This is a genomic window from Luteibacter sp. TLI7-4A (genome assembly GCF_056754745.1).
Genome location: NZ_JBPGWO010000001.1, coordinates 1,367,761 through 1,483,103, shown reverse-complemented (window position 1 = coordinate 1,483,103; position 115,343 = coordinate 1,367,761). Strand labels below are relative to the sequence as shown.

Below are 115,343 nucleotides of genomic sequence, written 5' to 3'. Positions count from 1 at the left end.
GTCCCTTGTGGGAGCCGACCTTGTCGGCGATGGGTGCTTGCCTCAACCTGGCCCGCTGCCGCGGGATCGCCGACAAGGTCGGCTCCCACCAGGGTCGGTACTCGACAAAAAAAGCCGGCCCTTGCGGACCGGCTTCTCACTGCACCAGCTGACTGGCGGCGCTTACTGCACGCGCGAGACGTTGCCCTGTTCGTCGACGACCACGATGTCGCCTTCGCGGATCGCCGAAGCGTCCTTGACCTGCACGTTGGTGTAGCCGCCGGTGCCCATCTTCAGGCGCAGGGTGTAGGTGTCGCTGCCGCCGCCCTTGCCGATCGCGTTGCCGGCGAAGCCGCCGCCCACCGCGCCGCCGACGGTGGCGAGGGTCTTGCCCTTGCCCTTGCCGACCTGGTTGCCGAGCACGCCGCCGGCGATGGCACCGATCACCGCGCCCGCGGTGCCGTGGTCGCGGCCGGCGGTGACGTTGTGTTCGATGCTCTGGACCACGCCGCACTGGTCGCAACGCACGTAGATGCCGTCGCTGCGCGTCAGCGTGGCGGCCGATACGGGGGCGACGACAGCGCTTGCGAGCAGGGCGGCCAGCGGGAGGCCGAGGACGGTCTTGATGTTCATGGAAGCTCCTTAGGGACGACCGATGGGAGGTGGCCGTCAGCGACACCAGTCTAAGCATGTCGACTGAACGGAGATCGAGCGCAATTCTCATTTCACGCGTCGCATGGATACTACGCCGATGAGTACCGCCATCGTCTGGTTTCGTCGTGACCTCCGCCTCTCGGACAATCCCGCGCTCACCGAGGCCGCGAGGAGGCACGGGCACGTCGTTGCCTTATACGTGCATGCCCCCGAGGAGGAGGGCGAATGGGCGCCGGGCGCGGCCAGCCGCTGGTGGCTGCATCATTCCCTGGAGGCGCTGGATGCATCGCTGGCGAGGCATGGGGGTCGGCTCGAGATCCTCGGTGGGAGCAGCATCGACGGGCTCCGTGCCGCCATCGAGGCCACCGGTGCCACCGCCGTCTACTTCAACCGCCTGTACGAACCAGAGGCTATCCGGCGCGACAAGGCTGTCAGGCATGCCCTGGAGGGCGATGGCATCGAGGTGAAGTCGTTCAACGCGGCGCTTTGGGTCGAGCCGTGGGATGTGGCGACGAAGCAAGGCGAACCGTATCGGGTGTTCACACCGTTCTGGCGGAACGTGCGCACGCGAATCGACGAGATCGAGGTCCTGCCGGAACCGCCCCTGGGAAATCTTCCCTTGGTGAAGCCGCCCTTGGAGAGGCCTCCCTTGGGGAAGTCACCCTTGGGGAAGTCATCCTTGGGGAGGCCCTTCCTGTGGGAGCCGCTTCAGCGGCGATGGGTGCTTGAGGGACCGTTGCCCGCTGCCGCGGGATCGCCGCTGAAGCGGCTCCCACAAGAGGGACGGTTCCCACAAGAGGGGTGGTTCCCACAGGCGGGGCGGCTCCCACACGGGCGACTCCTGCGGGACGGTCCGCTGGACGTGGCGGACCTGGGCCTGCTGCCGAAGCGCGACTGGGCGCGGGGGTTTGCGGGATGGACGCCGGGTGAAAAGGGGGCGCACGAGTTGCTCGCGCTTTTCGCCGACGACGCGGTCGGCCACTACGTCGAAGGCCGCGACCTTCCGGCACGCCATGGCACCTCGCGTTTGTCGCCGCACCTGCACTGGGGCGAGATCTCGCCGGCGCAGGTGGCCGCGGGGCTGCGTTCGCATGCGGCCGGGCAGCGGAAGGCCGTCGACATCGAGCCCTACCTGCGCCAGCTGGGTTGGCGCGAGTTCGCCCACCACCTGCTCTACCACTTTCCGAGGACGCCGAAGGAAAACTTCAATCCGACGTTCGACGCCTTCCACTGGGTGAAGCCCGACGCACGCGCGCTTCGCCGCTGGCAACAGGGACACACCGGCATTCCCATCGTCGACGCCGGCATGCGCGAACTCTGGGCGACAGGCTGGATGCACAACCGCGTGCGCATGCTCGTGGCGAGCCTGCTGACGAAGAACCTGCGCCAGCACTGGGTGCTCGGCGAGAAGTGGTTCTGGGACACGCTGGTCGACGCCGACCTCGCCAACAACGCCATGGGCTGGCAGTGGGTGGCCGGTAGCGGCGCGGATGCCGCGCCGTACTTCCGGATCTTCAATCCGGTGACCCAATCGGAGAAATTCGATCCGGAAGGTGCCTATATCCGCCGCTGGGTACCCGAGCTGGCAAAGGCACCCGGGCGGCTCGTCCACGCGCCATGGGAGGACGAGGCCTTCCTGGAAAGCTCCGGCTACCCACCGCCGATCGTCGACCTCAAGTCGTCGCGCGACAGCGCGCTCACGGCTTATCGGTCGATGTCCGGCGATCGCGCAGGAGCAGGGCCAGCACCGGTGGCGTGATCATGGCTGTCAACAGCGACATCGCCACGATCACCGCGTAGATCCGTTCGTCGAACACGCCAGCCGCAAGCCCCAGGCTGGCGATCACCACGCCGACCTCGCCGCGCGGAACCATGCCGAAGCCCACGATGGTCGCGCCGCGCTTGCCGAGCGTGATCGCGCCGAGGAAACCACCGGCGAGCTTCGAGACGATGGCGATGACGGTGACGACGGCGAGCATCCACAGCGCGCTGGCGCTGCCCAGCTCGGCGAGGTTCACCTTGGCGCCGGTGACGACGAAGAAGAACGGCGTGAGGAAGGCGAGCAGGGGGGCGGTCTGTTCCTCCAGCTGGTGGCGCTGGCTGGTCTCCGACGCGATCATGCCCGCCAGGAAGGCGCCGATGATGGCCGCGAGGTGGAACTTCATCGAGAGGAAGGCCAGGCCCAGGCACAGCGCGAGCACGATCGCCAGCGGCGACATCGGATTGCTGGGCTTGTCGAGCCAGCCCGAGCCACGACGCATCACGCGCGCGCCGCCCCAACCGATCACCGCGACGAAGCCGATCGCGCCGAGCAAGGTGCCGACCAGGCTGCCGACGTCGACGGCGCCACCGCCCTGAAGGGACGACACCACGCCGAGCAGGAGCATCGCGAGGATGTCGTCGATCACCGCCGCGCCGAGGATGATGCGTGCCTCCCGCCGTTGCAGCACGCCCAGTTCCTGCAACACCCGTGCGGTGATGCCGGCCGAGGTGGCGACGAAGGCGGCGGCGACGAACATGGAACGAATCCAGTCGAAACCGGAGCCGTGCGCCCATAGCGAGCCGAGGGCGAACGGGATGACCACCCCCAGCACGCCGACGAGGAAGGCGCTGGTGCCGACCTTCTTCAGGTCGTCGAGCCGGGTTTCCAGGCCCACCGAGAACAGCAGCAGGATGACGCCGATCTCGGCGAGCACATCCAGCGGCGTGCCGGTGGCGATATCGGGAAGGGTCACCCAGCCCAGCGCCGAGGGTCCCACGGCGCAGCCGGCGGCGATTTCGCCCACCACGGAGGGCAGGCGCAGGCGCTGCGCGATCTCGCCGCCAATCTGCGCGGCGACGAAGATGATGAACAGGGTCAGCAGGATGCCGGCGGAGTCATGCATGGGATCGGTCCAGATCGAAGCCGCGAAGGAAGGCGCGGTGTCCTTGAGGGTAACCTCTATGAAGTCGTTTCCGTAGCCTTCGCCGATCGCGTATCGCGCAATCGCCCGAATATCCAGCTCGCGGCCAGGGTGATCAGGCCGAGCACGATGACCGACCAGCGGAAGGCCCACACGTAGCCCTGGGCATTATGCGAGGCGAGGAAACCGCCCATCAGCAGCGATGCCAGGGCGATGCCGAAGCTCATCGACAGGTACTGCGCGGTCGAGGCCATCGACGAGGCCATGGAAGCGTATTTCACGTCGAGGTCGACGTAGGCCAGCGTGTTCATCGAGGTGTACTGCAGCGACATCACCGCGCCATACACGTAGACGAAGGCGACGATCACCCACGGTGGCGAGTCCGGCGTGAGCAGGGCGAAGGAACACAGCACCACCGATACGGCGATGGTGTTGCCCAGCAACAGCCGGCGGTACCCGAAATAGGTGAGCAGGCGATCGATGAAGGGCTTGACGCTGATCGAGCCGATCGCCTGCGGCACCATCATCAGGCCGGCGGCGAGCGGCGACCAGCCACAGCCGATCTGCAGGAACAGCACCAGCAACAGGTACATGCCCGACACGCCCAGGCGTGTGAACAGGTTGCCGGCCAGCGACACCCAGACACTGCGCACCTTCAGCAGCGAGAGGTCGCTCACGGGGAATTCGGTGCGTCGGCTGTGGCGCACGTAAAGCGAGGCCAGCGCCACGCCGCCCAGGGCGTAGCCCGCGACGGCCAGGCCGTGTCCGGTGTCCGCGCCATCGCCACCGAGCGTTTCAGCCGCCATCAGGCACAGTGCCGAGGCTCCGGCGAAGAGCAGGAAGCCCAGGGTGTCGAAACGGTGCGCGCGGTCGAGGCGGTAATCCGGCATTTCCCGGCGGTTGAGCAGCAGGCCGACGAGGCCCACGGGCACGTTGATGAGGAAGATCAGGCGCCAGTTGGTGAACTCTACCAGCGCGCCGCCCAGCAACGGGCCGAACACCGAGCCGAGCAGGCCGAAGGTGGCCACCGTGGTCATCGAACTGACGAACTCGCGGCGATCGATGCTGCGCACCAGCACGTAGCGGCCGACCGGCATCAGCGCGGCGCCGCCCAGGCCCTGGACGATCCGCGACGCCACCAGTTGCGGCAGGCTCTGCGCCACGCCACAGAGCAGCGAGCCGAGGGCGAAGACGAGGATCGCGCCGCCGAACACGCGGCGCGTGCCGAAGCGGTCGCACAACCAGGGGCTCATCGGGATGAAGATGGCCAGGGTCAGCACGTAGCTGGTCAGGGCCGTGCGCATGCTCAGTGGCGTCACCTCGAGCGCGCCCGCGATGGCGGGCACGGCCGTGTTGACGATCGTCGAATCCAACGCCTGCATGAAGAACGCCGCCGAAACGAGCCAGATCAGGCCGCGATAACGCGTCTTGCTGGACGGTTCAGCCGGGGCGAGTGCCGGGCGGTCGGTGGGTAGGGCGTGGACGTCGGTGGGTTCGGGGGCGGCGATGACGTCGTGGGGGGGCATGGCCGATCGATTATAGCCGATGGGAATCTTGCTTTTGCCGCCTCTTCGGCCGACAGTTCAGGGTCGCGTCGGTGACGCGCGCGCCATCACGGATCCTGCACATGCCACAAGCCACCGCCACCGCACCCGCCGAAGCCGCCGAGCGCGCACGGACATTGCGCCGTCTCATCGAGGACGCGAACTACCGCTATCACGTCCTGGACGATCCGGACATCGCGGATGCCGAATACGACCGGCTCATGCGCGAACTGGAAGCGCTTGAGGCGAACTACGCCGACCTCGCCAGCGACGATTCGCCCACGCGCCGGGTCGGTGCGCGCGCCAAGGGCGGCTTCGCCGAGGTGACCCACGCGGTGCCGATGCTCTCGCTCGGCAACGCGTTCGAGCAGGAAGGCGATACCGACCGCGAGAAGTACCGCGAGATAGCCGATTTCGAGCGGCGCATCGAGCATACCCTCGGCCGCAAGAACCCCGTGTTCTCCGTGGAACCGAAGCTGGACGGACTCGCGATCAGCCTGCGCTATGAAAACGGCGTCTTCGTGCAGGGTGCCACGCGCGGTGACGGCGCGGTGGGCGAGGACGTCACGGCCAACCTTCGCACCGTGAAAGCCATTCCGCTGCGCCTGCGTGGCGAAGGGTGGCCGCGCGTGCTGGAAGTGCGCGGTGAGGTCATCATGCCGCGCGCGGCCTTCGAAGCGTTCAACGAACGGGCCCGCGCCGAGGGGGAACGGCCACTGGCGAACCCGCGCAATGGCGCGGCGGGCTCGCTGCGCCAGCTCGATCCCGCCGTCACCGCGAAACGGCCGCTGGCCTTCTTCGCCTACGCGGTGGGCCGGGTCGAGGGCGGTGAATTGCCGGATACGCATTCAGCCACGCTGAAGAAGCTTCGCGAGTGGGGTTTTCCCGTGTCGCCGGAGGTCTCCACCGCGAAGGGGTTCGATGGCCTCATCGCCTACTTCCACAAGATCGGCGCCAAGCGCGACAGCCTGCCGTACGACATCGACGGCGTGGTCTACAAGCTGGACGACTACGAAGGCCAGCGCGAGATGGGCTTCGTTTCGCGAGCGCCGCGCTGGGCCATCGCGCACAAATACCCCGCGCAGGAGCAGATGACCACGGTGGAGGCGATCGAGATCCAGATCGGCCGCACCGGCGCCGCGACACCGGTGGCCCGGCTCACGCCGGTGCAGGTCGGCGGCGTCACCGTGACCAATGCCACGCTGCACAATGCCGACCAGGTCGCGCGGCTCGACGTGCGCATCGGCGACACCGTGATCGTGCGTCGCGCTGGCGATGTCATTCCCGAAGTGGCCCGCGTGGTGGAAGAGCGCCGCCCGGCGAAGACCGTGCCGTGGAAGATGCCGGAGACGTGCCCGGTCTGCGGTTCCGAATTGCTGCGCGAGGAAGGTGCCGCCGCCTATCGTTGTTCGGGCGGCCTCGTCTGCGCGGCGCAGCGGAAGGAGGCCCTGATCCACTTCGCGTCGCGCCGCGCCATGGATATCGACGGTCTCGGTGACCGCTTCGTCGATGCCCTGGTCGAGTTCGACATGGTGCACACTCCAGCCGATCTGTACGGACTCACCGTCGAGAGCTTCGTGCGGATGAAGACGCTCGCCGACGAACGCGACGGTTCCACGCCGGAGACCGTGAAGCAGGGCAAGGTCGCCACGAAATGGGCCGAGAACCTGGTCCAGGCCATCGAGGCCAGCAAACGGTCCACCCTGCCGCGTTTCCTGTTCGCCCTGGGCATCATGCACATCGGCGAAAGCACGGCCAAGACACTGGCCAACTGGCTGGGTTCGTTGGAACACGTCCGCCATACGCCCGCGCCGGTGTTGCGCGTGCTGCCCGATATCGGCGACGAGGTCGCGACCTCCATCGCGGCCTTCTTCGAGCAGGACGGTAACCAGAAGGTGGTGGACGCGTTGCTGGCGGCGGGCATCACCTTCACCGATGAAGGCGCGCCTTCGCCGAAACTTCGCGATCGCCTGGGACTGGACGTGCTCCTGGATGCCGCCAAGGTGCCGAAGCTCGGCCCCAAGAGTACGGCCCTTCTCGCGAAGCACTACGCCACCCTCGACGCGCTGGTGAAAGCCGGCGAACACCAGTGGATCGTCGCGGGCGTGCCGCAGGCCGCCGCCGCCAACCTTTCCGCGTGCCTCGCCGATGGTGACCGGCTGGCCGACTTGCGCCGCGCGGACGATGCCATGCGCCGGCTTGCCGAGGCGTTGCCGGCGAAGGCGGCATCCGCGCTTCCGCTCGAAGGCATGACCTACGTGATTACCGGGACGATGGAAACGCTCAAGCGCGACGACGCCACGGAACGCCTGGAATCGCTGGGTGCCAAGGTCGCCGGTTCGGTATCGAAGAAGACCACCGGCGTATTCGCCGGCGAGGCGGCGGGCTCCAAGCTCGATAAAGCGAACGAACTCGGCATACCCGTCTACACCGAGGCCGATCTCGTCGCCTTGTTGCAGGAGCACGGGGTGGCACCGTGAGCGACCTGAAGAACCTGCGCCTGCGTGCGGAAACGTATGCCCACATCCGCGCCTTCTTCGCGGCGCGCGGGGTGCTCGAGGTGGATACGCCGATCCTCTCGGCCGCGGGCAATACCGATCCGAACATCCAGAGCTTCCGCACGCGATTCAGCGGGCATGTCGACGCCGGTGCGCCCGAACGCTGGCTGCGCACGTCGCCGGAATTTCCGTTGAAGCGGCTGCTCGCCGCGGGCCTGGGTGACTGCTACGAACTCGGCCGGGTGTTCCGCGATGGCGAAGCCGGTGGCCGGCACAATCCCGAGTTCACCATGCTGGAGTGGTACCGCGTGGGCTGGGACGAGGCGAAGCTCGCTCGCGAGGTGATCGACCTGCTCGAGCGTGTACTGGTGCAGGCGGGCCGTACCTTCGACATCGTGGAAACGACGTATCGCAGCCTGTACCGCGATGCGCTCGGTATCGATCCACTCACGGACCCGCTGGAGCGCTTGCAGGCGCCCCTGGCCGGTTCCGGTATCGATCCGGAGGGACTGGAACGCGACGACTGGCTCGACCTGTTGATGACGCACAAGATCCAGCCGGCGTTCCCGCGCGACCGGATCACGGTCGTGTCCGACTATCCGGCCAGCCAGTGCGCGCTGGCGCGCATCCGCGAGGACGATCCGCCCGTGGCGAAGCGTTTCGAGGCGTACGTGGGACCGTACGAGGTGGCGAATGGCTACCACGAGCTCAACGATCCCGTGGAGCAACGCGCCCGCTTCGAGCGCGACAACGCGAAGCGGCGCGCGCGCGGGCTGGACGAGGTGCCGATCGACGAGAACCTGCTCGCGGTGCTGGGGCGCATGCCCGATTGCGCCGGCGTGGCGCTCGGTGTCGAGCGGCTGTTGATGGTGCTGGCGCGCACCGACGCGATCGCCGACGTGCTCGCGTTTCCTTTTTCCGAGGCGTGACCGCCATGCTCGAAGCGATTCACCACGTGGCGTTGATCTGTTCCGACTACGCGCGTTCGAAAACGTTTTACACCGAGGTGCTGGGGCTGAAGGTGGTCCACGAGGCGTATCGCGAAGCGCGCGACTCGTGGAAGCTGGACCTGGAGGTGAGCCCCGGCGTGCAGCTGGAGTTGTTTTCGTTCCCATCGCCGCCGAAACGGCCGTCGCGGCCGGAGGCGCAAGGGTTGCGCCATCTGGCGTTTTCAGTGAGCGACATCGATGCGGTGGTGGCGACGCTCGGTGAGCGCGGGGTGGTGTGCGAGCCGATTCGTGTTGATGAATACACGGGGCGGCGGTTTACGTTCTTTGCCGACCCGGACGATTTGCCGATCGAACTCTACGAGCGCTGAGGGGAACTGGCCCGCTGCCGCGGGATCGCCGCTGAAGCGGCTCCCACAAGAGCAACCGCTGCCGTGAGATCGCCGCTGAAGCGGCTCCCACAATGGCTTGCTGAGATAGTTCCTGTGACGCAAGAGCATCGCCGACAGGGTCGGCTCCCACCAAAGCGCGCTGAGGTTCCCACTGGACTAGCCGCAACCTGGTGGGAGCCGACCCTGTCGGCGATCCCGCGGCAGCGGGTGCTCTTTTGGGAGCCGCTTCAGCGGCGATGGTCGCGGCAGCGACCGCCAGCCCACCTCGGTCAAAACTCCAACTCCTGCGCCGCGCACAGATAATCCACCATCGGGGCCAGTCGCTTGAAGTGGTCCACCACGAAGGGCAGCAACTCCGGCGAGCACGCCATGGCCTCGTCGAAATCCCGCCCGGCGGCGAAGTTCTTCCGCTTCAGGTCGTCGATCAGCTCATGATTCGCGTCGAACCCACGGGGCGGCCGCGACAGGCTCTCGCCCCAGAACGAGAAGCGCTCCTGAAACGCCTTCCCGTGCGTGGCACGCTTCCAAGCCCCCGGATTATCGGCCAGGAATTCGCGCAGTTTCTTCAGCACCGGCGGCTCCGGGTGCCACATGCCGCCGCCGACGAAACATTCGCCGGGCTGGATGTGCAGGTAGAACCCCGGTGCCTGGATTTCGTGCCGGCGCTCGTGGAAGAACCGGGCGCCTTGCCAGCCCTTGTACGGCTGCTTGTCGTTGGCGAAGCGCGTATCCCGATGAAGCCGGTACAGCGAGCCACCCACCTTGCGCGGATCGGCCCGGAAGTGGGGGCTGATCTTGCCCAGCGGCACGGCGAGATCGCCGATCAGTTCGAGGAACGGCTCGCGCACGTGGCGCTCGTAGTCGTCCTTGTGATCCTGGAACCACTCGCGGTTGTTGTTGCGGACCAGCGACTTGAAGAAGCGGAAGGTGGCGGGCGTGAAATAGGTCTTTGGCATGGGGTCTTCAGCGAAGTTCCTGGCCCCACGCCTCCAGCTCGTCGAGCAGGGCGAGGGGTGCGCCGGGCAGGGCGCGCAGGGTGGCGAGTTCGGCGTTGTAATCGTCGAGGGTGAGGGTCGTGAGCGGGCCGTGGCGGGTGAGGCGGTCGGCGCGGAAGGCCTCCCAGCGCTCGTGTTCCTCGAGGCTGAGCGTCTCCGGCCAGTTGCGCGCACGATAGCGGAACAGCAGTTCCGGATAACGGGGGTCGCGAAAGTTGAAGCGATGCGTGCCCAGTTGCTCCGGTGGCGTGGCGCGCACCTCGGCCAGCAGGCGGCGGTCGGCGTCCGGCAGGAAGCCACCGTACAGCGCCAGCTCCGGATCTTCCGCTGGTGGCATCGTCGCCGCGTGTCCATAGACACGGCGCAGCTTCTCGGCGAGCCCGCTCGCATGGCGTAGCGCGCCCAGGTGACGTTCCACGGCGTCCATGTCGAGGCCGAGGCGCGCATGGTCGACGCCTTTGAGCACGGACAGGGGCGCCAGCGCCGGCGCATGGTTCGCACGGATGGTGCGCAGCGCGATCCGCTCCACGCCTTCCGGCAGGTCGGCGCGCGCGGTGAACACACGGTCGGCGATGTCGCTGTCGTCGAGCGCGAGCAGGTCGGAAGGATCAGCGGTGAGGTCGTAGACGATGATCTCGCCGGCGCGCGAGGGATGCGCCGCCAGCGGCGCGACCACGGTCAGGCACTGCCGGCTGGCGGGGTAGCGTGACGACACGTGCACGACGGGCGTCATCGCCGCCACGTCCAGCAGCTCGAAGACGCGCTGCTTGCGCCGCAGGGCGAAGTACCAATCCCACAACTTCGGCTGTTTCTGGCGGATGAGCCGGGCCAGGTCGATCAGCGCTTCGACGTCCGAGAGCGCGTCATGCGCGCGTGCCTGTTTCAGCCCGTTCGCCGTCGCGAGGTGTTCCAGCTTGAAACTCGGCATGCCGTCGTCGCGGGTAGGCCAGACGATGCCTTCCGGACGCAGTGCCTGGCACATGCGTACCAGGTCGATCAGGTCCCAGCGCGAGTTGCCGTTTTCCCACTCACGACCGTAGGGGTCGTAGAAGTTCCGATACAGCAGGTGGCGGGTGAACTCATCGTCGAACCGCAGCGAGTTGTAGCCGACCGTGCAGGTGCCGGGCAGGGCGAGTTGTTCGTGGATCGCCGCGGCGAACGTGGCTTCCTTCAGGCCTTCGCGTTCGGCCAGCTGGGGTGCGATGCCGGTGACGAGGCAGGCGGCCGGTTGCGGCGGCATGTCGCGTGGCGGCTTGCAGTAGATCATCACCGGCTCGCCGACCATCTCGAGGTTGGCGTCGGTGCGGATGCCGGCGAACTGGCTCGGACGGTCCCGCCGGGGATCGGTGCCGAAGGTTTCGTAGTCGTGCCAGAAGAAGGTCGGTTCTGCCATCCGGCGATGATCTCACGTTCCGGTGCTCCTGCAGGCCAGGGGTCTCGCGGGTTAGACTCCGCAGTACCCAAGGAGCGCCCATGACGCCAGCGAACGAAGACAACCTCATCTGGATCGACCTGGAAATGACCGGCCTGGATACGGATAACGATTCCATCCTGGAAATCGCCACCATCGTGACGGACAAGGATCTGAACGTGCTCGCCGAGGGACCGGTCTTCGCCATCTCGCATGCGGACGCCCGCCTGCAGCAGATGGACGCCTGGAATCGCAACCAGCACATGCGCTCCGGCCTGTGGGGACGCTCGGTGGAATCGGATACCTCGCCCGAGCAGGCCGAGGAAGCCACCATCGCCTTCCTGCGCCAGTGGGTTCCCGCCGGCAAGTCGCCGATGTGCGGCAACTCCATCTGCCAGGACCGGCGTTTCCTGCACCGCGAAATGCCGAAGCTGGAACGCTATTTCCACTATCGCAACCTCGACGTCTCCACCCTCAAGGAGCTGTCGCGGCGCTGGTCGCCGGAAATCCTCCGTGGTTTCGCCAAGGACTCGGCGCACACGGCGCTTTCCGATATCCGCGATTCCATCGACGAGCTGCGCTACTACCGCCACTTCATGGGCGCGCTCGGCGGCCAACAGCCGGGCTGACCCCATGAATACCGATCCCTTCGCCACGGTGCTCGATTGCAATGGCCGCGCACTGGTGCTCGACCGGCCGCGCGTGGTCGGCATCGTCAACGTCACTCCGGATTCGTTCTCGGACGGTGGCCGCCACGACACCCTCGAAGCCGCCTACGCGCATGCGATGAAGCTGGCGGAAGAGGGCGCGGACATGCTCGACATCGGCGGCGAGTCCACCCGCCCCGGTGCCGATGAGGTGTCGGTGGAGGAAGAAATCCGCCGCGTCGTGCCGTTGATCGAACGCCTCTCGGCAGGTACCACGCTGCCGCTGTCCATCGACACGTCCAAGCCCGAAGTGATGCGCGCCGCCGTGGGCGCGGGCGCGGGCATGATCAACGATGTCTACGCCCTCCGTCGCGAAGGCGCATTGGATACCGCCGCCGAACTGCGTGTGCCGGTCTGCCTCATGCACATGCAGGGCGAGCCGCGGACGATGCAGGACGCTCCGGACTACGACGACGTGGTGGGCGATGTCCATCGATTCCTGACCGACCGGCTGTTCTCCTGCGAACTGGCGGGCATCGAGCGGCGCAGGGTGCTGGTCGATCCGGGCTTCGGATTCGGCAAGAACCTCGAACACAACCTGGCCCTGTTGCGGGCGATGTCGCGCTTCGCCGAACTCGGCGCCGGCGCTTACGTCGGCGTCTCGCGCAAGGGCATGATCGGCGCCATGACCGGCCGGCAGGAACCGTCCGCCCGGGTGCACGGCTCGGTCGCCGCGGCGTTGATCGCCGTGCAGCGCGGCGCCGTCATGGTCCGCGTCCACGATGTGGCCCCGACGGTCGACGCCCTGGCCGTATGGGCCGCCGTCAAGGCCGGTGACACGGCGCCCCGCCACGACAAACCCTCGATGCCCCGCTGGCCCGACGACGACTGACCTTCCGGGGCTGGGCACCACGCCCCCCGGCGTTCCCGCACCCTGGTGGGAGCCGACCCTGTCGGCGATAGCCTCGACCCAGTAGGTCGCCGTGGCCGCGAAACCCCCGCGGGCACCGCGCCCGATGGGAGCCGACCTTGTCGGCGATAGCCCCACCACCTGGCTAGCCCTTCCGGAATATCCGGCACTTTCATCCCGCCGGAGTATCCTTTGCCGATCCTGCAAGGACGATAAGACCATGAGTGAACGCAAGTATTTCGGCACCGACGGCATCCGAGGCCATGTCGGTACCTATCCGATCAGTGCGGATTTCATCCTCCGCCTGGGCCGCGCCGCCGGTGCCGTGCTGGCGCGTCGCCGCGCCGCCGACCGTCGTGGCGCCACCGCCGGCCCTGACCGCCGTGACCACAGCCGCAAGGTCACCGTGGTGATCGGCAAGGACACCCGCGTGTCCGGCTACATGTTCGAATCGGCCTTGGAAGCCGGCCTGGTCGCCTCCGGCGCCGACGTTCGCCTGCTCGGCCCGATGCCGACGCCCGCCGTCGCCTTCCTCACCCGCTCGCTGCGGGCGGACGCGGGCATCGTCATCAGCGCCTCGCACAACCCGCACCAGGACAACGGCATCAAGTTCTTCTCCGGCCAGGGCGAAAAGCTCGACGACGAGCTGGAAGCCGAGATCGAGGCCGAGATCGAGGCCGATTTCGTCACCGTCGCCTCCGACGCGCTGGGCAAGGCCAGCCGTATCGACGACGCCGTGACCCGATACGCCGAGTTCTGCAAATCCACCGTCGCCGATGAATTCTCCCTCCGTGGCCTGAGCGTCGTGCTCGACTGCGCGCACGGCGCCACGTACCAGGTGGCGCCGAAGGTGTTCCGCGAACTGGGCGCCGAGGTCTCGACCATCGGTACCGAACCGGACGGCCTGAACATCAACCGCGGCGTGGGCTCCACCGACCCCGCCGCGCTCGCCGCGGCCGTGGTCGCGCGAGGTGCCGACCTCGGCATCGCCTTCGATGGCGACGGCGATCGCGTGCGCATCGTGGATGCCGACGGCACCGTCACCGATGGCGACGACATGCTCTACGTCATCGCCCGGCACTGGAAGCGTCGCGCCGCCTTGCCCGGCCCCGTGGTCGGCACCCTGATGAGCAACTACGGCCTGCAGCGCGCGCTCAAGGCCATGGACATTCCCTTCGTCCGCGCGAACGTCGGCGACCGCTACGTCCTGCAGCAGTTGAAGGAATATGGTGGCGTCCTCGGTGGCGAGACCTCCGGCCATGTGCTGTGCCTGGACCGCTTCACCACGGGCGACGGCATCGTCGCGGCGCTGGCCTTGCTCGAAGCACTGGCCGACGCGGGCGAGACCTTCGCCGAGGCCCGCGCGGGGCTGGTCAAGTTGCCGCAGACGATGGTCAACGTGAGGGTCGAGGGCGCCAAGGCGGCGCTCGGCACGCAAACGGTGAAGGAAGCGCTGGCCGAGGTGGAAGCGGCGCTGGAAGGCCGTGGCCGGGTGGTCCTGCGGGCTTCCGGCACGGAACCCCTCGTGCGAGTGACCATCGAGGCCGCCGATGCGGCCGAGGTGGAACGGCTGGCGGCCCAGCTGGCCGACGCCGTAAAATCGGCGGCCCAGGCCACGGCCTGATCCTCCGACCAGCGGACACAGCATGAAGAAGGTTCCCACCCTCGATATCCGTCGCTACGACACCGATCGCGAGGCCTTCGTGGCCGAGCTGGGCGCGGCGTATCGCGAATTCGGTTTCTGCTGCATCAGCGGACACGGCATCGCGAAAGAGGCCATCGACGGCGCGTACGACGCTTTCAAGCGCTTCTTCGCCTTGCCGGACGAGACCAAGCGCAAGTATCACATCCCCGGTGGCGGTGGCGCGCGTGGCTACACGCCGTTCAAGGTGGAAACCGCCAAGGACAGCAAGTTCGCGGATCTCAAGGAGTTCTGGCATATCGGCCGCGAGATCCCGCGCGATTCGAAATTCGCCGACGTGATGCCGCCCAACGTCTGGCCGGCCGAGGTGCCGGACTTCAAGGAGCACGGCTACGGGCTGTACGAAGCGCTGGACCAGCTCGGCGCCCGCGTGCTGCGCGCCCTGGCCCTGCACATCGAGCTGCCGGAGCGTTTCTTCGACGACAAGATCGACTCGGGCAACTCGATCCTGCGCCCGATCCATTACCCGCCGATCGAACAGGCCGACGTGCCGAACGTACGCGCCGGTGCGCACGAGGACATCAACTTCATCACGCTGCTGGTCGGTGCGAGCGCGGAAGGCCTGGAAGTGCTCACGCGTGAAGGCGACTGGCTGCCGATCACCACCGAGGGCGATGCCATCGTGGTCAACATCGGCGACATGCTCCAGCGCCTGACCAACCACGTGTACCCGTCCACGACCCACCGCGTGACCAATCCACCGAACGAGAACGCACGCAAGCCGCGGTATTCCGTACCGTTCTTCCTGCACCCGAACCCCGACGTGGTGCTCGACGTGCTGCCGTCCTGCGTCACGCCCGACAACCCGAAGCGCTACCCCGAGCCGATCACGGCGCATGAGTACCTTCAGGAACGTCTGCGCGAGATCAAGCTGATCTGATCGCGTCTTAGCGGGTTTTTCACCGGGAGGGAGAGAGCATCCATCCTCCCGGTTCCGTTTCCGGAGTCACCAGTGACACCCTCACGCCCGCCTTCGCGAGCCAAGCGCTCGTCGCCCCGAAAAAAATCCGCCGTCCGCTCGGCGGCCCAACGCACGCGACGCCAGCGCACCGTGCGCGCCCGTGGCCGCGCCTGACGGCACGAAAAGCCAAAGGTGTAGCCGGGAGCCAGCAGCCTTTGTAGGAGCCGCTTCAGCGGCGATCCCGCGGCAGCGGGCCAGACTGAGGCCAGCACCCATCGCCGGCAGAGCCGGCTCCCACACAGAGCCAGGCTCCGACAGCCTTTGTGCTTTGTGGCAGCCTTTGTGGGAGCCGCTTCAGCGGCGATCCCGCGGCAGCGGGCTAGCTTGCGACAAGCACTCATCGCCGGCAAAGCCTTCTCCCACACAAAGCCAGACTCCGACAGCCTTTGTGCTTTGCGGGAGCCTTTGTGGGAGCCGCTTCAGCGGCGATCCCGCGGCAGCGGGCCAGATTGAGGCAAGCACCCATCGCCGGCAAAGCCGGCTCCCACACAAAGCCAGACTCCGACAGCCTTTGTACTTTGCGGGAGCCTTTGTGGGAGCCGCTTCAGCGGCGATCCCGCGGCAGCGGGCCAGTTTGCGACAAGCACCCATCGCCGGCAGAGCCGGCTCCCACACAAAGCCAGGCTCCGACAGCCTTTGTGTTTTGTGGCAGCCTTTGTGGGAGCCGCTTCAGCGGCGATCCCGCGGCAGCGGGTCAGCCTGAGGCAAGCACCCATCGCCGACAGGGTCGGCTCCCACCGAAGGCGCGGTTCCCAGGGAACCAGCCCCTGCTGCCTCTCTAGCCCCTTGCTGTTTCTAAAGGGCTTTGGTCGCTCCGAGGGCCGATCAGGGTGTCACGAGGTCCGCCGCTTCCGCCTTTTCCCCGCGATGCAACCAGGGATGCGCGAACACGGCCGTCAGGATGACCGCCACGCCGGCATAGAACGTCCAGCCCAGCTCGCGCTGCTCGCCCAGCAACGGGATCGCCAGGACGATCGCATACACCGGCTCCAGGTTCGTCACCATCTGCGTCGCGAACGCCGAGATATGTCGTAGCGCGGCGAGCGCCAACGCGAAGGGCAGCAGCGTGCAGCCATAGGCGAGCACGAGCATCAGCGTGGCATCGTGCAGATCGGGAAGGACGAACGCGGGCGAGGCGAGGAAGGGGGCGAGCGCGGTGAGGAACAGGGTGCCGGTGCCGAGTTCGACGCAGGTCACGGTCAAGGCGTCGGCCTTTTCGACCAGGCGTTTGTTGAGCGCGCTGAAGAAGGCCACGAACAGTGCGGAGAGCACACCGATGGCGAGGCCCAGGCGCATGTCGCCAGGGAGTCCGCCCGCGACCAAGGCCACGCCCGGCACCACCGCCGCGCCGATCAACAATTCACGCGGATCGAAACGGCGTCCCGCGACCCACGGTTCGACGATCGCGAGGAAGATCGGGCACAACGCGATGCAGGTCGCCGCGACCGACGCGTTGGCGAGCTTGATGGCGCCGTAGAAGGTGAGCCAGTGCAGCGCCACGATGACACCGACACCGGCATAGGAAAACAGCAGGCGTCGGGGCATCGCGCGCAGTTCTCGCCAGACCCTGGGCACGCAGAGCAGGGTGCCCGACACCAGGAGCATGCGCCACCACACCAGTGGCAGCGCGGGCAGGGTGATCAGCTTGCCGAGGATGGCGGTAAAGCCCCAGAGCAGGACGCAGAAGTGGATCTGCAGGTGGGCTTTGCGAGAAGGAGACATCGGTAGAGCTTGCCCGAAGGCGGGGGTGTTTTACAGGAGCCGGTAAGGGCATTGCCGATGGGGGAGGAGCATCGCCGACAAGGTCGGCTCCCACCAGAGCGCAACCATCTTGGGTGGGAGCCGACCTTGTCGGCGATGGGTGCTTGCGGCGGCGATAGGTCAGCCGCGCGCCTTCCCCGCAGGCGTCGCCTTCCCGGCCGGCGGGGCCTTGGGTGGATTCTTGCGCAGGTCGTCCAGCAACGGCTTGCACTGCGTCGCGTCCGCCTTGCCGCTCTCCGGCACCACGAGGGCGGCCAGCGCCGCGACCGGGGCGGCGAACACCGCCAGCGCCACCGCGCCACCGCCGCGCAGGATCAACGGCCCGGCGTGCACGCCCGGCGCGGGGTCCTTGAACGTGCCATGCACGTACAAGGGCGAACGCAGCGAGAAGAGCCGGAAGCCCTTCGTATGCGGCACGATATCGAGGTTGAGCTTCTCTTCGCGGAAATCGATATCGCCGGTGACGTTGATCAGCGCCTTCTCGGTATCGAAGGCGAACAGCCGCGACTCCATCACGCCGTTGGTCGAGACCAGGTCGGCGGCCATGCAGTTGATCTTCACCACCTCGTCGCCGAACAGCTTGTTGACCGCGTAGCTGCCGACATTCAATCCCGCCAGTTCCAGCAGCGAACTGCTGATCGCGCCGTCGTTGATGAGCAGCTTCACCTCGCCGTTCGAACTGCCCAGCAAGGCGGCCGGCGAGTTGCCGGTGGCGGTGAGGGAGGCATCGCCGTTCATCTCGCCGAAGCTCGTCTGCATCGGCGCGAAGGTGGGGAAGAGTTCCTTCAGCTTGAGGTGGCGCGCGCCGAGGTTGAAGCCGCCCCTCATGGGTGTCTTCGAGCCGTCCAGGCGGATGTTGCTGCCCACGGTGCCACCGGCGACGCCGAACTTCAGCGGGTCGAGCACCAGCACGGAATCCTTCAGCACCAGGTGGGTCGAGAGGTTGTCGATCGGCAAACGCTCGCCGTGGACGATCTTCACGCCGGTGAACTGCACATCGGCGTCCATCGCGTTCCAGCGGTCGGTCTTGAACGGCTCCACGGGCAAGACTTTGTCGGCCGGCTGCTTCACCGCATCACCGCGTTGCGCCTTTTCCTCGTTCGAACCGCCGCCGATCAGGGGCGCCAGGTCGCTGAAGAGCAACTGGTTGGACTTCAGCTTGCCGGTGAGGCTCGGGCGCTGGCCGCCGGTATCGAAGACGAGGCTTCCGCCCAGGTCGCTGCCGCCGACGCGCCCGGTGAAGTTCTCGTACGTGTAGACGCTCGCGCCCTTCTTCAGGTTGGCCTTCAGGTGACCCTCGGTGGCGAACGGCGGCGTGTCCGGCAAGGTGATGCCGGTGAGGTCGTAGAGATGGGACATACTCGTGCCGGAGAACCATAGGCGCACGTCGAGCGCGCCCATGTTCAGCGGATCGGTGAGCGTGCCCACGAAGGCGATGCGCGTGTCGCCGAAGCGCGCGTCGGCCTGCACGGGGAAGGGCCGGTTGGCATCGCGCAGCGCCAGCACGCCGCCGGTGCGTGCCTTGGCCGCCACGGTCGACTTCTTGTACGTGCCCTTGGCGTCCCACGCGAAATAGTAGACCTGCTTCTTCTTCGTCTCGTCCTGGCGGTCCTTTTCGTCGGCGTCGCTCCTGGACATCGCCTTGGCGCTGGCTCCGGTGATCTTGTTGGCCTGCGCGCGCGAATCCTTCTCCTGCTGCGCCATGATCTCGTCGAACGGAATGCCCTTGCCGAGCGGCGTCACGTCGATGCCCATGACGATCTGGTTCATCGCATCGGAAAAGTCGATGTGGCCCTTGTCGAAGGCGATGGCATTGAGTTCGAGCTGCCATTCGGACGGACCGGTGCTTTCGGGAAGCTTGAAGGTCCAGGTGTTGTCGCCGTTCTTCACGCGTTCCAGGGCGACCTGCGGTTGGCCGAGGCGGATCTCCGGCACGACGATGCGATGGGCGAGGAGCGGGAAGGGAGAAAGGCGAAAGTCCAGCGTGGCCAGCGTGGCGAACTGCTTCGACTTCGCCCAGTCTGGATTGGCCACGGTGATGTCGCGCGCGGTGAAATGCGGCCAGGGAACGAGTCCCACGAGTCCGCCTTCGCCCGGCTCGCGCGACCAATGCGCGGACAGGTCGCCGTTGATCGCGAACGGGCGGCCGATCGCCTCGGAGACCTTCTCGTTGATCGTCGGCTTCAACCGGTTCCAGTCGAAGAAGGCGATGAACAGCACGATCGCCACGACGAGCAGGATCAGGATCCCGAGTACCCACGCCAGTATTTTCCTGCCTCGCCGCATCGTGCCGCCTCCGCTCCTGCAACGGGCCCAGAGTTAACCTGAAGCCCGCCAAGGTTATGTGTTCTTGGGAGGTGAAGATTAAGCGAGGTGGAGCTGGCGTGAGTACCTCGGTGCGATCAATCGGCCTGCCAGTAACCCGTGGCCTTGACCCATTCCTTGTCGATGCGCCGTTCCTCGACCAGCAGTGCGCGTAGCGCGCGGGCGCGTCTGGACTCCGTCGCCACCCACCAGAACGTGTCGCCCGCGGGGATCGGCAGCGCGGCCAGCGCCTCGTCTAGGCTGGGCGATTCGCCGGCGACGAACCAGCGGACATCGCGCTTCAACGCCTGTCGTTCCTCGTCCGAAACGATCTCGACGAGCACCGTCACCGGCGTGGTCCCGGGCATTTCCTCGAGCCAGCGGCCGATCGCGGGCAGGGCGGTGGCATCGCCGACGAGCACATAGTGATCGAAATCGTCCGGCACGAGCATCGAGCCGCGCGGACCGCCGATGCAGAGGCTGTCGCCGACCTTGACGTGTTCCGCCCAGGTGGACGCGGGGCCCTCGCCGTGCAGGACGAAGTCGATGTCGAGTTCGTTGCGCGCGGCGTCGTAGCGGCGCGGCGTGTAGTCGCGGGCGGGCGAGGGCTCGACGCCCTCGGGATAGACGGGGCCGTCGGGACCGAGCGTGGGCGGGTTGATCGAGCCGTCGGACACGGGGAAGAACAGCTTGACGTGGTCGTCGGGCGACGCGGAAACGAAGCCGTCCAGATCCGCGCCGGCGAGTGTCACGCGAACCATGTGCGGCGTGAGGCGCCGCACATGGTTCACTTCGAGCCGGCGCATCTTCAGCGCGTGGCGTACGCGCGTTATCGCATGGCGTTCGCTCATCCCTGGCGCTCCGCGACCGCCTTCGCGGTGGCTTCGATCAGCTTGGCGACACGCGCCATCTCGGCATCGTCCCAGGCCTTGTGATGGTTCATCAGCTGGTGCTTGAGCACATGCATGGCTTCGCGCACCGGATTGGGCACGGTCATCCGGCGCATGTGCCGCGACATCACCTGCAGGCGTTCGGTGAGGGCGTCCAGGCTGTCGCGGTTCTCGGCGAGGAAGGCACGGCCGGCATCGGTGATGGCATAGAGCTTCTTGCCGCCGGTCTCGGCCTCGACGCGGGCGTAGCCCAGTTCTTCGAGCATGGTAAGGGTCGGGTAGATGGCGCCTGGGCTGGGGCTGTACTGGCCTTCGAACATTTCCTCGATGGTGCGGATCAGTTCGTAGCCGTGGCGGGGCTGTTCCTCGATCAGGGCGAGCAGGAGCAGACGCAGGTCGCCGGTGCCGAACATGCGGCCCCCAAAGCGCCCGCCGCCGCGGCCGCCGCGCATGCCGTCGCGGTCGTCGAAACCGAAGGGGCCGCCGCCGAAACGGCCGCCGCCGCGGCCGATGGCGGCCATGTGCTCGTGGAAACGATGCCGGGCATGGTGGAAAAGGTGCATGGGTGTTCTCCGATATATCGTACGTAGTGGTCGTACGATATATCTTAAGAAACACTCTTGCAAGAGCGAATCGCCGACTTGTCGGCGATGCTCTTACCCGAAGGTGAAGGTGAACGCGTGGAAGTTCGCCTTCGGAATCCGAATCGTCAGCACGTGATCCTTGTAATCCTCCGCGCTGTACAAGGTGTACAGCTGCGACGCCTGGATCGTCACCGGCGCCTGCGGCTTGCCGTCGACCAGCACCTCCACCGTCACCGGATCGTTCGCGCTGGCCACCATGTGTACCTTCTTCGCCTTGAAATGCAGGCGGATCTCGCCGTTGGGCCCGACCAGGCTGGCGTTGTCGCGGCCGATCTCCCAGCGGCCCACCAGGGCGAACTGGTTGAGTTCCAGCCGCGACGGTGCCGTGAAGTCGCGCGTGCCCTTGTCCGAGCCTTCCGGGCTCGCGTTGTTCTTGCTGCGGTCGCTGCCGAAGTACATCTCCGGCGAGCCCAACTGGTTGAAATCCGGGGCGTCCTTGTCGCCGCCGGCGGCCTTCTCATCCGCGAGGCGGGGCAGGCCGAGCAAGGTGCGGATGGCGTTCTCCATCTCTAGGTAGTTGCCCTCGCCGAAGTGATGGGCGACGACGTTGCCGCGCTGGTCCACCAGGTATTCCGCCGGCCAGTACTGGTTGTCCCAGGCGTCCCAGGTTTCCAGGTCGTTGTCCTGGGCGACCGGATACCGGATGCCGTAGCGCTTGATGGCGTCTCGCACGTTGCCTTCCTGTTTCTCGAACGGGAACTCCGGCGAATGCACGCCGACCACCACCAGGCCCTTGTCTTTGTACTGGTCGTACCAGCGGGTGACGTGGGGCAGGGTGCGCAGGCAGTTGATGCAGGAATAGGCCCAGAAATCGATCAACACCACCTTGCCGCGAAGCTGGCGCATGGTGAGCGGTTTGGAGTTCTGCCAGGCGGCGATGCCGGCGAATTCGGGAGCGGTCTGGGCGGCCACCACGGGCCGCGCGATGCCGAGGGCGGTGGCGGCTAGGGCACAGGCGAAGAGGGCGATGCGGAACGGGTGGCGCATGGGAACTCCATGGTTCTCTGGGGTGCCTGGAACAGACCGGCCGTGGCCCCGGCACCTTACACCGGCCCGGTGCGCTAAAATCGCTCTTTTGCCAGCCTCGCGAGCCAGCCGCAGCGCCATGACCTCGATCAAGCAGGACGACCTCATCACCAGCGTCGCCGACGCCCTCCAGTACATCTCGTACTACCACCCGGTGGATTACATACGGAACCTCTCCGCCGCCTACGAGCGCGAAGAGTCCCCGGCGGCGAAGGACGCCATCGCGCAGATCCTGATCAACTCGCGCATGTGCGCCGAAGGGCACCGGCCGATCTGCCAGGACACCGGCATCGTCACCGTCTTCCTCAAGGTGGGCATGAACGTGCGCTGGGACGACGCCACCATGGGCGTCGAGGATATGGTCAACGAGGGCGTGCGCCGCGCCTACAACCATCCGGACAACAAGCTGCGCGCCTCGGTGCTGGCCGACCCGGCGGGCAAGCGGATGAACACGCGCGACAACACGCCGGCCGTGGTCAACGTCTCCATCGTCCCCGGCGACAAGGTGGACGTGATCGTCGCCGCGAAGGGTGGCGGGTCGGAAGCGAAATCCAAGTTCGCCATGCTCAATCCGTCCGATTCGATCGTCGACTGGGTGCTCAAGACCGTGCCGACGATGGGTGCCGGCTGGTGCCCGCCGGGCATGCTCGGCATCGGCATCGGCGGCACCGCCGAGAAGGCGATGCTGCTGGCGAAGGAAGCACTGATGGAGCCGATCGACATCGTCGACCTGATCGCTCGCGGGCCATCCAATCGCGCCGAGGAGTTGCGCCTGGAGCTGTACGAGAAGGTCAACGCGCTGGGCATCGGCGCGCAGGGCCTCGGTGGCCTGACCACCGTGCTCGACATCAAGGTGAAGGATTACCCGACCCACGCGGCGAACCTGCCGGTGGCGATGATTCCCAACTGCGCCGCCACGCGCCATGCGCACTTCGTGCTCGATGGCTCCGGCCCGGTCGCCCTCGATCCGCCGTCGCTGGAAGACTGGCCGAAGCTCACCTACGACGCCTCCAAGGGGCGCCGGGTGAACCTCGACACGATCACCCGCGAGGAAGTGCAGGGCTGGAAGCCGGGCGAGACGATCCTGCTCAACGGCAAGCTGCTGACGGGCCGCGATGCCGCGCACAAGCGCATGATCGACATGTTGAATCGCGGCGAGACGTTGCCGGTCGATTTCACCAACCGCTTCATCTACTACGTTGGCCCGGTCGATCCCGTGCGCGACGAAGTCGTCGGCCCCGCCGGCCCGACCACGGCCACGCGCATGGACAAGTTCACGCGGCAGATGCTGGAGTCCACCGGCCTGCTGGGCATGGTCGGCAAGTCCGAGCGCGGCCCGGCGGCGATCGAGGCGATCCGTGACAACAAGGCGGTGTACCTGATGGCCGTGGGCGGCTCGGCGTACCTCGTGTCGAAGGCGATCAAGGCGTCGCGCGTGCTGGCCTTCGAAGACCTGGGCATGGAGGCGATCTACGAATTCGAGGTAAAGGACATGCCGGTGACCGTGGCGGTCGACAGCGCCGGTACGTCGGTACATGAGACGGGGCCGAAGGAATGGCGGTCGAAGATCGGGAAGATTCCGGTGGTGGTTGTTTGATGGTGTTGGGTCGGGGCGGCGGGCCGCGCTTTGCGCGGATCGCCGCTTAAGCGGCTCCCACACATTGCGGCTCCCAAGCGCGGTTTGGTGGGAGCCGACCCTGTCGGCGATGGAGTGGGAAGCCGCTTAAGCGGCGATAGCTACGAAGCGAGGCGCCAGGTATGCCTCGCGATCTGCTCGTCCTCTTCCGTCGCCATCACGCGCACCTCGAACCCACCCATCCAGCGCAACCCCGCCACGATCGCCTCGCGCGTCACGCCGTCGTTCTCGCCGATCCCCCCGGTGAACACCAGCAGGTCGATGCCGCCTAGCGAAGCCGCCATCGCCGCGACATGCTTGCGTGCCACGTGCACGAAGACATCCTGTGCCAGCTTCGACGCCGCGTTGTCCATCGCATGCAGCTTGCGCATGTCGCTCGTGCCACCGGACAGTCCCTTCAGGCCGGACTCACGGTCGACGAGCCGCTCCAGCCGCTTCGCGTCGTAACCGCGCTCCCTCATGAGGTAGAGCAACACACCCGGGTCCAGGTCGCCGGGACGCGTGCCCATCACGATGCCTCCCGTCGGCGTCAGGCCCATCGTCGTATCCACCGACCTCCCTTCGCTCACGGCGCACAGGCTCGCGCCGTTCCCCAGGTGCGCGATGACGACACGCGGCGGAATCGCGCCGCCCAGCTGGCGCACGATCGACTCGTACGACAGGCCATGGAAGCCGTAGCGCTCGATACCGCCTTCGCGCAGGTCCGCCGGCAAGGGCAGGGCCTTCGCCACCGCCGGCATGGACGCGTGGAAGGCCGTGTCGAAACAGGCCACTTGCGGCGCATCCGGAAACGCGCGGGCAGCGCGCTTCACCATCTCCACGGCGGCGGGCACGTGCAGCGGCGCGAACGCCTTCGCTTCTTCCAGATGCGCCATCAACGCATCGTCGATCCGCGCGTGGTCGCGGATATTCGGGCCACCGTGGACGATGCGATGGCCCACCGCATCGGGCATCGGCAGGCCGCGCTGTTCCAAGGTGTCGAGGATCGCCGCCACGGGATCGGCATCGCCGCCCGGTGCGTCCGTCTGTTCGGCCAACAAGGCCTCGCAGGTCTCCCCGGACACACGGTACAACCCGTACTTCAGCGACGACGAGCCTGTATTGAGGGCCAGTACGTGGCCCACGCTGCTCATGCGGTTTCCTCGGCCTTCCATTGCCAATCGCGCACGTCGGGCAGGTCCTGGCCGTGCTCGCTGACGTAGAGCTTGTGCCGCTCGATGTCCGCCCAGTAGCGCTGCGTCGCCTTCTCGCGCTGATTTTCCAGGCGCGGAATGCGGTTGATCGCATCGAGGGCGAGCTGGAAGCGATCCATGTTGTTCAGCACCATCATGTCGAGCGCCGTGGTGGTCGTGCCTTCTTCCTTGTATCCACGTACGTGGATGTTGTCGTGGTTGTGCCGGCGATAGGTCAGCCGGTGCACGATGCCCGGGTAGCCGTGGAAGGCGAAGATCACCGGCTTGTCGCGCGTGAACAGGTCGTCGAACTGGTCGTCGTCCATGCCGTGCGGATGCTCGTCGGGGGTCTCCAGCGACATCAGGTCGACCACGTTGACCACGCGGATGCGAATGTCGGGCACGTATTCGCGGAGCAGCATCACCGCGGCCAGTACCTCCACCGTCGGCGCGTCGCCCGCGCAGGCCATCACCACATCGGGATCGTCGCCACCGCGGCCGGCCCATTCCCATATGCCGGCGCCGGCCGTGCAATGGCGTACCGCGCTCTCCATGTCCAGCCACTGCCAGTCGGGCTGCTTGCCCGCGATGATCACGTTGACGTAATGACGGCTGCGCAGGCAATGGTCGGTGACCGAGAGCAGGCAGTTGGCATCCGGCGGTAGATAGATCCGCACGATCTCGGACTTCTTGTTGGCGACATGGTCGATGAAGCCCGGGTCCTGGTGCGAGAAACCGTTGTGGTCCTGGTGCCACACATGCGAACTCAGCAGGTAGTTGAGCGAGGCGATCGGTGGCCGCCACGCCATCGTGCGGGTGACCTTCAACCACTTCGCATGCTGGTTGAACATCGAGTCGATGATGTGGATGAAGGCTTCGTAGCACGAGAAGAAGCCATGCCGTCCCGTCAGCAGGTAGCCCTCCAGCCAGCCCTGGCACTGGTGTTCGCTCAGTACCTCCATGACGCGGCCGGATGGCGAGAGATCTTCGTCGACCGCTTCGGTCTCGGCGAGCCACGTCTTGCCGCTGGCTTCGTAGACGGCCTCCAGGCGGTTCGACGCCGATTCGTCCGGGCCGAACAAACGGAACGTCTGCATGTTCTGGCGCATCACCTCGCGCAGGAACCGGCCGAGCACGCGCGTGGCTTCGGCTTTGTGGTCGCCGGGCGTCTTCACCTGTTCGGCGAACTCGCGGAAGTGCGGCATATGCAGCGGCTTGAGCAACAAGCCGCCGTTGGCATGCGGGTTCATGCCCATGCGGCGGCGGCCGGTCGGCGCCAGCGACGCGAACTCTTCGCGGAAACGCCCGCGCTCGTCGAACAATTCCTCGGGCCGGTAGCTCTTCATCCAGTCTTCCAGGATGCGGACGTGGTCTTCGGTTTCGAACTTGGAGATCGGCACCTGGTGCGAACGCCACGTGCCCTCCACCGGCTTGCCATCGACTTCCTTGGGCCCGGTCCAACCTTTCGGGCTGCGCAGCACGATCATCGGCCAGCGCGGACGCTTCGCCGTGTCCGCGCCGCCGGTGCGCGCCTCGTCCTGGATGCGACGGATCTCGTCGAGGCAACGATCCAGCGCGGTCGCGAAAGCCTGGTGCATGGGCTCGAACTCGTGCCCTTCGACGAAGTGCGGTTCGTACCCGTAGCCACGCATGAGGTCGCGCAATTCCTCGGGCTCGATGCGCGCCAGCACCGTCGGATTGGCGATCTTGAAACCGTTGAGGTGGAGGATGGGCAGCACGGCGCCGTCGCGTGCCGGGTTGAGGAACTTGTTGGAATGCCAGCTCGTGGCCAGGGCACCGGTTTCCGCTTCGCCGTCGCCGACGATGCACGCCACGACCAGGTCGGGGTTGTCGAAGGCCGCGCCGAACGCGTGCGAGAGCGAGTAGCCCAGCTCGCCGCCCTCGTGGATCGAACCGGGCGTTTCCGGCGCGACATGGCTGGGGATGCCGTAAGGCCAGGAGAACTGCCGGAACAGCTCGCGCATGCCCGCCGCGCTGCGGTCGATATGCGGATACACCTCGGTGTAGGAACCTTCGAGGTAGGTATGCGCGACGAGGCCAGGGCCGCCGTGGCCCGGGCCGATCACGTAGATCATGTCGAGGTCGCGCTCGACGATCGCGCGGTTCAGGTGGGTATAGATGAAGTTGAGGCCGGTGGTCGTGCCCCAGTGCCCGAGCAGGCGATGCTTGATGTGTTCCTTGCCCAGCGGTTTTTCCAGCAAGGGATTGTCGCGAAGGTAGATCTGTCCGACGGACAGGTAGTTGGCGGCACGCCAGTACGCGTGCATGCGGCGCAGAAGGTCGGGCGAGAGCGTCTCGGTCATGGGGGCTTCCAGGCGACGGGGTCTCCTGTCAGCTTAGAAGGGGAGAGATTGTTCCGGCGTGAAAGAATCGGGCGTCGCTTGTGGGATCCCGGACATGAAAGCGTCGAGCGCGGCTATGTCGTACGCGTTTTCCCAATGCTCCACGATGCGGCCTTCGCGGAATCGCCACAGGCCACAGAAGGGCATGGCGAACGCGCGGTTGTCGCGGTGGACAAGAATCTTCCCGAGGACGGCCCCGAAATAGTCGTTGGCGACAATGCGTTCCACGTGCATATCCAACGTATCGCCACTCTGGGCGCGCAGGGCACGCATTTTCTCGGTCACGGCCGCCTTGCCGCGGATCGGGGCAGGGCCGCTGCCGGTTTCGCGTTGAGCGGTATGCAGGACGATATCGTCATCCGCGTACCACTCGATGCGGCACAGGTCGGCATAGATCGCGGCAAGAGCGGCAGCATTGGGGTGTGGTGTGGACATCGACAGGTGCTTACGCTCTTGAAACCTGTGCATCGCGCACGGGGCGCCAACTGGGCAGGTCTGCGCGGTCGACCGCTTCGGCGATGGACCGTACCTCGGCCGGGTTGAGCCGGACACGCGAGGCGCCTGCGTTCTCCGTCAGATGTGGGACGGACGTGGTGCCGGGAATCAGCAGGATCGCCTCCGACCGGTGCAGCAACCATGCGAGCGCCAGTTGCGAGGGCGTGATCTTCCACTGCGCGGCGATCGCTGCCAACGCGCTGTCCGGGCCGACCAGGCCACCGTGGCCGAGCGGGAACCAGGGAATGAAGGCGATGTGATTTTCCGTGGCATATGTCAGCACATCGTCGTCGGCGCGGTCGGCAAGGTTGTAGAGGTTCTCGATCGCGACGATTCGCGCGGTCTCCTGCGCTTCCTTCAATTGAGCGATGCTCACGCCGGGCTGGTTCGACAGGCCGAGGTGGCGGATCTTTCCCTGTTTCTGCAGTCGGACCAGCTCACCGAGTGTGTCCGCGAGGGGTACCTTCGGGTCGATGCTGTGCAACTGGTAGAGCGCGATGCAGTCCACGCGCAGCCGGCGCAAGCTGAGTTCCACTTGCTGGCGCAGGTACCGGGGATCGCCCAGGGGCTCGATATAAGGCGCACCGGGCGCATCGTGGATCCAGTCGAGCTTGCCCGACCTCAACATGCCGCCCTTGGTGCAGATCACCAGGTCGTCGGGGTAGGGATGAAGCGCCTTGCGGATGATTTCCTCGTTGTCCCCAGGACCATAGGAGTCGGCCGTGTCGATGAAATTGATGCCGAGCTCGTGCACGGCATGACGCAGCACCTGGATGGCATTTCGCTTGTCGGGAGGTGGACCCCACATGCCGTATCCGGTGAGGTGCATCGCCCCGTAGCCGAGACGGTTGACCCATAGGTCGCCACCGAGGCGAAATCGGTCGGAGGTGTTCTGGTGCAGGGTCATGTGATGGCTTCCTTGCTCGTGGAAAAGGCGGGTTCCGGCGCCGTATGGGTTGGATGCCGGCTCCATGTGCCGATGGTGATCTCGGCTGTTATACCGGGGCCGAAGCCGGCGATGAGGCCGCGGGCACCGTGAAATGCGCCGCCTTCCTCGAAGAGCCGGCGTAATGCGTCAAGCACGACAGCCGATGCGATGTTGCCGTATTCGCTCAACGTGGCGCGGCTGTGGCGGAACATCGCCGGTGCCACGCCGAGATGATGCGAAAGATCGTCGAGGATCCGTGGTCCGCCGGCATGAATGATGTAGAAGTCCAGGGCGCTCGCGTCCCAGCCGAAATCGGCGGCGACCGAGCGCAGCTCTGGCGCAAGCTGCTCCATGGTTCCCGGCACGCGCCGGTCCAGCCGGAAGTGGAACCCCGTGGACTTGACCGCATACGAGATCCAGTCCTCCGTGTCGCGCACCAGGCGCGATCCGTTGCCGGACAGGCGGAAGCCCGCGGCGCGGTCGCCGCGCACCACCGCGGCGGCGACGGCGTCGCCGAACAAGCCATTGGAGAGCAGGTTGCCGACATCGAGGTCGGTGGGTTGGTAGCAGAGCGAGCAGAATTCGCAGGCGACGACAAGCACGTGCGAACCCCGGTGGGCCAGGCAGAAGTCGTGTGCGCGGTTGATGGCTGCGCCGCCAGCGGCACAACCCATCTGGGCGATCGGCAATTGCCGGGTGTCACTGCGAAAGCCGAGCTCATTGATCATCCATGGGATGAGCGATGGCATCGTGAAACCCGTGCACGACACGAACACGATGGCATCGATGCGATCCGGCCCCAGCCTCGCATGGGCCAGGGCGCGTTCGACGACATCGGGAATGCGCGCCTTGGCCTCGCGCACATAGATCGCATTGCGTGCCTCGAAACCGGGATGTCGGAGCGTCTGCTCGACCGGCTGCACGAGGTGGCGTTCCGCGACCTGGGTATTGCGGATCAGTCGCAGTACGAGGGGAAGTTGGCCGTGGCCCGCGTGAAGGCTACCAGCCAGGCGAAGCGTATCGTCCAGAGTGACGATGTGCTCGGGAACGGCGATCGCGGGACGACAAAGGGTCGGCATCGTCGTACTTCCTTGTATGGCGATTCCACTTCCATGTGGGAGACGCGGGCAAACGAGCGATCATTGTCCACGCCAGACATATACGCCGACGCCTGGCGACATGCAAAGCCGCTTATTCGGCCGAGCCCACCTCACGGGTGTTCTTTTCCAGCACTTTTATCGCGTCTTCCGGCGGCCGATGCGCATCGCGCGTGGCATGGGACGATTCATTCAGGCGCGCACGTTCAGCCAGTTCGCGCGACAGCGGTGGTTCAACGGGCGCGGTATCGACCGGCATCTTCGCGGTGGAGGCCGCGACGACGGGCGGTGCCGGAGGGGCAAGGGGCGGCGTCGCCATCGTGTTGTCGTCGGATGGCATGGGCACGATGCCTTCGTGGCGCGGCGTCATGGCGCGCCACACGAAGATGCCGATCAATAGCGCGATGCCGACGATGAGCAGGATCGGAAGCAAGCGGGAATGCGCGCCGTCGGAGCGTCGACGTTTCGCCGCGGCGCTGCGAGCGGCGACCGTGGGCAAGGCGATACCGGGCGCCGGGGCGTTCAGGTGACCGGGGAGTCTGAGCATGACGCGCAATACGTCGCCATCGACCAGTTGCAGGCGCGGCTGGCGTCGCGGCACCGCGCGCGCCTCGGCGCTGAAGCGTCCCCGCGTGACCAGCACGCAGCGCGTGGCCGCCTCGTTCAGCATGGTGCTGAGCAGCTCGTTCACTTCCGCCAGTTGCACTTCCTCGGCGTCCCAGTGCTTGCACTGCACGATCACCGTTTCGTTGCCGCGATGCAGGCGCAGGTCGAGGCTGCTACCCAGGTGCTTCAGGGACGTCGGCGGCGCGTGGTATTCCACCCGCCAGCCCTGGTCTCGGTAGTGCTCGGCGAGCAAGTGCTCGAAATCATGCCAACTGAGCCGTGCCAGTGCGTCCGTGCCGGCGGCTGCGGAGTGTCGCGCCGAAAACATCGTTCTTCGTGTCCCTGCCAAGGGCTGTAAAACGCGATGATACCCGGTCGCGATGGCGTTACGTGATCGAACTGCGACCCTCTTCACATTTGTGACGATTGTCCAATCCCGCCTCCGCGGTTACATTGAGAGGTTGTTTCGGGGGTTCTGGGGAATTGAAGGTGATCAAGAAGGTACTGGCCGCTGTCGCGGTCATGGTGCTGTCCGGTTGTGGCGGCAAGACGATGATCGAAAGCGATATGAACAGCGTGGTATCCGCAAGCCCGGGTTCGCCGTGGCTGACCGTCGACAATCGGGGCGACGCCGTCGTGACGGTGACGGGGCTGGACGCGTCCGCCAAGGTGCAGATTTCGCCGGATATCGCTTCGGTGGTGCAGGCACGGCTGCGTAGCGCGCTGCAACCGAAATACATCACCGACCTGATCATCAATTGCCGCGGGCTCGAAGCGACCACGGCCACGGTCGTGACGAAGGAGGGCGAAGCGCCGTTGGCGAACATGGAATTGGTGGTGAATTGCAGGATCGTGGCACGTGGCCCTGCTGTTTCGAAGGTGTACCGCATCCGTCAGTCGCTGCCGATCGATCCGGCCACGCCGCATCTCGATGTGCTGGTACCGAAGCTGCTCGACGGCGCTTCTGCTCAATTGGCGCAGCGGTTGTGGGCGGATGTGCCCGCGACGTCTGTCCGGCGCTGAGGCGACTGGCCCGGCGATTCGATTCGCCGGGCCAGGCAGGAAATCGGGGCGTTACCGGGAGATCGATAGCGAGGCGTTGCCACTGACGCTCGTGATGCCCGTTGGCGTCGCGCACTGGTTGCTGAGCGTGGCCGCGAGGTTGGCCAACGTGAATTGCGCCAATGCATCCTGGCCTTTGTAACGTCCGCTGACGATCTTACCGTCGGCGGAAACGATCATGTTCCCGTTGGATGGCGCGGCCTTGGCGACGAATACGAAGGTGCTGGTATTGGGCCAACGGTCGTCCGACCAAACGATGGTCCACGTCGTGGGTTCCGTCGAGAAGATGCCGTCGCAGGAAAACGCGGTCGAGAACGTCGCGTGGGACGTTGCGCTGGTGGTGACGTCGCTCGAGGGCACGCCTTGCCGTTGACAGGTCCAGGTGGTGTCCGCCGTTACGGTGTGGAGAGCGACCGAATTGGTCACGCCCGGTGACCATGTCGCATTGTGCATGCCCGCGATACAGGCGACGGATTCGTGATTGTCGTGCGCTTTCGATGGGGCAGACACGAAAAGGGCCATGCCGAACAGCACGGTGACAAGGACGAGGGTGAAACGGAATCCATAAACCGGACGGTTTGCGAGTGGCGTTGACATGGCTGTCCTCCTTGGACGATTGACGACGTTTCCCTGGATCAAACAGTCGATCTTTCACCCTGTTTCGGGGGCACCGGGTGGTCGCGCCTGAAACCCTTGAGGGTACGCACTCTAGATGGGGTCGCGTTGCCTGTTCGTGAGAATTCGCGAAATGGAAGCGGCTGGTTAGACGGGCGTCATCTGCGTGCTGTCTGGCAGGGGGGCACTTGCGGGGGCGTCTGCCGAAATCACGTGGTGAATATTGCGCGCGTTCCCGCAAATTAGGCCGTAGCTGTGAGATCAGGCATCGGCCGTCATCGAGGCGTGCAGGTCGTCGCGTGCGGCGAGCAGCAGGTCCTGGCTGAAACCCTGGGCCGGTGTCGCCAGCAAGACGGCATCCGCCTCGGCGGCACCATGCTCGGCCAGCACGTCGAGCATCGCCACCCGGCTGGCGGCCAGCAGTGCGCGCCCCAGCGGCGTGCGCGCCCCGGCGTCGGTGGGATCGGCGCGCTCGGCCAGGGCCTGGACCACGCGCAAAGGGAAATTCCAGTGCCGCGCGGCGTGCAGTGAAAGCCGTTCCGCCTGCTGCGCGAGTGCCGCCACGAAGGGACGGCTGAAGGCGATCGACGCCGCATCCGGCAGGCGCTCCACCTCGCGAAGGATCGCTTGCGCGCCGGTCTGGCTGACGAGCCCGGCGAGGAATGCCTCGAAGGAATCGCACGCCCCGCGGCCAAGGAAGATGCACGCGCGGGCGCAACGCTCGGCGTGCTCCCAGAGGCGCTCGCCCGCCTGCTGGCTGGCCACGCTTTCGTCGCTGCGCAGGATCGGCCGCATTACCATCTGCATTACCACGCGGCGCAGGCCGTCCTGGCCGAGCAGGGTGATGGCCTGCGGCAGGCTGGTGACCGGCCGTGCCGTGCGGAAGTACGCGCTGTTGGCCACGCGGATGATCTCGCCCACCAGCACCGTGTCGCGGGCGATCTGTTCGGCGAGCGTGCGGCTGTCGGCATCGTCGTTGCGCAACGAGCGCATCAGCTGCGGCACGACGGCCGGGAGGCGGGGCAGGGTGCCGACGTCGAAGCGTTCGCCGCCGAAGGTCTCGCGCACGTGCCGTAGCACCGTTTGTTCGGCCGGCGACAAGCCGGGGTCGCGCGACGGGCCGATGGCGAAGACGAGTCGGTAGAAGCGGTCTTCGACGTCATCCGCGGCGAGTGCGCCGGGTGGCGCCGCGCCGTCGATCGTGGCCGACGGCAAGGACTGCAACGGAGGGGGGCGATCCTGCGCGATGGCGGCACGCCCTCTGGCGCCGCCGAACCACTTCCTGAAGAACCGGCCGATCACGGGGGAGCTCCGATGCTGGGGGTGGGACGATGGCGGGAGTATATGCTTCTACAATGCCGCCATGGACCCGCATCAGCACAGCAGCCGCATCGTTCTCCCTCCCGGGGGCTGGGCCTCGATCGTGGACTACCTCTGCGAGCGATTCCCCGCCATCGACCGCGAGGCCTGGATCGAGCGCATGGAGCGCGGTGCCGTCACCGCGGACGGCGTCGAGGTGCATCGGCTGGCTCCCTATCGTCCCGGCGCCGTCGTCACCTATCGAAGGGAAGTGGCGGACGAACCCCGCATTCCGTTCGAGGAAACCGTCCTCCATATCGACGACGACCTCGTAGTCGTGGACAAGCCGCATTTCCTGCCGGTGATGCCGGTGGGACGCTTCGTGGAAGAGACCCTCTCGGTCCGCCTGGTGCGCCGTCTCGACAACCCCGATCTCGTGGCCTTGCATCGCCTCGACCGGGCCACGGCGGGCCTGGTGGTGTTCTCGGCCCGACCTTCCAGCCGCGATGCCTATACTCAGCTATTCCGCGACCGCGCCATCGAGAAAACCTACGAAGCCGTCGCCGCACCGATGCCCGGCGGCAGCGCCGATGCGTTCCCTTTCGTCCACGAGAGTCGCCTCGAACGCGGTGAGCCTTTCTTTCGCATGCGGGAAGTCGCCGGTACCCCAAACGCGCGCACCCGCATCGACGTGATCGAGCGGCGCGAGCATCAATGGCTATATCGCTTGCAACCGGTCACGGGACGAAAGCACCAGCTGCGCGTGCACATGGCCGCGCTGGGCGCGCCCATCGTAGGCGATCCGCTTTATCCGGTGTTGCGCGAGGAGGCTGCCGGTTTCACGGAACCGCTACGCCTGCTGGCCCGCGAACTCCGCTTCATCGACCCCCTGACCGGCACCGAGCGTGTGTTCCGCAGCGAGCGGCATCTCGACCTTTGAAGCTTGCGGGCGCAAACTATGCGCTCCCCCGCCGCCGCTTTCCGGATGACTCCCGCCCCAGGCTTCCGCACCGTGGCCCTGATCATCGCCAGCGCGATGTTCATGGAGCAACTGGACGGCACGATCCTCGCCACGGCCTTGCCGGCCATGGCGGAATCGTTCGAGGTATCGCCATTGCACATGAGCGTGGCGCTCACGTCGTACATGCTCAGCCTCGCCGTGTTCATCCCCGCCAGCGGCGCGATCGCCGACCGCTACGGTTCGCGCAACGTCTTTCGAACGGCCATCGCGTTGTTCACCCTCGGCTCCATCCTCTGCGGGGTATCGGGCAACCTCACGCTGCTGGTGCTTTCGCGCCTGTTGCAAGGCATCGGCGGCGCCATGATGGTGCCCGTGGGGCGCCTGGTGCTGCTCCGTTCCGTGCCTAAATCCGAACTCGTCTCCGCCATGTCGTGGCTGCTGGTGCCCGCGCTGATCGGGCCGGTGGTGGGACCGCCGCTGGGCGGCTTCATCGTCACCTGGGCGTCGTGGCGCTGGATCTTCTACATCAACGTGCCCATCGGCCTCGCCGGCATGTGGCTGGCCACGAAATACATCCCCGACGTGCGCCTGCCGGACAAGGTCCGCTTCGACCGGCTCGGCTTCGTGTTGTCCGGTGTGTCGCTGTCGTGCCTGGTGTTCGGGCTCGAGATGGTCAGCCATGGGGTGACCTCGCTGTATGGATCGACCGGCCTGATCGCCGGCGGGCTGCTCGTCGGTACCCTTTACGTGTGGCATTCGCGCCGCGTGGAGCATCCGATCCTCGACCTCTCGCTGATGCGCTTCACCACGTTCCGGCTGTCCGTGGTGGCGGGGTCGCTGACGCGCATCACCGCCGGTTCGGTGCCTTTCCTGCTGCCCTTGATGATGCAGTTGGGCTTCGGACTCTCGGCGGCGCACAGCGGCGTGGTCACCTTCGTATCGGCGCTGGGCGCGATGTTGATGAAGGCGACGGCCGCGCCCGTGCTGCGCATGTGGGGCTTTCGCAGCACGCTGGTGTGGAACGGCGTGCTGTCGATGCTGTGCGTCGCGCTGTGCGCGGCGTTCCGTCCGGATTGGCCGCTGTGGACGATTTACGCGGTGCTGTTGCTGAGCGGCTTCTTCCAGTCGTTACAGTTCAGCGCGTACAACACCGTGGCTTATGCGGACGTGCCGAGCGAGCGTTTTTCCAGCGCGACGAGTTTCTACACGACGTTCCAGCAGTTGATGCTGTCGCTGGGTATCTGCGTGGCGTCGGCGGCGCTGCATGCCTCGGTGGCGTGGCATGGGCGGGAGGACGCGCAACTGCCGGACTTCAGCGTGGCCTTCCTGGTGGTGACCTTCGTGTCGCTGGTGGCCGCGCCGGTGTGTGCGTTGCTGCCGAGGAATGCCGGTGCGGAGATGAGCGGGCATAGGGCGAGGTGATTCTGTGGGAGCCGCTTCAGCGGCGATCCCGCGGTAGCGGGCCAGGTTAAGGCAAGCACCCATCGCCGCTGAAGCGGCTCCCACAATGAAGTGGCTCCCACGGTGAGCGGCTCCCGCGGAAGCTTGGTGGGAGCCGACCCTGTCGGCGATGCTCTTTCAGGGCAGGGCGATGGGGTGCTTGATCCACGGCCCGGGAACGCCCGGCAGCGCCGACAGCATCCGCGCTTGCACCACGAACTCGCGGCGGGGGATTTCGATCGCGCCCATGCTCAACAGGTGGTCGTTGGTGACCTGCGCATCCAGCAGGGGAAAGCCCCAGCCATGCAGCAGGTTGCATAGCGCCGCGAGGGCCACTTTCGATCCGCCGGTGCGTGCGCTGAACATCGACTCGCCACAGAACAACCGGCCCACCGCCACGCCATAGATGCCGCCGACCAGCGAGCCCCGGTCCCACACTTCCACGCTGTGCGCGTGTCCGCGCCGGTGCAGTTCCTCGTAGGCGGCGATCATGTCGTCGCCGATCCAGGTGCCGGGCTGGCCATCGCGCGGCGCCGCGCAGGCGCGCATTACGCGGCTGAACGAGGTGTCGGCGGTCACGCGCCATTTGGACTGGCGCAGTTGCTTGCGCAGGCTGCGGCTGACATGCACGCCGTCGGTGCGGAATACGCAGCGCGGATCGGGCGACCACCAGAGGATGGGTTCGTCCGCGTTGAACCAGGGGAAGATGCCCTGACTGTACGCGGCGAGCAGCCGGTCGGGCGACAGGTCGCCGCCCCAGGCCAGCAAGCCGTTCGGATCGGCCAGCGCGGTCTCCGGGTCCGGGAACAGGCCCAGGCGCGTGCGATGCAGTTGCGGCAGCTGGATCATCGGGTGGCGTAGGGCGAATGCGCCATCAGTTCCTCGCGATACGCTTCACGATGGCTGGCTTCGTGTACCAGCGCATCGGCGACCGCGCGGCGGAAGCCTTCATGGGCGATGTAGTGGCGCGAGTGCGTGAGCGTGGGCAGGAAGCCACGCGCGAGCTTGTGCTCGCCCTGCGCCCCGGGCTCGAAACGTTCGATGCCGTGGCGGATGGCGTAGTCGATGCCGCGGTAGTAACAGAGTTCGAAATGCAGGCCGGATACCTCGACGCTGGCGCCCCAATAGCGCCCGTAAAGCGCATCGCCACCACGCAGGAACAACGCCATGGCGACGATGTCGTGCGTGTCGCGCGCGAGCGCCACCTGCACATTGGAACCGAGGCTGCGGCCCAGGTATTGAAAGAACCGCGCGGTGAGTGCCGCGTGGTTGCCCTTCATGTCGAAGGTGAGTTCGTAGAGCGCGTGGATCTGCCGCCACTCGGCATCGCTGAACTCGTCGCCGCCACGCATCTCCAGGGTGAGCCCCGACGCGTGCGCGTGCGCGCGTTCCTGGCGTATGTTCTTGCGTTTCTTGGAGGTCAGCGCGCCGAGGAAGTCGTCGAAATCGGCATAGCCACGGTTGTGCCAGTGGAACTGGAAGTCGGCGCGCGCCAGCCAGCGGTCGTCGAACGCGTCGAGATCGGCATCGGCGAGGAAGTTGGCGTGGATCGACGAGAGCCCGAGGCGATCGGCTTCGTCCACCAGCGCGGCGGTGAGCTGGTTGCGCAGCACCTCGGCGTCCAGGCCATCGCGCACGAGCAGGCGCGGCCCGGGCACGGGCGAGTAGGGCGAGGCGACGAGCAGCTTCGGGTAGTAGTTTCCACCGGCGCGTTCCCACGCCGAGGCCCAGCTCCAGTCGAAGACGAACTCGCCGTGCGAGTTGCCCTTGAGGTAGGTCGGGGTGGCGGCCACGAGCCGGCCTTGCTCGAAGATGCCCAGGTGGTAGGGCCGCCAGCCGTAGTCCTCGCGCAGGCAGCCCTTGGCCTCCATGCCGCTGAGGAAGGCATGCGAGACGAAGGGGTTGCCGTCGGGCACGAGCGCGTCCCAATCGGCGGCTGGAATGCCGCCGAGGCCGTCGAGGAAGCGGATCTCGTACATGCGGCGGGAGGCCCCGCGCGGGGTGCGCGGGGCGATGCCGGTCAGGCCAGCAGGTGCTGCTGGTCGAGCCAGCGTTCGGCGTCCAGCGCGGCCATGCAGCCAAAACCCGCCGAGGTGATGGCCTGGCGGTAGACGTGGTCGGCGACATCGCCGGCGGCGAACACGCCCGGCACCGAGGTGGCCGTGGCCATGCCTTGCAGGCCGGACTGGATCTGGATGTAGCCGTCCTTCATCTCGAGCTGGCCCTCGAAGATGCCCGTGGCCGGGGTATGGCCGATGGCCACGAAGAAGCCCTGGACATCGAGGTCGCGCTTGGCGCCGGTGTTGACGTCCTTCACGCGGACACCGTTCACGCCGGAGTCGTCGCCCAGGATCTCGTCGATCTGGTGGTTCCAGAGCAACTCGATCTTGCCGGCGGCGGCTTTCTCGAACACCTTGTCCTGCATGATCTTTTCGGCGCGCAGTTTGTCGCGGCGGTGGACCAGGTAGACCTTGCGGGCGATGTTGGCGAGGTACAGGGCCTCTTCCACGGCCGTGTTGCCGCCGCCGACCACGACCACGTCCTGGTCGCGGAAGAAGAAGCCGTCGCAGGTGGCGCAGGCGGAGACGCCGCGGCCCTTGAACTTCTCTTCCGAGGCGATGCCCAGGTACTTGGCGGTGGCGCCGGTGGTGATGATCAGCGCGTCGGCGGTGTACTCGCCGCTGTCGCCCTTGAGGCGAAAGGGGCGGTTGCCCAGATCGACGCTGTGGATGTGGTCGAAGACCATCTCGGTCTCGAAGCGCTCGGCGTGCTCGGCCATGCGGCGCATCAGTTCCGGACCCTGGACACCCTTTTCGTCACCCGGCCAGTTGTCCACCTCGGTGGTGGTCATCAGCTGGCCGCCTTGCTGCAGGCCGGTGATCATCGTCGGCTTCAGGTTGGCCCGGGCGGCGTAGACCGCGGCCGTGTAGCCGGCGGGGCCGGAGCCGAGGATCAGCAGGCGGCTGTGCTTGGGGGTGCTCATGTATAATCCTTGAGGTTTACTGCAGCGTGTTTCAGTCGTACCGCTCGCCTCTTGCGGCAGGATGCTCAAGCCGTATCGAGGTCCGCGAGTCGCGTTGTCGACCCGGAAGAATGGGGAACACGGGGGTGCGATTCAAGACATTTGCTTATTCTGTCCGACTTTAGTCAGCTCATTCAGGATCCTCCATACGATGCGCATCGGTATCCCCTCCGAAACCAAGACCCTCGAAGGCCGCGTGGCCCTCATTCCCGCCGCCGCCGCCGACCTCGTCCGTCGCGGCCACGAGGTATTCATCCAGGCCGGTGCCGGCAGCAAGAGCGGCTACGCCGATGCCGACTACGCCGCGCTGGGCGTCACCGTGCTGCCCGACGCCGCCGCCGTCTATGAGAAGGGCGAGCTGATCGTCAAGGTCAAGGAACCGATCGAGGGCGACCTCAAGCTGCTGAAGAAGCACCACCTGCTGTTCTGCTACCTGCACCTGGCCGCCGAGCCGGCGCTCACCCGCAGCCTGCTGGACATCGGCCTGACCGGCGTCGCCTTCGAGTCCGTGGACGAGAACGGCGCGCTGCCGCTGCTGCTGCCGATGTCGGTCATCGCCGGCCGCATCGCCACCCAGATCGGCACCACGCTCCTGCACCAGCCCAACGGCGGCAAGGGCAAGCTGCTGGGCGGCATGGCTTCCACGCCGCGCGGCAAGGTCGTGGTGCTGGGCGCGGGCGCGGCCGGCGGCAACGCCGCGGCGCTGGCCGCCTCGGCGGGCGCCAACGTGGTCGTGTTCGACAAGCGTCCGGACCGCATGGCCGAGATGATGGCCCTGGGCCCGAACGTCACCGCCCTGTACGCCTACGAGTCGTCGGTGGCCGAGGAAGTGCGCCATGCCGACATCGTCGTTGGCGCCGTGCTGATTCCCAGCGCCAAGGCGCCGCGCGTGGTCACCGAGGACATGGTCAAGACGATGGAGAAGGGCTCGGTGCTCGTCGACATCTCGATCGACCAGGGCGGCTGCTTCGAGACCTCGCGTCCGACCACCTGGAAGGAGCCCACCTACGACGTCCACGGCGTGACGCACTTCTGCGTGACCAACATGCCGGGCGCCGTGCCGCAGACCTCGTCCACCGCCATCTCGGCCGCCATCCTGCCGTACGTGCAGCGCCTGGCCGCCGGCAACGGCTGGCGCGACTACGCCCCGCTGGCCGCGGGCATCAACATCGAGAACGGCAAGATCGTGCACCCCGCCCTCCAGGGCGTGGCATGATGCCGGACACCGGGAGCGAGGTCGTTGGTTAGTGGCGCGTAGCGCGAAAGTCGTAAAGAAGCAGGCCAAGGCGCAGGTCAAGGCCCAGCGGGAGGGCTTGAGCGACGAGCTCAAGCGCCGCCTGCGCGAAGCCGGGGCACTGCTCCTGGTCCCGCTCGCCCTTTACCTTCTCGTCTGCCTGCTCAGCTACAACGACCAGGACCCGAGCTGGGGCCATATGGGCGTCGCCGACCGCGCCACCAATTTCGGTGGCGCGGTCGGAGCGAACATCGCCAACCTGCTCAGGTACATCTTCGGCCTGGTCTCGTACGGTTTTCCGTTGCTGCTCCTCGCGCTGGGTATCCAGGTGATCCGCCATCGCGGCGAGCGCAACGTGCAGCCCTGGGAGCCGTCGCTGCGGCTCATCGGCTTCGTCTTCTTCTTCATCACCGCGCCCGCGCTGGTCTATCTCAACGTGGACGCCACCGTGCTGCCGGAAGGCCCCGGCGGCATCGTCGGCAAGTGGGTGGGACATGGCCTGCACAACGCCTTCGGCGACAAGGGCGCGCCCTTGCTGCTGCTGGCGGTGTGCCTCATCGCCGTGACCCTCGCCACCGGCTTGTCGTGGTTCCGGGTGATGGACAGCACCGGCGAGATCGTCATGCGTGTCGCCGGCTGGTTCGGCGGCAAGCTGCGCCGCGCGCCCGACGTGATGGCCGCGCGTTCGGCCCGTGCCGAGCGCGAGGTGGTCAAGAAGGCCGACGCGGTGAAGCAGGCCAGGCGCGAGCCCGTGCGCATCGAGACGCCGACGCCGATGGTGGTCAAGAGCGAGCGCGCCACCCGGGAGAACCAGATTCCGCTGTTCACCGGCGCATCGATGGACGGCGAGATCCCGCCGCTGTCGCTGCTGGACGAAGCGCCGCCGCAGGGCCCAGGCTACTCCGAGGAAACCCTCGAGGTGCTCTCGCGCCAGGTGGAGCTGAAACTCAAGGATTTCCGCGTCGACGCCCGCGTGGTCGGGGTGTATCCCGGCCCGGTCATCACCCGTTTCGAACTGGAGCCCGCCGCCGGCGTGCGCGGCAGCCAGGTCTCCAGCCTCGACAAGGACATCGCGCGCGGCCTTTCCGTGGTCAGCGTGCGCGTGGTCGACGTCATCCCGGGCAAGAACGTCATCGGCCTGGAAATCCCGAACACCAAGAAACAGATCGTCTACCTGTCCGAGATCCTGCGTTCGGAACGCTACGACCAGGTGAAGTCGCCACTGGCGCTGGCCCTGGGCAAGGACATCGGCGGCAAGGCCGTGGTCACCGACCTGGCCAAGATGCCCCACCTGCTCGTGGCCGGTACCACCGGTTCGGGCAAGTCGGTGGCGGTGAACGCCATGGTGCTGAGCTTGCTGTACAAGTCCAGCCCCAAGGACGTCCGGATGATCATGATCGATCCGAAGATGCTGGAACTCTCGGTCTACGAGGGTATCCCGCACCTGTTGGCGCCGGTCGTCACCGATATGAAGGAAGCGGCCAACGCGCTGCGCTGGTGCGTCGCCGAGATGGAGCGCCGCTACAAGCTCATGGCCGCGGTCGGCGTGCGCAACCTCGGCGGTTTCAACAAGAAGGTGAAGGACGCCGAGAACAGCGGCCAGCCGCTGCTCGATCCGCTGTTCCGCGCCAACCCGGACATGCCCGGCATGGTGGCCGAACCGCTGCAGCCGCTGCCGCACATCGTCATCATCATCGACGAATTCGCCGACATGATGATGATCGTCGGCAAGAAGGTCGAGGAACTGATCGCACGCCTGGCGCAGAAGGCGCGCGCGGCGGGCGTGCACCTGATCCTCGCCACGCAGCGTCCCTCGGTCGACGTCATCACCGGCCTGATCAAGGCGAACATTCCCACGCGCATCGCCTTCCAGGTGTCCTCGAAGATCGATTCGCGCACCATCCTCGACCAGTCCGGCGCGGAAGCCCTGCTGGGCCACGGCGACATGCTCTACCTGCCGCCGGGCACGGCCACGCCGGAACGCGTGCACGGCGCCTTCGTGGACGACCACGAGGTGCACAACGTGGTGGAATGGCTGCGCGCGCAGGGCACGCCGAACTACATCGACGGCGTGCTCGAGGAAGTGCAGTCGACCTCCGACGGCAAGATCATCAACGACTCCGGCCTGCCGCAGGACGCGGAGGGTGACAGCGACAGCGACAACGCCCTCTACGACCGCGCGGTGCGCGTGGTCACCGAAACGCGACGCGCCTCGATCTCCGGCGTGCAGCGCCACCTGCGCATCGGCTACAACCGCGCCGCCCGCCTCGTCGAACAGATGGAGCAGGACGGCATCGTCAGCGCGCCGCAGCACAACGGCAACCGTGAAGTGCTCGCACCGCCGCCTCCGAAGGACTGATTCCGCATGAACGCCATCAAGCCGGGCGCGCTTCGCCAGCGCCCCTGGGGCCTGCTCGTCACCGGCGACCTCGTGCCCACGGCCGAGGTGCTGGACGAGGTCGAGGGCATCTTCGAACTCAACCCGTCCATCCCCGGGCTGGAACTGCGTGGCGACGACGGCCGCGCCTGCTTCGTCACCCGCGACTACCCGCAAGGCCATACCGCCGGGGTGGACGACGCCCTGGAAGTCATCTTCGCCGAGCAGCCGGAGATCGCCGAGATCGCCGTGCTGGGCCAGGAGGCCCGCCCGGTGCACACGGCCACCCGCGATGCGCCGTTCTGGCATCGCGACGGCAAGGCCATCGCCGATATCAGCGAGAAGATGGAGGCCGGGGAGATCACTCCGGGCGAGGCCATCGACATGCTTAAGTCGCTGTTCGAAACCGATCGCTGACAATCGCGCCGCCACCCACGGAAACCACGCCATGAAACGCCTGCTGCTCGCCGCGACGCTGTCCCTCCTCAGCCTGCCGACCTTCGCCGCCGGCCCCGCGCGCGAACGCCTGGATGCCTTCGCCAAGGGCATGCACTCGCTGACCGGGCGTTTCAGCCAGACCATGGCCAACGCCAACGGCGATCCGGGCAAGACCAGCACGGGCACCATGGCCTTGCAGTCACCGCGCCAGTTCCGCTGGGAAACCACCGCGCCATACAAGCAGACGATCGTCGCCGACGGCAGCCGCGTATGGCTGTACGACCCGGACCTCGAACAGGTCACGGTGCGCAAGCAGAGCAGCGAGGAAGCGCAAAGCCCGCTCACCGTGCTGACCGACCTGTCGCAGATGGACAAGGACTTCAAGGTGACCGAGAAGGGCGAGCAGGATGGCCTGCAGTGGCTGCGCCTGCAGTCCACGGGGAAGGACCCGCAGTTCGACTACGCGGACCTGGGTTTCGACGCCGGCGGCCTGGCACGCATGGTGTTCAAGGACCAGCTGGGCAACACCACGACGATCCAGTTCGCCGGTTGGCAGCGTAACGCGGCCTTGCCGGCGGATACGTTCAACTTCGTGCCGCCGCAAGGCACCGACGTGATCGGCGACGCGCCGGTATTGCAGACCCAGCCGGTCAAGTAGGCCCCGGGCGTCCGTTACCGGCGTACGCCACCCGCGCCGGGATGCTCACCGTCACGAGCGTTCCGCGCTGTGGCGCCGATTGCACCTTCAGCTTGCCGCCCATGCGTCGCGCACGTTCGCGCATGCCCACCAGGCCGAAGTGGCCGTCTCCGCCTTCGTGCGTATCCGGCATCGCCGCGAAGCCGTCGCCGTCGTCGCTCACCCATACCTTCAACGACTGTCGCGCATGCTCCATCATGATGCGGATGGACTGCGCGTGGCTGTGCTGCATGGCGTTGATCACGGCCTCTCGCACGATGCTGTAGACCTCGTCGATCACCACGGGATTGACCGGGCGCCGCCGGCTGCCGTACTGCACGCCGAAGTACACGGGGATGCCGACATCGTCGTCGGCCAGGCTGGCGATGCGGTCTTCGAGCGAGCCTTCCTCGGAAGCGTGGCTGCGTAGCCCCTTCACCCGGTCGCGTCCTTCGACCAGCAGCGCCTCGGCGCGATCGATGGTGTGCTCCAGCGTGGCGCGCGCCGTGTCCTCCTTCGACAGGCCGTCGACGAAGGCCTGGAACTTGAGGATGAGGCCCTGTACGCCTTGCAACAGCGTGTCGTGCAGTTCACGCGCGATGCGCTCGCGCTCGCCGTGGCGTTCGTCGAGACGCAGGCGCAACCGTTGCGTCAGCAGGCCCACGCGCCAGCGGTGGGCGAGCCACACCAGTCCTGCCGCGACAAGCAGGCAGAACACCTTGAATGGCGTGCGCTCGACGAGGCGCGGCGTCACCGTCACCGCGAAAGGTGTCGACCGGCTCCAGTGCAGGCCGTCATAGGACGCCTCGGCCCAGAAGCTGTACCGGCCCGGCGCCAGGTCGGTGTACAGCGCCTCGTGCCGGTTACCGGCATCTTGCACGGCGCCATCGGCGCCTTCGAGCTTGTAACGGAACGACAGGCCGCGCGGACGCCCGGGAGCCAGTGCCGTGTACATCACGCTCAAGTCGCGGGTGTCGTGCAGTCGCACGACGTCGCCGGGCCGGAAGGTCGTGGCACCGGAGGCCACCGACTTGATGACGACCGGCGGCGGGAGGAGCGGGGAAGGCGGTACCGAAGGGTCGAGCCAGGCGAGGCCTTGCGAGCCGGCGAACCACAGGCGTCCGTCGCTGGCCGCGAGCGCGGTCGGCAACGGCCGCACCAGCTGTGCCGGCCCGGCGAGACCGTCCTCCATCGTCAGCAGCTGGACTTCGACGGGAACCTTCGGCTGCTTCAGCGCGGCATCCCACGCCTGCGGAGTGAAACGGATCACGCCGGCGATGCCGTAGGCCCAGACGCAGCCTTCCTTGCTGCGGACGATGCCGGTGATCGAATTGAATCGATCCGCCGGTTGCGCGGAGAGGCGCTGGAAACGCTCGCCGTCGAAGAACGACAGGCCATGTTCCGATCCCACGACGAGGCGGTCGCCGATGCTGGCGATAGCGGTCACCGGTCCTTGTTCCATGCCGGTGGCGGCGTCGAAACGTCGTAGCGTGTCGCCGTCGAGCGTGGCCACCGTGCCGTCGAGGTAGCCGAACCACGGTTTCCCCGCGGGGTCCACGTGGATGACGGAGGGTGCGAGGGCGGGGAAGGGCGCGATGGTGGACGCGGGCAGCCAGCCGTCGGCGTTGCGCACGTACACGCCGCGAAGCCGCAACGAGATCCACAGGCGGCCCATGCCGTCGCGCGCCATGGCCTGCACGATCGTTCTTCGCTCAGCCGCATCGCCGGGAAGGTCGACGGTGTCGATCTTCCCCTCGCGCTTATGCCACAGCGTTCCGCTGCCACCGAACCAGAGCGACCCGTCCGTGTCGCGGTAAGCGCTGTTGATCGCGCCGTCGAAACCCGGCACCGCGACCGGGTCGGGCGTGAGCTTCCACAACAGGTCGGGATAGACGGTGCGTGCCGCCGTGCCCGTCCAGACGTGTCCGTGGCCGTCCTCGACCAGGGCGAAGTACACCTCGGGCTTCGGAAAGCGGACGCGCGAGAGCCACGTGTCGCGGAAGGTATCCAGGCCCATCTTCGTGCTGATCCATACATGCCCGTCGCGGTCCTCCATCAGCGTCATCGTGGCCTGCGACGTCATGCCGAGGTCTTCGCTGAAGGTTTGCATCGCCGGTTCGCTGGCGTCGCCGGTGGTGGAGTTGCCGACGTCCTTCGCGGCCATGCGGCAGAGGTTCACCGCGCAGGCCACCGTCCAGAGGTTGCCGTCGCGGTCGAAGGCCGTGGTGGTGCTGTTCGCCCGGCGTGGACGCGGATGGGGAAAGGGCTTGCCCCATTCGCCGGGCAAGGGACGGAAACCTGCGCCGGTCCGCTGCCAGAGGCTGCCGTCGGGATGCAGCATCAGGTGACTGGCCGAACCGCTGCGTATCCCGCTGTCCTCGAAGCGGCGCGCTCCCTTGCGCAGCACGTAGAGGTTCCGCTCCGTGCCGGCCCAGAGGTTGCCACGCGCGTCCTCCATGAACATGTCGACTTCGCGGGGGATGCCCCACTCGGACGACACTTCCTTCCAGCGGGAGCCGTCGAGGCGGTAGATGCCGACCTCGGTGGCGGCCCACAGGCCACCGTCGCCATCGGTCGCGAACTCGTTGATGGCGACATGGTCGGGCAGGCCGTCGGCGGTGCCATAGAGCGTGGCCTTGCCATCGCGCACGCGCGCCACGCCACCGTTCGCCCCGGCGACCCAGAGATCGCCGCCGGGCGCGGCGTAGATCGTCCAGGTGGCCTCGCTCTCGTTGCTCGACGGTGGCTGGAGGGGGATCTTCTCGAAGGTGAAGCCGTCGTAACGGAACAGGCCCATGCGCGTGCTGAGCCAGAGCCAGCCATCCTCGGTCTGCGCCATCGACACGATGCTGGCCGGTGCGCCTTCTTCCGCACGCAGTGCGATGTGATGGAGCTGGCCCAGCGTACGCGTGGGGTCCGTGGCGTGGACCGGCGGGAGCCATGCGAACAACGCCGCCAGCAGGAGCATGAGATGGCGGGCGTTGGGGGTGCGGAAGGTCATGCAGGGCGAGGGCGGTATGGCGTGGCGGCGTTGTCGGGTGGGCTCAGAGTAACCGGTATCGCCGACAGGGTCGGCTCCCACCAGGGCAAGAGCATCGCCGACAAGTCGGCTCCCACCAGGGCAAGAGCATCGCCGACAAGTCGGCTCCCACCAGGGCAAGAGCATCGCCGACAAGTCGGCTCCCACCAGTCAGCCGCACCCTGCCCAGTCTCCCCCGCTTTGGTGGGAGCCGACCCTATCGGCGATGCTCCTGCTTTTGACGGGAGCCCACTTGTCGGCGACGCTCGCGCTTTCTGTGGGAGCCGACTTGTCGGCGATGCGGCGAAGCCGCCTCCTACATTCTTGCGGTTTCATGCCAGACTCACTCCGGAACATCGGAAGTGGTCAGGGGAGCAAGGGCATGTATCTGGTCTGGGCTATCGTCGGGGCGGTCATCGGCGCCTTCGTGGGGGAAGGCGTCGCCGGTGGCGTGGCCGGATTCGCCATCGGGTTCCTCTGGGGCCGCACCTCGCAACTGCGCCGCGACCTCGACCACGCCCGCGCGCAACTCGACCGCCTTGCGCCCGGCACCGACCCGGCACGGGTAGCGGATACGCCAGACGCTACCGCTACTGCGGCCAAGTCCACGCCACCCGCCCGCAGCACGCCCCCGCCCATCCCGCAGGGAACGGCAGAGCAACGCCCCGCGCGCGAAGGCGCATCCTCATCCTCCTGGTCGCCCACCGCCTGGCCCCCATCAACCCCATCAACCCCATCAACCCCGGCATCCGCGGCCGCGGCAGCCTCGGTGGGAGCCGATCCTGTCGGCGATACCCGCCCACCGCCACCTTCCCAACCGCCAGCCCCCACCGGCCCCACCATCGCCGACCGCCTCACCACCGCCATCAAAGGCTGGTTCACCGAAGGCAATGTGCCGGTGAAGGTCGGCATGCTGGTGCTCTTCGCCGGTATCGCCGCCTTCCTCAAATACGCCTCCGATAATGGCTTGCTGCGCATCCCCGTATCGGTACGCCTGATCGTCGTCGCGCTCGCGGCCATCGCCGGTGCCGCCTTCGGCTGGTGGCAACGCGACAAGCGCCGCGCCTTCGCGCTCTCGCTGCAAGGCGGTGCCATCGGCGTGCTGGTGATGACCGTCTTCGCCGCCTACCGCCTCTACGGCTTGCTTCCCGCCGGCTGGACCTTCGCCTTGCTGATCGTCTTCGTCGGCGCGCTCGGTGTGCTGGCGGTATTGCAAGACGCCCTCGCACTCGCCGTGCTCGGTCTCGTCGCCGGCTTCGCCGCGCCGATCATCGCGTCGACCGGCGAAGGCAACCACGTCGCCCTGTTCTCGTACTACGCGGTGCTCAACCTCGGTATCCTCGGCATCGCGTGGAAACGCGCGTGGCGGGTACTCAACGTGCTGGGTTTCATCGCCACCTTCGGCGTGGCCACCACGTGGGGTGTCCTGAGTTACCAGCCGGCACTGTTCGCCAGCACCGAACCGTTCCTCCTCCTGCATTTCCTGCTTTACCTGGCCGTGCCGTGGTTGCACGTGCTGCGTTCGCCGAAGCGCGACCGGGCCATCCTCGACGGCTGCCTGATGTTCGGCAACCCGATCGTCAGCCTGTTGCTGCAAGGCGCGCTGCTCGACTGGAAGCCGATGCCGCTGGCGCTCTCGGCGCTGGCCGCGGCGGCGATCTACGTGGCCATCGCCTTCGCCATTCGCAAGCGCGACGACATGGCGTTGTTGCGCGAGACCTGGGCCGTGCTCGCGGTAGCCTTCGCCACCATCGCCGTGCCGCTGGCCCTGAGCGCGAGCGTGACGGCAAGCGTGTTCGCCCTGGAAGGCGCGGGCCTGATCTGGCTGGGCTTCCGCCAGGCGCGACGCCTGCCGCGCTGGGCGGGTGTGTTTCTGCAACTGGCCGCCGGCGTGGCGTGGGTGCTGGCCTCGCTCTTCCATCATCACTACAACGACACGCCGCTGCTCAACGCGGCCTTCATCGGCAGCCTGCTGCTGGTGATCGGCGCGAGCGTGGGTGTCTGGCAGTTCGACCGGCATGGCATGTCGCGCGGCGTGTCGGGGCTCGCGCGCATCGGCTTGCTCGTATGGGCGGTGCTCTGGTGGCTGGTGGGCTTCGCCAACGAGATCGACACCTTCGTGATCGATGCCGGGATCGAATCCGCCTGCTGGCTGGCCTTGTCATCGATGACCGCGTGCTTGCTGGGGTTGGCATGCCCGCGTGCACGCAAGCTCGACCTCGGCGTGGTGTTGGCCTTCGGCGTGCCCCTGTTCCTGTCGGGGGGCCTGGTGGTGGTGCTGTCCGCGGCCAACGCGAACATCCAGCCGCTGGCTCGTTGGCCGCTGGGCGCCGTGGTCGTCATGGCCATCACGGGCTGGTTCGCCTTGCGCGGCGTCGCCTCGCATCGCGTCGCCGCCGTGGCCTCGGCCACCGTGTGGTGGGTGCGCTGGGCGGCGATCTTCACCGTGGCGATCGTGCTCGCGCTCGACGCGGCGCCGGCACTCGGCGAAGGCTGGCGCTTGCTCGCCGCCGCGCTGCCGACCTTGTCGCTGGCGGCGCTGGTGTTGTGGGCCGTGCGCTGGCTGGCCTCGCCCTTGTCCGGACATGCACGCGACATCCGCTACGCGGTCGGCATCTGCGCGGCGCTGGCGATGATCGCGGTGGGCATCGCGGCACTCGGCACGGCCGGCAACCCGAAACCCTTGCCCTTCGTGCCCGTGCTCAACCCGGTGGACCTGCTGCTGGTGGCGGTGCTGCTTTTCGTGGCGCGGGCGATTTCCGACGAGGCGATCCCGCGCGAGGTACGCGCGACGCGTCCGGCCGTGCTCGCCGTAGTGTTCTTCATCGTGGCCACCAGCATGACGCTGCGCGCCGTGCACCACCTCGGCGGCGTGCCGTGGAACGGCGACATGCCGGGCTCCAGCCTCGCGGAGCTTTCGCTCACCGTCGTCTGGAGCGTGATCGGCGTGGTGGCCTGGGTGCTCGGATCGAAGCGCGGGCAACGCCTGCTCTGGATGGCCGGCGCCGCGACCATGGCGCTGGTGCTGTTGAAGTTGCTGCTGGTCGACCGGGGTCACCTCGGCAACCTGTTCGGCATCGCCTCGTTCATCGCCTATGGCCTGTTGTGCACGGTCATCGGTTATCTCGCGCCCGCGCCGCCACGGCAGGGTGCGGCCTCTTCCGCGGAGTCTTCGCATGCGTCGTGACTGGCGTCGCTGTTTCTTCGTCTTGTCCTTCGTCGTGACGGCGGCGCACGCCGATGCGCCACTGCCGTTCGCGATGGCTTATCCGATCCAGCACGAACCCGGCGCGAAGGCGTACGTCGTGGAGTTGCCGCAGGATGCGTATGCCTGGGCCAGCCGCGATGCCGGGTTGGCCGATGTCGTGATCGTCGACGCACACGGCCGCCAGGTGGCCACCGGTCCGTACGCGCCCGCCGCGCCGACCTCGCATCCCGTCACACTCGATGCGCCCTTGCTCGCCGTGCCGCAAAGCGCGGGTGGCATCGCCGGGCCACGCATCCAGCGAAGCACCAACGGCGACATCGTCATCGAACCCGGCGCCGCTCCCGCCAGTGGCGCACCCCGTGACTGGCTGTTCGACGCCCGCCAACCCGTCGCGCCCGAACGCCTGGAATTCGCGTCCTTCGACCGCGACGCCAGTCTCACCCTGGATATCGACGCCAGCGGCAACCTGCAGGACTGGACGCCGCTGGTACGCAGCGCCTCCGTGGTGACCCTGGGCAAGGGCGACGGCGCGGTGGATGCGCGCGTGGTGAAACTCACCGGCGCTCCGGCGCGTTACTACCGCGTACGCGTGACCGGTGGCGACGCGCCCTGGACGAACGGTGCCGTCGCCACGGTGACGCTGTCCGGCACGGTGGAAGATGCCTCGGCGAAGGATGAAGCGCCACGCCGCTGGCTGGACCTTGCCGCCACCGACACGAGCACGAGCGGGCAGGGCGTCGATTACGACTATCGCCTGCCCGCGGCCCTGCCGGTGAGCGCCTTGCGCGTGACGCTCGGCAAGAGCGACAACGTGGCCCGTTTCGATGCGATCGCCGTGGAAGGGACGATGAGCGCCGAGCAACTCGGCACCCTCGTCGTCACACCGGGACAGGATGGCGGTGGCCGCCATCCGCTGGAGGTATCGCGTGGCCGCCGTGAACTCCTGCGCCTGCATTCGGCGACGCCGCTGCGCGAATCGCCACGCCTCTCTGTGGGCTGGCGTCCGGACCGTTTCGTCTTCCTGCCCGAAGGCGACGCGCCGTATCGCCTGCTGGTCGGCAGCCGTGCCGCGCGCCGTCCCGCCTGGCCGATCGACGACGCCATCGCGGCCCTGCGCAAGGACGGCGGTGCCGCCTGGCGGCCCGCCACCGCCACGACGGGGCCCGGCCAGGAACTGGCGGGCCGCAAGGCGCTGGACGATAGCGGGGCACCGTTCGACTGGACGCGCCCCTTGCTCTGGGTGGTGCTCCTGCTCGGCGCCGCGCTGGTGGCGGGCATGGCCGCGAGCCTGCTGCGCAAACCCCGGCCCGGCGACGAATGAGCCATTGAGGCGCCGTGCACGGGGAACGCGCGATAATGCCCGTTCACTGTCCGCGTCGATTCCCATGTCCTTCCAGTCTCCCGGCCTCTTCGCCGAACCCGAAGCCCTGAAACCACTGGCCGAGCGCATGCGTCCGCGTGCGCTCGACGAGATCGTCGGCCAGCAGCGAGTGGTGGGCGAGGACAAGCCGCTGCGCCGCGCGCTGGAAGCGGGCAGGGTGCATTCGATGATCCTGTGGGGGCCGCCGGGCTGCGGCAAGACCACGCTGGCCCTGCTGGTGGCGCGCTACGCCGACGCCGACTTCCGCGCGATTTCCGCGGTGATGAGCGGGCTGCCGGACGTGCGCAAGGCGCTGGCCGAGGCTGAGGGCAACTTCGCGCAAGGCCGTCGCACCGTGCTGTTCGTGGACGAGGTGCACCGCTTCAACAAGGCGCAACAGGACGCCTTCCTGCCGCATATCGAACGCGGCGTGATCATCTTCGTCGGCGCCACCACGGAAAACCCCTCGTTCGAACTCAACTCCGCATTGCTCTCGCGCTGCCGCGTGCACGTGCTGGATGCGGTGAGCGCGGACGACATCGTCGCCGCCTTGCATCGCGCGCTCGCGGACAAGGAACGCGGCCTGGGCGACCTCGGCCTGAGCGTGGACGAAGCCTCGTTGAAGCTCATCGCCAGCGCCGCCGATGGCGACGTGCGCCGCGCGCTCACGCTGCTGGAAATCGCCGCCGAACTGGCCGAAAACGGGCGCATCGACGACACCACCCTGGAACAGGTGCTGGCCGATCGCACGCGCCGCTTCGACAAAAGCGGCGAGCAGTTCTACGACCAGATCTCGGCGCTGCACAAATCCGTGCGCTCGTCCGATCCGGACGCCGCCGTGTACTGGCTCACGCGCATGCTCGACGGCGGCTGCGACCCGCTCTACCTCGCCCGCCGCATGACGCGCATGGCGGTGGAGGACGTGGGCCTGGCCGAGCCGCGCGCCTGGCGCATGGCCCTCGACGCCTGGGATACCTTCGAGCGCCTGGGCAGCCCGGAAGGCGAACTCGGCCTCGCCCAGCTCGCCATCTGGCTGGCCATCTCGCCCAAGAGCAACGCCGCGTACATGGCCTATAACAAGGCCCGCGCCACGGTGAAGCAGATGGGCAGCCTCGACGTGCCCATGCACCTGCGCAACGCGCCGACCAAGCTCATGAAAGGCCTGGGCTACGGCACCGGCTACCAGTACGACCACGACGTGGAAGGCGGCGTCGCGCTCGACCAGCAATGCCTGCCCGACGAACTGGTCGGCATGACCTTCTACGATCCGGTCGACCGTGGACTGGAAGTGAAGCTGCGCGAGAAACTCACCGCGCTGCGTGCCGCCCGTGCCGCGGCACGGGGCCAGAAGGGCTGAGCGAGGCTCCGGCGCCAGCCCGCAAGCAAGCTCCGAAAAATCAGGATTTGCCCGATAGGGCGGGTGGGGTGTCGCGGCTACCGTACCCCCTGCCAAAAGGCCGATACTCCCGGTGGCTGGGCCGACGTACCCTCGGCCCACACCCACCGCGGAGAACGGCCATGCGCATCGCCATCGCAACCCTGATCGGCGGCCTCGTGATGTTCCTCTGGGGCGCCTTCGCGCACATGGTGCTGCCACTGGGCGAGATGTCCATGCGCGCGCCGCTGGACGAGGACAAGGTGCTCTCCGCCCTGCATGACGGCCTGCCCGCCGAACACGGCATTTACGTCCTCCCGCACTACGACATGGCCAAGCATGGCGATGACAAGGCCGTCGCCGCGTTCTCGGCAAAGGCCAAGGCCTCGCCGTATGCCTTCATCGTTTATTCGCCCTATGGGAAGGACCCCATGGCAATGGGCGGCAACCTGTTCCACCAGTGGCTCTCGGACACCCTGGCGGCGCTGGTCCTGGTGCTGGTTCTGATCCGGGCGGGTACCGGCGTGGTGCGCGGGCTTTACATCGGCCTGGCCTTCGGCGTCTTCAGCTGGCTGTCGCTGAGCGTGCCGTACTGGAACTGGTACCGCTTCCCGGGTGCCTTCACCGCGGGAACGCTCGTCGAGCAGGCCTTCGGCTGGCTGATCGCCGGCGCGGCGGCGGGATGGTGGCTGGGCCGCAGGGGGCGGGGTGCGGGGATCAAGCCGATGGCTTGATCCCGACGGAGGCGCTAATTCTTTGTCGCACAGGCTCGCAACCCTGCGGACGAGAGTTAACGATTCACGGCTTCTTGTCCTGCCATGCCTTGCCTGCACTCCCGTCTCATGCGGGAGGCCGCAGTCTGTCGACCCGAATGGGCGATCGGGCAGGCTAGACTGACAATGCCACAGGGGATGTTCGCAACGTGTCCGGCTCATGCTGACGACGGATCGATGCATTGCACGCACCCTTAGTCGGTTGTTGGCATTGTGCGATCTCAACCAGGAGGGTTCACGTGAAGTGTCGATTCGTCGCAGTGTTACTTAGCTTACTAGTTGCGATTATCTCGTCTGCCGCAATGGCGAGTGGGGTAGGCGGCCAAGGTGTTGTCTATTTTGTTTACGATTTAGGAAGTTATTCCGGTAATCTCCCTTGGTCTAGCTCCAACAATTGGTACAGCCCGGGACGCAATTTCAAAACACCCATCGGCTTGTACAACATCAACCCCTCACTTTCCGATACGCAATTGGCCAACATGCGTGCTTCGGGCATGGATTATGTGGTCCTGCAGTTTGGGATGAAGGATCTTTCGGTATGTGCCGCGAATGGTTCTTGTTACAACGGATTTCCTGACGACTGGGTTTGGGGCGAACTAATTGACGATAGCCTCGGTACGCTTCATCCGACTCACGAAGCGAATCTTCGTGGGCTGCTCCGGCGTATCGTGAATCTGGGTTTCCGCAACGTGGTTATCCGCTTTACCGATGGCGCTGCAGGTTGGTCAAGTTGGGACGAGGTCGCTTACTCACATTCTTGGAATTTTATCGTCAAAGTACATCTGACGGTTGATCAGGAGCTGGCGGGTAGTGTGACGGGTGCCATCTACGATCTTGGAGGCGAGTCAGCTGGTTACAACGCGGGCCAGAATCTGCAGTTCATGCAAAGGCTATGGTCGGATTACACCTTGGTATTCGGAAAGGCTGACACCGTCGGGTTTTCAGCAATTGCTGTTCCGGACAGGATATCGGGCGGTATGGCCAGTTATGGCGCACAGTTGCCATCCCGCTACGCGTTTACAGCCTACGGCGACGTGTACGCCGGGCTAACCAATATCTGGAATTCATTACCGGTGTCGGAACGAACGAAGCCAATCATGCTGGTCGAGACGTATCACAATGACGCATCTACAGCCACCCAGATTGCACGCTTCTTGAGCGAACATCCTTCATTCAACCTATTCGCCGTAACGCAGTGGCCTTTGACTCGAACGCCTCCATGTACCGGATGCGACGCCAATGTATCTGACTCTGCCGTGGCTGACCTCAATACGGTTAACCAACTTTCGGCGGTGGGATCTATTGTCTCGAAGTTCTCCCAAGAGCCGAGCGCACCCGGCCTGATGGCGTTCTCCGATGTGACTTGCGGGGCTACGAGTTCGGCCACCTGCACCGTGCAAGCCAATCTCACATTTGCCCCAGTTGCTAACTACTTGGCTTACCAGGTGTATGTGACTCTGCCGGGCAGTCAGCGAAAACTATGGTCTTGCGTGTCCGCGAACGGAACGCCACAGGCAAGCTGGATCGTCCGTAACATCTCGTATTACTTCGAATATTTCCGCACCCCGGACTGCAGTAGCTCCGTTGACGGGCTGAAGCCGGATGCAACGGTGCGGCTCTACGCTAGGTGACTGATGGCTGGCGTGGCGCCGGGGTTTGCGACACGGACGCCGCGCCAGCGATAATCTAAGCCTTGGCCCCACGGAATTTAGACCAATGCTGGATCCCGCACTCCTGCGCGGCCGCCTCGCCGAGACGGCGGAGCGCCTCCGCGCCGCCCGGACCTTCGACCTCGACGTGAGCACGATCGAGCGCCTGGAGTCCGAGCGCAAGGCGCTCTCCACGGAGACTCAGGAGCTGCAGAACCTGCGTAACACCCGTTCCAAGGCCATCGGCCAGGCCAAGGCGAAGGGCGAGGACGTGGCCCCGCTCATGGCCGAGGTCGCCGGCATCGGCGACAAGCTCAAGGCCAACGAGCACGCCCTGGCCGAAGTGCAAGCCAAGCTCGCCGACATCGCCCTCGGCATTCCGAACCTGCCCGACGAGTCCGTGCCCTTCGGCAAGGACGAGAACGACAACCTGGAACTGCTGCGTTGGGGTCACCCGCGTCCGTTCGACTTCCCGGTGAAGGACCACGTCGACCTCGGCGCACGTCACGGCTGGCTCGACGCCGAAGCCGGCTCGAAGCTCTCCGGCGCACGCTTCACCGTGCTGCGCGGACAGCTCGCGCACCTGCATCGCGCGCTCGCGCAGTTCATGCTCGACCTGCACACGACGAAGCACGGCTACCTCGAACACAACGTGCCGCTGATCGTGAACGCGGATGCGATGGAAGGCACCAGCCAGCTGCCCAAGTTCGAGGAAGACCTGTTCGGCACCCAGGTGGGCGACACCAAGCGCTACCTGATTCCCACCGCCGAAGTGGCCCTGACCAACCTAGTGCGCGAAAGCATCGTCGAAGCCGACGAACTGCCCCTGCGCATGACGGCACACTCGATGTGCTTCCGCGCCGAGGCCGGCAGCTACGGCCGCGACACGCGCGGCATGATCCGCCAGCACCAGTTCGAGAAGGTGGAAATGGTGCAGATCGCCACGGCCGAGACCAGCTTCGCGCAGTTGGAAGAGATGGTCGGCCATGCCGAGGCCGTGCTCCAGGCGCTGAAGCTGCCGTACCGCAAGGTGCAGCTGTGCACAGGCGACATGGGTTTCGCCGCCGCCAAGACCTACGACCTTGAAGTGTGGCTGCCCAGCCAGAACACCTACCGCGAAATCAGCAGCTGCTCCAACTGCACCGACTTCCAGGCCCGGCGCATGCAGGCCCGCTGGCGCAACCCGGCGACGGGCAAGCCGGAGCTGGTGCACACGCTCAATGGCTCCGGGCTGGCGGTTGGTCGTACACTTGTCGCGGTGATGGAGAATTTCCAGCAGCCGGACGGGTCGATCGAGGTGCCCGAGGTGCTGCGGCCGTATATGGCGGGATTGGAAGTGATCGCCTGATAAAAGTTTATGGAGAGATGGCCGAGTGGTTTAAGGCAGCAGTCTTGAAAACTGCCGTAGGTGTAAGCCTACCGTGGGTTCGAATCCCACTCTCTCCGCCAGACAGTCCGCCAAACTCGACTTGTTAGAACAAGCAAACTGACGAAAAATCAAGGCATTACGGCAGTTCGAAGTTCGAAGCATGATTCGAACTGACTAGCCAACAAACTGCCGCTATCGGAATGGGGCAGCTATATCGGGCCCATGCGAAGCAGGTAAGTCGTGGCCGATTTCGAGACCAGAGATGCCATCAGTAGAGGGCGCGCGTCTCGCCAGTTAATGTTTGCTCCTGCGACGCGGTTCCCTCGCCGTACAATGTCATCACATAAGCGCACCACTGAGGGCGGGCAGCGCATCGGGTTCGAAGGTGACGAATTCGATGCACCTGTGTTCGTGGCATACGCCTGATAGAGCAGTCACAAATACGAAGCCAAGCCAAGGACCGCGGGGGCAGCATGCATCTTAAGAAGCTCTGCATCAGGAATTTTCGCCGGCTGCGCGATGTCGTCATCGATCTCGCATCGGATATCTCGATTTTCGTTGGCGCAAACAATAGCGGGAAGACATCGGCTGGCCATGCCCTTCAGCTTTTTACGGGCAAAGGCAAGTTCTCTCTTCATGATTTCAGCGCCGACCTATGGCCGCAGTTCGTTGCTTTTGGAGAGGGCGACGCCGCTGCCTCACTGCCTACCATGTCGATCGATATCTGGCTGCATATCGACGAGACCGATGTTCATCGCGTGATCGATCTCCTGCCAAGCTTGGCATGGCAGGGAACGCTCGTGGGAATGCGTATTGCATACGTGCCGATCGATCCCGAAGCGACGAGAGCAAAGTACACGGAGGCAAGAGCGCGAGCGCTGGCGGCGGTAGCGCCTGCAGACGGGAAGCCGGCTGCTTTCGATCCGGCGCCCAAGAATTTGCAGGACTTTCTCCGCGACGAACTCAACAACGAATACGAGCTTCGGTACTACGTGCTCGACCCGGCGCGCTTTGATGCAGATATGGTTGCCAACGTGGACTATGCGCCGGTTGCCCTGATGCCCAGCGAAAACCGCAGCGGTCGCGAGATATTGAACTCGCTGATTCGGGTTGACTTCCTTCATGCACAACGGCACCTGTCCGACAGCCCCGGCGGCGCGCGCGCCGAAGATCTTTCCCGGGTTCTGAGCCGCTTTTACGAACGTAACCTTGAGCACAAGGCAGACGATCTGGATGTGCTCAGCGCCCTCGCTAATTCGGAAGCGATGCTCAACGACCACCTTGAGCGCGTCTTCGAGCCGACGCTCAGAAGTCTCGCCACACTTGGCTACCCCGGCCTCACCAACCCTCGCCTGATGATCCGGTCTGCGCTAGACCCGGCTGCGATCATGAGCGAGCGGGGCGCACGCGTTCACTATGCGCTGGGTGATTCGGAAGAGGAAGGGATCGATCCTCCGACGCTTCCCGATCACTATAACGGGTTGGGTTTCAAGAACCTGATCTTCATGGTCGTGGAGCTGCTCGATCTGCATGCCCAATGGCTTGCGATCGACGACAGTCGGCCACCGCTGCATCTGGTTTTTATCGAAGAACCCGAAGCGCATCTGCATGCCCAACTCCAGCAGGCCTTTATCAGGAAGGTGCTTGATATCCTCCAGCTCCGGGGTGAGGACCGTCAGCATTACAGCAGCCAGGTTGTGGTTACGACTCACTCCTCGCACATCCTGTATGAGCGAGGCTTCCGGCCGATTCGATATTTCCGTCGGAATAAGAGTGGTCATCGATCAGAAGTGCTAAATCTATCGACGTTTTACGAGCAAACAGGCGAGGGAGATAGAAACTTCCTGGAGCGCTATCTCAAGCTCACGCATTGCGATCTTTTCTTCGCTGACGCTGCAGTTCTTGTTGAAGGCAATGTCGAGCGACTGCTGCTTCCCCAGATGATCAAGATCGCAGCGCCGAAGCTTCAATCCACGTATCTCAGTATTCTTGAAATTGGCGGCGCATTCGGTCATCGGTTCAAGTCGCTGATCGACTTCCTGGGTCTTACGACCTTGATCATCACTGATCTTGATAGCGTTTTTGGCCCGCCGGCACATGAAATTCCGGCTGGTGATCCGGTCGAGGCGGAACCCGCGGCTGCCGATGACGCAGACCCTCAGCTAGAGCAAGACGACGCGGATGGCGAGGGTGAGGACGAGGTTGCTGAGAAGCCCGGAAAGGCGTGCCTTCCGGAGCATGCAGGTGCCGTCACATCCAATCAGACACTGATCCAATGGTTGCCCCGACGTCGAACCATTGCAGATCTGTTCGCTGCGACACCGGATGACAAGATACAGGCAAGGATGGGTGATGGAACGGCGTTGGTCCGTGTTGCCTATCAGTGTCGTACTCAAGTGACCTGGGGCGAGGAAACTCTGGCGTTGACCGGCAGGACATTGGAAGAGGCCTTCGCGCTTGAGAATCTCGTCTGGTGTCAGGCGACGGCGCGCCGGGATCTAGGGTTACGCATTCCGCGAGCGGCGGAAAAGGATTTGCGCTCACTGGCGGAGCGCGTCCACAAGCGTGTCAAGGGCGACAGCTTTAATAAGACGGACTTTGCGCTAGGTTTGTTGGCTCATGAACCGGACGCCTGGACGGTACCGGCCTACATTGTCGAAGGGCTCGCCTGGTTGGAGAACGAGGTCGCTGCTCCCGATGTGCATGAAGCGCAGCAGATGGGCGCAGGCGAGGCGCCATGACCAGTCGCATTGGATCGCCTGACACGCCGGCCGATATACAGGTTCGCGAATGCCTTGATGAGCAGCCTGCACGATCCTTTGTCATGGTGGCGGGCGCCGGATCGGGCAAGACGACGTCGCTCGTCAAAGCACTTCAGCATCTTGCTATATCCCGCGGCTCCATGCTTCGTCGGGCAGATCAGCAGATCGCCTGTATCACGTACACGGAAGTCGCTGTGGCCGAAATTTCGGGAGACGTGGGCAACGCGGCGTTGTTTCACGTCTCGACCATCCACAGCTTTTTGTGGTCGCTCGTTCGTAGCTTTCAGCCCGATATCAAGCTCTGGGTGGTCGACCGTATTCGCGAGAAGATCGTGGAGAAGGAAGCGCATCGCGACAAGCCGAGGACGCACGCGAGAACACGGGAGCGACTCGTTCAGGAAATCGCGGAGCTCCAGGGCGAAATCGCAAGCGTTGCGCATGTGGAGCGATTCACCTACGGCACGGGCAGCAACTATGCCGAAGGTGTACTGGGGCATGACGATGTTTTGAAGCTCGGGCCAGCGCTGATCGCAGCGCACCCATTACTGCGCCAGATCGTCGCCAGCCGCTTCCCCTATATCTTCGTCGACGAGAGCCAGGATACGAATCCCACGGTGGTGGAAGCGCTTCGGTGTATAGCGTTGGAACAGGCGCGGCTGTGCGTCGGTTTTTTTGGCGATCCGATGCAGAAGATTTATACGACGGGCGCCGGAGCGATCGCGCTCGAACCCAGTTGGCGTGATATCACCAAGCCGGAGAACTTCCGGTGTCCGACATCGGTACTTCGTGTGGTGAACACGATCCGGGCGGCGGGCGATGGCCTTGAGCAGACACGGGGGCGGGCCATCGAGGTCGACGGTGTATTGCAGCCGGTTGCCGGATCAGCGCATATGTTTGTGCTCCCGGCCGATCAACATCGGACGGCCCGTCTGCAAGCCGTGCGACAGTGGCTGAGAAACGCGACGACCGATCCGTTATGGTTGAGCGATAACGTCGAAGCGGACGTCCGGCTGTTGGTCCTGGTCCACCGGATGGCGGCCGCGCGGCTGGGCTTCTCGAACATTTATGCGGCACTTCATGACAAAGCGCCTGCGAGCCTGAAGGATGGCTTGGAAGACGGCACGGCCTGGCCACTTCGTCCGCTAATGCAGTTTGTGCTGCCGCTGGTGATGGCCGCGCGTGCGGGCGATCAGTTCAAGATCATGAGTCTCTTGAGATCGACGTGCCCGCTGCTCGAAGCGGATCGGGTCCAGCATCAAGCGATTCATGACGTCCTTCGTCGACTCCAGGAGAGCGTGGAAGCGCTTGTGGCTCTTCTTCGGGACGACTCGAGCGCGTCGATACGAGAGGTGTTGACGCTCATTCGCGACAGAGAGATGGTGCGACTCGATGAGCGGTTTAGTGCCTTCCTGGTACCTGATCAGGTGGATGACGGAAGCAGCGAATTCGAGCACGTGATTGCCTTCCTTGCGTGTGATGCCACTGAGCTGTGGGGGTATCGCAGATACATCGAAGAAGAATCGCCTTTCGCCACGCAGCAGGGTGTCAAAGGGGCTCAATTTGAGCGGGTGCTGGTCGTTCTGGATGACGAAGAAGGGGCTCACAGTCACTTTTCCTACGGGAAATACTTCGGCTTTGTGCCGCTATCGGACAAGGATGAAGAAAACATTGCAGCGGATGTGGAGTCGGTGCTGGATCGCACGCGCCGGCTTTTCTACGTATGTTGCTCGCGAGCAGTCAAGGACCTGGCCGTCGTGATGTTCGTGCCAGACGTTGATCAAGCTCGTGCCGCCATCGAGAGAACAAACATCTTCCCTGCGGATGCCATTCATAGACCGGAAGACATCGACGGTTTGGCCTGAGCGTCTCGTTCTTTATACAAAAGGAAGGTGAGCAATGAACGCAGATGAGTGTCCTTTTATCGAAGAGAATCGTGTCGATCGTCGGTTGTTCGGGATGGGCACTGTCCGTGGTACTCCGGTAACGCACGCGCTAAAATTTAGAGGACCACGCATGAACATGTCGGACGGCCGAGAAAGTGACGAGTCGGCAAAATGGAAACGAGCATCCGCGTTGGTCGGTGTCGCTTGCGCATTGACGCGCCGCGAAGATGTCGAGATTCTTTTAAAGTTCGATGGACATAGGAACTACGACAGAATTTACACTCTCGTAATCTGGAGCCGTCAGGACGATGAGGCGACATTCAGGAAAGACTCGGAGGATATTGAGGACCTGCTGTGCTCGCTTAACAGCGCCCCGAGTGAGGAATCGTCTGGGGCGCAAGAGGATTGTCGAGATGTCCTCAAAGCCTTTGACAAGCTAGCGCGTGAGGGTGCTGTCATCGGAGTACGCATTTGGAGTGAGGAGGCCGACACTCGTTTCGAGGTGACCGTTTCACTGAGCGAAAAATCGCGGGCTCTCATCCAGGTGATCGGATCATCATTGAACGTCGTTGCGCGGGAGGCACTCGGTCAGTGCGAGACTGATGGCGTAAAGCGAAGCTGAGTCTAGTTTAGGCCGGCACGGCAGGCCGAGAATGCTGGGCCGACCGCGATTACGTCGTCCAGGCTGACCTGCTGCCTCCGGTGGAGCCCATGAACTTTATCAATGACGCAGTTCTCTGTCTTGACGCTCGATCCGGCCACCGCCCCACGAAGCAATTGACTGGTAGGTCAGTGCCCTTCGTCCGGGACGGAGCGCAGCGCCCTTGCCAGAGCTTTTCCCAAGTAAAGGCGATCGGTGCGACAAACGTCGAACCCCATGATCGTCAACGGTGCCATCCCGCGGTAAGTCACCGATAGGTCCTGCTTGCACGCATCTGCGCTGTCGAACCGGACTGCGATCTCGCCGCTTTTTCCGCCGATCAAGGGGCCGCCAAGATCGAGAGCATGCCAATGGTGTGTGCCTTCCGGAGTGGTCTCGATGGAGGTAACCGTCCGGTCCGAGTCATTGATGAAAGTGACGAAGTGTGGCGCTGCCTGTACCGACGCGGCAAGCGCCACGCCCAAGAACAGGAAAGCCGGTTGCCTCCATGAGTGCGCGAAGTGGCGTGTGCGGTAGTGCTTGTCCATTGATCATCTCCCTATGTGGCGTCACGCTTTGGCGTGACGATGTCGTCCGACCAGCGAGCCCGGTTGAACAGGCAGCCGTCGGCGGCAGACCTGCAAGCTATAAGTCGTGGGTGGCGTTTTTGAGGCGGCAAACTGACGTCGTGGCGAAGCTGCATGTCAGCCGTCGTGCACTCATTGGGGTGCAATAACAAGTTCTTGCGATACGTGTATCCATATCAGTCCGCAAGTTATTGCGAATGTTGTAAATTACCCCCAACATCTGTTGACTTGTCATCACACCGACGCATAGTCTTGCCTCGACCTGCGAAAGATTTGGACATCCAAATAGTTCGCGCGTTTAAGCGATATATCTAGTCCAACGCGATACGGACGCTTTTGCTCGGGGAGAGCAACAGCGCTGCATTGCCGGTATCGCGCGGGACGGAAAGGCGGGTGTAAGACCAACTTTTTTCATTTCGTATCACTTTTCCTTTGGGGGAGACCATGGAATTCTTCAGAAGCGAACGGCGCACGTTTGTGCGGCCGTCGGTGCTGGCTGTCGCGCTGGCACTCGGCATGGGTGCTACCTGCACGGTCTTCGCGCAGGCGACCAGTGGTTCCATCTTCGGCCAGGTGCCTGTCGCGGCGGGCGAATCCGTCACCGTGACGAGCGATAGCGGTTTCACGCGCGATGTGCCGGTCGATGCCGATGGCCGTTACCGTGTCGGCAACCTGCCGCTAGGCAATTACACCGTCAGCCTCAAGCGCGACGGTGCCGTCGTCGATTCGCGCAAGAACATCCAGATCAAGGTGGGTGGCAGCACGGACGTATCGTTTGCGAGCGCCGCGACCGCGGCGAATGCGCAGTCGCTGGAGTCCGTCACCGTTTCCGCCAACTCCTTGCCTCCCATCGACACCTCGACGGTCGATTCGCGCACCGTCGTGAACGCCCAGACCTTGGCTCGTCTGCCGTTGGGTCGTAACGCGGAAGCCATCGCGCTGCTCGCCCCGGGCGCCGTCGCCGGCCAGAGCACGCTCGGCAACGGCCGTTTCCGCACGGTGTCGTTCGGCGGCTCCGGTGCCTCCGAAAACGCGTACTACGTCAACGGTTACAACACGACCGACCCTTATAAGGCCCTCGGTGGTGTCGGCCTGCCGTATGGCGCGATCGACCAGCAGGAGGTCTACACGGGCGGCTATTCCGCCAAGTACGGCCGTTCCGACGGTGGCGTGATTTCGCAGGTTGGTAAGCGCGGTACCAACGAATGGCATTTTGGCGCCCAGATTCTTTGGGAACCCAAGTTCGCCGCCTCGAATCCGGGTAACGTGTACTACGGAAACCGTCAGCTGCCGGCCGGCTACGGCTACCAGGACACGAGCAAGGTAGGCACCCTCTACCGCAACGGCGAAGACAACACCAAGTGGACGCAAACCTATAGCGCCTATGTCGGTGGCCCGCTCATCAAGGACAAGCTGTTCTTCTTCGTCGCCGCCGAGGCCGAGAAATCGGAAGGCACCAGCACCTCGAATGCCGAGGCCAACCCGGTCGCGAACAACCACTACACGTACAACCTGCCGAAGATCTACGCCAAGATCGACTGGAACATCAACGACAGCAACATCCTGGAGTTGACCGGTATCCACTCGACCGACGAGCAGCGCGGCTATTACACCGGCTACGATTACGATACGCGTACAAAGTCTGGTCGTACTGGCGCGGATGCGGATACGTCGAAGATCACGTCGAAATACGCGATCGCCAAGTACACGTCCTACATCACCGATGACATCACGCTTTCGGCGACCTATGCCAAGGGCTGGACGGACGATTACCTGCACAACCCCACGCCGAACATCGACCAGCAACCCTACATCTACAACCCGGCACTGCAGGACCCCGCGCTCAATGGCGGCAACCCGATCACGAACCTCAACTCCTCGCAGACCAGCCAGGACCCGAGCGCGGGTAGCCGTACCCACGGCCTCCGCCTCGACCTCGAATGGCAGCTGGGCGATCACCATCTCGCGGGTGGTATCGACAACATGCATTACAAGGGCATCGACGAGGGCACCTCGACGAGCGGCCCGGGCTATTACTGGCGTTACTTCCACTCCGCCAATCCGGATGTTGCCATCAGCCCGGGGCAGGGAGTCGGTGCGCCGGGTGGCGAGGGTTATTACGTGCGTCGCGTCATCTTCTCGAGCGTGACGAACATGTCGCTCGACCAGCGCGCGCAGTACCTCGAGGATCGCTGGCAGGTCAACGACAAGCTGCTGTTGAGCATCGGCTTGCGTAACGACGGCTTCAAGAACTTCAACGACAACAACAAGCCCTACGTCAACAACCAGGCACAGTGGGCCCCGCGCCTGGGCGCGTCGTGGGACGTGTTCGGCGACTCGTCGCTGAAGATCTACGGCAACCTCGGCCGCTACTACCTCGCGCTGCCGAATAACGTCGCGGTGCGTGGCGCTTCGTCGTCGACCTATACGTATGAATACTTCAACTACACCGGTATCGACCAGAATGGCCGTCCGACCGGTCTTACGCCGCTGGGCAACGGCATCGTGTCCCCCGATGGGGAATTTGGCCAGCCGATCGACGCGCAGTCCGTCGCGGCGCGCGATCTGAAGTCGCAGTACCAGGATGAAGCCATCCTGGGCTTCGACAAGACGCTCGGTTCCGATTGGGTGACCGGTGCCAAGGTCACGGTACGCAAGCTGCGTACCGCCATCGATGACGTCTGCGATACGGGCAAGATCGCCGACAAGATGACGCGCGAAGGGCTGGACCCGGATTCGGTGACCATTCCGGGCTGCGTCATCTTCAACCCGGGCGACACCAACACGTTCAGCTTGGCTAATGTCGACGGTTCCGGCCGCACCGAAGTGAAGATGAACCAGGAAGACTGGGGGTTCTCGCAGAAGGCCAAGCGTTCTTACTACGCGCTGGACCTCTACCTGGAGCATCCGTTCGACGGCAAGTGGCAGGGTCGCCTCGACTACACGTTCTCGCGTTCCTACGGCAACACGGAAGGCCAGACCAAGTCGGACATCGGCCAGACGGACATCTCCAAGACGCAGGACTGGGATTCCGCCGAGCTGATGCAGTACGCCAATGGCCTCCTGGCCAACGATCGTACGCACCAGATCAAGGCCTACGGTGCCTACCAGCTCACGGACGAATGGCTGGTCTCGGGTAACCTGCGTCTCGCCTCCGGCGCACCGAAGTCGTGCCTGGGCTTCCTGGACGGAGCGGCAGATCCTGATCCGATCGGTTACGGCTCGTCGTACCACAACTGCAACGGCCAGCCGTCGCATCCGGGTGACAAGCGCAATCCGTGGTACCGCCAGCTCGATCTCGCGGTGACCTACCGTCCGTCGTACTTCGAAGGCAAGCTCGCCTTCGGCCTGTCGGTCTTCAACGTCACCAACGAGCGCAAGCCGCTCATCAGCTACGCGACGTATGAAGCGTCGCCGCAGACCGTGCTCAACAACTACGGTCTGGGCCAGTACTTCCAGAATCCGCGTTATGCCCGCCTGACGGCTACGTACGACTTCTAATCAACGCTTCGACCATAACTAGAAATGTCCCGTGAGGGCCATCGCGTGTTTCCCCAGTGCCGCCTGCCTACGCAGGCGGCCTTTTTCTTGGGCGCTATCTACTTGAGCAGCACGGGGCCCGCGCCGATCTTCACCCTGAGCAGTTCGTAGGGCTGCTTGCGCTCGTCCCTCCCTTCATGGAAACCCGCCTGCCGGTGCAGTTGGTTGGCGGTGAAGTACAGGTAGCCATCTGTGCCGACCGATAAGGTATCCGGCCACAGGATGCGTGGATCGGTCACGAGCGTTTCCCATTTGCCGGCGCTGTAGCGGCGGATGCTGTTGTGCTCGTAGTCACCACCATAGACGCGCCCCTTGTCGTCTTCGGCCAGGCCATCGGATGCGCCCTTCATGCCGAGGTCGCGCACGGCCTTTTCGATGTCCGCTTCGGATGCCTTCTCATCGCGCAACAGCGCGGTGGGGACGCTGAAAAGATGACGGCTCGATAGCGCGCAGTAATACAGCGTCTTTCCATCGGCGGAGATGGCGATGCCATCGCTGGCCACGAGCCAGGGGCTTGGCGGCCCACCCGCGGGGCGGTTCATCAGGGGCTTGCCCTCGATGACGGGCACGAAACCCTTGTCGGGCATGCTGCTCGCGTGCCCACTCAGGCGACGGATCGCATGGCCCGAATCGAGATCGACGACGATGATGCCACCCGGGCCCTTGACCGAGCTGTCGGTTATATAGGCGACACCCGCCTTGCCCACGCGCAGGTCGAAGCGGACGTCGTTCACATAGGTGGTCGGAAGGACCACGCCGTCACCGAGCACGATGGTCTTGACGACCTTGTCGGTGGCGAGGTCCACCGCGACGAGCTTCGCACCACCGGCGATCGGCACGGCGAACTTCGGTGCGCCGGTATCGAGGATCCACAGGCGGTTGGCGGCATCGGCGACGACGCTCTGGACGCTGATGAGGGTGGACGCCGCGTGGGACGGATCGGCGTTATTGAACGCCTGCGACGGATAGGCGGTGACCTTGCCGTCCTTGAGTTCCCCGACCGTGAAGATCGGATTGTCGCCCCATTGGGGGTAGTTGACGAAGATGCGGCCATTCGGCGCGACCGTGACACCCGTCGGCATCGCGCCCTCGAACGTGGCCACGCGCTCGACGGCGGGCGACTGCGAAGGATCGGCCGCCGCCGAGAAGGAGGCGGCCATCAGTCCGGCGAGAAGAAGCTGTTTCATGGGAGTGACCTCGGACAGGGGATAAGACGCAGGTAAAGCTTGCGCGAGGCCTGTTCGAGGAAAAAGGCACCAGTTGGCACAACACTTTCAACGCTTTGGTGAAAGTGGCTCATGACCGAGACAGGCCTATTTGCCGCCGGTCACGTCGAGGAAGGTCCCGGTGATGAAAGAGGCCTCATCGCCCGCCAGCCACAGGATCGCCCGGGCGACTTCCTCGGGCTGGCCGCCGCGGCCCATCGGGATCGAGTCCTTCACCCGGTCGACCCGCCCGGGTTCGCCGCCGCTGGCGTGCATTTCCGTATAGATATGTCCCGGACGAACACAGTTGACCCGGATGCCTTCCCGCGCGACTTCCTTGGCGAAGCCTGTGGTGAAGGTCTCCAGGGCGCCCTTGGAGGCGGCATAGTCGATGTACTCGTTCGGACTGCCGAGGCGTGCCGCCGCCGACGAGACGTTGACGATGGAGCCGCCGCGTCCACCATGGCGGTGTGACATGCGCCTGGACGCTTGCTGGGCGCAGAGGATCGGGCCGATGGCGTTGACGGCGAATACACGCTGCATCCGTTCGAAGCTGAGGTCTTCGAGGCGCGACTGCAGTTCCAAAACAGCCGCGTTGTTCACCAGCACGTCGATCCGGCCGAAGGCCTTGTCGACGGCGGCGAACAGCTGTTCCACCTGTGCCGGGTCCGCGCTATCCGCGCGTACGGCTAAGGCACGGCGTCCCATGGCTTCGATATCGGTCACCACCGCCTGCGCGGCCGATGCGTTGGAGACGTAACTGATCGCTACGTCGTATCCTTGCGTGGCTGCTAGTCGTGCGGAAGCCGCGCCCACGCCGCGGCTTCCGCCGGTGATGAGGATAACGGGTGCTTCGGGGCTGTTGGTCATGGCGGCATGTTCTATTTGCATATGTTTGCGCGGGCGAGAGGTGAGGCCTTCCGTTTCAACGGCGGCGTGCATCATTTTAGTTACTCTTTCCCCTGGCCTCGACCCGAAATTGTGCACTTTCCGTTCACGTCTATGACTACATCTTGGGCGCCGGCGCATTGGCGGACGCCACGTGGGACGTAGACTTCGACCAAGCCCATCCTTGTCTCACGAAAGGCCCTTGAAAGCGCAATACCGGCTAATGGCTCGCATTGACGCGAGCGCCCTTATTCACGGAACCGGCCATGAGCCTTGCCGCCTACCATGTCGTACACCTCCTGCTGATTCTCGTCATGGCCGGGTGTGGCCTCGCCAGTTGGCGGATTTATTTCCGCTATAGTCGGGCACTCGCACCGGAAACGTCGGCGGTTGCGATGATGCGGAGGCTCCGGCGAGAGGGAAATCCGGATGGCACGTGGATGCTCGTGGAGTCCCTGGTCGCCATCGCCGCCGGAATCGGCCTGCTAATCCTGCTCTACATCCGATAGGGCCAAAGACGGGCAGTCGACGTTTTATCGAGCGGGCGTCGTAGCAGCACACGCATCGACGCACGGTTCCCGTCGCACGGACGCGGCCCAGAACAACAACGCCAAAACGCTGACTCCCGCACCCAACGCACAAACACCATTCCAGCCATACCTCGCGTAAGCCATCGTCGTCGCCATCGCGCCCAAGCCGCTTCCCGCCGAATAAAACAGCATGTAAGCGCCGACGAGGCGGCTATGTGCATCCGGACGCGTGCGGAAGATGAGGCTCTGGTTGGTCACGTGGATGGCCTGGCCGCCCATGTCGAGCAGGATGATGCCGAGGGCGAGCCACCACATGGATGCGCCCATGTAGGCCAGGGGCAACCATGCGGCGGTAAGCAAGACAATTGCTACGACCGTGGTCCGCTCGCCGTGCCCCTGGTCGGCCCAGCGTCCGGCGCGTCCGGCCGCCAAGGCGCCGATCACGCCCACCAGGCCGAAGGCGCCGATAGCGGTATGGGAGAAGTGGTACGGCGCCGCGCTCAATGGCAGCACGAGGGCGCTCCAGAAGATGTTGAGGGCGGCGAACATCAGGAGGGCGATCACACCGCGAACGCGGAGCACCCGCTCGTCACGGATAAGCGTGGCCATGGATGCGACAAGACGTCCGTACGACAGGCGGTTCGCATGGACCGGAAGATCGGGCAGTGCCCGCCAGAGCATCGCCGCCAGTCCGATCATGAGGATGGCTGCGAAGGCGTAGACACTCCGCCAGCCTGCGATGTCACTGATACCGCCCGCTACCACGCGGGCCAGCAGCAGGCCGATGAAGACCCCGGTCTGCGTCGTGCCGACCACGCGTCCGCGTTCGCCGTCATCGGCGGCGTTTGCCGCATACGCGATCAAGCCCTGGGTCATCGCCGTGCCGAACAGCCCAGCACCGAGCATGCCGGCGAGAAGAATCGTGGTATTGCCGGCAAGCGTGATGGTCATCAGCGCGCCGATAAGCGCCATCGCCTGGACGAGCATGAGACGTCGGCGGCGGACGATATCGCCTAGTGGCACGACGAGGAGCAGTGCCATGGCGCAGCCCACCTGCGTCGCCGTGACGACCCCGCCAACCACTGCCGGTGTGATCGCAAAGTCGGTGGCGACGGCATCGAGCAAGGGCTGCGCGTAGTAGACGTTGGCGACGCTCACCCCACTGGCGCAGGCGAGGAGGGCGAGAAGGGAGCGGGATAGACGTGGGGGTGGCTTCATGGAATCGCTCGATGGCAAGACGAATCCGTGAAGAGCCTAACCTCATAGGTTTCAAAATGCAACCAGATAGCGATCGCCAGAAGTGGCGACCGGGAAGCTACGACACTTCGCTAGTGCGAGCCTTCCGGTTCATCGTGCAGGGCGGCCGATGCCACTGCTTGATTTCGTCCACGCCGTTTTGCCTCGTATAACGCCTGGTCCGCCATGGTGACGGCGTTGTTCCAGCTGTCCCCGCCATGAAAGAGATGATGGCCAATGCTGACGGTGCACCTCAACGCGTGCTCCGACCCCACGGTAATGGAGGATGCCTGCACCTCGGCGCGCAGTTCCTCGGCGAAGTTCCGCACCGCCTCCTCATCCGTGTCGACCATCAACACCATGAATTCCTCGCCGCCGACCCGGGCCAGTAGGTCGGGTGGGCAGGTAAGGCGATGAAGGAGCGTGGCGATCGCCTTGAGCGCCTCATCACCACCGGGATGTCCCCAGCGGTCGTTGATTCGCTTGAAATGATCGACATCGAGGATCAGCACCGCGAACCGTCGCGTCGGTTGTGACGTATCGGCGGCGACCCGCTCACCGAGCTCCCACATCACGCGCCGATTGGCTATGCCCGTGAGGGGATCTTCCTTGGCCAGTTGGACCAGTTCGGCGTCGAACTGCCGGCTGAGCATCCACAGGATGCACGGCGTGATCACCCATGTCAGCAGCAAACGGGATAGCAGGCCGAACGCCGAAGTCGGATCGTGGGACCCGCTCGTGAGCGGGTGTAATTCCCACCACGCTACCCGCATGAAAAGCGCAGCCGCCCACAGGAAATGAAAGGCCGCGGCGACTCGCGCGGCCAGCCTCTGCGCATCGTCGCGGCAGCGCCAGAAGGCGACGGCGGTTGCGATGGTCAACAAGCCCTTGAGGCTGCCTCCGGCGACCACCATCAGACGCAGGTCTTCGCCATGATTGAGGACGTAAAGCGCCTCCACCGCCCCGATGATCGCCGCAACGAACAGAACGCGCCCGGAGCGGAGCGGGTGCTCGAAGTAGACCAGGACCGCCACCAGGCCGAAGGCGGTGCCCAGGTCGATAAGCAGGTTGGCGAGCAATGCCAGGCCGAAGAAATCGATCCCGAACGCTGGAAGGACAAGGACGGAAAACCCCGTGGCGATCAGCGCATGACTGGCTGCCCATACGGCAAGCCCGCGAATAGGGCGCGTCTTGCGGAGGCTCAGGTGGAGGGTGGCGAAGATCGCAGAAGAAAGTGCCGCGAGTAACGCATTGACGATCAGCAAGGTGCCGGCATGCGTCAGTCTCGCAAGCGTTTCCACGATATCTACCACCACGGTGTCCGAGGTCCCCACGCCTCGTGGCGGAGTATATCCAATGCTTCGAACAAGCTCAGATATGCATACCCCCCGCCACTTCGATCCGCTGCGCATTCACCCATCCGAAGTCATCGGAGAGAAGCGACGCGATCACCGGGCCGACGTCTTCGGGGACGCCCACTCGCCCAAGCGCCGTGTGCTCGGCGACGGCCTTGTTGACCTGGGGATTATCGCGGACGATGCCTCCGCTGAAGTCCGTGGCGATCGCGCCCGGTGCCACCACGTTGACGGCGATCCGGCGCGGACCCAATTCCAGCGCCATGTAACGGCTCAGCGCTTCGACGGCGGCCTTGATGGAACCGTATCCGATACGGTTGGGCATGGCGAAGCGGGCCAGCCCCGAAGAGATGTTCACGATACGGCCGCCATCGTTCATGAGTGGCAGCAGCTTCTGTACCAGGAACAGGACCCCCTTGAAGTGGACGTTGTAGAGCGCATCCATTTCCGCCTCGGTGATCGTTTCCAGGCCAGCGCCTGACGACGTGCCGGCGTTGTTGACGAGGTAATCGAAACGCTCGGCGTCGAGACTCGCCAACGCTTCACGGACCTGTGTCGCGAAGCGATCGAACGTTTCGCTCTTGCCCACGTCCAGCTGCAGGGCGATAGCCCGTACTCCCGCGTCCGCGGCGAGCGCGACCACGCTTTCGGCTTCTGCACGATTGGCGTTATAGGTGAATATCGAGCGGACCCCGCGCTTGGCGAGGGAGAGGACGGTCTGGCGACCGATGCCACGGCTGCCGCCGGTCACGATGGCGATCTTACTGTTTGACATGGCTGACTTCTCTTGAAGGGATGTGCGCGTCGGCACAGGAGGTGTTCGCGACATTCTGGTCCCGGGGACGGCCGTACTGAATGCCGAAATCCTCCTGTTTCTTGCCTATTCCTGCCGTGAGGAATAGCCTCGGTCAGACATGCAGCACGGGGAGTAACCGGACATGCCAGACCCGTTGGTGGAAGCCCTACTGCGTTACACGGAAAGCCATCCCGGCGAGAGCCCGTTCATCACGGCGATCGAGGGTATGGCGATCATGCGGTCGGATCATCCGAAACCTCCTGCCCACATGCTTTCCAGGCCGGCCATGTGCATCGTGGCCCAGGGTGCCAAGTGGGGAATGTTCGGTGGCAACCGGCTCGAGTACCGGGCAGGGCAGGCGCTGGTCATCGGCGTGGAGACGCCGTCGATCGGCCGTGTCGTCGAAGCCAGTCCGGGCGAGCCCTGCCTCGTTCTCGCCTTCGAACTCGACCTAGCGATCGCGCGCAGCGTCGCGGAGGGCCTCGACGCGCCGCCGAGGGCAAGCGGCGAGCCCGGCCGTGGCGTCTTCGTCACGGACTTCCAGGGGCCGCTAGCCGATTGCGCACTGCGCCTGGTTCGTCTGCTCGATACGCCTCAGGCGATTCCGACGCTTTACCCCATCGTCATGCGCGAAATCTGTTATTGGCTCCTGACCGGCCCTCACGGTGGAGACGTTGCGCGGATGACGCTCGCGAACAGCCCGTCGCAGCGGGTGATAAACGCCATGCGCACCTTGCGGACGCGCTTCACCGAGGCGATCCGGATCGAGGAACTGGCCGCGATCGCGCAGATGAGCCCCTCGGCGTTCCATCGCCAGTTCAAGGCGCTGACGTCGATGACGCCGCTCCAATACCAGAAGCAGCTCCGTCTGTTGGAGGCGCGCCGGTTGATGATCTCCAGCGCCGTCAACGTCGAGACGGCCTGCTTCCAGGTGGGCTACGAAAGCCCCTCGCAATTCAGCCGTGAATACGCGCGGATGTTCGGGATTCCGCCGAAGCGGGATGCGAAACAGATGCGGGCCGCTTTCCGGCACGATTCGCCGGCCCAGGCCCTGGGAACGATCGCTTTATAGTCCTTTTGGACGGTGTGGGCGCTGCGCGGTGGAGCGACAGGCGGCGTTATACTTCGCCCACCATGCCCCAGGCCCGCCATCGTTCCCAACGATGCGCCGATGACGCATTCACCGGCGGCGGGCAGAACGTGATCCCTCCAAGCCCGTCATGCCCCGATCCTGGCGGAGACCCTCCGCCGGCAGGACGACGTCGCCGGTTCCGGCGCTAGCGGCTTGCCGGAACCGTCGACTACTCGCCGCACCGGATTCCCCCTGGCTTCGGAGCGCACCCATGTCCATCAACGAAGAAAAACTCAATGCCTTCCTCGGCAAGGCGGTCGGCGACCTTGGCGCCGCGTTCAGCGCGGTGCTCGTTTTGCTCGGCGACGAACTCGGCTTGTACAAGGCACTCGCAAGCGAATCCCTGACTCCCGCCGAACTCGCCACGCGCACCGGCACCCACGAACGCTATGTGCGCGAATGGCTAGGCAACCAGGCGGCCGGCGGTTATGTCGATTTCGACGCCGCATCGGGCAAATACCATCTCAACGACGAACAGGCGGCCTGCCTGGCCGATCCGGCCGGTCCCGTCGATCTTTCCGGCGCCTATGAAGTCGCCCTCGCGCTGTTCCACACTTACCCGCGCGTGCGCGACAACTTCCGCAGCGGTGCCGGCATGGAGTGGGGCGAACACCACCCGTGCCTGTTCCATGGCACCGAACGATTCTTCCGCGCCGGATACCATGCCCATTTGCTGGGCGCCTGGCTGCCGGCATTGGAGGGTGTCGTCGACAAGCTCGGGCGCGGTGGCAAGGTCGCCGACATCGGTTGCGGCCACGGCGCGAGCACGGTGCTGATGGCGAAAGCCTTCCCGGCATCGCACTTCGTGGGCTACGACTATCACGCACCGTCGATCGATGTCGCTCGCGAGCGCGCGAAGGAGGCCGGCGTGAGCAACGCATCGTTCGAGCAGGCGGATGCGTCGGGATACGAAGGACGCGACTTCGACCTCATCACCTTCTTCGATTGCCTGCACGACATGGCCGATCCCGACGGCGCCGCCCGGCACGCGAAGGATGCACTGAAAGACGATGGCACGTGCATGGTGGTGGAACCTTTCGCCGGCGACAGCACGGCGGACAACCTCAACCCCGTCGGCCGCGTGTACTACGCGGCATCGTCGATGATCTGCGTGCCGGTGTCGCTCGCCAGGCACGGGCCGGCGTTGGGTGCCCAGGCAGGCGAGGCGCGGCTGCGCAAGGTGATCGTCGACGCGGGCGGATTCCGTCGCTTCCGTCGTGCCGCCGAAACGCCGTTCAACATCGTGCTGGAAGCGCGTCCATGAGCGACCTGTACGCGATTTCGGCATGTATGGATGTCTGCGCCTGAAAATGCGAAAGCGACGCTAAAGTCCGTTTCCCGTCGGCCGATAAGGACCGAAGTCTCAACGGGCGGGGGAGCGCCGATGGCTCGCTATACGATCAAGGTCCGCATGGGATTGCGGCTTGGGCTGGTACTGACGTTCCTGGTGATAACCGGCCTGGTCGGCCTCTACGGCATCGACCGGGCCAACGCCAATACCGGCGAGATCTACCAACATGCCAGTGAATTGCTGGCCCAGTTGGAAGCGGAACACGGCGGTGCGTCGTTCGTAACGGCAAGACATTCGCTCGACGCGATGGCCCAGGAGCAAGCCGCGGAAGGACGCGACGTTCGCAACGCCGAGCTTGGCGCCGTACTGGCGGGCCTCCTGCTCTCGGTGATATTCGACGGTATCTTCGTTCGCTCGGTCACCGTACGCATCCGGGACGCGCTGGCCCTTGCCCGCACGGTCGCCGACGGTGTCCTGGACAACCGCATTCCCGCCCTCTATTCCGATGAGATCGGTGAACTCCGCGCCGCCTTCCGCGACATGGACGAGCGCCTCGCTGGCGTGATCCGGAAGGTACGCGATGGTGCGGGTGCGGTGAACGTCGCCGCGGTGCAGATGGTGTCGGATAACGAGGTGCTGGCTCGCCAATTGATCGAGGATGCGGCCGGCTTGCGCGACACGGCCACGGGCATGGAGACGGTGGCCACCCTGGTGGTGCAGACCGCGGAGCACGCCCGTCATGCCGACCGGCTGGCCGCCGAGGCGCGCAAATGCGCGGAGGACGGCGGCGACGTCGTCGCGCAGATGCAGCAGGCGATGAGTGCGATCGGTGATTCGAGCGACCGCATCGCCGATATCGTGGGCCTCATCGATGCGATCGCTTTCCAGACCCGCTTGCTCGCCCTGAATGCCGCCGTGGAGGCCGCGCGTGCCGGCGAGCATGGGCGGGGTTTCGCGGTGGTCGCCGGCGAGGTACGCAACCTTGCCCAGCGCTGTACCGCGGCGGCGGGTGAAATCAAGCAGCTGATCGCCGACAGCCGCGACAAGGTGAGCGACGGTGCCCAGCTGGCGAACAGTTCCGGCGACACGCTGGCGAGGATCGTGCACAGCGTGCGGGAACTCACCGACGTGGTCGGTCACATCGCCCGTGCCAGCGAACAGCAGTCCGCCGGCGTGGGCAGGGCCAGTGTGTCGATCAACCAGATCGACCAGGCGATGCAGGCGCATGAATCGCTGTTGCGGCAGGCCGGTTCCGCCAGCCGACACATGCTCGAACAGGCCGACGGCCTGGCAGACAACGTCGCCTTTTTTACCTTCGCACGCACCTGACCGTCACATAGGATCTCCCATGGAACAGCACTACGACATGGTCATGGTGGCGTACTCGTTCGTGATCGCCACCCTCACCGGTTACTGCGGCATCGAAATGACGTCCCGCGTGCGCGCCGCCGCGCCGGAGGAGAAGACGCGCTGGATCATCGCCGGAGCCTTCGCCTTCGGCACCGGCGTATGGGCCATGCATTTCATGGGCATGGCGGCGCTGACACTCGGCGTGCCAGTGACCTTCGACCTGCCGATCACCGTGGCCTCATGGCTGGTGGCGGTGGTCGTCAGCGCGATCGGCTTGTACGTGATCCGCGATGGAGTGCGCCTGGTGACCTGGTTGATCGCATCGGTGCTGATGGCCACCGGCGTTTGCCTGATGCACTACGGTGGCATGTACGCCATGCGCATGTTGCCGGGCATCGAATACCGGCCGTTGCTGTTCTGGGTTTCCGCGGCGATCGCGCTGGGCGCCAGCGGCGCGGCCTTGCTGATCATGACCTGGTTGCGCACCAGCCGACACTGGACCCACGTGGCGTTGCGCCTGGGTGCCGCGCTGGTCATGGCGGTGGCGGTGACCGGCATGCACTACACGGGCATGGCGGCGGCCATGTTCGCGCCGGGATCGTACTGCTCGCCAGGAAATCAGCTGAGCGACGCGTGGACGATTCTCGGGCTCGTGATGGTGGCGACGGCCGTGGTCAGCCTGTCGCAGTGGTGGGCGTTGCTCAAGTAATAGTGGCGACCATTCTCCGATGGCGCCTACAGACAACATGGCGTTGTTTTGTTACGGTCGGCACGTTGTCTGCGCAGTCGATTTGCGTGCGTCGCAGACAACCATCGCTTCACGCGGTGAGAAGCGCGGGCCGGAAGTGCGCTAACACTCCCGACCCGCTGACCATGACCAACTATCGAGGAGTTGATCCGTGGCTACCCACGATCATACGGCACCCGCTCGCCCGCCGAATCCCCCCGGCGACATCCCCACCGGTTACCGGGCCCTCTGTCCACCGTGCAGGGACGGTTGAAGAACCGCGGTTTCAGCCCCTCATCTGAGATGTTTCTGGGCCTCACCTATCGGGCAAGCGCCTGTGTGGGCCACTGAAACAGGCTGACGCCGCATCCACTTCATCAATCAAGCCTCCCGGCGCCCGGTCTCGGGCAGCCGGTGAACCCGCGAGTCCGTTTGATCCGCGGCACGTTGCGCTGTGCGTGGCGTGCCGCACCTGGACAACGGTGAGCGATCACTTTCAAGGAATGCTCATGCCATTTAGCGGCACCACGCGCACGGAGGGTCGTGCGCGCCATTACATCGATCCCGAAGCCTCGGCGCACGACCTGTTGAACGACGCCACCGAATGGCTGCAGTACGCCCGTGGTCTTACCGGCCTGCTCGCGGACCTCGTGCATGAATCGGACACCGTCGACTGCGCGAAGTTGGCGCTCTCGCTTGAAGCGATCGGTACATTGACGCACATGGGTGTGCAGTGCACGGCACAGGCGCATGCACGGATGTGTTGGGAAAAGACGCGCGCAGTGGGTGAGTAAAGCCGCGCCAGGGAAGGGGTTGGCACCGCGATTGAAACAGTCAAATGAGAACTTTCCTCGCCCTTGTGTTGCGCCACCGAAAAGTGGCTAGACTGCGCACCTCAAAGTGGGCACGGAGAGCCTGGCGTGAATGGATCGACGAAGACCGTCCTTGCGGCGGCGATGTTCCTGGTGGCCTTCGGTGGCGGCCTGTACCTCTCGGGTCAATTGACCCTCATGCTGCTCGGCGTCGACATGCCGCTGACTTGGCGGACGTGGTGGGGTTACCACGGCGCCTTGGCCTATCCGCAGTACGCGCCGTATGCGTGGAAGATCAGGGCGGCGGGAGTGGCGGGGTTTGGGTTGCCGGCACTGGCGTGGGTCGGATGTCTCGTGCCATTGCTGCGTTCTTCACGTGCTCCGGCGCTGCACGGCGACGCTCGCTTCGCCACACGACGCGACCTGGAGAAGCAGGGCCTGCTCAAGGACTCGCCCGACGGCATCGTGGTCGGGAAGTTCGGCAAGGAGCTGATCCGGCTCAGCGGCCAGCAGTTCGTGATCCTTGCGGCACCGACCCGATCGGGGAAAGGCGTGGGTGTGGTCGTGCCGAACCTCCTGACATACCAGGAATCGATCGTAGTTCTTGACATAAAGCAGGAGAACTTCGACTTGACCAGCGGATGGAGGAAGTCGCAGGGACAAGAGGTGTACTTGTTCAACCCGTTTGCCGAAGACCGGCGAACGCACCGATGGAATCCGCTGAACTACGTTACGAAAGATCCTGCATTTCGAATTTCCGACATTATGGCGATCGGATCGTCCTTATATCCCGATTCGTCTGCTGAGAACGGATTCTGGATAAGTCAGGCCAGGAATGCCTTCGTCGCATTCACATTGTATCTCTTCGAAAAGCGCGACAAAGAGAAGGAAGAGTTCGCACCAGTCATCACCATGCCTACGCTCGGCCGCGTCTTTCGTTTATCCATTGGAGTTGGGGACGACCTGAAGGCTACGTTCCGAGCGCTGAGGAGAATGGATTATGCGAGCTCTCAAACAAAACAGGCATTCGATAACCTGACGTCGCAAGCGAAAGATACGTTCTCTTCCATCCTTGGGACGTTCAGGGAACCTCTCAATGGTTTCCTCAATCCTGTTCTGGATGCGGCCACTAGCGCCGATGATTTTCTTCTAACCGACTTGCGTCGAAAGAAAATGACGATCTATATCGGCATTCAGCCAAATAAACTGGCTGAGAGTAGGGTGATCATCAATCTGTTCTTTAGCCAGCTCATAAAGGTCAACACAAAGGAACTTCCGCGTCAGAATTCAAGCCTGAAACACCAGTGTCTTCTGTTGATGGACGAGTTCACGGCCATAGGCAAGATCGATGTTTTGGCGTCGGCCGCCGCGTTCATCGCAGGATACAACCTGCGAATACTGCCGATCATTCAGAGCTTGTCACAGCTAGACGCGGTGTACGGTAAGGACGTTGCGCGATCCTTTGTCACCAATCATGCACTTCAGATTGTCTTCACGCCGCGCGAGCAGCGGGATGCTAATGACTACTCCGAAATGTTGGGGACTACGACGGTTCGAAAGGAAAGCGTTTCCGAAGGAAGGGGGCGTACCAAGAGTTACTCCGACGAGCGACGATCTCTGATGCTGCCTCAGGAACTGAAAGCGATGGGTGCGGATAAGGAGTTGTTTCTTTATGAGGGAATACCGAACCCGGTCATGTGCAGCAAGATTCGCTATTACAACGACCGGCAATTCACGAACCGCTTGATGAGCCCGGTGCCCATCGAACCCATCGTCATTTGACGAGGAAAGGCGATGCTCGAAGCGAAAGTTCGTGCGTATCGAGTTCAGAAGACATTATTCATCGGCTTGCTGGGTGCTTTGTCTTGTTTTTCCGACGCGATGTCACGGCCACGGGGCGAGATGCTTGCTGCGTTCAGTGGCATGTGGGCAGGAAGGCGGTGTGCCCTGGATGATTCGGCGTGTGGATCCTTCAATATCGTCCTTGTCCAGCGTGGACGAGACATATGCGGAAATCATGCGGCTGCGACGCCGGATCTGTCCAGGATCGACGAGGGTGACACCGGATCCATCGTGGGTACGGTTACGGGCAGCGCAGCGGTCGTGACCATTACCAGTGGCCGCAATGGATCGTCATATGTTGTCAACATCAGTTTGAGTTCAGACCGAGCTAACTGGTCGGTCATTGGTCCGTCGTCAGTCCCCGCGACAGGTGATGCGGACCTAATCCCCTCAGCCGCGATTCTATGGAAAATCGATACGCCCGAAGCAAGGGAGCAGATGATGAGGCTCGCGAACGAGTGCAAATGGAAGAAAGATTTTGGTGAGACGGATAATTCAGCTAGGTGAGGGACTATGAAATATAGGGAGCTTGATCAGGATGCTTATCGGGATGCCTGCTTCGATATCATCTCTTCCATGGAGCGATATAGGTCAAGGGTGTACGACCTTAATGACGGTAAGGCGACCATAGGTTACGGTTATACATTTAACAGGAATGACAACCTGGCGATCTGGCAACGCGCGGGTATCGCTTTGACACAGGGAGAAGTAGCCGCCTTAAAAAGGATCGACGATGCCAGGGCAAGCGAGAAGACTTCGCTCGGCATGGAATTCTCCAAAGAGATTTCGGCGCGTGAAGCGAAGGAGCTTCTCGTTAAGGGTACGCTGGTGGATTATGAAGGGCCGGCAAGGTCGCTGGGAATGCCGCTTTCGATCGAGAGAGCTACGCTTGTTGCCCTTACCTATAATCGGGGAGTCGGTGCGGTCCAGAAAAGCATGACTGGTTTCACTGAAGCCATTCGAAGTGGCGATCGCGTCGGTGCATGGTACGAGTTGAGATATAACAGTTGGGGTAGGAACGCCGCATTCGAACCAGGGTTGCGGAAATCGCGTGTCATGGAGGCGCACATCTTCGGTATGTATGATGACGCGTTGAATGTCACCTCGTCGGAAGCTACGAAGGTCTATGAGTTGGTTCGCGACAATCGCGATCACATCGATGCCGTTGAACGCCGGTTTGGGATCGATTTGGATGGTAAATCCGACCCAAAATCTAGAAACGTAATCGAAAGCGCGAATCGCGACTACCCGGCACTGGTGGGTCTCCATGGTCCGGTGCCAACCATCTCGGAAGCTATCGAGCCAGCGAAGAAGAAGTTTCTAGCCGATCTCTCACGGCAGTCTCCGTCCATGGCGAACGTGCTGACGGATGAGGCTTTTATGAAAGGTTTGATCCAGGTAGCGCCAACCCGTGACGGAGTTTTGCCGTACCTGACGATGGATGAGCCCAGACGTGCCGCATCACACGGCCATCCCAGCCTTGATATATCCATGATGAGTCGCGAGGACTTGAACGCGGTGCAGTCGCATCAGTCCTGGCGAAGTGCTGTGCGTGTGGATGGCGCATCTATCACGCCGTCAGATCCAGAACATCCCGACCATTTGCTAGCAAATGCGGTACGAGGAAACATCGAAAGGCTGCATTCATCCGAAGGCATAGCGCTGAGTGACGACCAAATAGACCGCCTCACGGCGGGGCTTCTGGTCGAAGTAAAGCAATCCGGCATGACAAGAGTGGATGAAGTGATGTTCGGTCGCATGCCTGACGGCGAAATCCATCCTTCGATTCACGCCTATCAGGTTCATGATGGACAGATGGATCACCCGTACACGGCTCGTGTATCTGTATTTGGGCCCGACGCCGTAAATGTGCCTGTTGACCAGTCGTATCAGAGACTTCAGGAGGTCACTCAGCAACTCGATCATCAGCTGCAACAGGATCAAGTTCTTCAGCAGAACGAGGCACAGCAGCAGGTCCAGGGCCTTAGCCATAGCCGGTCGCTGTAAGCGGAGCCGTCTTCCCTGGAAGAAATTGCCGCAACGGCCAAACCCGTTGCGGCAACCATACATCAAGCCTTCTTGATGAAGGCGAGGATGTCCTTGTTCAGCTCGTCCGCATGGACGGTCAGCATGCCGTGCGGGTAACCCTTGTAGATCTTCAGCTCGCTGTTCTTGAGCAGCTTGGCGGACAGCACGCCGGCATCGGCGTAAGGGACGATCTGGTCATCGTCGCCGTGCAGGACGAGGGTCGGCACGTCGATTGCCTTGAGGTCTTCGGTGAAGTCGGTTTCCGAGAAGGCCTTGATGCAGTCGTAGTGAGCCTTGGCCCCGCCGATCATGCCCTGGCGCCACCAGTTGTCGACCACGCCTTCGATCGTCTTCACGCCGGGGCGGTTGAAGCCGTAGAAGGGAATCGGCACTTCGCGGTAGAACTGCGCACGGTTGGCGGCCAGCTGCTTGCGCAGGCCGTCGAACACCGAGATGTCCAGGCCGCCCGGGTTGGCCGGGGTCTTGACCATGATCGGCGGCACGGCGCTCACCAGCACGGCCTTGGCCACGCGGCCCTTGCCATGACGGGCGACATAGCGCGCCACTTCGCCACCGCCGGTGGAATGGCCGATATGGATGGCATTCTTGAGGTCGAGGTGTTCGGTGAGGGCGGCGACGTCGGCGGCATACGTGTCCATCTCGTTGCCGGTGGCGGTCTGCGTCGAGCGGCCATGGCCACGGCGGTCGTGCGCGATGACGCGGAACCCCTCGTTGAGGAAGAACAGCATCTGCGCGTCCCAGTCGTCCGAGCTCAGCGGCCAGCCATGATGGAACACGATCGGCTGGCCCTTGCCCCAATCCTTGTAATAGATCTGGGTGCCGTCTTTAGTGGTGATGAAAGACATCGAGCTTTCCTTCTTGCCAGTGGATGATGACGTGGGCGCGGCGACCGCGGGGGCCGAGGCGGTCATCGCGCCGGCACCGACGAGGGTGCCCGCGGCGAGCGTGCCCGCGTTGAGGACAAAGTTGCGGCGCTTGGGATCGAGCGCTGATTGATTCGATTCGGTCACGGGTCTGTCTCCTGGGTGGCCCTCGGCCATTCTCAGGGGACCCGGCGGGGCATGATAGGACGGTCGTGCTTTTTTTAGCCGCGTCGTGCGGCGCGTTCGCGGTCGTTCGATTCTTCTACGGTGTAGCAGCTCTCCGGGACCGCCTCCAGGCGATCGCGCGGGATCGGGTCGCCGCTGCCGTCGGACAGGCCGTAGGTACCCTCGTCGATCTTCTCCAGCGCACGGTCGACCGCGACCAGCCGGGCTTCGTTGTGCGACAACACGGCTTCGTCGTTGGCCTGTTGCGCGAAACGGTCGCCATCGTCTCCTTCGTCCTGCGGCTCGCCGCCCGCCGCCGCCTGCCACCGCTGCTCGTCGTCACCGGCGGCATCGCCTACCTCGATCAGCTGCTGGCGAAGGTCGAGCAAGCGCTGCTTCTGGCTTGCGATGAAGGCGGCGTCCAGCGTGGGATGGGACATGGGTGGTACTCCGGAGTGGGGGCAAGTGGCGAGGCCAATACGGTGGTTTAGCATCCCGCCCCGCACACGGATTGTGAATTTGTATCCTGCCTGCCACTCAACTCGCGCAGCGGCCGTCCAACGGTGCGCTCAAGGCCTCGTCGATGGGGTTGCCCGCGACCCCGCTCCGCCGTTCCGACGGTGGAAACTCGATCCGCACGGGAATCGGCTTGCCACGGCCATCGCGGATGTTACCCGGGCCTTCGTAGCGACGCAGGCGCCGGTCGGCTTCGCCATAGGTCACCAGGATGGAAGGGGCCACGAAGGCGTACCAGGCATCCAGCTTCAGGGTGAGCTGGCGGTCGCCGTCGCGTGGTTCGTCGGCGGAGATGTGGATCGGCATGAACCGGCCGCGCGAGGTGAGCAGGAAGGCCACCGTGGCGCCGCGTTGCACGACCGTGTCCCAATGGGTGCGCAGGAAGGTGTCGAAGCCGGCATCGATCACGGCATCGCCCTTGTCCGGCAATGGCCGTTCCACCCGCTGGCCTCCGGGCCGGCGTACATAGGCCACGCGCGTGGCCCCTTCACGTGCCACGCCCTCCTCGTAGCCGGTGCGGGCATCCACGAAGGAATAGTCCGGCTGAGGGGAACCGCCCCGCATGTCGAGCTCCTTCCTGGCGAAGGCCTTGCCATCGAGGCATTCGAACAGGACCGTGTGGCGCGAGGTGTCCACCAGGTGCACCTCGCGATAGAGGGGCGTCGTGGCCCCGGCGCGGTAAGCCGTGCCGACGTAACGTTCCACCGCGGCGCCCGGCGGCGCCATCATGAGGCACGAAGCCAGGAAGATCGTCCGGCGGGTGGAGTCGTCCAGGATCATAGGGCTGCCAGAAGGGATATGGCCCCGACTGTACGCGTATTACCGTCAAGCCGATGAAAGCGTGACCACTGACACATACGCCCCGGCCCCCGATCCGGCTTAGGATGGCGTACGTCCTGAAGACAGGGGAATCGCATGAAGCTTGGGTCACTGGTCGCCGCCATGACGGTGCTCGCGGGTTTCGCCGCGCTGCCGGCTCACGCCGCCACCAAGGAAGAGGCCGCCGTCCTGGCGCCCGTCCAGGCCTTGTTCGACGGCATGGCGAAGTACGATAGCGCGGCCATGCTGGCCGCCGTGCAGCCGGAGGGCAGCGTGGCCCTGCTGCGCAAGGGCAAGGTCGTGCGCATGACCCTTGCCGATTTCGCCAACCACATCAAGCCGGGCAAGGATCGCATCGAGGAACGTATCTACGATCCGCTGGTGCGTATCGACGGTGACATCGCCATCGTCTGGGCACCCTACGATTTCCTCGTGAACGGACAGGTCAAGCATTGCGGCACGGATGCGGTGAACCTGGTGCGCATGGATGGCCGCTGGCTGATTTCCGGCATCGCCGACAACAGCCGGGACGATTGCCCCGCGCGTTGAGGCGCGGGCAGGGCGGCTTACCGTCTTGCCTCGACAAGCTGTCCGGGGCTCACTCCAAGCACGCGGCGCATGCAACGCGCCATGTGGCTCGGATGGCTGAAGCCGGTTTCGATCGCCACCTGGGTGATGCTTCGTGTCCCGTCGAGCAAGCGGAGGCGCGCGTGTTCGACGCGGCGTTCCAGCACGAAACGATGTACCGGCATGCCTGCCGCTTCCTTGAACAGCGGCTTGAAGTGCGACACGCTGAATCCCGCCACGGCAGCCAGCTCGGCCAGGGTCAGGTCTTCGTCGAGGTGGGCATCGATGTACTCGATCACGTGTCGCAGGCGCCATGCGGGCAGGGCCCGGGCCTTGCGTCCCGCCGTCGGCCTCGGCCGGCTTTGCAACGCCAGCAGCCGCACCGCCAGGGCGGTGGCGAGGCTATCGGCGAACAGACGCCCGCCCGGATAGGCATCGTGGTCTTCCGCCTGCATCATCCATCCGATGCGCTCGATCTGCGGGTCACGTATATGGATGGAAGGCGCGAGGCTGGCATCCGTCGAAACGACACTCATCGTTTCCGCCGTCTCTTTCAGTAGTTCCGGACTCAGGCGCAGCAGCAGGGACGTGGCCGGCCGGGTCAGCGTCCATCGCGTGCTGAAGCGAGAAGGGACGACGCAGAACTGGCCATGGATGCGCGTACCCCGGCGTTCGCCGTGGGCGACGCGATACGACACGGGCACTGGATCACCCAGGTGCAGGCAGAGCACGTGACGGTCGTCCATGGGTGAATCGAAGCGACCCACGGGCACCGGTGAGGTGAGAACGTCGAGCAGGGGCAGCCGCGTGGCGCCGCCGGACAACAGCGGTGCGGGCGGGGCTGGATAGCAGGCGGGACGCTCGCTCATGGGCGGATCGTTCTACGCCCGGGGGCCGCTTGCAAGTGCCGGAATCATCCTCCCGTGTCCGCGACCATCCTTTCGTGCGCGCGGTGCGCGGGACGCCATGGAAGCATGCGGCTATCCAACCAACGGGAGTGCGTGATGAGGCGTAGAGCGTTCTTGAAAGCGAGTGGCGTGGTGGCAGCGGGCATGCTCGCCGGGCACATGACGCGCGTGGGCGCCGCAACAACCCACCTGGCGGATGGACTATCGATGAGCGCCCGCGAGTTCGCAGCGGCACGCCGGTTCGCCGACGTGCCGCAAGGGAGGATCGCGTACGTGGAAAAGGGCAGGGGCAAGGCGGCGTTGTTCCTCCACGGTGCACCCCTCAATGGGTTCCAGTGGCGCGGCGCGATGGCTCGCCTGTCGCCGTATCGGCGTTGCATCGCGCCCGACTTCATGGGCCTGGGATATTCGGAGGTCGGCGAGCATCAATCGCTCGCGGCCGATGCCCAGGTCTCGATGCTGGCCGCGCTGCTCGATCGCCTGTCGGTTTCGGCGGTGGATATCGTGGCCAGCGATAGCGGCGTGGCTGTCGCGCAGTTGTTCCTGCTCCGCTATCCCGCCCGCGTGCACACGATGTTGCTGACCAACGGCGACGTGGAGCCGGACAGTCCGCCGGCCGGGGTCAAGCCCGTCATCGAGATGGCCCGTGCGGGGACACTCGCGGATGCGACGGCGAAATGGCTTATCGACCGCCAACTCGCACGCTCGACCTTCGGCGCGGCGGTCTATCACGATCCGGCCGGACTGGCCGACGACACCATCGATTATTACGTGGCGCCGCTGGTCGGTTCAGCCTTGCGCAGGATGCAATACCACGCCTTCCACCTCGCCCTGGAGCCCAACCCGCTCGCCGGCATCGAGGCTCGCCTGAAGCAGAGCAAGGTTCCGGTTCGCATGGTCTGGGGTGCGAGCGACACGATATTTTCGCTGGCGGATGCCCGCTATCTCGATCGCACGTTCCAGGGATCGACCGGCATCCGTACCGTGCCGGAGGGGAAGCTGTTTTTTCCGGAAGAGTTTCCCGGCGTCATCGCCGAGGAGGCGCGGACGCTCTGGCGGGTATGACGGCGGACCGCATCACTCGCCAGCGTTGGTCACGTGAGTGTCGATCCACGCGCTGACGAAGGCATCGAGCGATGTCCTGGGCGGTGGGGTGAGGCCGGCGGTGCGCACGAATTCCATGGCGGCCTTGAGGAAGGCCTGCCGCGAACGCGCACTGGCCTGGCGCGCCGCCGCCTGCTTCTGCCGAAGCTGCACGATGTGCGCCGAAGGCTGTCCTGGCCGGGCGAACTTCTGGTATCGGCGCAACTCGTCGGCGGCCAGCGCCGTGTCGCGGGCCGCCTGTGCCTCGGCGGCTCGCGCTTCGAACAATCGGTCGAGCCATTGGCCGGCGTCGCTCTGGGGATCGGGTCGTGTCATCGGGCGCCGGCGGCTCCAGGAAGGTCCGCTAGCGTAGCCGCCACCCGCGGGCGACGCACCTAGGTCGGTTGCGTACCCAGGCGCAGGCCGTGCGACCGGCACACGTCCACGCCAGGGAAGACCTGGCTGCGTCCATCCCGGAAGGTCACGCGCACGTCGCGCAGGCAGTCGCCCGGCGGGAGCCGTACCGTGGCGGAGGTGAGGCCGCCGGGCAGGGCGGCACCGAGCTTGGCATCCTCGAATGCCTGGGAATTCACCGGCGCCGTGGCCAGTCCGGTCACGCTGTCGAAGGTGGCGTTGACCACGGTGAACAGGCTCACCTCGCGCTTCTCCACCGGCAGCCTCGTGAGGTCTCCGGCAAGGCTCGCGGTGGACGCGACAGTGGCAAGGGCGAGGACGGCGATGGCGGCGCGGATCGATGACATGGGACTCTCCTGAGTCGGTCGATGACGCCCCTATCTGGCCCTCGCGCGGGCCACCCGGACAACGCATCCGGGACGAATCGTAGGAGGGCCGTGGCGAATCGTAGGTGGCGAAAGGAATGCTTCTCCCCCGCCCGACGCTGTGCCTAAGATGCCCTCGTTCTTTCCTCGGATATCCTGTGATGAAGCTTCGCCTCGGCACGACCGACATCGGATGGAGGCGCTATATCGGCCTGTGGACGGTCGTGGTCGTCGTCTTCGCCGTGCAGCGTTATCAACACGACGCCCTGTCCGGACACACCTGGGATGCCATCGATTACCTGCGCTGGTCGATGATCCAGTGGTACACCTGGGCGGCCCTGGCGCCCTGGGTATTCCAGTTGGCGTCGAGATACCCCGTCATTGGTGTCGCCCGCCGGCGCGACCTCTTCCTTCCCATCGCGGCGAGCATTGGCGTCACGCTACTGTCGCTCTTCATCGGCGCCGTGATCTCCACGCCATTCGAACCCAGCTCCTTCGCGGAGCAGTTCCGACAATTCTTCGGCCAGCACTTCGCCACCGGCTTGCTCACCTACTGGTCGTTGTTCGCCATCCAGCAGGCGTTGCAGTTCCGCGAGGAAAAGAATCGTCGCGAGATGGAAGCGAGCCGCATGGCCACCGAACTGGCCCAGTCGCGCTTGCAGTCGCTGAAGTCGCAGCTGCAACCACATTTCCTGTTCAACACCTTGCACGCGATCGCCACCCTGCTCAAGGAGGACACGTTGTCCGCGGAGGACATGCTGTTGCGCCTGAGCGATCTGCTGCGCGCTTTTCTCGAGGATTACGACGGCCAGGAAGTGAGCCTGCGACGCGAACTCGTGCTGCTGGACCTCTACCTCGGCATCCAGGCCATGCGCTTCAAGGATCGCCTGACCGTGCGGATCTACGTCGCGCCGGACACCCTGGACTGCGCGGTGCCGAGCCTGATCCTGCAACCCATCGTGGAGAACGCCATCCATCACGGGATCAGCGAGCGGGTAGGCACCGACATCATCGAGATCGAGAGTCGCCGCGAGGGCGATCGCCTCTGCATCGAGGTGCGCAACCGCAACAGCACCCTGGAGAACGGCGAAGGAGGCCCTGCGCGCAAGGGCCATGGGGTAGGGCTTTCGAACACGCAGTTGCGCCTGTACGAACTGTACGGCGATGCGGGGCAGGTACGTCTCGACATGCTCTGGCCCGAAGGCGTCGCCTGCCGTATCCATGTACCATTCCGGCGTATCGAAGACCTGGACGATTCGCCGGAGATCGACACGGTATGACCATCGCCGCCCTCGTCGTGGATGACGAGCCGATCGCACGGCGCGCCATCGTTCGCCTGCTGGCCGACGATCCGCAGGTCCAGGTGGCGGGCGAGTACGGCGATGGGGTTTCGGCGGTGCAGGCGATCCGCGAACATTCGCCGGACGTGGTTTTCCTCGACATCCAGATGCCGGGCATGGACGGCATGGACGTGGTGGCCGCGATCGGCCCGGCGAGGATGCCGGCCACGGTGTTCGTCACCGCCTTCGAGAACTACGCGGTGCGCGCCTTCGAGGCCAACGCCGTGGATTACCTGGTCAAGCCCTTCAGCCGCGACCGCTTCGTGCAGACGCTGCAGCGGGTGAAGACGCGACTGGCCACGCCCGCTGCGGCCGGCACGGGAGCCGCGAGTGGCGAAGCCATCCAGCAGGTGCTGGAAGCGCTGCGCCGACGCGAGGGCTACCTCGACCGCATCCCCGTCCGCACGCGCGACCAGGTGACCTTCATCGATGTCGACGACATCGTCTGGATCAAGGCCAACGGCAACGCGGTCGAGATCCACCTGATGAACAGCGTGCACGAGATGCGCGAGACGATGGCGACCCTGGCCGAGCGGCTGGACCCGAAGCACTTCGCCCGGGTGCACCGCTCCGCCATCATCAACGTGCGGCGGGTACAGGCCATCCATCCCTGGTTCAACGGGCATCACGTGGTGACGATGGATACGGGCCAGAAGCTGCGCATGAGCCGTTACCAGCGCGAGGCCTTCCTGCGGCTGGTGTCGGCGCGCGGGGATATTCCGCTTCCGCCGACGAATTGACTTAGAAACCATTATACAAACGGGTCACTCGTTGTCATCCGGGCCCGGGGCGGTTATGGTTCATGCATGATCGCCACCTCGCCCCATTCCGATGTCAACCTCCGCGGCGCATCCGCCGACACCATCCGCGACCACATCGTGGAGGCGGCCGACGAACACTTCAGCCGCTACGGTTATGCGAAGACGACGGTAGCCGACCTGGCGAAGGCGATCGGGTTCTCCAAGGCATATATCTATAAGTTCTTCGACTCGAAGCAGGCCATCGGCGAGGCCATTTGCACCCGTTGCCTCACCGCGCAGCTAACCGACATCGAAGCAGCGGTCGCCAGCGCCAGGGGCGCGCACGAGAAGCTGCGTGCCCTCTTCAAGACCGTGGTGGAACGCAGCAGCGAACAGTTCTTCACCGACCGCCAGCTCTACGACATCGTCGCGCATTCGTGCGCCGAAAAATGGAGCAGCTCGACCGCGTTCGCATCGCGGCTGGAAGCGATCCTGCGTGACATCGTCATCGAAGGTCGCGAGGCGGGCGCATTCGAACGGAAGACTCCCATCGACGAGGTATGCGGCAGCATCTGGTTGGCGATGTCGCCCTTCACCACACCGGTGCTGCTCCAGCACCACCTCGACGAGGCCGCCGAGGGCGTGAACCTGGTCACCAACCTGGTCCTGCGCAGCCTCGCTCCCTAGACTGAATCGGCACGTTCCCAATAGTGACTAATTGACAAATTGGTCACTGGATACCACAGTGGCGACTTTCCCAGCTCTGGAAAGCCGCCATGCGTCGCCTCTCGGTCCCGCTCCCCCTCATCGTTCCCCTGGCGATCCTGGGGGCCGTGACGCTGGCCGGGTGTTCGCGAACGGAAGCTGATCCCAGGACGGAGGCTCCTCTGGTCCGGACGCAGACGGTCGGCGCCGCGGTTGCCGCCGATCGTGCTTTTTCCGGCGTGATCAGCGCACGCGTGCAAAGCGATCTCGGCTTCCGGGTTCCCGGCAAGGTGGTGGAACGGCTGGTCGATGCCGGGCAAACCGTGGTGCGGGGCCAACCCCTGATGCGGATCGACCGCACCGACCTGGCGTTGGCGATCACGGCCTCCGCCGGGGCGGTGGAGGCGGCCCGCGCTCAAGCGATACAAACCGCCGCCGACGAAAAGCGTTTTCGCGAGCTGGTGGTGAAAGGCGCGGTATCCGCCTCGGCATACGACCAGGCGAAGGCGGCATCCGAGGCGGCCGCCGCGAGACTGCGCGCGGCGGAGGCGCAGGCGAAGGTTTCCTCCAACGAAGCCGGTTATTCGACGCTGCTGGCCGACGCGGACGGGACGGTCGTCGACACCCTGGCCGAGCCGGGCCAGGTGGTGGCGGCAGGGCAGGTGGTCGTACGGCTCGCTCACGCGGGCCCTCGCGAGGCGCTGGTCAACCTGCCGGAAACCCTGCGTCCGGCGATCGGCTCGACGGGGCGCGCGACGGTTTTCGGCCAGGGCACGAAGGACAGCGCGGCACGGCTGCGCGTGCTATCCGATGCGGCCGATAACGCGACCCGTACGTTCGAGGCGCGGTACGTGCTGGAAGACGACGCCGCGAAGGCGCCGCTTGGCGCGACCGTCGTCGTGCATATTCCCCGCGATGACGAATCGGCCATGCAGGTACCCGTCGCGGCCATCCTCGACCGGGGCAAGGGTCCGGGCGTCTGGGTGGTGCAGGGTGCACAGCCGACGGTGACCTGGCGCGCGGTTCGCCTGGGCGACCTCGGTGACGAGAACGTCGCCGTCACGTCGGGACTGAAGCCGGGCGATCGCTTCGTGGCGCTCGGTGCGCACCAGTTGCATGAGGGCGAACGCGTGCGGCCGGCCGCTGTCGATGGGGCGTCCCGATGAGTGGATTCAATCTATCGGCGCTGGCGGTGCGCGAACGCTCGGTGACGCTGTTCCTGATCGTGGCGATCTCGGTCGCCGGCATTTACGCCTTTCTGCACCTGGGGCGCGCGGAAGATCCGAGCTTCACCGTCAAGGTCCTCACGGTGGTCGCGGCCTGGCCAGGAGCGACCGCGCAGGAAATGCAGGACCAGGTGGCCGAGCCGCTCGAAAAGCGCCTGCAGGAATTGAAATGGTACGACCGTAGCGAGACCTTCACGCGTCCCGGGCTGGCGTTCACCACGCTGACCTTGCGCGATGACACGCCACCCAGCGACGTACCCGAAGAGTTCTACCAGGCGCGCAAGAAGCTCGCCGACGAGGCGGCCCGCCTGCCACCGGGTGTCGTCGGCCCCCTGGTCAACGACGAATACGCGGACGTGACCTTCGCCCTCTATGCGCTCAAGGCGCCGGGCGAACCGCACCGCGCGCTGGTCCGCGAGGCCGAGTCGCTCAGGCAGCGGCTCCTGCACGTCGCGGGGGTGAAGAAGGTGAACATCATCGGCGAGCGCCCGGAGAAGATCTTCGTGGAGTTCTCGCATGATCGCCTGGCGACGCTCGGCATAGCCCCTTCGGCACTCTTCGGGGCACTGAATGACCAGAACCTGCTGACGCCCGCGGGGTCGATCGATACGAAGGGACCCCAGGTCGTCGTCCGGCTCGACGGCGCGTTCGACGACTTGCGCCGTATCGAGGAAACGCCGGTGGTGGCGAACGGACGGACGCTTCGCTTGGGCGACATCGCCAGCGTACGCCGTGGCTATGAAGATCCGCCGACCTTCCTCATCCGCAACCAGGACGAACCCGCACTCGTTCTCGGCGTGGTGATGAAGGACCGTTATAACGGTCTCGAACTCGGCAAGGCCCTCGAACAGGAGGCGACGCGGATATCCGCGAGCCTGCCGTTGGGACTGTCCTTTACCAAGATCACCGACCAGGCCGTCAACATCGCCGAGGCCTACGACGAGTTCATGCTCAAGTTCTTCGTCGCGCTCGCCGTCGTGATCGCGGTAAGCCTGGCGAGCCTCGGGTTCCGCGTGGGCATCGTCGTCGCCGCCGCCGTGCCGCTGACGCTTGCCGCCGTGTTCGTCATCATGCTGGTCACCGGGCGCGATTTCGACCGCATCACCCTCGGCGCCCTGATCCTTTCGCTCGGGCTGCTGGTCGACGACGCGATCATCATCATCGAGAGCATGGTGGTGAAGATGGAGGAGGGCCAGGACAGGGTGGCGGCAGCGACCTACGCCTGGGGCCATACCGCGGCACCGATGCTGGCGGGCACGCTGGTGACGGCCATCGGCCTCATGCCGGTCGGCTTCGCCAAGTCCACAGCGGGCGAGTACGCAGGCAACATTTTCTGGGTGGTCATGTTCTCGCTGCTGACCTCCTGGGTCGTCGCGGTCGTGTTCACGCCCTATCTCGGCGTGAAGTTGTTGCCGGACATTCCGCCGGTGAAGGGCGGGCACGCCGCGATCTACGACACGCCACGCTACCGTCGGCTCCGCGGCTTGATCGCGTGGTCCGTTCGCCGCAAGCGTACCGTCGCGCTTTCCGTGCTGGGTTTGTTCGTGGTGTCCGCGCTGGGCATGGGCCTGGTGAAGAACCAGTTCTTTCCCGCATCCGATCGTCCTGAAGTCCTCGTCGAGGTGCAGATGCCGGAGGGCACGTCGATCGCCGCGACCAGCGAGGCCGTGGCGAAGGTGGAGGCATGGCTGAAGAAACAGCCGGAAGCAAAGATGGTCACCAGCTACATCGGGCAGGGCGCGCCTCGCTTCTACCTGGCGATCTCCCCGGAACTGCCCGACCCGTCTTTCGCGAAGATCGTCGTCCTGACGGACAACGAGGCCACGCGCGAGGCCTTGAAGCTGCGTGTCCGGCAGGCGGTGCAGGATGGTCTCGCACCGGAAGCCCGCGTGCGCGCCACCCAGATCGTGTTCGGGCCGTACTCGCCTTTCCCCGTCGCTTTCCGCGTCTCCGGGCCCGACCAGGAAAAAGTGCGCGCCATCGCGGAACGGGTCAGGGAGACGATGTCTAGGGACCCGGCCATGCGTGGCGTGAATATCGACTGGGGCGAGCGCGTGCCCACGGTGCATTTCGTGATGGACCAGGAACGCCTCCATGCGATCGGTCTCAGTTCGCAAGAGGTATCCCAGCAACTCCAGTTCCTGTTGACCGGCGTCACGATCACGCGTGTGCGGGAGGACATCCGTTCCGTCGATGTCGTCGCGCGCAGCGCGGGCGAATCGAGGCTCGACCCCGCGCGCCTGGCAGGCTTTACCCTCGTCGGTTCGGCGGGGCAGCGCGTGCCGCTGGCGCAGGTCGGAACCGCCGAGGTGCGCATGGAAGACCCCATCCTTCGCCGGCGCGATCGTGTCACCACCATGACGGTGCGCGGCGATATCGGCGAGGAGTTCCAGCCACCGGATATCTCCATGCGACTGATCGAGGCATTGAAGCCGGTCGTCGCCACGTTGCCGCAGGGTTATGCGGTCGACACGGCCGCCGCGCTGGAGGAAGCCGGCAAGGCGAACAAGGCGCTGGCGGCGATTTTCCCGGTCATGCTCCTGTTGATGATGATCGTCATCGTGTTCGAGGTGCGTTCGATCTCGGGCATGCTGATGATCCTCGCGACCGCGCCGCTGGCCCTCGTGGGCGTCGTGCCGACGCTGATCCTGTTCAACCAGCCCTTCGGTTTCAACGCGATCCTCGGTCTCATCGGGCTGGCGGGCATCATCATGCGCAATACGCTGATCCTGATCGGGCAGATCCACGCCAACGAGCGCGAGGGGCTGGATACTTACCACGCCGTGGTCGAGGCCACGGTGCAGCGTGCGCGGCCGGTGATCCTCACGGCGATGGCGGCGGTGCTGGCCTTCATCCCGCTGACGTTCTCGGTGTTCTGGGGTTCGCTCGCCTATACGCTGATCGGTGGAACGATCGGCGGTACCGTCCTCACGCTGGTCTTCCTGCCCGCGCTGTATGCGTTGTGGTACCGCATCACCCCAGCCCCACGCGCCGCGTGAACACGTTCGGATGGCCGCTCAGCCATAGCGCGATGTCCTGCAACACGTGCTGCGAGGGAAACACGCGGCCATAACAGGCCAGGCCGATCGCCAGGGCGCCGCCGCCGAGCAGGGCGAGGCGCCACGGATCGGCGGACCTGGCGGGGGTGCCGCGAAGCGTCAGTCCGCGCAGGAACCAGGTGACCACGGCGGTGCCGAGGATCGCGCCCAACCAGACTTCCGACGGGCTGTGCACTTTCAACACCAGGCGCGAGACAGCGACGGCCGCGCCCATGCATGCACCGAGCGCGATCATGGACAGGCGCTGTCGCCGTGTGCCGCCCAGGGAAAGGACGCCCGCGAGGGTGGGCCATACCAGGATGGCGAGTGCCGTGTGTCCGCTGAAGCCGGTGTAGTTCAGTCCGGGAGGCCCGATGCCCCAGGCCATGAACAGCAGCTTGGAAAGCATCACGCCACCTCCGCATACCGCCGCGGCGATCACCCAGCGGCGTGCGTCGCGCCATCCTGGCGTGGGCAGCAGCAGGCAGATCGCGATCCATGCGATCAACGGCAGCAGCAATGCGCTGTCGCCGAAGCTGGTGATGGCGGTCCATATCGTCATGCGTCGCGTTCGATCCGTTTCATGTGCAGCGTATCCATCGTCTATGATGCCGTCTATGTTCCAGCGAATACTCATTGCCTGCGTGGGCAACATCTGCCGCAGTCCCACGGCGGAATACCTCTTGCGCCACCGCCTGGGCGAAGGCCGCGACGTGCAGATCGGCAGCGCCGGCCTCAGCGCCATGACGGGCTATCCCATGGATGAGACCGCGCTTCAATTGTTGCGGGAGCACGGCATCGACGGAGAGCCGCACCGGGCCCGCCAGTTGGATACGGCGCTCCTGCGCCAGGCCGACCTGATCCTCGCGATGGAGAAAAGCCATGTCGCCGCCATCGGCCGGATGGCGCCGGAGGTCAGCGGCAAGGTGTTCCTGCTGGACCGCTGGGTGGAGGGCAGGGACGTTCCCGACCCGTACCGCCAGCAGCGTCCCGCCTATGAACATGTCTACGGCCTGATCGACCGTGGCGTGGACAGTTGGTTGCGTTACCTCTAGTTACTCGCTGATCTTGCCGAGGTTCTTGTCGAACAGGTCGCTGTCGAGGTCGTTGGTCAGCGTATATAGCGTGTAACGCTTGTTCAGGCGCGCGCCACCGTCACGGATCAGCGGTTGCCAGAGCAGGGTGGCGCGGCTGCGCGACGAGTGTGGCAGCAGCATGTCGAACGGGATCGACACGTAGATTCCCTTGTCGAAGCTGCCTTCGCCATAGCCGGCACTGCCCGACTTGTTGGTGATCGTGGCGTAGGCGCCCATGCGCGCGCCGTTGGCGAACTCGCGCGACACGTCGATGGTGGTGCCCCAATCGCCGGCGAGATAGCGGCCCACGCTTACCGCCAGGGTCACATTATGGAAGCCGGTATCCAGGTAACCGGTCGCCTGTCCGGTGATGATGTGGTACCGCCTGAACGAGAAGTCCTGGTCGAAGCCGCGCTGCTTCACCCAGTTCACGTCCGCGCCCACCGCCCAGCGTTCGCCGAAGGGACGGTACAGCACTTCGCCGCCGGCGCCGCCGTACATGCTCTCCAGCATGCCGGCGTAGGCCATGCCGTAGAGGTCCTGGCCCAGGCGATGCGTGCCGGTGAGCTGGAAGTTCGGCACGGTGAGATCGGAGCTGGTGAGGTACTGGCGAAGGTTCGTGCGCACGCGTGGGAGGTTGCTGGGCGCGTCGTACTTGAACTTGTCGTAGTTGTTGAAGAGATTGAGCGAGACGACACCGTCGAGCCAGAGGTTGCGGGTGAAATTGAACGTGCCCGAAGCCGCACCGTAAACCTGGTAGAGGACGAAGGCGTCCGGGCCGCCGAGGTTCTGCTGGTAGCCGAGCGAGAACCCGCCGCTGAAGCGTTTCAGCGGCGCGCGATAGAGCACTTCTTCCTCGCGCGCCGTCACCGGGTCTTGCTCGATGCTGCGGCGGAACGTGGGAAGGTCGATGCGATGGTCGAGCAGTTCAAGGAAACGCGGCCGGTGCACGCTGGTTTCCACGGTCTTCAGGCCGTTGCGTTCGCTGGCCACGGTGAGCCAGTCGATGCTGCGATCCACGCGGTTGTCGATGATGCGCGTGGCGCGGCCGACACCCTCGGCGCTGTAGAAGAACCGATCCTGTTGGCCGTGGATCACCAGTTCCGAACCACGGCGGCCGATGCTGCTGACGTTGATGCCGGCATTGTCGCGCAAGGCGGTGGCCACCTCCGGCCAGTCGACCTGTTCCGGCGCCGTACGCGTCGCTGGATGGGTGGGAGTGTCGGGAGAGACCGGATTGGCCGAGGCCGGGCTGGCTGGCGGTGTTTCGACCGGCGTGGACTCGAAGGCGACTGGCTCCGGCTTGGGATCGTACGTCTTCGGCGGATCGACGTGGGTGGCGAGATTGCTATGCAGGTTGATCGCCGCGGTCGCCACCTCGCCGCGCTCGTATCCCAGCGTCAGGTCGACATTGCGATTCAGGCGGAACACGGCGCCCAGGTTGACCGGCCAGCGTTGCGGTTGATTGTTGTTCTGCGGTTGGTGCTTGTAGTCATTGCCATCGAGTTCCGCCTTCAAGAGCAGCCATTGCCAGGGCGAGCGGTACTCGATGCCGCCGAAGAAGCCCGGACGTCCACGGAAGAACTTGTTGGTGCTGAACTTGCCTGTGCCGGTGCCGCTGGTGGGCCGCGTCTCGAACCGGTCGCTGATGAAATTCAGCGGATTGGCGATGTCGCCGCGTGCCCCCATGTAGCCCCAGGCCAGGCCGAGGCTGAAATCGAATGGCCCGGCGCGCTTGCTGGTCACCACGTATTCGCTGGAGAACAGGCCCGTGCCACCGATGTCGCGCGCGCCCACCGCCACCGCGGGCAGCCATCGGCTTTCCTCCCAGATCCTTACCTTCGCGTCGATCGACTTGTCCTTGTATGTCTGGCTTCCACTGAGCGAACGCGGTCCGTACAGCCGGTTGCTGACATTGGTGTAACGGAAGGAAGCCTCCAGCCACGGCAGCGGCTGCATCGACACGTTGTAGTTGGTATACGGCGTGGTCCGGCTCAGGACGAAGCTGAATTCGCCTTCGCGCGCCATGCGCGCGGTCGGCGTCTGCAGCAGGCCGACGCCACCGAAGTCGCTCTGCGTATAAACCTCTTGCGCATGCAGGGCGGTGACTCCTCCTGCCCACAGGACGAAGCCGGCACGGCAGCAACCGTGCAATGTCGTTCGCGGCACGGCGAGCCGTGGCAGGCGTGGCGCGCGCATTACCGCGAGCCCTCGTCACTCAGGAGCTGGGTCGCGATGAAATCGGCGACATCGCGGTTGAAGGTCTCATCGGCCGCACCGGCGATCGCATGCCGGTCGAACGGCACGTAGATCCATGCGCCCGGCGCGAGCGGTCGCGGCATGTCGCGGTTCCACAAGGCGATGTTCTGGGCGAAGACCGCGCCATCGGGTTGCACGACGTAGATCAGGTCGGGGTCCGCGGCGGCGGAGGCAGGGCAGCCGGCAAGGTAACGCCGCGCATCTTGCAACGGGACGTGCGGCAGGTGGCATGGCTTGTCCACCGCGCCGACCACGCGGATGTCCACGGGGCGCCGCGGATAGAACAGGGTATCGCCCTCGTGCACCGGCCAGTCCTCGGCGGGCGTCACCCCGAGCCGGGCGGGGTCCAGCGTCACGCCGGTGCGGCGACCGGTGATCGGTAGCGCGGAGATCCACGCCTGGAACGCCGCCGCCGCTTCGGCCAGGGACACGTTCCCACTGCCAAGGGCTTGCCGGCGGATGGCGCCGAGTTCGTAATCGACGCCGGCGCGAAGGCGCAACTGGTCGCGCCGCAACGCGGGCTGGAGCCACGCCGCGCCGAGGATATACGCCTCCGGATCGACCTTGGCCGCCACGGCCACGGCGGAAAGGCGTGCGTCGGAAGGATAGGCGGCCGAACCGGGCTGGCCTACCGCGCCCTGGGCGATGACCTGGATCGTCGCCGTCTGCGCCATCAGCGGCAGCACATGGGCGCACAGCAGCAAGCCAATCATGCGGGCGGCGCGATTCACGACGCATCCTCCCGGTAGGGCCGCAACTGGATCAGTTCGAGCGGAACGCCAGGAGCGATGTACTGCCTGCTTTTCCAGATGAAGCCGTCGGAGGGGTCCACCCAGTACCGGTTGGTCATGTGCGCGCCGTGGCCGGGCACGCTGAGTTGTTCATCGATGCGGCGCAAATGACGGACGGTGCCGAGGATCTCCACGTCCTCCAGCGCCTTCGGTTCGAGATGGGCCTGCACGACCACGCCGTATCGATAGCCTGGCGACCAGTCCATGCGCCGCGTGTAGTCGAGCGGCCCGTTCAACCGTTGCAGCCCTGTCGCGAAGGGATTACCGGAAGGGAAGGCCGAATCGTCGAGGTCCTGCGGCAGGCCGACGGTCTTCACCACCACCCCGTCGCGGGTGAACACGATGTCGTTGCCGGTGCCGTACCAGCCCAGTTGCCCGTTGCCGGTGCTGGCGAGGACGAGGATGGCCTCGCCCTCCGGCCCATTCACCTGGAGCTGGAAGTACGGCGTGGCGGCGACCGATGCCGCCGTCGGCTCGACCTTTTCGCCTCGCAACGCGAGGCGAACCGCCTCCAGGCTGCCCCGCGATACGGACGAACAGCCACCTGCAACCGCCAGCACCAGAGCCAGTCCGCCGAGGGAAAGGTATCGCAGCGCGAACACCGTGCCCTTCAGCGCTGCAGCGAACGGCCGCGGCCGATGCCGTAATAGGCGATGCCGGCGTCCTCGACCACGCGCGGATCATAAAGATTGCGGCCGTCGAAGATCGCCGGGGTTTTCAGCGCGGCCTTGATGCGTGCGAAGTCCGGGCTGCGGAAGGCTTTCCATTCCGTGACGAGGGCGAGCACATCGGCGCCTTGCAGGGTGTCGTACGCGTTGTCGCAAAGGACGAGGTCGTCGCGTTCGCCGTAGATACGCGTCGTTTCCGCGCGTGCCTCCGGATCGTAGGCGCGCACCTTGGCTCCGGCTTCCCACAACGCTTCCATCAGGCGGCGGCTCGGCGCCTCGCGCATGTCGTCGGTGTTGGGCTTGAAGGCCAGGCCCCACAGCGCGACTGTCTTGCCCGCCACGTCGCCATCGAAATGTTTCTGTATCTGCGCGAATAGGCGGGTCTTCTGTTGGGCATTGACCGCCTCGACCATGCCGAGCAGGCGCGCGTCGTAACCGTGGCCACGTGCGATACGTTCCAGTGCCTGCACGTCCTTCGGGAAACAGGAGCCGCCGTAGCCGGCGCCCGGGTAGATGAAGTGGTAACCGATGCGTGGGTCGGCACCGATACCCTGGCGGACCAGTTCGACATCGGCGCCGACGCGCTCGGCGATATTGGCAATCTCGTTCATGAAGCTGATCTTGGTCGCCAGCATCGCGTTCGCGGCGTACTTGGTCAGTTCGGCCGACCGTTCGTCCATCACCACCATACGATCGTGATTGCGGTTGAAGGGTGCGTACAACTTGCGCAGGCGAGCCACGGCGCGCTCGCTGGACGAGCCGACGACGATGCGGTCGGGCCGCAGGCAGTCCTCCACCGCGTCGCCTTCCTTCAGGAATTCGGGATTGGAGACCACGTCGAAATCCACCGCCGCACCGCGTTCACCCAACACGTCATCGATCGCCTTGCGCACACGGTCGGCCGTGCCGACCGGTACCGTGGACTTGTTGACGACCACCGCATAGCGGTCGAGGTGCTCGCCGATGGTGCGCGCCACGCTCAGCACGTATTTCATGTCGGCGCTGCCGTCCTCGTCCGGCGGCGTGCCCACCGCGATGAAGATGAGTTCGCCGTGTGCGATCGCCGGTGCGGGATCGGTGGTGAAATCCAGCTGGCCCGACGCATAGTTGCGTTTGACGATCGGTTCCAGGCCCGGTTCGAAGATGGGGATAACGCCGTTGCGAAGCCCATCGACCTTGGCCTGGTCGACATCGACGCAAACCACATGGTTGCCCATTTCCGCGAGGCAGGCGCCCGTGACCAGCCCAACATAACCGGTGCCGAAAATAGTGACCTTCATTTGTATCGCCTGTTTAGCAAGAAAATGTGGAGCCAGCCGCCTCTGTCAAAGCTGGCGATCGCGATCCAGGTTGTACTGGGCGTTGGCCGCGTTGCTGATCAGGCCGGACAGTGGAAGCAGCTGACTGATGAAACGGTTCCAGCGGGTGATCCCGGCGGGCCCGACGAAGACGACGTCGCCTGGCTTGACCGAGAACTTAGACGCCACCGCGAAGGCGGACGGCGAGGTGTTGTCGAGCTGGTAGATGGTCGCGGGCGCCTTTTCCATGTCCTCGACACCGCGGATCACATAGACGGCCTTGCCCTTGGCACTGGTCTGGTTGAGACCGCCCGCGCGACCCAGGGCCTGGGTGAGGCTGAGGTCGCTGGTCTTGAACGAAATGGCCTGTGGACGCAGCACCTCGCCGATCACGTATGCCTCGTGGCGGTCGTTGTAGGGCAGGTAGATGCTGTCGCCACCCTTCAGGTAGATGTCCTGCGGACCCTGCTGCGCATGCGACAGCGCGTCGAGGTCGAGGTGGTATTCGCGGTTGTCGCGGCGTAGCACGACATCGGAGAGGTCGGCCAGCTGCGCGTTGACGCCAGCGGCGCCTACCGCTTGCGCGAGCGTCAGCGGCGTCACCGTGATGTCCTGGGGGTCGGTCTTCACGAAGGCTCCGCCGAGCGTGACCTTCTGGCTCGCGTAGCTGACGATGCTGATGTCGACCTGTGGTTTCTCCACATACTTAGTCAGGCGATCGGTGATCGCCATGCGGAGTTCTTCCACGGTCAGGCCCGAGGCGTGGAGCAGGCCGACATACGGGTAGAACAGCGTCCCGTCGGGGCGCACCAGGCGGCCGTTCGCGGCCGTCTGCTGTTGCGAGCCCGCGGGCGACGTCAGCTCCGGGTGCTCCCATACGGTGATGTAGAGCGAATCTCCGGGGCCGATGCGATAGGAATCGGGCCGATAGGATGTCAGGGCGGGATCGATACCGGGCGTGACCGTGCTGGCACGGTCCATGGCGATCAGCTTGGGCGTGATGGGTACCAGCTGGTAGCGGCTGCCTGTCGCGCTTTCCTTGTCATTCAACTCCCCGGTTTTCATGTGCTGGCCGGGTGCGAGGATGCATGCGTGCAGTAACAGACAGCACCCGGCCAGACCGAGAGTCGGCAGGAACTTCATCGTTTACGGGATCCTTCAATCGAGGCGCCGCATGGCGAGACGCCGTCGACGTACTTAAACCGATCCATTATTAACGGTACTGGAACGTGATTGGACATTTAGACGTCCAGACTGTCGTTCAGGAAGATCAATGCGTTCCTCCTGTTCCGCCGGTGCCACCGGTTCCGCCCGTGCCGCCGGTACCTCCCGTGCCACCCGTGCCGTCGTTGCCGGTGCCGTTGGTGTCGTTCGCCGTGGCACCTGCCGCGGCTGCGACGGCGGCCGCGCCAGGGCCGACACGCGCAGGCGTGAGGGCGCCCTTAGAGGCCTGGCGTGCCTGGTTCGGTGTCGCTACACGCGGGTTTTGCGGGCTGTTTTGCGCGTTGTTCGACGGATTGGCTTCATTGGCCTGTCGCTGGCTCTGCGCCCATAGCGGTGCCGCGATGGCAAGAATGGTGCATGCAAAAAGTAAGCGTCTCACTGGCGTGTTCTCCGTGCGAGGGGAAGTGTGCGTACCACGTGCATGTACGCGTTCATGAACACATTCATGAATGAGCGCGAGTGCGCGCAGTACGCATTGCATTCACTGCCATCCCTCGTCGATGGTCAAGACAATCAGCTGAACAGCTGTTTCCGGCAACTGTTTTTGTGACACGCCCCGCAGAATCGACGCTGTCGGATTGCCCGCATTTTCGTCGCGATGCAGCATGCATCATCGCAACAAGCAAGTTCGAACACTTTCAGGCCGGACCCGGCGTTCAACGGGGTTCGGTCGAAAACGTGTTGGGCCATCCGGATTCCTAGGAACAGGACATGGCGGCCCTACAGGGGGCACGTACCTGGGCACGCCGGCATGGCCGGTCGTTGTCGCGTCGGCAGAGGGTACATGTCATGCAACTGACAAAATTCAATGCGTTACTGGATCTCGAGCTTCGTGCCGCCGATCCCCTTTGCGTGATCGGTGCGGCCTATCTGGCCTACTTCGTCCGTTTCGATACGTTAAGCATGAGCAGCGTATATGCTGTCGCGCTGATTATTCTGCTGCTCATGACGCTGGCGGCCTCGATCGTCTTCAAGGTCTACGAGCAGCCTCTCGGCGAGCGCCCCGTAAGCCAATTCTTGTGCATAGCAGCATCGTGGACCAGCGCGTTCGCGGGCATGATCGCGCTCGGTTATCTGCTCAAGGTCGGCGAGCTTTACTCGCGTGGATGGGTGTCGCTGACGTTCGTGCTGGGCCTCGTATTGATGGCATCGGTACGACTCGTCGCGGTGCTTTCGTTGCGTTACCTGCGCCATCGCGGCATCGGCATGAAGCGCTGCCTGCTCATCGGCGCCACCGAGGCGGGCATCCACATGGTTCGCCAGGTCGAGGACAACCTCGGCCTCGGCATGAAGATCACCGCATACGTCAAGACCAGCCACGACCACGGCGTTCCACCTGGCGTGCCGTTGGCCGGTTCGCTCCTGCATCTCGACGAGATCCTCGATCGTGGCGAGTGGGACCAGGTGCTTGTCGCCTTGCCCGTGAGTGCGAACCGCGCGATCAGCTACGTGCTCGATCGCATGGACGAGCGCGTGCTGACGGTGAAGTTCGTCCCGGACTTGCTGGGCAGGCAGTTGATCAATCACCGCATGGAAGACTGCGCGGGCGTGCCCCTGGTCACGCTTCGCGAGAGCCCCTTGCATGGGCATGCGTGGATCCTGAAAGCGATCGAGGATCGCATCATCGCCGGCGCCATCCTGCTGATGATCAGCCCGCTGATGTTGTTCCTCGCGATCGGCGTGAAGCTGTCCAGCCCCGGTCCGGTGCTCTACCGGCAGGTCCGCGTCGGCCTGGACGGCAAGGAATTCGAGATGCTGAAGTTCCGTTCCATGCCCGTGGACATGGAGAAGAACAAGAGCGTCCAGTGGGGCAATGCGCAGAGCAAGACGACCACGCGCTTCGGCCGTTTCATCCGGCAAACCAGCCTCGACGAGCTGCCCCAGTTCATCAACGTGCTCCGCGGCGACATGTCCATCGTGGGCCCACGCCCCGAACGACCCATGTTCGTCGAGAAATTCAAGGGCGAGATCGCCGGCTACATGCACAAGCACCTGGTCAAGGCCGGCATCACGGGATGGGCGCAGATCAACGGGTGGCGCGGCGATACCGACCTGGTGAAGCGCATCGAGTACGACCTCTACTACATCAACCACTGGTCGCTGGCGTTCGATCTTCGCATCATCTTCCTGACCATCTTCAAGGGCTTCATCCATAGCGAGGCGGGCGCATCGGTGCCGCTTCCGGCCGGTCCCTCGATGCCCGCGGCCACGGCCAATACGGCCAGTGAAGAAGCGGGCTAGGGACGCAGGCCGATCGCCTTCCCCCATCATTCAATCGCGAACTGAGGCAATCTTTGAAGTTTCTGATCTGTGGCGGCGCGGGATACGTGGGTTCGCACATGGTGCGATACCTGGTCGCGAACGGGCACGAGGTGGTCGTCTATGACGACCTTTCGACGGGCCACCGTGAAGCGGTGGATGCCGACGTGCCGTTCGTCCATGGCGATATCGGCGACGCGGTGACCCTGTGGCGTTTGTTTGCCACGCACACGTTCGACGCGGTGATCCATTTCTGCGCCCGGTCCCTGGTCGGCGAGTCGGTCATCGATCCTTACCAGTACTACCGGAACAACGTGGGCAACACCCTGGTGCTCCTGGCCGCCATGCGCGAAGCCGGTATCCAGCGCCTGGTCTTTTCCTCGACGGCGGCGGTGTTCGGGCATCCCAGGAGCGACACCATCGACGAGTCGCATCCCACCGATCCCATCAACCCGTACGGCCAGAGCAAGCTGATGATCGAGCGCGTGCTGGGCGACGCGGCCCGCGCATACGGCCTGCGTTCGGTGGCGCTGCGTTACTTCAACGCAGCCGGTGCCGACCCGTCGGCTTCCATCGGAGAGGCGCACCATCCCGAGACTCACCTCATTCCCAACGTGTTGAAGGCCGTGCTCGGCCAGAGCGCCGCCCTGAAGGTATTCGGCGATGACTACGACACGCGTGACGGCACCTGCGTGCGCGACTACGTCCACGTGAACGATCTCGCCTCGGCCCATTTGCTGGCCGTGCAGTTCCTCGAGGAGAACGAGGGCGCGTTCACGTTCAACCTCGGCAACGGCGAAGGCTTCAGCGTGCGTGAGGTGATCGCCGCCGCCGAACGCGTCACGGGAAGGCCGGTGCCGCACGCGTTCGCTCCTCGCCGTCCCGGTGACCCCGCGACGCTGGTCGCATCCAGCCTGCAAGCCCGGCAGCGCCTTGGCTGGCAACCACGGATCACGGCGCTGGACGATATCCTTGCCAGCGCGTGGCAGTGGCACCTCCAGCCGCGCTTCTGATCGTGCAGGCCCAACCGAAAGTTCAGCTCGACTTCATCGATGCGCTGCGCGGCCTGGCGATCATCGGCGTGCTGCTCAGCCATGCGCAGCGCAATGTGGAAATCTACCAGGCGATGGGCCACCAGGCGCTGATGTCGCCGTGGCTGAGCCGTTATGCGGCACAGGGTGCACGCGGCGTGCAACTGTTCTTCGTGGTCAGCGCGCTGACCCTGTTCCTCTCGGCAGGCAAGCGCAGCCGGGAGGAGACGCCCTGGCTGAACTTCTACGTGCGAAGGGTGTTCCGTATCGCGCCGATGTTCTATCTCGCGTTCGGCGTGTATTGCCTGGTCCCCGTGTTGCTGAAAGGGCAGGCGCTGCCACCCCTGGGCACGGTGCTAGGCACGCTGAGCTTCACCAACGGATGGAGCCCGGCCTGGTTGCTGGGCGCCAACGACGTGGTCCCCGGCGGCTGGTCGATCGGCGTCGAGATGTCGTTCTACATCGTCTTTCCGCTGGTGTTCCTGGCCTTGCGCAGCTTCCCGCGCGCCCTGGCCGCGCTGACGGTATGCTTGCTGCTCGCGGTACTCACGTGGCCCTGGCTGCTGAACCACCCGCCGATCGACGACGCGGAGCTGTGGCAGCGCTTCGCGTTCGTGTGGTTGCCCAACCAACTGCCGGTCTTCCTTTTCGGCATCTGCGCCTATTTCGTGATGTTCGGCCACGCAGGGAAGTTGTCGACGTTCTTCCGCGAGGGCGACCGGCGGCACAACGCATGCTGGTTCATGCTTTCCCTGGCCGTCCTGGCGCTGGTCCCCCAATGGTCGGACGATCCGCGGGCGGTGTTCCTGTACGCGGCGGCGTTCGCGCTGCTGGCCCTGTGTCTGTTTCGGCAGCCCTACCGTTGGCTGGTGAATCGTCCGCTGCAGCACATCGGCAAGATCAGCTTCAGCGGTTACCTGACGCACTTCTTCATGCTGCAGGTGGCGCGCAAGGCGCTGGCGGCGGTGCACGCAGGCGACCGCCTGAGCCCCGATCTCTACTTCCTGGCCACGGCCGTGCTCGCGTTGGCGGGTACGGTTCTGGTGTCGAGCGTGACCTATCGCTTCGTGGAAGTACCGGGCCAGGCACTGGGCAAGCGTGTCATCGAGATGCTGGCGGCGCGCCGTGCGCGTGACGCCCGCTCGGCGGAAGGCGCCGCGGGCTGATTCGACCGCTCAACCGGCCGATCGGCCGATCGAGTCGAGTCGGCTCAGGCCAGCCGCGCGATGAGATCCAGCGCGTTGGGTACGGGCTTGCCGTTGGCGAAGCATTCCTTGACCAGTGCGTTGACCTGGGCGAGCGACGGGCGGTGTGTCCTGAAGCGGTCCAGCATGGCGTCGTCGGCCTTGGCGAAGGACGTGCCGCCGCCTTTGCCGGCGTAGAAGTGGTTCTCGCCGAGCTTCGTCTGCGTCGCCAGTTGCATCTCCACGCCGGGGGTACGTGGCGCCACGACGATGTTGTCGTGGATGGCCGTGCTGTTCGGGACACCTTTCCAGCTGGTCGCCTTGAACACGGTGACCTCGGCGTCGGCGATGGGCTTCTGCGGAATGATGATGATGTTGTTGTAGATCTGGCTGCCATCCACCGGGCCCGAGATGCGCAGGGAAGCACTGCCGGTCTTGCGCAGGGCGTCGTTGATGCTCACGTTGAAGCGCACGATCGTTCCGGTATTGCCGATCTTGTCGCCGTCACGGCCGTCGTTGCAGACCAGGGCCATGCCGCCGGCGTTGTCGTGGCTGTAGTTGTACTGGATCACCGTATTGCGGCAGCGGAAATCGGCGTCGTAACCCTGGCCGTCGGCATAGGCCTTGTGGTCGCTGACCTCGTTGTACTGGATCAGGGTGTTGTCGCAGTCGAACGGCCAGATGCCGGCGGCCGCCTCGCCGCGGGGCAACTCGCCGCAGCGGCTCACGGTGTTGCGTTCCACCAGGGCGCCGTCGCAGCCCTTGACCAGGATGCAATCGCCAGGCACTTCGCTGATGCGATTCCCACGCACGATCACCCCCGTGGCCAGGCCGCCTGTGCGGTTGCCGGCGGCGAGGAAGAGGATGCCGTCGCGCTGGCTGCGCTCGATCGTGTTGTCGACGATCTTGAGGTCCTGGTATCGCGTGGGGCGGCCCGTGCCCTTCGCCTCGACCAGGACGGCGCTGCCACCGCCTTGCTGCTTGAGTGGCGATCCGTTGACGTCGTGGATGTGCAGGCCTTGCAGCACGATGCCGTGGGCGATTCCGAAGTCCTGGTGGAACAGGTGCACGCCGGTGCGGCGGGCACCCGGCTGCGGGCCCTGGTTGGAGATGGCCAGGTTGCGCAAGGTCCAGTACTCGACGTTCTGCAGGCGCACGGTGGAGGGCGCGCGGCCGTCCGCATGCAGATGAGGCGGCGCGCCCTCGCCGTAACCGTCGACGACGATGGGCGCTCCGTCGCGGCCCGAGCCTTTCGGCTGGAAGACACCGGGATAGTCTCCACCACGCTTGAACAGGATCTTGTCGCCGGGCCCGAAACTGGCCTGGTTGAGCCTGTCCAGGCTCCGCCAGGCCTGGGCGGGACTGGCGCCGTCGTGCCGGTCGTTTCCCGCCGTGCCGTCGACGTAGTAGCTCTTGCCGCCGGCGATGGTTGCGCCAAGGACGTCGCCCAGCGGCAGGGTGGCGAGGGCGGCCCCCGCCCACAGCGACCGGCAAAGAAAAGTTCGACGATGCATGCGGTACCTCCGGCGTCAGCGACGCTCGCTCAATGAATAGCGGTAGACGCCACCATGCTTCCTGAGCATGTAGGCGAAACCGGCGAGGTGCTTGATGGTGAGCTTCGAGAATTTGCGCGTGCGCCGCTTGTAGTCGTGCACGATGGAGATCTTCCGGCTGTAGTAGTTGCGCAGGCCCATCTTGCGCGTGCGCACGCAGAACTCCGCGTCTTCCGGTCCGAAGAAGATCCGGTCGTCGTAGCCCATCAGGAGGGCCGCGACGTCCTTGGTGAAGGTCTGGTTGGCACCCAGCACGTAGTCGACCTCGAGAGGGTCGTTGCTATCGTCGAAGCGCGTATCGAGCATCAGGTGCCGCTCTAGTTCACGCTTGACGAAGCCGAGCTGGCGGCTGATGGGGATGCGCGCGGCGATCGGCTGGTAGAAACGCGGGAACCGCCGGGTCGAATCCTGGCGGGTACGGTCGACGTTGAGCAGCTGGAAGCCGACCACGCCGGCGTCGGGATGCGCCTGGAAGAACGCATCGACGATGGCGCCCGGGTCTTCCGTCAGGAAAATGGTGTCGTTGTCCAGGGTCATGCAGTACTTGCCGCGTGCCAGGAACAGCCCGCGATTGCGCGCCGGTCCCACGCCGAAGTTGCGATCCAGCGGGAAGTAGCGGACCCGCGGCAGGGTGGCGACGAACTCGGCGCTGCCATCGCGAGAGCCATTGTCGACGACGATCACCTCGTCGCGTTCGAAGTCCACCTTGTCCATCAGCGAGAGCAGGCAGCGCTCGAGGTTCTCCCGTTCGTTCCAGGTGATGATGATGATCGACAATCTCACGTCGTCGGCGCTCATGACGATGCTCCAGCGGGGGGCGTGGTGGGGGAAGAACGATCGGTGCTGCCGCGCAGCGAGGAAGGGGTGATGACTTCGTTGGCTCTCACCACGAAGTTGTCCGGAATCACCACGGGGCCGAAAATGCACGCGCCCGTGCCGATAATGACGTTGTCGCCGATGATCGGCGTGCCGTCGCCCGGCCAGCGGTTGCCAATGCACACGCGGGCGTACATCGTGCAGTTGGCGCCTATCGTGGTCTTGCCGTTCACGATGATGCCGAAGGCGTGGTAGATCACCAGGCCCGGGCCGATCGTGGCGGTGGTCGGCAGGTAACACTTGAAGACGAACTCGGCGACCTTCTCCAGCACGCGCAACGGGGTGTGCAGGGGCGTGCCCCGAGCCGTGGCGATCAGGCGGTAGCAGAGGATCACCCAGAAGGACTGGTCGAGCATCCACCACAGCATGCCCCGGTAGCCGGGCAGGGAACGGAGGCGGCGGACGTCGGCGCGGAAATCGTCAAGCATGGGTCGGGTCCGGATGGGGCGGCGGCAGCGGGGATGCCTTCCGGGCGGCGGCGTCGATGCGTGCCTGGGCGCGCCGGGCGTCGGTGCGCGCATAGAACATGCCGACGAAGAACCAGAAATAGGCCTCGTACCCGCTGAACTCGATGAAGGCCAGCATCAGGTAACAGAGCAGGAAGGCCTTGATGTTGCGTTGCTGCCCTTCGGTCGGTCGCAACAGTATGTGCAACACCAGCGCCAGGAACAGCAACAGCGACTGCACGCCACCTTCGAGCAGGAATTGCAGGTAGATGTTATGGACGTTGTTCTCGACGAAGGTCAGGCCGGATATCTGCTCCATCAACGGCACGCCGTTGCCCACCCCATAGCCCAGCAGGTTCTGCTCCAGCGCGGCGGCGGCACTGTTCCAGAGCGCGAGACGGCCCACGTTCTTGTGTTCGAGTTGCGTCTCGGCCTGGAGGTTGAAGCGATCCAGCACGGGGATGTCGATGACCGACGACAGCACCAGGCCGCCGATCAGCACCATCATGGCGATGCCGAGGAAGGTGTACAGGTAGTAGTGACGGGTCTTGCGCGTGCGATAGGCGGCGATGCCGATGGATACCGCGGCACCGAGCAGGCCGGCGCGGGAAAGCATCATCCCGCTGGTGAGCAGGGCGATCCCCGCGGCGATCGGGTATACGCGGGTTCCGAGCAGGAGGATCGAGAGCAGGGCCAGCAGGCTGGCCTCGATGTTGCGCCCGCCCGTGGACATGTAGAGGATGCCCGAGGCTCCTTCGCTGCGGGCGTACACGGCGCCCAGTTGTCCTGCGTAGACGGCGTCGCGCAGGATGATGAAGACGATGCAGCAGCCGAGTATCCACACGAAGATCTTGCGCAGTTCCACGTCCTGCAATTTGCGGCCGAACACCACGCCCAGGAAATACGCCGCCGCCACGAACACGATCAGCGTGGAGCGCATGCCTCCGCCGTACGAGGCCGCCGCGGCCAGGGACGTGCCCATCATCGTGGCGATGAAGGCCGTCGCCGGGTTCAGCTTGAGGTAGCGTACGGCCGGCAGGTAGAGCAGCGGCATCAACAGCAGCAGCACATGGTAGACATTGACGTGCGACTTGCTGCTCGTGCTGTGCGTCAAGGGCACTTGCACGAAGATCATGGCCATCAACGTGACCGCCGCGGCGCGGGTGCGGTTGATCAGCATGGGTGGACCTGGACGGTGGGGAACGGGGTCATGCGAGTCAGCCGATAGCCACGCCGAAGAACTTGTGCAGGAGTACCTTCAGGGTCGACTTGTATCCTCCCAGGGAAATATTGCGGGCGATCTCGACCAGGGATGGCCGCTGCCGGTTCATCACGTACTGGATATTGCGGTGGTTGCGCTGCTGGTCGGCGTTCATCAGCCGCGCGTGCTTGGCGATGAAGCGCTCGCTGCCCTCGGCGCGCCGGCTGGAATTACGGATACGTGCACGTGATCGGTCGTCGTCGACGAAGGAAAGCAGCTGCCGTGTGCACACGGCCGTGCCATAGCGGTCGGCGAGGCGGATCCACATGTCGTAGTCCTGCCACGAGGGCATCGACTCGTCGAAGCCACCCAGCTCGCGCATGCGCGACAGTTCGGTGAGCACCTGGTTGCCGGCGAGGTTCGCGTACAGGAGCGCCGGCAGCGTGAGTTTGTCCACCCTGGCCAGTTCCGCCTCGCTGAAACGGCGCTCGCGCAAGCGCTCGATCTGCGCCGGGGCCTGGAAATACTTGAAGCGGCTGCACGCGAACGACGGCGAATGGCGGCGATAAAGGTCCACCAGGCACGCGATGCGCTGCGGATGGAACAGGTCGTCGTCGTCCAGGCCGGTGACATAGGTGCCGATGGCTTGCTCGATGCAGCGATTGCGCGCACGGCATGCGCCCTGCGGCGTCTCGTTGCGCAGGTAGGTGAACTTGCCGGGGTAGCGGCGCGCGTAGTCGGCCACCACCTCGGCGGTGTCGTCGGTGGAGGCTTCGTCGCAGATGAGGACCTCGATCTCCGGGTAGGTCTGGGCCAGTACGGAGTCGATCGCCCGGCGCAGCAGCGCCGAGCGATTGCGGGTAGGGATGTACACGCTCACCAGGGGTGTCATGTCGGCCTCGTTCCTTGGATGCGATGGGTCTGTGGATGCCGGTTCAGGAGCGTGTGCCGGGCTCGCCACACCACCCAGAGCAGTGGCGGCGTCACCAGGGCCAGGCGTACCGCGCTGGCCTTCCAGTCGTCGCCCTGGTAGATGAAGACGGCCAACATCAGGAAGGCGTAGGGCACGAAGGTCTCCATCGTCCATGACTGGAAGAACTCACGCGCGGTGAGGCTGATGATCTTCGAGGAGAAGAAGTAGTACGACAGCACCGTGGCCAGCAGCTGGCTGATCGCCAGCGCCACCGCCATGACCTCGAGCGAACGCGACATCGCGCCGAGCACGCTTACCAGCAAGGTGATGCCACCGATCTTCAGGTTCCAGGCGAACTCGATATCCGAACGGCCCAGGCTCTGGCTGAGGGCTCCGATGAGCGAGCCGAGCGGGCGTAGCATGCCGAACAGCAGCATCAATGGGATGAGTTCGGCGACGCCGGTGTAGCGATGCCCGTAGAGGATCGTCACCGCGGGCGGCGCGAAGACCGCCAGCATGATGAATACGCCGCTGCTGAATACGGATACCCCGCGCAATCCCACCAGGTAAGCGTGGCGCAATGCCAGCGGATCGTCCTGGCGCGTCGCCAGCCGGGGCAGGGCGAGCCGTTGGACCACGGGCATGATCAGCTTGGTCGGTTGCAGCACCAGTTCCTTGGCGAGCGAATACACGCCGAGCGAGGCGAGGCCGAGAAACTTGCCGAGGATGATCTGGTCGGCCTGGCTGCGCAGCTGGTTGATGACCTGGGAGCCGAGCTGGAACGCGCCATAGCGCAGGGCCTGGCGGATGATCCCACGGTCGTAACCCCGGCCGGGATGCCAGTCGCGATCGGCCACGGCCAGGAAGCACGCCAGTCGTACCAGGCTGTTCACGATCATCGCGTACACGGCCGCCTCGATCGACGCGCCGAACTGGAGCACCAGCAGCAACAGGGTGCTCAGGCCGGACAGGCGCCCGATCACCTCGATCCGCGCCAGCCGGGGCAACTGGAAGGTCTTGATGAGGCTTGCCTGGTACTGGGCGGCCAATCCGAGCAGCACGAAATTGATCGTGGACAGCCGCAAGAGGTGACCCAGCACGTCCGAGCCATAGAAATAGGCCACGGCGTAGGAGATGCCGAACAGCACCACGGCGGACATGACGCCGAGCCCCGCGCTGATCATGTACAGCGACGTGCGCTCGTGGCGGGTGATGCTCTGCCGATGGATGAGGTAGCTGCTGAGCCCCATGTCCTGCAGCAAGGTGGCGATCGCGTTGACGACGTTGACGATCGCCAGCGCGCCCAGCAGGTGCGCGTCGACGTGATGGGCCAGCACCGCGATCTGCAGCAGCTGGCTCGCCGCGCTGACCACGGTCGAAGCGACGGTCCACAAGGCATCGCGTCTGGCGGAGGGCATCGGCACGTGCTCCTAGGCCAACTGGGCGGCGAGCTGGTCGTGCAACCGGCTCTGGTTGAAACGCGATTCCACGGTGGCGCGCGCGGTCGCCGCGATCGCCGGCAAGTCGTATTCGCCCCGCTGGATACGGGCGAGCTTGTCGGCCAGGGCGTCCACGTCGCGCTCGGGCACCAGCCAGCCCGACTGGCCGTCCTCGATCAGTTCGGGAATGCCGCTGTGCACGGTGGACAGGCAGGGCACGCCACTGGCCATGGCCTCCATCAACGACACCGGAATGCCTTCCTGGTCGCCGTCCGCGGCGGTGACACTGGGCAGGGCGAATACGTCCGCCCGACGCAGCGCGGCCTGTACGTAGGCCTTGTCGCGACGGCCTCGAATGAAGATGCGCCGCTCGAGGCCGTGCCGCGCCACGAAGCGCTCCAGTTCCTGTTGCAGCGGGCCGTCGCCGACGACTTCCAGCTCGACCGGGACATCGCGCTTCGCGAGCCTTGCCACGGCTTCGCAGAGGTACGTCACGCCTTTCTTTTCCACCAGGCGTGCGACGCTGAGCACGCGCAACGGCCGTGACGGCGAAGGCGCGCTATCGGTGCGAGGCTGGAAACGGAAGCTGTCGAGGTCGACCCCCATGCGATGTACCTGGATCTTCTCCGGCGCGCAGCCCAGCGCTTCGAGCTTGCGTTGCCAGCGCGTGCTGATCGGCAGCATCCGCTCGCCGCTGGCGAACAGACGCCGGTAGTCGTCGGCATGACGCGCGAGCACGCTGTGTCGTGACAGGTCATAGCCGTGGAACACCGTGTAGATCGGACCCTCGATCAGGCCCAGCGCGCGCAGGTTCGTCGCGAGCACGCCGGTGGGGCCGAAATGCGCGATGATCGCGTCCGCCTTGAGCGGCTCGCGCAGCCGCCGCACCGCGCCCGCCAGGACCAGCGACTTCGCCGCGTGGCCGTACAGGCGTACCGACAAGGCCCGGCGCACCCGTGCGCTCGGCAAGCCCGGAACCACATGGCGAAGGCGCTGCAGCAGGATTTGCCAGCCGCGCGACGCGCTGGCGGAATGGTCGAAGATGAAGGTGGCGCGTTCCATCAATCCGCGTGTCGCCACGATGTCGCCGGGCGCCGGCGCGGGGCCGCGGCTGATGGCGAGGATGCGCACGTCGAAGCCGCGGTCGAGCAGGCCCACGATCTGGTCGATCACGAAGGTTTCCGAATACTTGGGAAACTCGGGAAGGACGAACAGGATCGTCATGGTCAGGGCCCTATTGCGAGCGTGGAGAGCAGCGACTCCCGCGCGAACGCCTTCTCGCGAGCCACGGCGGCGGCCACCCTGGGGCGCAGGGTCTCGTCGCCGAGCAGTTCCAGCACCTTGGCGCGCAGGCTGCCGTCGAGCAGGGACGGCACGGGCATCGCCAGGTCGTCCACGCCGAGGCGCTTCATGATGCCTTCGGACTTGTGCTCGTAGTTGAGCGCGACGGAAGGCGTGCCGAAGTTCATCGAGATGATCGCGCTGTGCAGGCGCGTGCCGATCGTCAGGACGCAGGCGCCCAGCCTCTCGCCGAGTTCCACGTCGTTGAGTTCGTTCATCTCGACGTGGCAGGCCTCGGGGTGGCGCAGGCGCGCCCGCACCTTGAGCGCGATCATGCGGTCGTCCTTGGGATAGCCGTCGATCGCCGTGCAAGTGGAAAACGCGGCGATGCGATAACCCGCCTCGATCACCGCGTCGAGCAGTTCCGCGAAGGCGGTCTCGTACTGGGCCTGGGTCACGCCGAGCCGCTTGTCGAACGGCGCCAGTTCGCGGAAGGTGACGGCGACGGTGGGACGCGCGGTATCGACCGCCACCGGCTCGCCCGGATGCACCAGCCACGCCGTGTCCGAGGCCCAGCGCACCTTGTCCTGCGGGATGTCGCTGTCCTGCATGTGCCGCGCGCTGACTTCCTCGCGCAAGGCCAGCGCATCCACCCGTGTCATCACGTCTTGCGAGACCTTGCGGAAGAACGCGTGCTGGAAGGGCCCGACGCTGTGCCCGATCAGGTAGGTGGGCCGTCCGGCGAGCAGGGCGCAGCTGACCTGGTCGTATTGGGTTGCGCCGTAGAGATCGACGAAGAACGAGCCGCCCACCTGGATCACCAGGTCGTACGCCTTCAGCGATTCGATGTACTCGCGGTGGCGCCGGGGAAGCGGCAGCCAGCGCGCCCACCAGCGGCGGTTGAGGTGTCCATGCAGCAGGCGTGGCACCAGCCTCCGCAGCAGCAGCGAACGGAGGGCGCCGAAACGCCGCTTGCCCGCTTCCTGGTAGTAGCTGTTCAACGTGTCGGTCAGCAGCGGCCGGCCGAGCAGGTACGCCGAGCTCACCGGAAAGCGGCTGGTGATGTCGATCCGGCTTTCCGGCAGCACGTCCTCCAGGCACTCCAGCAGGCCGCGCAGGATCGCGCAATCGCCACGATTGCCGCAGGTGTGGTTTCCGACGATCAGGATGCGCGCCATAGTCCTTGATTCATGCAGTGTCCCCTTGCTCATGGGACGGTTCAGGCCGGATCGGCCTTGTACTTGTAGTAGGCGTAGGTGGAGTAACCGGCGGCCCGGTGTTCCACGGCATTGAAGATCGCGCCCTTCAGGGAGACACCGTTCTGTTCGAAGCGCTGCTTCGCCAGGGCCAGTTCACGCGCCTTGTTGAGCCCGAAGCGGGCGACCATCAGGCTCGTGCCGGCGTGGTGGCCGATCACGGCCGCGTCGGTGACCGCCAGGATCGGCGGCGTATCGATGATGATCAGGTCGTAGGCGGGTACCACCTCGGCGATGAACTGGGTGAAGTTCTCGTGCATCAGCAGTTCCGACGGATTGGGCGGCACGCGCCCGCGGCTGATGAAATCGATGTTGGCCAGCGGCCCCTTCCTCTTCACCGCGGCGACTTCCGCGCCGCCGACCAGGATGTCCGACAGGCCCTGTCCGGTTTCCATGCCGAGAAGGTGGTGCAAGGTGCCTCGGCGCATGTCGCCGTCGACCAGAAGGACGCGCTGTCCCGCCTGGGCGATCACCGCCGCCAGGTTCGCCGAGACGAAGGTCTTGCCAGCGAAGGGACTGGAGCCGGTGATCATCAGGATGTTGTTTTTCGCCTCCAGCCGCGCGAAATGCAGGCTGGTGCGCAGGCTGCGGATTGCCTCGACCGCGAGGTCGGCGGGATCGCTGATCGCCAGCAAGGGGCCACGGCCGCCGTGGCCGTGATGACCGTGGTGTGTCCGGGTCGAACGCGCGGTCTGGCCCTCGCTGAGCGGAACCGAGGCGTATACCGGAAGGCCGAGATCCTCGATGACCGCTGGATCCTCGATACCGCGGTTGAGTATCTGCCGGAGGAAGACGAAGGCGAGGGCGAGGAAACCACCCAGGAACGTCACGATGACGACAACCAGGGTCTTGCGTGGCTGCACCGGCTGGGT

General features: G+C 65.0%; 97 protein-coding genes and 1 tRNA gene (1 of these 98 running past the window's edge). 47 read left to right on the top strand and 51 right to left on the bottom strand.

Going from position 1 to position 115,343, the window contains the following annotated elements; all coding sequences use genetic code 11:
• Positions 1-162: 162 nt before the first annotated feature.
• On the bottom strand, positions 163-612 hold the full coding sequence (locus tag ACR9Y6_RS06500) for a glycine zipper 2TM domain-containing protein (protein ID WP_426287761.1): 450 nt from the start codon (positions 610-612) through the stop codon (positions 163-165).
• 118 nt (positions 613-730) lie between these two features.
• Between ACR9Y6_RS06500 and ACR9Y6_RS06495 the strand changes: the two genes are divergently transcribed.
• Positions 731-2,392 carry a cryptochrome/photolyase family protein gene (locus ACR9Y6_RS06495; RefSeq protein WP_481280564.1) on the top strand — a complete coding sequence of 554 codons (1,662 nt, stop codon included), beginning with the start codon at positions 731-733 and terminating at the stop codon, positions 2,390-2,392.
• Here the strand turns inward: ACR9Y6_RS06495 and ACR9Y6_RS06490 are convergent.
• Complete coding sequence (locus ACR9Y6_RS06490; RefSeq protein ID WP_481280563.1) at positions 2,331-3,518, bottom strand: cation:proton antiporter; 1,188 nt, start codon at positions 3,516-3,518, stop codon at positions 2,331-2,333. The two genes, ACR9Y6_RS06495 and ACR9Y6_RS06490, sit on opposite strands and share 62 nt — an antisense overlap.
• A 56-nt stretch (positions 3,519-3,574) precedes the next feature.
• Positions 3,575-5,062, bottom strand: a complete 1,488-nt coding sequence (locus tag ACR9Y6_RS06485; RefSeq protein WP_481280562.1) for an MFS transporter — start codon at positions 5,060-5,062, stop codon at positions 3,575-3,577.
• Positions 5,063-5,163: 101 nt separating this feature from the next.
• Here ACR9Y6_RS06485 and ligA point away from each other — a divergent pair, with 101 nt between their 5' ends.
• Genes ligA through gloA2 form a run of 3 tightly spaced genes read left to right on the top strand, consistent with a single transcriptional unit; the run spans position 5,164 to position 8,896 of the window.
• The gene (gene ligA / locus ACR9Y6_RS06480) at positions 5,164-7,560 is read left to right on the top strand and encodes an NAD-dependent DNA ligase LigA (RefSeq protein ID WP_481280561.1); all 2,397 of its coding nucleotides are present in this window, start codon (positions 5,164-5,166) and stop codon (positions 7,558-7,560) included.
• Entirely contained in the window at positions 7,557-8,507 is a 951-nt protein-coding gene (epmA, locus tag ACR9Y6_RS06475) for an EF-P lysine aminoacylase EpmA (protein ID WP_481280560.1), read from the top strand. Before ligA ends, epmA begins: the two co-directional genes overlap by 4 nt.
• Before the next feature lie 5 nt (positions 8,508-8,512).
• Positions 8,513-8,896, top strand: coding sequence for an SMU1112c/YaeR family gloxylase I-like metalloprotein (gene gloA2 / locus ACR9Y6_RS06470; protein ID WP_481280559.1), 384 nt, complete (start codon positions 8,513-8,515; stop codon positions 8,894-8,896).
• Positions 8,897-9,186: 290 nt separating this feature from the next.
• Here gloA2 and ACR9Y6_RS06465 read toward each other — a convergent pair whose 3' ends face one another.
• Both ACR9Y6_RS06465 and sbcB read right to left on the bottom strand, forming a co-directional pair.
• On the bottom strand, positions 9,187-9,873 hold the full coding sequence (locus ACR9Y6_RS06465; protein WP_481280558.1) for a DUF2461 domain-containing protein: 687 nt from the start codon (positions 9,871-9,873) through the stop codon (positions 9,187-9,189).
• 7 nt (positions 9,874-9,880) lie between these two features.
• On the bottom strand, positions 9,881-11,305 hold the full coding sequence (gene sbcB / locus ACR9Y6_RS06460; RefSeq protein WP_481280557.1) for an exodeoxyribonuclease I: 1,425 nt from the start codon (positions 11,303-11,305) through the stop codon (positions 9,881-9,883).
• 80 nt (positions 11,306-11,385) lie between these two features.
• Between sbcB and orn the strand changes: the two genes are divergently transcribed.
• The 4 genes from orn to ACR9Y6_RS06440 all read left to right on the top strand — a co-directional run bounded on the left by orn (position 11,386) and on the right by ACR9Y6_RS06440 (position 15,462).
• On the top strand, positions 11,386-11,952 hold the full coding sequence (orn, locus tag ACR9Y6_RS06455) for an oligoribonuclease (RefSeq protein ID WP_306847175.1): 567 nt from the start codon (positions 11,386-11,388) through the stop codon (positions 11,950-11,952).
• Positions 11,953-11,956: 4 nt separating this feature from the next.
• Complete coding sequence (folP, locus tag ACR9Y6_RS06450) at positions 11,957-12,862, top strand: dihydropteroate synthase (protein WP_481280556.1); 906 nt, start codon at positions 11,957-11,959, stop codon at positions 12,860-12,862.
• Between the two features lie 238 nt (positions 12,863-13,100).
• Positions 13,101-14,504 carry a phosphoglucosamine mutase gene (gene glmM, locus ACR9Y6_RS06445; protein ID WP_481280555.1) on the top strand — a complete coding sequence of 468 codons (1,404 nt, stop codon included), beginning with the start codon at positions 13,101-13,103 and terminating at the stop codon, positions 14,502-14,504.
• 22 nt (positions 14,505-14,526) lie between these two features.
• The gene (locus ACR9Y6_RS06440; RefSeq protein ID WP_426287774.1) at positions 14,527-15,462 is read left to right on the top strand and encodes an isopenicillin N synthase family dioxygenase; all 936 of its coding nucleotides are present in this window, start codon (positions 14,527-14,529) and stop codon (positions 15,460-15,462) included.
• A gap of 906 nt (positions 15,463-16,368) precedes the next feature.
• Here the strand turns inward: ACR9Y6_RS06440 and ACR9Y6_RS06435 are convergent.
• From ACR9Y6_RS06435 to ACR9Y6_RS06415, 5 genes are all read right to left on the bottom strand, one after another.
• On the bottom strand, positions 16,369-17,265 hold the full coding sequence (locus ACR9Y6_RS06435; RefSeq protein ID WP_481280554.1) for a DMT family transporter: 897 nt from the start codon (positions 17,263-17,265) through the stop codon (positions 16,369-16,371).
• A 159-nt stretch (positions 17,266-17,424) separates the two neighbouring features.
• Entirely contained in the window at positions 17,425-19,590 is a 2,166-nt protein-coding gene (locus ACR9Y6_RS06430) for an AsmA family protein (protein ID WP_481280553.1), read from the bottom strand.
• Positions 19,591-19,706: 116 nt separating this feature from the next.
• Entirely contained in the window at positions 19,707-20,459 is a 753-nt protein-coding gene (locus ACR9Y6_RS06425; protein ID WP_481280552.1) for a siderophore-interacting protein, read from the bottom strand.
• Complete coding sequence (locus ACR9Y6_RS06420) at positions 20,456-21,061, bottom strand: PadR family transcriptional regulator (RefSeq protein WP_481280551.1); 606 nt, start codon at positions 21,059-21,061, stop codon at positions 20,456-20,458. The genes ACR9Y6_RS06425 and ACR9Y6_RS06420 overlap by 4 nt, the downstream gene beginning before the upstream one ends.
• Before the next feature lie 93 nt (positions 21,062-21,154).
• Positions 21,155-22,129 (bottom strand): thioredoxin family protein, encoded by a 975-nt coding sequence (locus ACR9Y6_RS06415; RefSeq protein WP_481280550.1) that lies wholly within the window; start codon positions 22,127-22,129, stop codon positions 21,155-21,157.
• Positions 22,130-22,247: 118 nt separating this feature from the next.
• On the opposite strand from ACR9Y6_RS06415, the gene ACR9Y6_RS06410 reads away from it, so the two are divergent.
• Complete coding sequence (locus ACR9Y6_RS06410; protein WP_481280549.1) at positions 22,248-23,765, top strand: fumarate hydratase; 1,518 nt, start codon at positions 22,248-22,250, stop codon at positions 23,763-23,765.
• A 140-nt stretch (positions 23,766-23,905) separates the two neighbouring features.
• On the opposite strand, the gene ACR9Y6_RS06405 is transcribed toward ACR9Y6_RS06410, so the two are convergent.
• The 6 genes from ACR9Y6_RS06405 to ACR9Y6_RS06380 form a co-directional block, all read right to left on the bottom strand.
• The gene (locus ACR9Y6_RS06405) at positions 23,906-24,937 is read right to left on the bottom strand and encodes an acetate/propionate family kinase (protein WP_481280548.1); all 1,032 of its coding nucleotides are present in this window, start codon (positions 24,935-24,937) and stop codon (positions 23,906-23,908) included.
• Positions 24,934-27,300 carry a phosphoketolase family protein gene (locus ACR9Y6_RS06400; protein WP_481280547.1) on the bottom strand — a complete coding sequence of 789 codons (2,367 nt, stop codon included), beginning with the start codon at positions 27,298-27,300 and terminating at the stop codon, positions 24,934-24,936. Before ACR9Y6_RS06400 ends, ACR9Y6_RS06405 begins: the two co-directional genes overlap by 4 nt.
• Positions 27,301-27,333: 33 nt before the next feature.
• On the bottom strand, positions 27,334-27,807 hold the full coding sequence (locus tag ACR9Y6_RS06395; RefSeq protein WP_481280546.1) for a nuclear transport factor 2 family protein: 474 nt from the start codon (positions 27,805-27,807) through the stop codon (positions 27,334-27,336).
• Positions 27,785-28,741, bottom strand: coding sequence for an aldo/keto reductase (locus ACR9Y6_RS06390; protein WP_481280545.1), 957 nt, complete (start codon positions 28,739-28,741; stop codon positions 27,785-27,787). The genes ACR9Y6_RS06395 and ACR9Y6_RS06390 overlap by 23 nt, the downstream gene beginning before the upstream one ends.
• Complete coding sequence (locus ACR9Y6_RS06385; RefSeq protein ID WP_481280544.1) at positions 28,738-29,841, bottom strand: type III polyketide synthase; 1,104 nt, start codon at positions 29,839-29,841, stop codon at positions 28,738-28,740. Before ACR9Y6_RS06385 ends, ACR9Y6_RS06390 begins: the two co-directional genes overlap by 4 nt.
• A gap of 112 nt (positions 29,842-29,953) precedes the next feature.
• Positions 29,954-30,793: a restriction endonuclease gene (locus tag ACR9Y6_RS06380; protein WP_481280543.1), complete on the bottom strand. Its 840-nt coding sequence runs from the start codon at positions 30,791-30,793 to the stop codon at positions 29,954-29,956.
• 161 nt (positions 30,794-30,954) lie between these two features.
• On the opposite strand from ACR9Y6_RS06380, the gene ACR9Y6_RS06375 reads away from it, so the two are divergent.
• Positions 30,955-31,488, top strand: coding sequence for a hypothetical protein (locus tag ACR9Y6_RS06375; protein WP_481280542.1), 534 nt, complete (start codon positions 30,955-30,957; stop codon positions 31,486-31,488).
• 51 nt (positions 31,489-31,539) lie between these two features.
• On the opposite strand, the gene ACR9Y6_RS06370 is transcribed toward ACR9Y6_RS06375, so the two are convergent.
• Positions 31,540-32,124 (bottom strand): hypothetical protein, encoded by a 585-nt coding sequence (locus ACR9Y6_RS06370; RefSeq protein ID WP_481280541.1) that lies wholly within the window; start codon positions 32,122-32,124, stop codon positions 31,540-31,542.
• 279 nt (positions 32,125-32,403) lie between these two features.
• Positions 32,404-33,444, bottom strand: a complete 1,041-nt coding sequence (locus tag ACR9Y6_RS06365) for an HDOD domain-containing protein (protein WP_481280540.1) — start codon at positions 33,442-33,444, stop codon at positions 32,404-32,406.
• A 61-nt stretch (positions 33,445-33,505) separates the two neighbouring features.
• Between ACR9Y6_RS06365 and ACR9Y6_RS06360 the strand changes: the two genes are divergently transcribed.
• A complete protein-coding gene (locus tag ACR9Y6_RS06360) occupies positions 33,506-34,381 on the top strand; it encodes a pseudouridine synthase (RefSeq protein ID WP_481280539.1) in 876 nt (291 codons plus the stop codon).
• Between the two features lie 18 nt (positions 34,382-34,399).
• Complete coding sequence (locus ACR9Y6_RS06355) at positions 34,400-35,824, top strand: MFS transporter (RefSeq protein ID WP_481280538.1); 1,425 nt, start codon at positions 34,400-34,402, stop codon at positions 35,822-35,824.
• A 156-nt stretch (positions 35,825-35,980) separates the two neighbouring features.
• Here the strand turns inward: ACR9Y6_RS06355 and aat are convergent, their stop codons facing one another.
• The 3 genes from aat to trxB are packed head-to-tail and all read right to left on the bottom strand — an operon-like array spanning position 35,981 to position 38,825.
• Entirely contained in the window at positions 35,981-36,691 is a 711-nt protein-coding gene (gene aat / locus ACR9Y6_RS06350) for a leucyl/phenylalanyl-tRNA--protein transferase (RefSeq protein WP_481280537.1), read from the bottom strand.
• On the bottom strand, positions 36,688-37,821 hold the full coding sequence (locus tag ACR9Y6_RS06345) for a GNAT family N-acetyltransferase (RefSeq protein WP_481280536.1): 1,134 nt from the start codon (positions 37,819-37,821) through the stop codon (positions 36,688-36,690). The genes aat and ACR9Y6_RS06345 overlap by 4 nt, the downstream gene beginning before the upstream one ends.
• Positions 37,822-37,862: 41 nt before the next feature.
• Complete coding sequence (gene trxB, locus ACR9Y6_RS06340; protein WP_481280535.1) at positions 37,863-38,825, bottom strand: thioredoxin-disulfide reductase; 963 nt, start codon at positions 38,823-38,825, stop codon at positions 37,863-37,865.
• 190 nt (positions 38,826-39,015) lie between these two features.
• Between trxB and ACR9Y6_RS06335 the strand changes: the two genes are divergently transcribed.
• The 4 genes from ACR9Y6_RS06335 to lolA are packed head-to-tail and all read left to right on the top strand — an operon-like array spanning position 39,016 to position 43,571.
• Positions 39,016-40,080, top strand: a complete 1,065-nt coding sequence (locus ACR9Y6_RS06335; RefSeq protein WP_481280534.1) for an alanine dehydrogenase — start codon at positions 39,016-39,018, stop codon at positions 40,078-40,080.
• 31 nt (positions 40,081-40,111) lie between these two features.
• The gene (locus ACR9Y6_RS06330; RefSeq protein ID WP_481280533.1) at positions 40,112-42,457 is read left to right on the top strand and encodes a DNA translocase FtsK; all 2,346 of its coding nucleotides are present in this window, start codon (positions 40,112-40,114) and stop codon (positions 42,455-42,457) included.
• Between the two features lie 6 nt (positions 42,458-42,463).
• A complete protein-coding gene (locus ACR9Y6_RS06325) occupies positions 42,464-42,892 on the top strand; it encodes a hypothetical protein (protein WP_481280532.1) in 429 nt (142 codons plus the stop codon).
• Positions 42,893-42,923: 31 nt separating this feature from the next.
• Positions 42,924-43,571: an outer membrane lipoprotein periplasmic chaperone LolA gene (lolA, locus tag ACR9Y6_RS06320; protein WP_481280531.1), complete on the top strand. Its 648-nt coding sequence runs from the start codon at positions 42,924-42,926 to the stop codon at positions 43,569-43,571.
• Here the strand turns inward: lolA and ACR9Y6_RS06315 are convergent.
• On the bottom strand, positions 43,564-46,590 hold the full coding sequence (locus ACR9Y6_RS06315) for a sensor histidine kinase (RefSeq protein WP_481280530.1): 3,027 nt from the start codon (positions 46,588-46,590) through the stop codon (positions 43,564-43,566). The two genes, lolA and ACR9Y6_RS06315, sit on opposite strands and share 8 nt — an antisense overlap.
• Before the next feature lie 400 nt (positions 46,591-46,990).
• On the opposite strand from ACR9Y6_RS06315, the gene ACR9Y6_RS06310 reads away from it, so the two are divergent.
• From ACR9Y6_RS06310 to ACR9Y6_RS06265, 10 genes are all read left to right on the top strand, one after another.
• Complete coding sequence (locus ACR9Y6_RS06310; RefSeq protein ID WP_481280529.1) at positions 46,991-49,795, top strand: DUF2339 domain-containing protein; 2,805 nt, start codon at positions 46,991-46,993, stop codon at positions 49,793-49,795.
• Positions 49,785-51,137, top strand: coding sequence for a DUF3999 family protein (locus ACR9Y6_RS06305; RefSeq protein WP_481280528.1), 1,353 nt, complete (start codon positions 49,785-49,787; stop codon positions 51,135-51,137). Before ACR9Y6_RS06310 ends, ACR9Y6_RS06305 begins: the two co-directional genes overlap by 11 nt.
• Before the next feature lie 64 nt (positions 51,138-51,201).
• The gene (locus ACR9Y6_RS06300) at positions 51,202-52,533 is read left to right on the top strand and encodes a replication-associated recombination protein A (RefSeq protein ID WP_481280527.1); all 1,332 of its coding nucleotides are present in this window, start codon (positions 51,202-51,204) and stop codon (positions 52,531-52,533) included.
• Between the two features lie 161 nt (positions 52,534-52,694).
• On the top strand, positions 52,695-53,285 hold the full coding sequence (locus ACR9Y6_RS06295; protein WP_481280526.1) for a hypothetical protein: 591 nt from the start codon (positions 52,695-52,697) through the stop codon (positions 53,283-53,285).
• 278 nt (positions 53,286-53,563) lie between these two features.
• On the top strand, positions 53,564-54,955 hold the full coding sequence (locus ACR9Y6_RS06290) for a hypothetical protein (protein WP_481280525.1): 1,392 nt from the start codon (positions 53,564-53,566) through the stop codon (positions 54,953-54,955).
• Positions 54,956-55,040: 85 nt separating this feature from the next.
• Positions 55,041-56,321: a serine--tRNA ligase gene (serS, locus tag ACR9Y6_RS06285; RefSeq protein WP_481280524.1), complete on the top strand. Its 1,281-nt coding sequence runs from the start codon at positions 55,041-55,043 to the stop codon at positions 56,319-56,321.
• Between the two features lie 11 nt (positions 56,322-56,332).
• Positions 56,333-56,422 (top strand) — tRNA-Ser (locus tag ACR9Y6_RS06280).
• Positions 56,423-56,815: 393 nt separating this feature from the next.
• Positions 56,816-59,083, top strand: coding sequence for an ATP-dependent nuclease (locus ACR9Y6_RS06275; protein ID WP_481280523.1), 2,268 nt, complete (start codon positions 56,816-56,818; stop codon positions 59,081-59,083).
• Positions 59,080-60,966: a UvrD-helicase domain-containing protein gene (locus tag ACR9Y6_RS06270; RefSeq protein WP_481280522.1), complete on the top strand. Its 1,887-nt coding sequence runs from the start codon at positions 59,080-59,082 to the stop codon at positions 60,964-60,966. Before ACR9Y6_RS06275 ends, ACR9Y6_RS06270 begins: the two co-directional genes overlap by 4 nt.
• Before the next feature lie 34 nt (positions 60,967-61,000).
• Entirely contained in the window at positions 61,001-61,609 is a 609-nt protein-coding gene (locus ACR9Y6_RS06265; RefSeq protein WP_481280521.1) for a hypothetical protein, read from the top strand.
• A gap of 167 nt (positions 61,610-61,776) precedes the next feature.
• Here the strand turns inward: ACR9Y6_RS06265 and ACR9Y6_RS06260 are convergent, their stop codons facing one another.
• Positions 61,777-62,175 carry a hypothetical protein gene (locus ACR9Y6_RS06260; protein ID WP_481280520.1) on the bottom strand — a complete coding sequence of 133 codons (399 nt, stop codon included), beginning with the start codon at positions 62,173-62,175 and terminating at the stop codon, positions 61,777-61,779.
• A 483-nt stretch (positions 62,176-62,658) separates the two neighbouring features.
• Between ACR9Y6_RS06260 and ACR9Y6_RS06255 the strand changes: the two genes are divergently transcribed.
• Positions 62,659-65,715: a TonB-dependent receptor gene (locus ACR9Y6_RS06255; protein ID WP_481280519.1), complete on the top strand. Its 3,057-nt coding sequence runs from the start codon at positions 62,659-62,661 to the stop codon at positions 65,713-65,715.
• A gap of 98 nt (positions 65,716-65,813) precedes the next feature.
• On the opposite strand, the gene ACR9Y6_RS06250 is transcribed toward ACR9Y6_RS06255, so the two are convergent.
• Together ACR9Y6_RS06250 and ACR9Y6_RS06245 are read right to left on the bottom strand one after the other, a co-directional pair.
• Positions 65,814-66,941, bottom strand: a complete 1,128-nt coding sequence (locus ACR9Y6_RS06250) for an L-dopachrome tautomerase-related protein (protein WP_481280518.1) — start codon at positions 66,939-66,941, stop codon at positions 65,814-65,816.
• Positions 66,942-67,067: 126 nt separating this feature from the next.
• Entirely contained in the window at positions 67,068-67,829 is a 762-nt protein-coding gene (locus tag ACR9Y6_RS06245) for an SDR family oxidoreductase (RefSeq protein ID WP_481280517.1), read from the bottom strand.
• A 284-nt stretch (positions 67,830-68,113) separates the two neighbouring features.
• On the opposite strand from ACR9Y6_RS06245, the gene ACR9Y6_RS06240 reads away from it, so the two are divergent.
• A complete protein-coding gene (locus ACR9Y6_RS06240; protein ID WP_481280516.1) occupies positions 68,114-68,356 on the top strand; it encodes a hypothetical protein in 243 nt (80 codons plus the stop codon).
• Positions 68,357-68,380: 24 nt separating this feature from the next.
• Here ACR9Y6_RS06240 and ACR9Y6_RS06235 read toward each other — a convergent pair whose 3' ends face one another.
• The 3 genes from ACR9Y6_RS06235 to ACR9Y6_RS06225 all read right to left on the bottom strand — a co-directional run bounded on the left by ACR9Y6_RS06235 (position 68,381) and on the right by ACR9Y6_RS06225 (position 71,743).
• Positions 68,381-69,595, bottom strand: coding sequence for an MFS transporter (locus ACR9Y6_RS06235; RefSeq protein ID WP_481280515.1), 1,215 nt, complete (start codon positions 69,593-69,595; stop codon positions 68,381-68,383).
• 110 nt (positions 69,596-69,705) lie between these two features.
• Positions 69,706-70,914, bottom strand: a complete 1,209-nt coding sequence (locus ACR9Y6_RS06230; protein WP_481280514.1) for a GGDEF domain-containing protein — start codon at positions 70,912-70,914, stop codon at positions 69,706-69,708.
• A 70-nt stretch (positions 70,915-70,984) separates the two neighbouring features.
• Positions 70,985-71,743, bottom strand: coding sequence for an SDR family NAD(P)-dependent oxidoreductase (locus ACR9Y6_RS06225; RefSeq protein ID WP_481280513.1), 759 nt, complete (start codon positions 71,741-71,743; stop codon positions 70,985-70,987).
• A 163-nt stretch (positions 71,744-71,906) separates the two neighbouring features.
• Between ACR9Y6_RS06225 and ACR9Y6_RS06220 the strand changes: the two genes are divergently transcribed.
• The 8 genes from ACR9Y6_RS06220 to ACR9Y6_RS06185 all read left to right on the top strand — a co-directional run bounded on the left by ACR9Y6_RS06220 (position 71,907) and on the right by ACR9Y6_RS06185 (position 80,925).
• Positions 71,907-72,836 (top strand): AraC family transcriptional regulator, encoded by a 930-nt coding sequence (locus ACR9Y6_RS06220; protein WP_481280512.1) that lies wholly within the window; start codon positions 71,907-71,909, stop codon positions 72,834-72,836.
• A 271-nt stretch (positions 72,837-73,107) separates the two neighbouring features.
• Positions 73,108-74,160: a class I SAM-dependent methyltransferase gene (locus ACR9Y6_RS06215; protein WP_481280511.1), complete on the top strand. Its 1,053-nt coding sequence runs from the start codon at positions 73,108-73,110 to the stop codon at positions 74,158-74,160.
• A 120-nt stretch (positions 74,161-74,280) separates the two neighbouring features.
• A complete protein-coding gene (locus tag ACR9Y6_RS06210) occupies positions 74,281-75,516 on the top strand; it encodes a methyl-accepting chemotaxis protein (RefSeq protein ID WP_481280510.1) in 1,236 nt (411 codons plus the stop codon).
• A gap of 19 nt (positions 75,517-75,535) precedes the next feature.
• The gene (locus tag ACR9Y6_RS06205) at positions 75,536-76,246 is read left to right on the top strand and encodes an MHYT domain-containing protein (protein ID WP_481280509.1); all 711 of its coding nucleotides are present in this window, start codon (positions 75,536-75,538) and stop codon (positions 76,244-76,246) included.
• Between the two features lie 527 nt (positions 76,247-76,773).
• Complete coding sequence (locus ACR9Y6_RS06200; protein WP_481280508.1) at positions 76,774-77,058, top strand: hypothetical protein; 285 nt, start codon at positions 76,774-76,776, stop codon at positions 77,056-77,058.
• Positions 77,059-77,184: 126 nt separating this feature from the next.
• Positions 77,185-78,858, top strand: coding sequence for a type IV secretory system conjugative DNA transfer family protein (locus ACR9Y6_RS06195; protein ID WP_481280507.1), 1,674 nt, complete (start codon positions 77,185-77,187; stop codon positions 78,856-78,858).
• Between the two features lie 12 nt (positions 78,859-78,870).
• A complete protein-coding gene (locus ACR9Y6_RS06190; protein ID WP_481280506.1) occupies positions 78,871-79,425 on the top strand; it encodes a carbohydrate-binding protein in 555 nt (184 codons plus the stop codon).
• Between the two features lie 6 nt (positions 79,426-79,431).
• Entirely contained in the window at positions 79,432-80,925 is a 1,494-nt protein-coding gene (locus ACR9Y6_RS06185; RefSeq protein ID WP_481280505.1) for an XVIPCD domain-containing protein, read from the top strand.
• Between the two features lie 62 nt (positions 80,926-80,987).
• On the opposite strand, the gene ACR9Y6_RS06180 is transcribed toward ACR9Y6_RS06185, so the two are convergent.
• The 3 genes from ACR9Y6_RS06180 to ACR9Y6_RS06170 all read right to left on the bottom strand — a co-directional run bounded on the left by ACR9Y6_RS06180 (position 80,988) and on the right by ACR9Y6_RS06170 (position 83,291).
• On the bottom strand, positions 80,988-81,812 hold the full coding sequence (locus ACR9Y6_RS06180; RefSeq protein WP_481282700.1) for an alpha/beta fold hydrolase: 825 nt from the start codon (positions 81,810-81,812) through the stop codon (positions 80,988-80,990).
• Between the two features lie 239 nt (positions 81,813-82,051).
• Positions 82,052-82,435 carry a TraR/DksA family transcriptional regulator gene (locus ACR9Y6_RS06175; RefSeq protein ID WP_481280504.1) on the bottom strand — a complete coding sequence of 128 codons (384 nt, stop codon included), beginning with the start codon at positions 82,433-82,435 and terminating at the stop codon, positions 82,052-82,054.
• Positions 82,436-82,532: 97 nt separating this feature from the next.
• Positions 82,533-83,291: a hypothetical protein gene (locus ACR9Y6_RS06170; RefSeq protein WP_481280503.1), complete on the bottom strand. Its 759-nt coding sequence runs from the start codon at positions 83,289-83,291 to the stop codon at positions 82,533-82,535.
• Between the two features lie 135 nt (positions 83,292-83,426).
• Here ACR9Y6_RS06170 and ACR9Y6_RS06165 point away from each other — a divergent pair, with 135 nt between their 5' ends.
• Complete coding sequence (locus ACR9Y6_RS06165; protein WP_481280502.1) at positions 83,427-83,879, top strand: nuclear transport factor 2 family protein; 453 nt, start codon at positions 83,427-83,429, stop codon at positions 83,877-83,879.
• Between the two features lie 17 nt (positions 83,880-83,896).
• Here the strand turns inward: ACR9Y6_RS06165 and ACR9Y6_RS06160 are convergent, their stop codons facing one another.
• Positions 83,897-84,766: an AraC family transcriptional regulator gene (locus ACR9Y6_RS06160; protein ID WP_481280501.1), complete on the bottom strand. Its 870-nt coding sequence runs from the start codon at positions 84,764-84,766 to the stop codon at positions 83,897-83,899.
• 135 nt (positions 84,767-84,901) lie between these two features.
• Here ACR9Y6_RS06160 and ACR9Y6_RS06155 point away from each other — a divergent pair, with 135 nt between their 5' ends.
• Positions 84,902-85,870: an alpha/beta fold hydrolase gene (locus ACR9Y6_RS06155; RefSeq protein ID WP_481280500.1), complete on the top strand. Its 969-nt coding sequence runs from the start codon at positions 84,902-84,904 to the stop codon at positions 85,868-85,870.
• Positions 85,871-85,882: 12 nt separating this feature from the next.
• Here ACR9Y6_RS06155 and ACR9Y6_RS06150 read toward each other — a convergent pair whose 3' ends face one another.
• Positions 85,883-86,224: a hypothetical protein gene (locus ACR9Y6_RS06150; protein ID WP_481280499.1), complete on the bottom strand. Its 342-nt coding sequence runs from the start codon at positions 86,222-86,224 to the stop codon at positions 85,883-85,885.
• Between the two features lie 59 nt (positions 86,225-86,283).
• A complete protein-coding gene (locus tag ACR9Y6_RS06145; RefSeq protein ID WP_481280498.1) occupies positions 86,284-86,649 on the bottom strand; it encodes a hypothetical protein in 366 nt (121 codons plus the stop codon).
• A gap of 179 nt (positions 86,650-86,828) precedes the next feature.
• Between ACR9Y6_RS06145 and ACR9Y6_RS06140 the strand changes: the two genes are divergently transcribed.
• The 5 genes from ACR9Y6_RS06140 to ACR9Y6_RS06120 all read left to right on the top strand — a co-directional run bounded on the left by ACR9Y6_RS06140 (position 86,829) and on the right by ACR9Y6_RS06120 (position 93,677).
• Entirely contained in the window at positions 86,829-87,947 is a 1,119-nt protein-coding gene (locus ACR9Y6_RS06140) for a sensor histidine kinase (protein ID WP_481280497.1), read from the top strand.
• On the top strand, positions 87,944-88,747 hold the full coding sequence (locus ACR9Y6_RS06135; RefSeq protein ID WP_481280496.1) for a LytR/AlgR family response regulator transcription factor: 804 nt from the start codon (positions 87,944-87,946) through the stop codon (positions 88,745-88,747). The genes ACR9Y6_RS06140 and ACR9Y6_RS06135 overlap by 4 nt, the downstream gene beginning before the upstream one ends.
• 66 nt (positions 88,748-88,813) lie before the next feature.
• Positions 88,814-89,434: a TetR/AcrR family transcriptional regulator gene (locus ACR9Y6_RS06130; protein WP_481280495.1), complete on the top strand. Its 621-nt coding sequence runs from the start codon at positions 88,814-88,816 to the stop codon at positions 89,432-89,434.
• An 89-nt stretch (positions 89,435-89,523) separates the two neighbouring features.
• Positions 89,524-90,618 (top strand): efflux RND transporter periplasmic adaptor subunit, encoded by a 1,095-nt coding sequence (locus ACR9Y6_RS06125; protein WP_481280494.1) that lies wholly within the window; start codon positions 89,524-89,526, stop codon positions 90,616-90,618.
• A complete protein-coding gene (locus ACR9Y6_RS06120; RefSeq protein ID WP_481280493.1) occupies positions 90,615-93,677 on the top strand; it encodes an efflux RND transporter permease subunit in 3,063 nt (1,020 codons plus the stop codon). The genes ACR9Y6_RS06125 and ACR9Y6_RS06120 overlap by 4 nt, the downstream gene beginning before the upstream one ends.
• On the opposite strand, the gene ACR9Y6_RS06115 is transcribed toward ACR9Y6_RS06120, so the two are convergent.
• Positions 93,652-94,278 carry a phosphatase PAP2 family protein gene (locus ACR9Y6_RS06115; RefSeq protein ID WP_481280492.1) on the bottom strand — a complete coding sequence of 209 codons (627 nt, stop codon included), beginning with the start codon at positions 94,276-94,278 and terminating at the stop codon, positions 93,652-93,654. The two genes, ACR9Y6_RS06120 and ACR9Y6_RS06115, sit on opposite strands and share 26 nt — an antisense overlap.
• A gap of 55 nt (positions 94,279-94,333) precedes the next feature.
• Between ACR9Y6_RS06115 and ACR9Y6_RS06110 the strand changes: the two genes are divergently transcribed.
• Complete coding sequence (locus ACR9Y6_RS06110) at positions 94,334-94,771, top strand: low molecular weight protein-tyrosine-phosphatase (RefSeq protein ID WP_481280491.1); 438 nt, start codon at positions 94,334-94,336, stop codon at positions 94,769-94,771.
• Here the strand turns inward: ACR9Y6_RS06110 and ACR9Y6_RS06105 are convergent, their stop codons facing one another.
• From ACR9Y6_RS06105 to ACR9Y6_RS06075, 7 genes are all read right to left on the bottom strand, one after another.
• Positions 94,772-96,991, bottom strand: a complete 2,220-nt coding sequence (locus ACR9Y6_RS06105) for a YjbH domain-containing protein (RefSeq protein ID WP_481280490.1) — start codon at positions 96,989-96,991, stop codon at positions 94,772-94,774.
• Positions 96,991-97,782, bottom strand: a complete 792-nt coding sequence (locus ACR9Y6_RS06100) for a capsule biosynthesis GfcC family protein (RefSeq protein ID WP_481280489.1) — start codon at positions 97,780-97,782, stop codon at positions 96,991-96,993. Before ACR9Y6_RS06100 ends, ACR9Y6_RS06105 begins: the two co-directional genes overlap by 1 nt.
• Positions 97,779-98,444, bottom strand: coding sequence for a YjbF family lipoprotein (locus ACR9Y6_RS06095; RefSeq protein WP_481280488.1), 666 nt, complete (start codon positions 98,442-98,444; stop codon positions 97,779-97,781). Before ACR9Y6_RS06095 ends, ACR9Y6_RS06100 begins: the two co-directional genes overlap by 4 nt.
• 8 nt (positions 98,445-98,452) lie before the next feature.
• A complete protein-coding gene (locus ACR9Y6_RS06090; protein WP_481280487.1) occupies positions 98,453-99,790 on the bottom strand; it encodes a UDP-glucose dehydrogenase family protein in 1,338 nt (445 codons plus the stop codon).
• Positions 99,791-99,835: 45 nt separating this feature from the next.
• A complete protein-coding gene (locus tag ACR9Y6_RS06085; protein ID WP_481280486.1) occupies positions 99,836-100,951 on the bottom strand; it encodes a polysaccharide biosynthesis/export family protein in 1,116 nt (371 codons plus the stop codon).
• A 127-nt stretch (positions 100,952-101,078) separates the two neighbouring features.
• Positions 101,079-101,411: a hypothetical protein gene (locus ACR9Y6_RS06080; RefSeq protein ID WP_481280485.1), complete on the bottom strand. Its 333-nt coding sequence runs from the start codon at positions 101,409-101,411 to the stop codon at positions 101,079-101,081.
• 102 nt (positions 101,412-101,513) lie between these two features.
• On the bottom strand, positions 101,514-101,639 hold the full coding sequence (locus ACR9Y6_RS06075) for a hypothetical protein (RefSeq protein ID WP_481280484.1): 126 nt from the start codon (positions 101,637-101,639) through the stop codon (positions 101,514-101,516).
• 182 nt (positions 101,640-101,821) lie between these two features.
• Between ACR9Y6_RS06075 and ACR9Y6_RS06070 the strand changes: the two genes are divergently transcribed.
• From ACR9Y6_RS06070 to ACR9Y6_RS06060, 3 genes are read left to right on the top strand one after another with little or no spacing between them, the layout of a single operon-like run.
• Complete coding sequence (locus ACR9Y6_RS06070) at positions 101,822-103,273, top strand: undecaprenyl-phosphate glucose phosphotransferase (protein WP_481280483.1); 1,452 nt, start codon at positions 101,822-101,824, stop codon at positions 103,271-103,273.
• A gap of 53 nt (positions 103,274-103,326) precedes the next feature.
• Positions 103,327-104,304 carry a UDP-glucose 4-epimerase GalE gene (gene galE / locus ACR9Y6_RS06065; RefSeq protein WP_481280482.1) on the top strand — a complete coding sequence of 326 codons (978 nt, stop codon included), beginning with the start codon at positions 103,327-103,329 and terminating at the stop codon, positions 104,302-104,304.
• Complete coding sequence (locus ACR9Y6_RS06060) at positions 104,280-105,488, top strand: acyltransferase family protein (RefSeq protein WP_481280481.1); 1,209 nt, start codon at positions 104,280-104,282, stop codon at positions 105,486-105,488. Before galE ends, ACR9Y6_RS06060 begins: the two co-directional genes overlap by 25 nt.
• A gap of 44 nt (positions 105,489-105,532) precedes the next feature.
• Here the strand turns inward: ACR9Y6_RS06060 and ACR9Y6_RS06055 are convergent, their stop codons facing one another.
• The 9 genes in view from ACR9Y6_RS06055 to ACR9Y6_RS06015 are tightly spaced (at most 41 nt apart) and all read right to left on the bottom strand, a layout consistent with a single transcriptional unit that may run on beyond the window.
• Positions 105,533-107,020: a right-handed parallel beta-helix repeat-containing protein gene (locus ACR9Y6_RS06055; RefSeq protein ID WP_481280480.1), complete on the bottom strand. Its 1,488-nt coding sequence runs from the start codon at positions 107,018-107,020 to the stop codon at positions 105,533-105,535.
• A 15-nt stretch (positions 107,021-107,035) separates the two neighbouring features.
• On the bottom strand, positions 107,036-107,857 hold the full coding sequence (locus ACR9Y6_RS06050) for a glycosyltransferase (protein WP_481280479.1): 822 nt from the start codon (positions 107,855-107,857) through the stop codon (positions 107,036-107,038).
• Positions 107,854-108,363 (bottom strand): serine O-acetyltransferase, encoded by a 510-nt coding sequence (locus tag ACR9Y6_RS06045; protein WP_481280478.1) that lies wholly within the window; start codon positions 108,361-108,363, stop codon positions 107,854-107,856. The genes ACR9Y6_RS06050 and ACR9Y6_RS06045 overlap by 4 nt, the downstream gene beginning before the upstream one ends.
• On the bottom strand, positions 108,356-109,561 hold the full coding sequence (locus tag ACR9Y6_RS06040) for an O-antigen ligase family protein (RefSeq protein ID WP_481280477.1): 1,206 nt from the start codon (positions 109,559-109,561) through the stop codon (positions 108,356-108,358). The genes ACR9Y6_RS06045 and ACR9Y6_RS06040 overlap by 8 nt, the downstream gene beginning before the upstream one ends.
• A 37-nt stretch (positions 109,562-109,598) precedes the next feature.
• Positions 109,599-110,474, bottom strand: a complete 876-nt coding sequence (locus ACR9Y6_RS06035; RefSeq protein WP_481280476.1) for a glycosyltransferase family 2 protein — start codon at positions 110,472-110,474, stop codon at positions 109,599-109,601.
• Positions 110,471-111,913 carry a lipopolysaccharide biosynthesis protein gene (locus ACR9Y6_RS06030; RefSeq protein ID WP_481280475.1) on the bottom strand — a complete coding sequence of 481 codons (1,443 nt, stop codon included), beginning with the start codon at positions 111,911-111,913 and terminating at the stop codon, positions 110,471-110,473. Before ACR9Y6_RS06030 ends, ACR9Y6_RS06035 begins: the two co-directional genes overlap by 4 nt.
• Positions 111,914-111,925: 12 nt before the next feature.
• Positions 111,926-113,158, bottom strand: a complete 1,233-nt coding sequence (locus ACR9Y6_RS06025) for a glycosyltransferase (protein WP_481280474.1) — start codon at positions 113,156-113,158, stop codon at positions 111,926-111,928.
• A 2-nt stretch (positions 113,159-113,160) separates the two neighbouring features.
• Entirely contained in the window at positions 113,161-114,393 is a 1,233-nt protein-coding gene (gene wcaK, locus ACR9Y6_RS06020) for a colanic acid biosynthesis pyruvyl transferase WcaK (protein WP_481280473.1), read from the bottom strand.
• 41 nt (positions 114,394-114,434) lie between these two features.
• A protein-coding gene (locus tag ACR9Y6_RS06015; protein WP_481280472.1) for a polysaccharide biosynthesis tyrosine autokinase crosses the window boundary here: on the bottom strand, positions 114,435-115,343 show its end. Its footprint extends 1,290 nt past the window's final position; the window shows 909 of its 2,199 coding nt (coding positions 1,291-2,199); its start codon lies off the right edge, out of view; the stop codon is at positions 114,435-114,437.

Excerpts from the sequence above, each read along its gene's own strand:
- ACR9Y6_RS06370 (WP_481280541.1), bottom strand. The coding sequence starts at position 32,124 with ATGTCAACGCCACTCGCAAACCGTCCGGTTTATGGATTCCGTTTCACC.
- ACR9Y6_RS06305 (WP_481280528.1), top strand. The coding sequence starts at position 49,785 with ATGCGTCGTGACTGGCGTCGCTGTTTCTTCGTCTTGTCCTTCGTCGTG.
- ACR9Y6_RS06325 (WP_481280532.1), top strand. The coding sequence starts at position 42,464 with ATGAACGCCATCAAGCCGGGCGCGCTTCGCCAGCGCCCCTGGGGCCTG.
- serS (WP_481280524.1), top strand. The coding sequence starts at position 55,041 with ATGCTGGATCCCGCACTCCTGCGCGGCCGCCTCGCCGAGACGGCGGAG.
- ACR9Y6_RS06220 (WP_481280512.1), top strand. The coding sequence starts at position 71,907 with ATGCCAGACCCGTTGGTGGAAGCCCTACTGCGTTACACGGAAAGCCAT.
- ACR9Y6_RS06235 (WP_481280515.1), bottom strand. The coding sequence starts at position 69,595 with ATGAAGCCACCCCCACGTCTATCCCGCTCCCTTCTCGCCCTCCTCGCC.
- ACR9Y6_RS06035 (WP_481280476.1), bottom strand. The coding sequence starts at position 110,474 with ATGACACCCCTGGTGAGCGTGTACATCCCTACCCGCAATCGCTCGGCG.
- ACR9Y6_RS06265 (WP_481280521.1), top strand. The coding sequence starts at position 61,001 with ATGAACGCAGATGAGTGTCCTTTTATCGAAGAGAATCGTGTCGATCGT.
- ACR9Y6_RS06420 (WP_481280551.1), bottom strand. The coding sequence starts at position 21,061 with ATGCACCTTTTCCACCATGCCCGGCATCGTTTCCACGAGCACATGGCC.
- ACR9Y6_RS06165 (WP_481280502.1), top strand. The coding sequence starts at position 83,427 with ATGAAGCTTGGGTCACTGGTCGCCGCCATGACGGTGCTCGCGGGTTTC.
- ACR9Y6_RS06120 (WP_481280493.1), top strand. The coding sequence starts at position 90,615 with ATGAGTGGATTCAATCTATCGGCGCTGGCGGTGCGCGAACGCTCGGTG.
- ACR9Y6_RS06075 (WP_481280484.1), bottom strand. The coding sequence starts at position 101,639 with ATGCTGCATCGCGACGAAAATGCGGGCAATCCGACAGCGTCGATTCTG.
- ACR9Y6_RS06385 (WP_481280544.1), bottom strand. The coding sequence starts at position 29,841 with ATGCCGACCCTTTGTCGTCCCGCGATCGCCGTTCCCGAGCACATCGTC.
- ACR9Y6_RS06240 (WP_481280516.1), top strand. The coding sequence starts at position 68,114 with ATGAGCCTTGCCGCCTACCATGTCGTACACCTCCTGCTGATTCTCGTC.
- ACR9Y6_RS06155 (WP_481280500.1), top strand. The coding sequence starts at position 84,902 with ATGAGGCGTAGAGCGTTCTTGAAAGCGAGTGGCGTGGTGGCAGCGGGC.
- ACR9Y6_RS06395 (WP_481280546.1), bottom strand. The coding sequence starts at position 27,807 with ATGCACAGGTTTCAAGAGCGTAAGCACCTGTCGATGTCCACACCACAC.
- ACR9Y6_RS06050 (WP_481280479.1), bottom strand. The coding sequence starts at position 107,857 with ATGAGCGCCGACGACGTGAGATTGTCGATCATCATCATCACCTGGAAC.
- ACR9Y6_RS06030 (WP_481280475.1), bottom strand. The coding sequence starts at position 111,913 with ATGCCCTCCGCCAGACGCGATGCCTTGTGGACCGTCGCTTCGACCGTG.
- folP (WP_481280556.1), top strand. The coding sequence starts at position 11,957 with ATGAATACCGATCCCTTCGCCACGGTGCTCGATTGCAATGGCCGCGCA.
- ACR9Y6_RS06485 (WP_481280562.1), bottom strand. The coding sequence starts at position 5,062 with ATGCCCCCCCACGACGTCATCGCCGCCCCCGAACCCACCGACGTCCAC.
- ACR9Y6_RS06430 (WP_481280553.1), bottom strand. The coding sequence starts at position 19,590 with ATGCGGCGAGGCAGGAAAATACTGGCGTGGGTACTCGGGATCCTGATC.
- ACR9Y6_RS06105 (WP_481280490.1), bottom strand. The coding sequence starts at position 96,991 with ATGCGCGCGCCACGCCTGCCACGGCTCGCCGTGCCGCGAACGACATTG.
- ACR9Y6_RS06210 (WP_481280510.1), top strand. The coding sequence starts at position 74,281 with ATGGCTCGCTATACGATCAAGGTCCGCATGGGATTGCGGCTTGGGCTG.
- ACR9Y6_RS06190 (WP_481280506.1), top strand. The coding sequence starts at position 78,871 with ATGCTCGAAGCGAAAGTTCGTGCGTATCGAGTTCAGAAGACATTATTC.
- ACR9Y6_RS06380 (WP_481280543.1), bottom strand. The coding sequence starts at position 30,793 with ATGTTTTCGGCGCGACACTCCGCAGCCGCCGGCACGGACGCACTGGCA.
- ACR9Y6_RS06085 (WP_481280486.1), bottom strand. The coding sequence starts at position 100,951 with ATGAAGTTCCTGCCGACTCTCGGTCTGGCCGGGTGCTGTCTGTTACTG.
- ligA (WP_481280561.1), top strand. The coding sequence starts at position 5,164 with ATGCCACAAGCCACCGCCACCGCACCCGCCGAAGCCGCCGAGCGCGCA.
- ACR9Y6_RS06070 (WP_481280483.1), top strand. The coding sequence starts at position 101,822 with ATGCAACTGACAAAATTCAATGCGTTACTGGATCTCGAGCTTCGTGCC.
- ACR9Y6_RS06390 (WP_481280545.1), bottom strand. The coding sequence starts at position 28,741 with ATGACCCTGCACCAGAACACCTCCGACCGATTTCGCCTCGGTGGCGAC.
- ACR9Y6_RS06255 (WP_481280519.1), top strand. The coding sequence starts at position 62,659 with ATGGAATTCTTCAGAAGCGAACGGCGCACGTTTGTGCGGCCGTCGGTG.
- ACR9Y6_RS06025 (WP_481280474.1), bottom strand. The coding sequence starts at position 113,158 with ATGACGATCCTGTTCGTCCTTCCCGAGTTTCCCAAGTATTCGGAAACC.
- ACR9Y6_RS06415 (WP_481280550.1), bottom strand. The coding sequence starts at position 22,129 with ATGCGCCACCCGTTCCGCATCGCCCTCTTCGCCTGTGCCCTAGCCGCC.
- ACR9Y6_RS06180 (WP_481282700.1), bottom strand. The coding sequence starts at position 81,812 with ATGTCTTTCATCACCACTAAAGACGGCACCCAGATCTATTACAAGGAT.
- ACR9Y6_RS06055 (WP_481280480.1), bottom strand. The coding sequence starts at position 107,020 with ATGCATCGTCGAACTTTTCTTTGCCGGTCGCTGTGGGCGGGGGCCGCC.
- ACR9Y6_RS06140 (WP_481280497.1), top strand. The coding sequence starts at position 86,829 with ATGAAGCTTCGCCTCGGCACGACCGACATCGGATGGAGGCGCTATATC.
- ACR9Y6_RS06150 (WP_481280499.1), bottom strand. The coding sequence starts at position 86,224 with ATGACACGACCCGATCCCCAGAGCGACGCCGGCCAATGGCTCGACCGA.
- ACR9Y6_RS06405 (WP_481280548.1), bottom strand. The coding sequence starts at position 24,937 with ATGAGCAGCGTGGGCCACGTACTGGCCCTCAATACAGGCTCGTCGTCG.
- ACR9Y6_RS06495 (WP_481280564.1), top strand. The coding sequence starts at position 731 with ATGAGTACCGCCATCGTCTGGTTTCGTCGTGACCTCCGCCTCTCGGAC.
- ACR9Y6_RS06245 (WP_481280517.1), bottom strand. The coding sequence starts at position 67,829 with ATGACCAACAGCCCCGAAGCACCCGTTATCCTCATCACCGGCGGAAGC.
- ACR9Y6_RS06270 (WP_481280522.1), top strand. The coding sequence starts at position 59,080 with ATGACCAGTCGCATTGGATCGCCTGACACGCCGGCCGATATACAGGTT.
- orn (WP_306847175.1), top strand. The coding sequence starts at position 11,386 with ATGACGCCAGCGAACGAAGACAACCTCATCTGGATCGACCTGGAAATG.
- ACR9Y6_RS06400 (WP_481280547.1), bottom strand. The coding sequence starts at position 27,300 with ATGACCGAGACGCTCTCGCCCGACCTTCTGCGCCGCATGCACGCGTAC.
- ACR9Y6_RS06090 (WP_481280487.1), bottom strand. The coding sequence starts at position 99,790 with ATGAAGGTCACTATTTTCGGCACCGGTTATGTTGGGCTGGTCACGGGC.
- ACR9Y6_RS06135 (WP_481280496.1), top strand. The coding sequence starts at position 87,944 with ATGACCATCGCCGCCCTCGTCGTGGATGACGAGCCGATCGCACGGCGC.
- ACR9Y6_RS06110 (WP_481280491.1), top strand. The coding sequence starts at position 94,334 with ATGTTCCAGCGAATACTCATTGCCTGCGTGGGCAACATCTGCCGCAGT.
- ACR9Y6_RS06125 (WP_481280494.1), top strand. The coding sequence starts at position 89,524 with ATGCGTCGCCTCTCGGTCCCGCTCCCCCTCATCGTTCCCCTGGCGATC.
- glmM (WP_481280555.1), top strand. The coding sequence starts at position 13,101 with ATGAGTGAACGCAAGTATTTCGGCACCGACGGCATCCGAGGCCATGTC.
- ACR9Y6_RS06410 (WP_481280549.1), top strand. The coding sequence starts at position 22,248 with ATGACCTCGATCAAGCAGGACGACCTCATCACCAGCGTCGCCGACGCC.
- ACR9Y6_RS06335 (WP_481280534.1), top strand. The coding sequence starts at position 39,016 with ATGCGCATCGGTATCCCCTCCGAAACCAAGACCCTCGAAGGCCGCGTG.
- ACR9Y6_RS06115 (WP_481280492.1), bottom strand. The coding sequence starts at position 94,278 with ATGACGATATGGACCGCCATCACCAGCTTCGGCGACAGCGCATTGCTG.
- sbcB (WP_481280557.1), bottom strand. The coding sequence starts at position 11,305 with ATGGCAGAACCGACCTTCTTCTGGCACGACTACGAAACCTTCGGCACC.
- ACR9Y6_RS06360 (WP_481280539.1), top strand. The coding sequence starts at position 33,506 with ATGGACCCGCATCAGCACAGCAGCCGCATCGTTCTCCCTCCCGGGGGC.
- ACR9Y6_RS06045 (WP_481280478.1), bottom strand. The coding sequence starts at position 108,363 with ATGCTTGACGATTTCCGCGCCGACGTCCGCCGCCTCCGTTCCCTGCCC.
- ACR9Y6_RS06250 (WP_481280518.1), bottom strand. The coding sequence starts at position 66,941 with ATGAAACAGCTTCTTCTCGCCGGACTGATGGCCGCCTCCTTCTCGGCG.
- ACR9Y6_RS06200 (WP_481280508.1), top strand. The coding sequence starts at position 76,774 with ATGCCATTTAGCGGCACCACGCGCACGGAGGGTCGTGCGCGCCATTAC.
- ACR9Y6_RS06260 (WP_481280520.1), bottom strand. The coding sequence starts at position 62,175 with ATGGACAAGCACTACCGCACACGCCACTTCGCGCACTCATGGAGGCAA.
- gloA2 (WP_481280559.1), top strand. The coding sequence starts at position 8,513 with ATGCTCGAAGCGATTCACCACGTGGCGTTGATCTGTTCCGACTACGCG.
- trxB (WP_481280535.1), bottom strand. The coding sequence starts at position 38,825 with ATGAGCACCCCCAAGCACAGCCGCCTGCTGATCCTCGGCTCCGGCCCC.
- ACR9Y6_RS06225 (WP_481280513.1), bottom strand. The coding sequence starts at position 71,743 with ATGTCAAACAGTAAGATCGCCATCGTGACCGGCGGCAGCCGTGGCATC.
- ACR9Y6_RS06295 (WP_481280526.1), top strand. The coding sequence starts at position 52,695 with ATGCGCATCGCCATCGCAACCCTGATCGGCGGCCTCGTGATGTTCCTC.
- ACR9Y6_RS06145 (WP_481280498.1), bottom strand. The coding sequence starts at position 86,649 with ATGTCATCGATCCGCGCCGCCATCGCCGTCCTCGCCCTTGCCACTGTC.
- ACR9Y6_RS06160 (WP_481280501.1), bottom strand. The coding sequence starts at position 84,766 with ATGAGCGAGCGTCCCGCCTGCTATCCAGCCCCGCCCGCACCGCTGTTG.
- ACR9Y6_RS06185 (WP_481280505.1), top strand. The coding sequence starts at position 79,432 with ATGAAATATAGGGAGCTTGATCAGGATGCTTATCGGGATGCCTGCTTC.
- ACR9Y6_RS06500 (WP_426287761.1), bottom strand. The coding sequence starts at position 612 with ATGAACATCAAGACCGTCCTCGGCCTCCCGCTGGCCGCCCTGCTCGCA.
- ACR9Y6_RS06205 (WP_481280509.1), top strand. The coding sequence starts at position 75,536 with ATGGAACAGCACTACGACATGGTCATGGTGGCGTACTCGTTCGTGATC.
- aat (WP_481280537.1), bottom strand. The coding sequence starts at position 36,691 with ATGATCCAGCTGCCGCAACTGCATCGCACGCGCCTGGGCCTGTTCCCG.
- ACR9Y6_RS06425 (WP_481280552.1), bottom strand. The coding sequence starts at position 20,459 with ATGAGCGAACGCCATGCGATAACGCGCGTACGCCACGCGCTGAAGATG.
- ACR9Y6_RS06490 (WP_481280563.1), bottom strand. The coding sequence starts at position 3,518 with ATGCATGACTCCGCCGGCATCCTGCTGACCCTGTTCATCATCTTCGTC.
- ACR9Y6_RS06355 (WP_481280538.1), top strand. The coding sequence starts at position 34,400 with ATGCGCTCCCCCGCCGCCGCTTTCCGGATGACTCCCGCCCCAGGCTTC.
- ACR9Y6_RS06040 (WP_481280477.1), bottom strand. The coding sequence starts at position 109,561 with ATGCTGATCAACCGCACCCGCGCCGCGGCGGTCACGTTGATGGCCATG.
- ACR9Y6_RS06130 (WP_481280495.1), top strand. The coding sequence starts at position 88,814 with ATGATCGCCACCTCGCCCCATTCCGATGTCAACCTCCGCGGCGCATCC.
- ACR9Y6_RS06170 (WP_481280503.1), bottom strand. The coding sequence starts at position 83,291 with ATGATCCTGGACGACTCCACCCGCCGGACGATCTTCCTGGCTTCGTGC.
- wcaK (WP_481280473.1), bottom strand. The coding sequence starts at position 114,393 with ATGGCGCGCATCCTGATCGTCGGAAACCACACCTGCGGCAATCGTGGC.
- ACR9Y6_RS06440 (WP_426287774.1), top strand. The coding sequence starts at position 14,527 with ATGAAGAAGGTTCCCACCCTCGATATCCGTCGCTACGACACCGATCGC.
- lolA (WP_481280531.1), top strand. The coding sequence starts at position 42,924 with ATGAAACGCCTGCTGCTCGCCGCGACGCTGTCCCTCCTCAGCCTGCCG.
- ACR9Y6_RS06175 (WP_481280504.1), bottom strand. The coding sequence starts at position 82,435 with ATGTCCCATCCCACGCTGGACGCCGCCTTCATCGCAAGCCAGAAGCAG.
- ACR9Y6_RS06300 (WP_481280527.1), top strand. The coding sequence starts at position 51,202 with ATGTCCTTCCAGTCTCCCGGCCTCTTCGCCGAACCCGAAGCCCTGAAA.
- ACR9Y6_RS06465 (WP_481280558.1), bottom strand. The coding sequence starts at position 9,873 with ATGCCAAAGACCTATTTCACGCCCGCCACCTTCCGCTTCTTCAAGTCG.
- ACR9Y6_RS06435 (WP_481280554.1), bottom strand. The coding sequence starts at position 17,265 with ATGTCTCCTTCTCGCAAAGCCCACCTGCAGATCCACTTCTGCGTCCTG.
- ACR9Y6_RS06275 (WP_481280523.1), top strand. The coding sequence starts at position 56,816 with ATGCATCTTAAGAAGCTCTGCATCAGGAATTTTCGCCGGCTGCGCGAT.
- ACR9Y6_RS06310 (WP_481280529.1), top strand. The coding sequence starts at position 46,991 with ATGTATCTGGTCTGGGCTATCGTCGGGGCGGTCATCGGCGCCTTCGTG.
- ACR9Y6_RS06315 (WP_481280530.1), bottom strand. The coding sequence starts at position 46,590 with ATGACCTTCCGCACCCCCAACGCCCGCCATCTCATGCTCCTGCTGGCG.
- ACR9Y6_RS06345 (WP_481280536.1), bottom strand. The coding sequence starts at position 37,821 with ATGTACGAGATCCGCTTCCTCGACGGCCTCGGCGGCATTCCAGCCGCC.
- ACR9Y6_RS06215 (WP_481280511.1), top strand. The coding sequence starts at position 73,108 with ATGTCCATCAACGAAGAAAAACTCAATGCCTTCCTCGGCAAGGCGGTC.